The organism is Pseudoalteromonas aurantia 208 (assembly GCF_014858725.1).
Taxonomy (GTDB): domain Bacteria; phylum Pseudomonadota; class Gammaproteobacteria; order Enterobacterales; family Alteromonadaceae; genus Pseudoalteromonas; species Pseudoalteromonas aurantia.
Genome location: NZ_AQGV01000015.1, coordinates 1 through 115,343 on the forward strand (window position 1 = coordinate 1; position 115,343 = coordinate 115,343).

The following is a 115,343-nucleotide window of genomic DNA, read 5'->3' on the forward strand; positions in this document are numbered from 1 at the left end:
ATTTATTATGAAGATAAGTGATATTGAAATGTTACACGTTGTGGCCCATTCTCGAAGTTTAAACGAGGCGGCACAAAAGCTATATAAAACGCAGCCTGCGATCACGCAGGCTATGAAACGACTTGAAAGTCAATTGGGATTTAAGTTGTTCGACAGGCAAAATTATCGCGTGGTCTTAACGGACCATGGTCAGCGGTTTTATAAAGAGTCTACGAAGTTAATTGGAATAAGAGATGATTTACAAATCATGGCCAATGAATTCTCTGCAGGAAATGAAGCAAAGTTAACGATATGCTATGAACCACTATGCCATCAAAGTGCTTACAATCAAGTTATTGCGTCGGTGTTTAAGCAGTATACTCAAACCGAAATAGCCATTACCAGTGGCAAACGGTTTGTCGCGTTAGAACAAGTTAATAGCGGCGATGCCGATTTAGGCATTGGGCCGTGGTTTGATTTGTTTCATTCCACAGGAGATTTAGACTCGATAGCAGTAGGGGAGTTTAAGCTTGGATTAGTCGCAAAAACAGGTTTACTTCCCAACGCCTTATCTTATGAGGCGCTTGCCAATTACCCATGCTTAGCTATGTTCGAAAGTGGTTTTGATTTTGATAGTGAACGGCTTGCTTATGTTCGCGGCACAAATGTAATGAAACTCGATGATATCGCATCAATTAAGTCATTTTTATTATCAGGGTTAGGCTTCGCAATGATAAGCCTGAGCCACTGCCAAAATGAATTAGATGCAGGATTACTAGAACGCATTACGATTACCGATCGACAAGACTCTTTTACTGCGGGGATCCATGTATTTCGCCAACATAGCAAACACCATGGACCCGTAGCTCGTAAAGTATGGTCTGATTTTCAAGAATTAGGGAAAGTGTATGGAAGATGAGCATAAGCAATTACTGTTTACATTAATAGGCAGTGTTCCCAGTGGTAAAGTTGTGGCTTATGGCCAATTGGCTAACTTAGCTGGGTTACCCCGTCAAGCGAGGGCCGTCGGTCGGCTATTGAAAAACCTTCCTGAAGGTACAACATTGCCCTGGCACCGAGTGGTAAATAGTCAGGGTAAGATCTCATTTCCTGCTGGCTCAGAAAAATTTAATGAACAAAAAGGACGCTTACAAGAAGAAGGAATTGTATTTAAAAATGATAAAATTAATATGACGGAGTTTCAATGGTGTTGAGTAATCGGGACTTTAAATGATGTAGTTGATCTGATAGTCCCTGTGCAGCGTATTATTTACAAAGTTATCTAATGTAATCGTTGCCAATGAAATGTGCTATTTTCCCGCTCCCGATCTTTTTACTGCCACAAGGGTATACTCGCTTACGAATTTTTGAAGAGAGATATCTTCGCATGGTAAAAGAGTCGTTAAAAAGCGAAACAGGATTTGTGCTGTGTAATACCGACAATACAGCCAATAAAGGGGCAATATTTGAAGGTGTTTATGTTGAAATTGTGGATTTTTCGCAAGATGAAAGCGGCTATCTTCTTGTCGATGTTTACGCTTTATCCAATGTGAACATTACCAATGTTGTCGAGGATAGCACTCAGCTTTGCTATGGAGATATGATTTTTGAAAAAAGGTCGCTTTGGAGAAGTAATTTAGATTCTAAGCGCTGTCATCATATTGAATTGGCCACAATGTTAGAAGAAACATTCAAAAATCATCCACATATTAACTCACTTTATAAAGAACAAGCTTTTGATACACCGGTTTGGGTCGCTTCTCGATGGCTGGAATTATTGCCGCTTGAGAATGGACAAAAAGAAAAAATAAAGACTGTGACAGACTTTGAACAAGTTGTTGATTTCCTTCATACTGTTTTAATCGAATCTAAGTGATCGCGCTGGTAATAATATACGTATTGTCTTTTAGTAAGCACAAACGAGGCATAGTTTATGGTTAGCCAGTTATCGAGTACAGCTGTACCGCAAAAGTCTGGACACACTAAATGTATGGAAGATACTCCTACAAAAGCACTTTCTAGTGCATTAGTTAAGGTTGCAGAGCAACGAGACAAAACCGCGTTTGCGGTCTTGTTTAAATACTTTGCACCCAAAATAAAGCGATTTGGAATAAAGCAATATGGTTCTGAAGCAATGGCGATGGAGCTAGTTCAAGACACAATGACGTCAGTTTGGCGAAAAGCACATTTGTATAGTCAAGACAAAGGGGCGGCGACAACGTGGGTCTACACGGTTATGAGAAATGCATCGTTTGACGCACTGCGAAAAATAAAAAGCAAAAAAGAAGACCAGATAAGCGAAGACATTTGGCCGACTTTGCAAGAAAGCGAATGTAGCAATGATGGTTTTAATGACCATCTACAGGAAAAGCAGATTCAGAAGTACATTAGTTGTTTACCCAAGGCGCAACAAGAAGTTGTAAAGGGGGTTTACTTTCAGGAAATGTCGCAGGAACAACTCGCTGAGCAGTTAAACATCCCTGTGGGGACTGTCAAATCGAGGTTACGTCTCGCTTTACAAAAATTAAGAGCGGAAATGGGAGATAGTCATGATTAAGCATCACCCTACACAAGAAATGTTAACACAGTTTGCCGAGGGTACATTACCGGCGTCTTTGAGTATTGCTATTTCAGCGCATTTGGAGCTATGTCCCTGTTGTGCCAAACAAGTGAAGGCCTTGGAAAACGATAGTAGTGAAAGGTATTTTGTTCAGATTGATAATGATTTGGATGGTGATTCAACCACTGACGTAGATTTTGCTGAGATGCTGAGCAACATAACGTCTGATGATTCGATCACTCAGGTACACAGATACATCCCTCAATCGTTACAATATCAAGCAAAAGAAGTGATTGTACCCAGAGCGATTGCGAGTATCGAGCGGTCAGACTTCTCTCAGGTAGGAAAACTGTCTCGGTCGCGTCTAGATTTAGAAGATGGGGAATTAAGGGCGAGTTTATTACAAATAGCGCCTGGAGGGGAAATACCGAACCATACTCATACAGGCTTTGAGTTAACGCTATTGTTAGATGGAAGCTTCGAAGACGAGTCTGGAACCTACGTTGCAGGAGATTTTATTTGGTTGGACGGGCGACATTCACATACGCCGCGCACTGAAAACGGTTGCCTGTGCTTTACTCTGGTTAATAGTGCGTTACATTTTAATAAAGGGCTCAGTAAGTTGTTGAACCCAATTGGCAATCTTATTTATTAAGGGGTGGTTATGGAAGCTTTTGAGTCAACTATTCAAATAGGGATCAGTGCTTGTCTTGCTGGTGAAAAAGTTCGCTTTGACACGGGCCACAAACGCTCTAACTTTTGTATGGATGAATTAGGGAACTATGTTGAGTACAAGAAGTTTTGCCCAGAAGTTGCCGTGGGAATGTCAATCCCTAGAGCAACAATAAGGCAGGTCCGTGTAGGCGATACAATAAAGGTGTGCCGGCCAGATGGCAGCGGAGATGTAGGGCAGAGTTTGACGGCATATGGAGAGCGAGTTGCGACTGAACAGGCAAAAGAGTTGTCTGGGTTTGTGTTTTGTGCAAAAAGTCCAAGCTGCGGCATGGAGCGGGTCAAAGTATACAATGAAGCTGGTACCGGGAACTCTTCTGAAGGCATAGGTTTTTTTGCAGCGCAAATAATGAAACATAATCCGAATTTGCCGTGTGAAGAGAATGGGCGATTGAGCGACCGACACCTGAGAGAAAATTTTGTTATGCGTGTCTATGTCTATAAACATTGGCAAACGTTGAATTTAGATTGTGTTGGGGTGCATGAGCTGACACGTTTTCATGCCAAACATAAATACTTGTTAATGAGTCATAATTACGAAGCGTATAAAGCACTGGGTAGATTGTTAGGTAATGCAGTAGGGCATGATATTGAAGAGATAAAAGCGCAGTATATAAGTCATTTAATGCAAGGGTTATCTAGGCCTGCTTCACGTAAAAACCAAGCTAATACACTCAGTCATTTGCAAGGGTATTTTAAGAATGTGTTATCTAAAATCGAGAAGCAGGAATTATGTGAAGCGATTGAGCAGTACCGAGAAGGGATCGTGCCTTTATATGTTCCTCTCACCTTACTGAAACACCATTTAACCGTCCATAGTAATGATTACTTGACTGAGCAGGTGTACTTTAATCCATACCCTAATGCGTTAAAACTGAGGTTTGGCATTTAATGGGCACCTTGTTTTGGTTTCGACGGGATCTTAGGTGCTTCGCCAATGAAGCGTTAATTGAGGCAATTGAAAACGGCGCCAAATCGGCGCTTTTTTTTATCTGTGAAAGGCAATGGATTGGTAAGCACGGTGCTGCACCGATTCAGTTTGATCTCATCAAGAGAAGAGTGGACTATTTGGGAAGGAAATTGGCCCAATTCGGTATCAACTTGCATGTGGAAGTAGCTGATACTTATGCAGAAATACCTGCTCTGTTAAAGCATTTTTGTGTAGCAAACGATATCGAACAAATTTTTGCCAATAAAGAGTATGAAATTAATGAGGTTTTAAGAGACGAGCAATGTAGATCAATAGGCATTAACTTAAGGTTATTTGATGGTGACGTGATTGCTAAACCCACTACGGTGGTGACTAAAAACAGTGAGATGTTTAAAGTTTTCACGCCGTTTAAAAAGGCGTGGCTAAAAATTTATGAGCAACAGATGTTCATAGTCAAACCTTGGAGGGTGGTTGCCCAAACAACCCCTTCAATTGAGTGGCAAACACCTGAATGTTTGAATACCGACAATTCGTCTCAAAAGTGGCCTGTTGACGATGAGAATCTATTTGGCATAGCCAGTCGTTTTGTACAAGAGAAGTGTACTCATTATTCAATACATCGCGATGTACCAAGCATAAAAGGGACATCCGGGTTAAGTCCTTATATCGCCATTGGGGCGATTTCAGTTAAGCAATTACTGGCTGAAGTACAATACTATTATCCTGATATTCTTCAAACACCTAGTAAGCGTGAATTTACTTGGATTAACGAGTTGATATGGCGCGAGTTTTATCGGCATTTAATCAGTGCTTTTCCGTCTTTGTGCCAGTACAAGAACTTTAATCGTAAATATGACACCGTAATTTGGCAAGATAGTGACGCGCAATTTAAAGCTTGGTGCACGGGCAATACGGGCTACCCAATTGTTGATGCTGCTATGCGTCAGCTCAATCAAACTGGATGGATGCACAATCGATTAAGAATGATCGTAGCCAGTTTTTTGACTAAACACTTACTGATAGATTGGCGTAAGGGAGAACGTTACTTTATGAGCAAGTTAATTGATGGAGATTTGGCAAGCAATAACGGAGGATGGCAATGGGCTGCGAGTACGGGATGTGATGCCCAACCGTACTTTAGGATATTTAACCCGATCACACAAAGCAAAAAATTTGATCCTGAAGGCGCCTTCATTCGTACCTATGTACCTGAGCTGGTTGATGTTCCAAATAAATATATTCATTTTCCACATGAGTATTTAGCGGAGTCACCAACCTGTAATTATTCATCAGCGATTGTTGAGCATAAAGCGGCACGGCAGCGCGCATTGGACGCATTTAAGGTTTGATATGGGACCTATTTTAGATAGATTTATCGGCATGTATGATGTTTTACGTGTTGATAACTTAGCGGTACTTGTGGATGTATACCACCGAGATATTACTTTTGTTGACCCGCTTCATCAGGTAGAAGGGCTTGCTGATTTAACTCAGTATTTTGCGCATTTATATACAAATGTTAGTGCAATTCATTTTGAAATAGAAGACAAATTTGCAATAGACAATTATGGCTTCGTCTACTGGCAAATGCGCTATATTCATCCACGCCTAAATTCAGGCTGTGAAATTGTAGTGAATGGGCATAGCAAGTTGATGTTTAAGGAGGAAAAAGTGATTCATCATAGGGATTATTTTGATGTTGGTGAATTGTTGTATCGTCAATTACCGGTACTGAGTTCTGTCATTAAAGTGGTTGACAGAAAGGCGTCGGGAGAATGAAAAAAATACTTATTACAGGAGCAACCTCAGGTATTGGTAGAGGCTTAGCTGAATATTACGCGTTAAACGACGAAGTTTTTGCCTGTGGTAGAAATAAAGATGCATTGCTTGAACTCAGTCGGTTACCCAAAGTTACAGCGTTGCAATTTGATGTAACAGATCTGGGAAGTATTCAAGATGCCACAGGAAATCTACCAGCATTGGATATTTTAATTTTAAATGCAGGAAATTGTGAATACATAGATGATGCTAAGGCGTTCGATAGTGCTTTGTTTGAGCGAATTATACAAGTTAATTTGGTGTCAATTGGTTACTGCTTAGAGCAGCTATTGCCAAAAGTAAAGTCAGGTGGACAGCTTGTTATTGTCAGCTCTAGTGCTGCATTTTTAGCTCTTCCTAGGGCGCAGGCGTACGGCGCATCAAAAGCCGCGGTGTCTTATTTAGCGCAGTCACTGTCGATTGATTTAACAGACATAGACGTGACATTGGTGCACCCAGGGTTTGTAAAAACCCCGCTGACTGATAAAAATGATTTTCCGATGCCTATGGCTGTAACTGTAGACAAAGCCGTTGCATGTATCACTGCTGGTATTATTAAACGGAGAAAGGACATTCATTTTCCGAAACGTTTAACAATTATAATGAAATTACTCCAAATGCTACCTTTTGGGTTATGGAGACCAATAGCAAAAGGAATATCTCGATGAAAAATATAGCAATAATAGGCAGTGGTATTTCTGGAATGACAGCCGCTTATCTACTAAGTAAAGTACCTAATCACAATGTAACCGTGTTTGAAAAAAATGATTATGTTGGTGGGCACACTGCGACAGTCGACGTTGAAGTTGATGGTCAAATGCATGCCATAGATACTGGGTTTATTGTATTCAATGATCGTACCTACCCAAAGTTTGAGAAATTGCTGAGTGAGATCGGTATCTCGAGGCAACCGACGCAAATGAGCTTCAGTGTCCAGAATACTCAAAGCGAGTTTGAATATAATGGTCATACATTTACTTCTTTGTTTGCACAGCGACGAAACATATTTCGGCCGACCTTTTGGCGATTGTTATACGATATCGTGAGATTTAACAAACTATGTAAGCAGCTGTATTATAGTAATGATTATTCGTGTTGTTCCACTCTAGGAGCGTTGCTTACACAGCATAACTTTAATGAATTTTTTAAAACTCACTATATTTTACCAATGGGCGCTGCTATCTGGTCAACAAGCATTGCAAAAATGAGTGAATTTGAAGCGCAGTTTTTTGTGAAGTTTTTTTTCAACCACGGTTTGTTGGATATAGCTAATCGACCTCAGTGGTATGTCATACCTGGAGGATCTCGTTCATATATTACGCCTTTAATTGAGTCGTTCAAAAATGCAATTCATTTAAATGCCAACATTGAAACAGTACGTAGAAACGAGGCGGGGGTTGAGCTTGTGATGGAGGATGGGCAAGTGCAGTTATTTGACGAAATTGTTTTTGCCTGTCATTCCGATCAAGCACTGGCTTTGCTAGAGGCGCCAACTGAGGATGAAGCACAAATATTGGGGAGTATGGCCTACACTGAAAACTCTGTTGTATTACATACCGATAAAAGCATGCTTCCGAAGCGTGATGCAGCTTGGGCTAGTTGGAATTATTTATTAGATGGTAATGCAGATGCAGCCGCAGTAGTGACCTATCAAATGAATATCCTACAAGGTATTGAAAGTGAACAGCCGCTGTGTGTGACCCTAAATTATGATAAGGGTATTGATGATTCAAAGGTGCTGCGTAGATTTACGTATCATCACCCTGTGTTTAATCAAACAAGTATTGATGCTCAAAAGAAAAAAGCACTTATCGATGGTAAACATAATAGCTACTTTTGCGGGGCTTATTGGTTTAATGGGTTTCATGAAGATGGAGTTAAAAGTGCAGTAGATGTGGCGAGGCAATTTGGGGTTGAGTTTTAAATGGGGTTAAATAGTGCGTTATACCTTGGTGATGTAAGTCACAGACGTCTCGAACCCATTGAGCATAAGTTCAAGTATCCTATGTATATGGCGTGGATTGATTTAGATGAGTTAGGTCACTTAAATGCGGTTCATCCTTGGTTTGGAACTAATTATTTTAAGCCGTTGCGATTCAAGCAAAATGACTATTTAAAAGGGTTCACTGGGCAATTAAAAGACAGAGCCCTAAAAGTGAGCGCTCAATTAGGCGCACAACCCAGTTCAGATAGCGTCATGATGTTGTGTCAATTAAGGTGCTTTGGCTTATATTTCAGCCCAGTCAACTTTTATTTTTTCGCTGATCCCAATGGTAAGTTTACGCATATGGTGGCTGAAGTCAGTAATACACCGTGGAATGAGTGCCATTGTTATTTAGTTTATTTAGATAGAAAAGTGAACTTTAAAAAAGTTTTTCACGTATCTCCTTTTATGAATTTGGATATGCATTATCACTGGTCTGTTCGAGCGCCGGCTGCTAGCACCTTGATTCATATTGAAAATAGACGTGAGCAAACACGACTCTTTGATGCAACCCTGAGACTTAAACGGTATACGCTATCAAGGGAAAATATCACGTTTATTTTAAAGCGATTCCCTGCAATGACAGTATCAATTTTTAAAGGTATTTATTGGCAGGCGTTAAGGTTGTTTTTGAAAAAAGTGCCGTTTATCGGGCACCCAGGATCATAAAATGGAAAATACCTCAGATTTAAAAATACGTGCAACATCTAGTTGGCTAACTGGCTTATATAAAAAATTAGTTCTTTCGGCTTTTGGTAAGATTGAAGAGGGCTATATAACTGTGATAGAGGGCGCGCAGACCTATACCTTTGGCTCAGAGCATAGCACGTTGTCTTGTGTAATAACGGTTCTCAATGACCAGATGTATAAGCAGTTTGCACTTGGAGGAAGTGTTGGTGCTGGTGAGGCCTACATAGATGGTCATTGGAAATGCAATGACTTAACTAAAATGATAGAAATATTTGCTATAAACCAGAGTCAACTGGATGATTTTGAGAGGAAATTTTCAGCTTTAAGTGGTTTGGCTAATAAGCTTGCGCATCTTAAAAATCAAAATTCAAAAGCGGGCTCAAAAAAGAATATCGCTGCGCATTACGATTTAGGTAACGAACTTTACTCTGCATTTTTGAGTAAAGAAATGCTTTATTCTAGCGCGATATATCAGCATCCAAATACGACTTTAGAGCAAGCCCAAAATAACAAACTGGCGGTTATATGCCGCAAACTGGATATACAAGCAACAGATAAAGTTGTAGAAATAGGCACTGGATGGGGGGCATTCGCAATATATGCTGCGCAAAACATTGGATGCCATGTAACAACGACAACAATTTCTGAAGAGCAGTATACCTACGTTGAAAACTTGATTAAGCGTAACCAGCTTGAGAGTAAAATTACTTTGCTAAAAAGCGACTACCGAGAACTAACGGGTCAGTTTGATAAGTTGGTGTCTATAGAGATGATTGAAGCAGTAGGTCATGATTATCTACCGAGCTTTTTTGATAAATGTAATAGATTATTGAAACCCTCTGGTGCCATGCTTATCCAAGCAATAACAATTGCATGCCAAAGGTATGACCATTACCTAAAAAAATCTGATTTTATTCAACAGCATATTTTTCCTGGAGGGTGTTTACCATCGCTAGAACAAATGCATATTCAGATTAAAAACGGCACTGATATGGTGGTTCATGAGGTTTCGGATATTGGTTTACATTATGCCCGTACTCTAAACGATTGGCGTGTAAGGTTTATTGAGGCGTGGCCAAAGCTAGACCATAGTAAATTTGACGAGCGTTTTAAACGACTTTGGCTATTCTACTTAAGTTACTGTGAAGGTGCATTTAAGCAGCGAGCGACAAGTACCGTCCATCTAATAGCGAGGAAGCCAAGGTATGTATCGACCGAGTGCAAAAGTACGCTTAGTTATTAATTTCAGCCTATTCCAATTATGTTGGTTTAGTGCGCTGTTTATGCAGGCTGATGCTATTTTTTTTATACTTGTTTGCATAGCTGCCATGTTTATTTTTGTGAGTAACAAAAAGCAGAGCGGGTTTTTGGTGATATGTTTGTTGCCCGTATCGTTATTACTGGAAATACTGTCAATATCACTCGGTATAATAAATTATGGTAGTCCAACAATACCTGTATGGTTAGTCGGGATTTGGGTGGCTTTCATACTGACGTTTAATGAATCACTTAAAAAGGTAATGTCGTTAGGTGTATGGCAAGCAATGTGCTTGTTTGCCGTATTTGCACCGTTAAGTTACCAAGCAGGCGAAAAGTTTGGTGCACTGACGATTGATTTTTCGTTAGTGGACTTTTGGTTCGCATTTTCAGCAATTTGGGCTGTTTATAGTGTCGCTGTACGGACGTTATATCGGGCAATAACAACAAATTTCTAGGAACATTAGGCATAAGCTATTGCTTAATCATTAATGCCTTGCTAATTTGTATTCGCTGATTAGATTTAACGCAAAATGTGCAATGAATGCGCGCCACTACTGAGTTACATCGATTTTTTTTGAAAAAGCTAAGGAAATGGTTGCACATCTAGTCAAAATGCATAAACATAGCTTTTGCTCAGGCAAAATATAAATGAATAGGAATCTTATAATGAATAAAGCTCAACTAGTTGAAAAAATGGCGGCAGATGCTGAAATTTCTAAAGCAGCAGCAGCTCGTGCTCTTGAAGCGTTCACAGGTGCTGTAACTACCTCTCTAAAAGATGGTGATTCAGTTGCACTGGTTGGTTTTGGTACTTTCTCAGTAAAAGAGCGTGCTGCGCGCACAGGTCGTAACCCGCAAACTGGCGATGAGATCCAAATCGCTGCTGCAAATATCCCAAGCTTCAAAGCTGGTAAAGGGCTTAAAGATCAAGTTAACCTATAAGCGTTAATTTTGGTATGAAAAAGGGGCTTTTGGCCCCTTTTATATATTTGGTATCGGGTAAATGTCAGCCTTTAAGTGCTTTATCCCCTCTGCCAATACCCACCGCACCAGACCTAACCAGTTCAATAATGTCACTCTCATGACGCAACATATCGAGAAAAGATTCTATTTTCTCTGCACTACTTACTAGTTGCAGTGTATAGCTTTGTTTTCCCATATCAATAATTGCCCCATTATATACATCTGCAATGCGTGTCACGGAAGCACGAGTCACTTCGTCTTTTGCATAAACCTTAACAAGTAGCAACTCACGTTCGATGTTTGGCATATCGGTCAAGTCAATTACTTTTAGTACATCAACAAGTTTATTTACCTGTTTGGTTATTTGCTCAACGACTCTATCGTCACCATGGGTTGTAATGGTAATTCGAGATAAGGTCTTATCATCAGTTGTACCGACCGTTAAGCTGTCGATGTTGTAAGCTCGTTGAGAAAATAGCCCAACAATACGTGATAAGGCACCTGGCTCGTTCTCCAACAAAACACTGAGTATTCTACGCATTATCCTTTAACTCCTTTTTTAAGCCACATATCGTCTATTGCCCCCAGCTTTATTTGCATAGGATACACATGTTCTTTTTCGTCTACTCTAATATCAAGGAACACGAGCTTATCTGTAATAGAAAATGCTTTTTCTAGCGCAGCATCTAATTGGTCAGGGTGATCTACCCGAATACCCACGTGTCCGTAGCTTTCAGTAAGCTTAACGAAGTCTGGTAAAGATTCCATATAGGAACTTGAATGCCGGCCATCATACATCATATCTTGCCACTGCCTGACCATACCTAAAGAACGGTTGTTTAAAGACACGATTTTTACAGCAAGGCCATATTGCAAACAAGTTGATAACTCTTGTATATTCATTTGGATTGAACCATCACCCGTAACACAGACAACGTGCTTATCAGGGAATGCGAGTTTTACGCCCATCGCTGCAGGTAGACCAAACCCCATTGTTCCAAGGCCGCCTGAATTAATCCACTGACGAGGATGTTTAAAGGGGTAATATTGCGCTGCGAACATCTGATGTTGACCTACATCTGAGCTCACATAGGCCTCACCTTTAGTCACTTGATATACTTTTTCAATGACTGTCTGTGGTTTTATGCAGTCATCCGTTTTGGCGTAATCTAAACACTTAACTTCTCGCCATTGTGTTATTTGTCGCCACCAATCTTCTTGTGCAGACCGATCAATACGTTTGTCATTATTGTCGAGTGCCGTTTGTAGTTGCGTCAGTACAGTGGCTAAGCAACCTACAACAGGAATATGAGCGGGAATTGTTTTTGAAATAGACGTAGGGTCTACATCAACATGAATAATAGTCGCATTTGGACAGAACTTTTTAACATTATTGGTTACACGATCATCAAATCGAGCACCTAAAGCTAAAATTACATCGGCATTGGCCATTGCTTTATTCGCTTCTAAACTCCCATGCATTCCAAGCATGCCAATGAAATTTGGGTGAGTACCACTAATACCACCAAGTCCCATTAAAGTGTTAGTTATAGGTGCATTTAAAGACTCAACGAGTTCCGTAAGTTGCTCAGACGTGTCAGACAGTATTATGCCGCCGCCAGAATAAACGACCAGCTTTTTTGCATCCAATATTGCATTCACGGCTTTTTTAATTTGTTTAGGGTGACCCTTCACACTTGGATGGTAGGTACGCATTTCAGTGTTGTTAGGAAATTGATATTCGAATTTTGTTTGTGGATTAAGAATGTCTTTAGGTAACTCAACCACAACAGGACCGGGGCGTCCGCTAGCCGCTAAATAAAAGGCTTTTGTTAGTATACTGGGAATATCTTGTGCGTTTCGACAGTTGAAGCTGTGCTTAACAATAGGTCGAGAGCAACCAACAATATCAGTTTCTTGAAAAGCATCATCACCGATTAAACTAGAAGGAACTTGACCTGACAGTACTACCATCGGAATTGAATCCATATAAGCTGTTGCAATGCCAGTAATACAGTTTGTTGCACCAGGTCCCGAGGTTGCCAATACTACACCGACGTGACCAGTTGCACGGGCATATCCATCGGCCATATGTGTTGCGGCCTGTTCATGACGAACGAGTATATGTTTAACGTCATTTTGCTGAAATAGTGCATCATATAGATCTAGTACTGAACCTCCGGGATAACCGAATATGTATTCTACGTCTAGCTCTTTTAGTGCTTTTACGACTAATTCTGAGCCATTAAATTGCCCTTTATTCATCCTCATTCCTCAGTTATCGACTGAATATATAAATTTGACCAAAAAAAAACCCCGCATTTGCGGGGTTAAAGCGTAAACTTGCTCAACACGGCCCCGCTGGACTTATATATAAGACCAGGACGAGGACATTAAGGCTAGAAATACGTTTCATTTTGGTGACGATCCAAATAATAATTAACAAAAGTTATTAAAAGTGTTTTTGGCTATTAAGTCAATAGGGAAACAGTTTTATTGCATAAATAACTCTAAAAGTCGTTTTTTTAGTGTTTTTTTTGCTTTTTATTGTTCTTTGTTGATTTACTTTGGATTTATTATGCTGTCAATTGTGCCGTTATGGTATTTTATACCTAATCTAATGTACAAAATAGTAAAATTGCTGTAGCTTTTCTGAGTTTGCAGCTAGTAGGCTCAAAAGATAGATGAAATGTGATAAATACATACATTGATAGATCAAAAAAGCCCGCACTATGGCGGGCTTTGATACTTTATTTCTAATTATAAGCGGTCAATAACGGCTTGTGTAAAGTCAGTGGTACCATGGTTACCACCTAAATCTCGTGTTGTTCTGTCACCGGTTTTGATTACGTCGGCAACTGCGTTTCGAATACGCTCAGCGGTATCACCCATTTGTAAATATTCTAACATTTGGATTGACGCTAAAATGACTGAAGTTGGGTTTGCAAGGTTTTTACCAGCAATGTCAGGTGCACTTCCATGAACTGCTTCGAATATTGCTGCATTTTCACCGATATTTGCACCCGGTGCCATGCCCAGACCACCAACTAAACCAGCGCATAAGTCAGATAAAATATCACCAAACAGGTTTGTGGTTACAATGACATCAAACTCTTCAGGCGTCATTACTAATTTCATGCATGTTGCATCGACAATCATCTCCGCTGATTCGATATCAGGGTAACGCTCACCAATTTCACGTGCAACTTTCAAGAATAAACCTGATGTTGACTTTAAGATGTTCGCTTTGTGAACGGCTGTCACTTTATTACGACCTTCTCGCTGTGCCAGTTCGTATGCAAAAGTTACAATTTTTTCAGCACCTTCGCGTGTGATTTTTGACATTGCTTCAGCTTCGTTGCCATCATCAGATACAACTTGGCCAAGCCCAGAGTACATACCTTGCGTATTTTCACGAACCGTAATGATATCGATGTCGTCATAGCGTGCTTTTGTGCCTTCAAATGACTTCACAGGGCGTACATTTGCATATAAGCCAAATTGCTTACGTAAAGTTACATTAATTGACGTGAAGCCTTCGCCAACTGGAGTCGTTAAAGGACCTTTTAAAGTGATTTTATTTTTTTCAATCACCTCTAATGTTTCTTGAGGTAATAGTTCACCTGTTTTTTCAAGAGCTGCAAGACCTGCATCTACGAATTCGTAATCAAAGTCACAGCCAGCTGCATTTAAGATCTCGATTGCTGAGTCAATGATACTCGGGCCGATGCCGTCGCCTTTAATTACAGTAATGGTTTGCTTAGCCATGGTAGGTTTCCTTTATCAAAAATATATATAACACCAGCTCACGTTGAGCATCTAAATGTTTAATTGTAGTAAACAAAGTAAGAAGGTGTCTGTTCGCTTGAATTTTTAAGGGCGATTTATATCAATTTATGATGGTATATTCCAGTTAGGAATGGCTAATTGGTATAACCTGTAATTATACTTACTATGTTTTGTATTTATATTCTTGATAAAGGGTGGAATTTACAGCAATTTGTATAAACTTTGAGTGATTTTTATCACTCCGTTGTGCAATAAGGTGATTGTTCTAGTAGCGTATTAAAGAATAGTGTACGGCTTTTCCAGCTAAATTCATCTAATGTGAATTCGAGTATTTGGTTTTGCCATGTGGTTAACTCGTCATTGCCAGTCAGCATCATAACCACGATGAGCTTGATGGCAGAAAAATATTTGGCGTGTATTGAAAGTGCATGCTTGTCCAGCAATTCAGTTTCAGCAAAAGCATTGTGCATGCTTGAATATTTGAAATACTTTTGAATAAATTGTTCGAACTCAGCGTTATCAAGCTGTTCAAATCCAAAAATATGCGCGATGGATAAGGGCTTTTGAGAAAACTGGTCGGATGGCGTTTTTATCAGTCGCATCACTTGAGAGTCATGTTTAGACAACATAAAGTATATTGCAGCGGTGAACGGGCCAAGTAGTGTTTCAAATAGATCCGACTTAGAATGTTGAGTCAAAACATAAATGACTTTGTTAAATAAGGCATATTTACACCATATGTCGGTGGAGAAAGGGTGGGGTTTATCGGCTAATAGTGTTTCAAGTAATACGCGTTGACACAGTAAACCCGCAGTATCTAACCCTACCATTGTCAAACAGTGTCTTAGGGTCGTAGCCTTTTGACCTTGTCGATTATACTGCCGTGCGGCTTGTCGTAGCGCATGTTCAAGCTGTGTGAAAGGCGCAATATTTTTTTCTATTGCTTTGAATTCAACATATTCATCACTTCCTAATTCAGCAATGGCATCTAAAATAGACTCAGAGGTAGGAAGTTCAGACGGGGTCATTCTGACTAGATCGTTAAACCAGATGCTATATAGTAGGGTTTTATCATCGGTGATAATTGGTTTATATATTAAGCTCAATTGCTTAGTTGTTTTGACAATACCTTTTACTTGTGTATTTTCTAGTAACGCAAGTGTTACAGTTTTCCCTTCCTTAGCGAGAAGCAGTGCATTACTTTTTTTATAGGATACCATTGCTCCTGACGGGCAGTTGGAAAATTGCTGAGCAAGTGTTACTAAACTCGATTGAGCAAAGACGTTATGTGTATTGAGGTACAGTGACTTTATCGCTTGTATGACACTAAATGTTCTTACTTGAGGTCTGGGTGTGATCGCTTTGGCTATACGTTTAGACAAACATACAAGCACCGTTGTATTGTCATACAAGGGTATGTTTTTAACCCCAGTTATTGAAGCGGTGTATTTATCTAGCCGAGCAAGTATCCTTTGTAACTGACCATTAGGGACTTTAGCACTATTTAGCATTTTAATAGCAATTTGATGACGTAGGTTGAGTAATTTTTGTTCTTGTGATGAAAGAGGTTTACCACTTGCCTTACGGTTGGTTTCATTGGTGCTGCAGATGTGATCTGATAAACAAGCAAGTACCAGCTCTTCTGTAAACTCAGGTGAGTAACCATTTGCTTTGCATAATGCACAGATAAGGATCGATTGATTGACAACTAAATTTGTTGTGTAGCCATGGTTTTTGGCATAAAACTGTAAATGAGCATGAAGGGCATTCGGTACTTGTGTGTACAATAGCACAAACCGTTCAGCAAGTTGGGTTAATACCGGGTAAATTGTAGGCCATTTTTCTTTACTATAGTAAAGCCGAAGCGCCTGATGGGTATGCTCAAGTAGACGCTTTAGTTGGTTAGGATTTGCTTTAAAAGCTTGCACTAATTGAACGCCTTTTCATAGGCTACCGAGGCGCTAGGCCCCCAAAGCGTCAGTTTTCCATTTTTAAATAACAAACCAGTACATTCATCTTTGGTTGTAATCCCATCAGGTTTAACCAGTTGAGTTCTAAAGTAAACAATTTGAACAATGTCATTGTTTTTCTTCTTTAAAAATGTCAAATCGGGGCTTCCAAGCGTTTCGAGTACGTCGTCAATAGCAATATGTTCCCCTATTTTAAGCTTTGAGATAAAGCGATTATTAAACGCTTCTCTATCTTGCCAAATCATAGCTTGAGGATCATCCTTGTAGAAGTTGATGACAAGCATAACAATGACTGCATAAACCGCTAGCCCCAAAATAATATAACGTAATACTTTTTTTATCATGTAAGGCTCACCAAATAATTAGCTTTAAGTATAGCAAAGCACATTGTTTGAAAAATATAGTTGCGACTAACGTATATGATTCAATCTTATCTGACTTAAATTGAAGCCTAAATGAATGTCGGTTCGTAACGTGACTAAATTTTTACTAATAATAAAATCATCCATGCCGCTATTTAACTTATTTTTTAAGCTTTGTTTGCAATCATCACTCGCCAGTGCTGACTCAATATCACCGAACTTGTTTAGCAGTTGTGAGGCTGATTTATTGCCTACACCTGGCACACCGGGGATATCGTTGGTTTTGTCTCCAGCGAGCGCCCAGAGATCAATAAGTAAATGTTTTGGGACATCGAAACGTTCCGTAATTTCTTGCTCCGTTAACCAGTTCTTTTTAAAATAGTCAAATACACTAATGTACTCACTTGTTAGCGGATAAAAACCTTTATCTGTAGAGATAATCGTAGAGTGAATTCTTCCCGCTTGTGCTTTAGCCGCTAACGTTGCAATGATATCGTCAGCTTCATCTTGCAATGGTCGATATGCTGTAACGCCAAGCTCCGAAAAAGCATCAGCCATAATATTTAAATTATCGGCAAGTAAACTGGGCATAGGTTTACGAGAATGCTTATATTGCTCAAAATAATGATAACGCCAGCTTTTATCGCCATCAAATATAGCAATCATGTGAGTTGCGTTAGTTGCTTTGATTATTTTTTGCGTTGCGTGTTTCACGCGAGACTTGCAAGATGAAATTATATGCTGGTCACTGTGGTGACTTTGTTGTACATCTACAGCAAAAATGCGCCGAATTAAATTCAGCGCGTCAATAAGTACTAAGTTTTTTTTCATGCTTTTATTTTATAACACGGTATATATTTACTGCCTGGAAGCTTCATTCTACCTTGATCAACAAATGCTTGCAGAAGTTTATCCATATCTTTCATTAAAGAGGTATCACCACTTAAAATATAGGGGCCGTGGCTTTGTATTGCTTTTATTCCTTCATCTTTAACATTACCCGCAACAATTCCAGAAAATGCTCGTCGCAGATTGGCGGCTAATTGTTGTGTAGGTTGTTCTAGATGTAAATTAAGACCAGACATATTGTCGTGAGTAGGCGCAAATGGCATTTGAAACTCATTGTTAATTTTTAAGGTCCAGTTGAAATAGTATGCGTCACCTTGCTCCTTTCTATATAATCGAACATCTGCCATACTGCTTTTGAGTTTCTTGGCGACAAGCTCGGGGTCGTCAACAATGACTTCAAATTTACTAAGTGCTTCTTTACCTAAAATACTTTCAACAAATGCGCAAATCTCATTGAAATAGGCTGCAGACTCTTTTGGCCCTGTTAAAATAACAGGTAAGCATTGCTTAGCGTTCTCAGGGTGAAGTAGTATACCGAGTAAATAAAGTAACTCTTCGGCAGTTCCCGCACCTCCTGGGAAAATAATAATACCATGTGACATACGGACAAACGCTTCTAAACGTTTTTCTATATCAGGCAGTATCACTAATTCATTCACAATCGGGTTAGGCGGTTCAGCAGCAATAATACTGGGTTCAGTTAACCCTAAATAGCGATTACTGGTGATACGTTGTTTTGCATGACCAATGGTGGCACCCTTCATTGGGCCCTTCATTGCTCCGGGTCCACAGCCAGTACATATATTCATACCACGTAAACCAAGCTGATACCCAACTTCCTTGGTGTATTTATATTCAGTTTCGTTAATTGAGTGGCCACCCCAACAAACGATCAAATTCGGGTCTGTGTTTACTTGTAATGCATCTGCATTACGAAGCATATCGAAAACCATATGTGTGATTTCACGGGGTTCTTCGATTTGTTCTTGATGCTTTTGGCAAATAAAAAGGATGTCACGAATGACAGAAAAAATGTGTTCGTGGATCCCTATGATGATCTCACCGTCAACAAAAGCCGTACTAGGTGGGTTATCTAACTCGATTTTAATTCCGCGTTCTCTAGCAATAAGGCGAATAGCAAAATCTTGGTATTTATTATAGATTTCTGAACTTGAGTCAGTATGGCTACCAACATTTAGTACTGCAAGTGCACAGTTTCTAAACAATCGATAGCGCTTACTATGTGATGATTGTTGCAGTAAGTCTACTTCTAATTGAGATAGAAGGTTCAAAACACCTGTTGGGTTTAACTGTATTTGCATAGGCATACTCCTTGTTATTCACGAAGACAAATTCGGTCTCTCCCGCTATTTTTTGCTTCGTAAAGTGCATCATCTGCTCTATCAAAAGCCGACAACGGTGTATCACCATCTCTAAATTGTGTTGCACCTAAAGAAATAGTGATTTGTACTTGTTTTTCTTTAAATTTAAAAGGGATCGACTTAATTGTGGTTCTGACCTTCTCTAACGGTTGTTTTGCTTGGCCTAGTGGCATTCCAGGCATAAGTAAAACAAACTCTTCGCCGCCATAACGCGCAATAAAGTCTGTTTTTCTAATAGACTTTTTCAATGCGCGAGCAATGACTTGCAGTGTTTTGTCACCGGCGCTGTGACCATACTGATCATTGATAGATTTGAAGTGGTCAACATCAATTACAACGAGGGTTACATCTGATTTTTGCACATCGAATAAATGAAACTCTTGATTAAATCTATCATCAAATGCGGCTCTGTTAGGTAGCTTGGTAAGCCCATCTAACAAGCTCTTAAAACGTTGTTCGGATAGGCGCTTTTTATAATTAGTTACTTTAGATTCAAGTACATTAATGCGCTCGTTAATTTGCTCGAAGCTTGCAAAAAGGGCTTCTTTATCAGCTCGCTCTAATCTTTCTCGCTCAACCAAATCGTGACTTAGAATCTTCAGTTCTCCGTCCACTAATGATTTAAGCTCCGCTATCGATGTCGCTTTTTGAGTTTGCTCATTGAGGTTTTTTATTTTTGATTCAATTTGCTTATTTAAACCATTAAGCTCATTACTCATTGAACGTGAGTTTTTGGTTGTACTAATGATAGATGTATGAAGTTCTTCTAGTGTTTGGTTTAACGACACCAAAAAACCCTGCGCAGATTGACGCTCTCTGGCAATACTTTTTGCAATGATCCTTATTATCCCTAAACCGGACTCTAACAATACGTCGACGTTGTCATTGAGACTAATATTATTCTTTATCGCTTTTACTTCGTTAGCAACATCTTCATCAAAAATAAGCTCGTTAGCCAGTGCGAGTAATTCAGCTGCAATCTCTGGATTTTTATCAGAACGGCTGTTTGCGTCAGAATCAGTTAAAATAGTTGCTTTACTTTGCAATGCCTTGTGATAAATCGTCACGAGTTTATCAAGGATTGGTATAAACTCGTTCGTGGACTGTACGTCCAATTCATGATCAAGTAAATGGCGTAACATTCGTCTGCCATCTTCAGGTAAACCTTTTACTCTTTGAAGTTGTTTTCCTGAGGTTGTGATCGATTCCAATAATTTTCTATGATTAGCAGAATTCACCGCTTCTTGTTGCTTGAGCATTGCTGACATATTGTCGATTAACGGGGCAAATTCCTCAAAATCCATGCCTTTGTTAAGCGCACTTCTAAATTTAGCAAGTTGGTTATCTAGGGCAACGTCTTGTCCTTTGCAGCTTAGCGATAATTTCGCAGAAAATTGAGAAAGCACATCTACTTGATGTTTTCTTGCTGTTTCTAAGGCCTTGCGAACTTTTATTGCTTGTCCGAGTTTTTTTTCTAATTGCTCAGTATTATCAGTCACAAATATAGACCACTTCCATCGTAGATAAACACGCTTTTAAGTTTACAACAAATATTTGATTAATGTAGATGATTTTGTAATTAGCTGCTAATTATTCATCCAATAATGTAGATTCACCGCGTTTTTTAAATAATCGGTCGTATCTTTGTTAGGGTCCGTGGAACCGACGTTATGTAGAAATAATTATGATTAAAAATACTGCTTGGCTAGCCTTGACGGCATTGCCGTTTTTGTCTTTTGCTGAGGTTGAATATAGGCTGAAAATAGATCAACCAGAACATCATTTAGGCAATGTATCAATTTCATTTCCAAAATTAGCGCAATCTCACATAGATATCCAGTTGCCCGATTGGCGGACTGGTCGTTACGAGATTTTGAATTTGGCAAATGGCGTACGTTTGTTCTCTGCGACAAATAGCCTTGGTGCAGCATTAGAGTGGAATAAAGTAGATAAAAATACTTGGCGAGTCCATTTTGATAAGCCAACTGAAGTGAATGTGAATTACCAAGTATACGCGAATGAGCTTGGCCTGCGTGCTAGGCACATCGATGATAGTCATGCATTCATTGATGCTTCAGGGTTTTTCATGTTTAGTGATTCATTCAGGCAAGAGCCCATTAACGTTGAGTTGGAAGTTCCCAAAGCGTGGCGTTCTGTTTCTGGCATGAAATTCGGTGACAATCAACACAGTTTTGTTGCTCAAAACTATGATGTGTTACTAGATTCGCCAATTGAGACTGGTATAAATGATTTAAGTAAGTTTGAAGTCGATGGCCGACAATATGAGTTAGTTGTTTGGGGGGAGGGCAATTATGATATTGCGCTTATGTTGCGAGACCTTAAAAAGCTGGTCAAAACTGGGTCGCTGATCTGGGATGATTATCCGTATGAGCGTTACGTATTTATGGTACACGCTACAAGTGGTGCCCGAGGCGCTACCGAACATTTAAATTCAACTATAATCCAGAGGCACAGAGATAAGTTTTCAAAAAGAAAAGATTATATCGGTTTCATTTCTACTGCGGCGCACGAATTCATTCATACATGGAATGTTAAAAATTATCGCCCTTCTGGCCTAGTTCCTTACGATTATGTCGACATTAACTATAGTGATCTTTTATGGTTGGCGGAGGGTTCTACGAGTTATTTAGAAGATTATCTATTACTAAGTGCAGGAATAACCACCAATCAAGAGTACTTCAAAAGTTTGACTCGCTCAATTAACCGGCATTTGGCGACCCCTGGTCGAGAAGTTCAATCTGCGGCGGAAACCAGCTTTGATAAGTGGATTAATCAAGGAGGAGATCATGGCCGAAATTATAGTACAAACATTTATTCTGAAGGTGCGTTAATATCTATGGCATTGGATATTACGTTATTAAAGGATTCTGATGGTGCGGTAAGTTATAAAGATGTTCATCGGGAACTTTACAAGCAATTTAAGCTGCCAAAATCTTTTACCAGTCAGGATGTGAAGAATATACTGAAGCAAGTGAGCGGTAAAGATTATTCTCACTGGTGGACTACGCACGTAGATAGTCCATTAGACATTGATTTTGACGAACTACTCAGTTTGGTTGGTCTACAACATGTACTGCCTACATCGGCTGAAATAACCGCGAGTATTAATGCTCAGGCTAGTATTTCAGGCGAGTTGTTACTTTTAACACATGTAGCTCGTAATGGAGCTGCTTGGAATGGGGGATTGACAGCAGGTGATAAAATCGTCGCCATTGATGGCCATCATGTAAGGAATTCATTGGCAAAAACGCTAAAGTTATTAAAACCTGAAAAAAAGGTCCGTGTAGATTTTATTCGTAGACATAAAATACATAGCACTTATATTACTTTAGAAAAAGACTATAATATGCCTAAAGAAGTGAAGGCAGTTAAAAATCCATCAAAATTGCAGAGAAAAATGTATCAATCTTGGATGGGAATACCACATCCATATAGTAAGTAGCTTTACATTTAATGTTTTTCTTCATTAATTTAAAGAAAATAATTTAAATATAATAATGTGCAGGTTTTATGGTTTTATAATAAGCGAAGGTAACTTCGCTTATTATATTATTATTTACTATCTATTGTAGTTTACCAGTCAGATACTGAGTTACAGTAGCTTACTTGTGTTCTACGATCTTCATAGTGGTTATGATGTTGGCTAGCATAGCCAATTAATGCGCCGTTAGAACCTAAGTTCCAAGCTTGGTCATATGAACTTAGCGGTGTCACGTTGCATGATTCAGGTGTCAATGAAGCACCTGAACGAGAAGTTGCCATGTTTGCACAACTAAAGCTGAACTGACGGTCTTCAGTACCGTTATTGTGACGACTTGTAATTCCGGCTAAGAACCCACCGTTAGGGCATGAATAGTTAAATGCTGTATCGTATGAATTAACGTATCCAGACCATTTGGTTGTCTTACGATACATACGATCATTACCCGCTTTATATTTCGCGCATACAATATTGAATCTGCGGTCTTCTGTACGGTTATCGTGGAAGCTAGAAATAGATTTTATGAACATGTTACTTGGACATGTGTAGCTAAACGCTTGGTCAAAATCATTAACATAACCAGACGTTAATGTGCTGTGGACTTTTAAAGCGCCACCAACGTATATGGTTGCTTCTTCTTTTTCAAACTCAAGCACTAAACGCTCTGAGACATTATATTCATCAACAGAGTTTCCAGACTCAATTAATTCTATAATTGTTTCAATGTTTTCACTTTGACTAGCTGGGATACGATAAACTTTAGAGTCAAGTTTATATTCCATGTATTCGTTGTTATCTGCCATTGCAGATGTTGAAAACAAACTTGCTAGACCAAGTGCTAAAGCACTTTTTAATAATTGTACTTTCATTTTTATTCCTTTAATAAATTTATGTTTTATATATTCGCGATTATTAATCGCGGGATTTATAATTATTCAACGTGAAGCCTGTGTCAATAATAAATTAATAAATTAATTTTTTTGAAGTTCAATAATTTCAATTATTAGTACTTTTTTTCATGGTTGTTGTGATATTTAAAGGCGAGGGGGGAGTGGTGGTTTCGGCAAGGGCAATAATTAAATTTTACTATTAATTGTTGATGGTTAATAAATGTTGGCATATTATCTTTTTAATATAAATAAACGATAATATGCACAAGTATAATTTGCTCAATAATGATTTAAGGACAGTAGATCTTATACTCTATCTATTTTAAATGGAGTTTAAGCTCTATTTTCATTTAAGTTCATATATTTTTTTATGACTCGCTGAGTATGTTTTTTATTATTTAATTTTTGGGTCATTTGCTGGAGTTTTCTGCGCCAAAAGGCAGATCTGAATTGTAGCCCTTTAGACATAGCTGCAATTGTACTATCAAACTCTAGATCTTGTTTTAAGGGGCAAGGGCTTAAGGTTAAAATTTCGATATCTTTTTCCCACCAGTGTTGATAGTCAGTGTCAACAGGTCTGCCAAAGGGAATTGATGCGTTTAATATCTTTTTTGCCCCCATGAGAGAAACTGCTTGTGCACACGTCCCAGCAGAGACTTTTTGCTGAATTCTCAAATTGAACTGATCATTTAATTTGAATTCATAGGCTGTAGGGCGCTCCCTGTTGCCGTATTCAGCTAGTTTGATCATGTCCCAATCAAATGGAATATCGCTTAACGATGCGATAGCTGAGTTGAGATCTGCGACAACTTTAAAGTCATCTTCTAGAATTACAGCATACTTAATATTATTGTCGACTATATGCTGTAACACTTTTAAATGGCTCATATAGCAGCCAATTTCACCAGGGCTAAGTGGTTTATGATATTGCGTCCGATTTAACTCAGCAGAATAAAATTTATTCTTTTCGTCGAGACTGATCTTTGCTCCGTAAACGGCGCTGACTCGTTCAAAAGTGAGCCCTGTTGGGGCGAGTCGTTCTTGAGACTCGTGAAGTCTGTCAGTACTATTGTCAAGGTTAATAAGAAAAACAGGAGGTGTATTATTCGTCATCGGGCATTATCTCTAATTTTACTTGCCAAGGGCTGTGCTGATTTAATGTTTCTGCAACTGATAGATGGACTATCAAAGGTTCAGATGGGTGAGTGAAAATGGTACTTTTTGTTGTAGTTATCAAGCCCCAGCTTTCATTGAGGCATTTCGATAGCATCGATTTTGAGGTTGTATAAGTGTCTTTTGCAACAGAGAGTGCATCAAAACTTGTCTCGCAGTGATATCCAGTAATACCAGTTGAGTATTCACTAATCTGACATTGCTCACCGACTAAGTGATATTTAGCATACCAAGAAGTTAAAAATGGGGTGTTAACTTTACTGCCCTTTAGCGGGCGAAACTTATCTTTTGCATTTTCGACTAGTGCTATAACTTTTTCACAGTCAGTCATTTTGGCGATGTTAGCCGTTTGAGCTGTGGAAAGCGTGTTGCAGCCAGTTAAACCAATAACAAGAGCAAAAGCGCAATGAAGAGGTTTTACCATGGTGAGGTCCTTAACTATTTTTAGCAAGCATACCATGGTAAACCGTAAAGAACAGAATAGCGTTATTTCTGCCTGCTTTGTAGGCAACTTATAACACTCGACAAATCAGTTTCACTTCGTTGTAACAACACCAGCAAGTGATAAAGTAAATCAGCAGATTCATTCTCTAGTTCATTTTTGTCTGCCTTCATAGCAGCTAATGCGACTTCAACGCCTTCTTCTCCTACTTTTTGGCAGCTTCGACTGATGTCTTTGGCAAATAATGAAGCAGTATAGCTTGTCTTAGGGTCATCTTGCTTACGAGATACAATCACTTGTTCTAACTCGGCTAAAAACCCAAGGGCAGGTTTTGCTTCTCCAAAACAGCTTTGAGTCCCTAAGTGGCAAGTTGGTCCTTCAGGAATAGCAAGCACTAAGATAGAGTCTTGATCGCAATCAGTATGCGCACTCACTAAATTGAGCACATTGTTAGACTCTTCTCCTTTAGTCCATAAACGCTGTTTTGAGCGAGAATAAAAGGTGACTAATTTTTTCTCTAACGTTACATTTATTGCTTCGCTGTTCATAAATCCTTGCATGAGGATCACACCTGATGTGGCGTGTTGAACGATAGCAGGTAATAATTCTGCTTTCTCAAAATCTAGTTTTGAAATGTTGGTTGGTGTTAATTGCATAATCTGCTCGCTATATTTTGAGTGGCTAAAAATTGCTTCAACTCTTTTATATTTATTATGTTTTTGTGGAATACACTAGCGGCCAAAGCGCCATCTACGTGACTGCTTGTAAACACGTCGGCAAAGTCTTGCATGGTACCAGCGCCGCCAGAAGCGATAAGAGGTACGTCACATATTGCTCGAATTTGACTTAACTGGTCGTTATCATAGCCTTTTCTTACGCCATCTTGATTCATGCAGTTTAATACGATTTCACCTGCGCCAAGCTCTTGAACTTTCCTAACCCAATCTTGGGTTTTATAGCGTGTACGGCTAGACGCATTTGGATCTCCAGTCAACTGATAGACCAAGTATTCATCTGATTGTTCATCATAAAAACTATCTATACCTACCACGACGCATTGTTTACCAAATTCATCATGTAATTCCTTAATAAGCTCTGGTCGGGCAATGGCAGGGCTATTAATACTTATTTTATCTGCGCCTTGCTCGAGTACTTTCGCAGCATCCGCAACGGATTTAATGCCCCCAGCAACACAGAAGGGAATATCGATATGTCTCGCTATATTTTCTACCCAATTTACATCCAGTAAGCGCTTTTCAACACTGGCGCTTATTTCATAGAATACTAATTCATCAGCGCCAGCTTCACTGTATAGTTTAGCAAGATCCAATATATCTCCGACGACCTCATGACCTTTGAATTTGACGCCTTTAACAACTTGTCCATTCTTCACGTCTAAACAGGGAATTATGCGCTTTGATAACATTTTAGCGCCTCCTCAACTGTAAACGCATTATCTAATAACGATTTTCCAAGGATTATGCCGCTGACGCCAATCTTGACTAGTTTTTCTATGTCTTCTAATGAACTTACCCCACCAGAAGCTTGAACCTTTATAGCAGGATTGTGCTTGCACAGTTGTTCGTAAAGAGTAAATGATGGACCTGTCATCGTGCCATCCTTACTGATATCCGTACATAGAAAATCAGCAATGCCTAGGCTGGCATAAAAATCGACTAATTCGAACAAATCGACTTTCGCATCAGAAAGCCACCCATGTGTCGCGGGTGCCCACCCACTTTCAGTTTTATTAACATCCAGGGCGATAACAAAGTACTCAGGCCCAAATTCTTTTATCCAGTTCGATACTTCTGCTTGTTTATCGACCGCCATCGAACCAATAACAACTTGTGCGGCTCCTGCGTCAAGCCATTGCTTTACATCTTCATAGCTACGAATACCACCGCCGACTTGATAGGGTACAGATAACGCGCTGGTCGCGGCTTGAATTTGCAGCCACTGTTTATTTTTAGGGTCTCTGGCGCCCTCAAGGTCGACTAAGTGCAACTTTTCTGCACCACTTTGTTGGTAAGACATCAGTCGTTCATCTAACTGAAACGGATAAAATTGTGCGGTATCGTATTTACCTTGATATAGCCTCACAATCTGGTTTTGTAATACATCTAGCGCAGGTATGATCATCATAAATTCCTTTACAGCTGCCAATTTAAAAAGTTTTGTAACAAAGTTGCGCCAATTTTAGCGCTTCGTTCAGGGTGAAATTGCATTCCTGCATAATTATCTTTCGCTACGATTGCAGAAAAACGCTGACCATACTCACTCTGAGCAAGGGTTACTGAACTGACTGCATGCGCGAAACTGTGCACAAAATACACCTGGTCGTCGCTATTGATGTTTTCAGTTAATGGGTGCTTGATACACTCGCTTAAATTATTCCATCCCATGTGAGGTGCAGTTAAGTCTTTCACATCTAGTTGAGAGATCACGCCAGGTATTTTGCCGAGACAGTTTATATCGCCTTCTGCGGTTTTATCACAAAGTAGCTGCATACCTAGGCAAATGCCCATTAAAGGCTTTTGGTACTCATCAATTGCCGCATTCCACCCAGAGCTAGTAAGGCGCTCCATTGCCACTTTTGCATGGCCAACACCTGGTAATATTGCACGGTCAAAGTGTACCAATTGCTGAGGATCAGTAATGACTTCGGGGGTAACACCCAGCCGCTCAAAGGCAAACCGCACAGAGTTGATATTGGCACACCCAGTATTTATAATTGCAATCATAAGCACCCCTTAGAGCTTGCCGTTTGTTGGGTTATATCTTGGGCTATCGCCATTCTTAAAGCGCGTGAAAACGCTTTGAATAACCCTTCAACTTGGTGGTGGCAATTTCCATCAGACACCGACAAAATTAGACTAAACTGTGCATTGTCTGCTAAAGATTTGAAAAAGTGCTCTACCATTTGCACATCCAAATCGCCGGTGCTCTGTCGTGTGAAATTGGCATTGAGTACAAATGACGCTCGCCCAGACAAATCTAGCTGGCATTCGGCTTTACATTCATCCATTGGGAGTGAAAATCCATATCGGGCAATCTGTGATTTTGTACCAAGTGCTTGTTTTATCACTTGCCCCAAAGCAATGCCAACATCTTCTACTAAGTGATGCTCATCAATATGTAAGTCACCTTTAGCGATAATATTCAAGCCTATATTGGCGTGCGTTCTTATTTGGTCTAGCATGTGGTCAAAAAATCCTAGCCCAGTCGAAATTTCGCCATTTTTTGTTTGGTCTAGGTTGGCTGATACGCTGATCTGTGTTTCTTTTGTATTACGGCTTACAGTCGCTTGCCTATTTAATGTCGTTAATTGTGTGACAATGTGGGACCAGCTTCCTTCATACAAAATGCCTTCAATGCATAAGTTTTCGGCAAGACCTATATCGGTTTGACGATCCCCAATCACATAAGATTTAGCAAGATCCACTTTGCCAGAGCGCATAATATCGGTCAGTAACCCGGTTTTAGGCTTACGACATTGACAGGCTTGCTCGTCAAAATGGGGACATATGAGAACGTCTTCAAAACGTATGCCTTCACCTTCAAAGATCTCCATCATTTTGTCTTGTGCAATATCAAAGTCAGCAGTTGGGAAACTATCAGTGCCAAGCCCGTCTTGGTTAGATACCATGACAAGCTTGTAACCTGCATTTTGAAGTTTTAACAAGGCTGTTATCACATTTGGTAACAGCACGAGCTTTTCAAGGCTATCTACTTGCTTGTCTATTGCTGGCTCATCTATTAACGTGCCATCTCGGTCGATGAATAAATATGGACTACTCATGATTAATTCCTTACACCTGCGCAGAGATGGCGTTCAGCCAATCTTTTACAGATTTTAATTCTTGTTCATTACCAATTGATATGCGTAACCAGTTATCTTGGTTGTATAACTTAAATGGCCTCATTATTAAACCTGTGTTGGTAGCAAGCGTTAAAAGTGCTTTGTCTTTTAATTGCAAAGTAACGAAGTTGCCTTCACCACTGAGTATTTTCGACACTGCGGGAGATTGCTCCAACCAATCTATGAGCGTTGCTTTTGCTTTATTCAAGATCACTACTTGGCGTCGCATTTGTGTAATTGCGTCGCTGCATAACGCATTGGCGGCAATTTGCGCCACAACAGTTGAAACTGGGTAGGGCGCGATTACTTTACGAACCGGAGCGAGTGTATTTTTGGCGCCTAACATGAAGCCAGTACGCAAACCCGCTAATGCAAATGCTTTTGACAAGGTTCTCAATACAACTAGATTATCAAAGTCTTTGATTAATAATGCACAAGAATATGACTCAGAAAACTCAATGTACGCTTCATCAACAACAACAATGGCTTTATTTGCTAGCGATTTAGTAAGTTCAGCAATCTTTTCTACAGAGGTGACGGCACCTGTTGGATTATTTGGATTACATATAAACACCAGCTTACTACCTGACACAGCATTAATGATGTCTTTTACTTCACCATTGAGTAATAAGTCTTGAGATAAGCTGTTAATTTGAACATTGTGGGTATCGGCAGTTACTTTATACATCCCATAGGTTGGTAAGAACAGGGATATACGGTCTTTTGCCGGTTCACAATATGTACGTACTAAGAGTTCAATACCTTCATCTGCACCTCGGGTCATAATGACCTGATCAGAGTCCACACTTGCATAAGTTGAATAGGCATCGATAACAACCTGAGGTTGTGGATCTGGGTATCTATTTAAGGCGCGAATCTCGATGCACGCCTCTTTCGTATACGGACTTTCATTCGCGTTTAGCCAAGTATTGCCCGATATTTTTTCGCTTTTAGCTGAACTATAAGCTGTCAATGCTGCTATGTTGTCAGGCAATAAGGTTGCTTGTGCTGGTTTATTCGTCATTTTCTAATTGCTCCAATCTTACTTTTACGGCATAGGCGTGAGCGTCTAACCCCTCGGCCTTTGCAAGGGGGAGTATCGCCGTACTTAATGACTTAAGCCCTTTTTTCGATATTGTTTGGACCGTATATGTTCTAAAGAAATCTAATAGATTTAAGCTAGAATAAACTTTGCTATAACCATAAGTCGGTAACACATGATTGGTGCCAGATGCGTAATCCCCTGCAGATTCTGGTGTGTAGTCTCCCACGAATACAGAACCGGCATTGGTAACCAAGTCTAAGTATTTCTGAGGCTCTTTGAGTTGTAAGATTAAGTGTTCAGGCCCATATTCTGCTGAAACTTTGAAAGCTTGCTCGATTGAATCAACTAATATCAAACTGCTATTTTTCATTGCTGCTTTTGCGATGTCTGCACGAGGCAGGCATGAAAGTTGTGAACTGATAGCTTGCTGAGTTTGGTTAATTGTTTCCTGATCATTACAGAGTAAAATTACCTGTGAATCTTGGCCGTGTTCTGCTTGAGATAAAAGATCTGCAGCGATAAACTGAGGATTAGCACGCTGATCGGCAATGACCAGTACTTCTGAAGGGCCTGCGGGCATATCAATTGCGAATCCAGGTTGGTTTTGACTTAGCAATTGCTTTGCCATAGTGACATAACTATTTCCGGGGCCAAAAACCTTGTTTACTTTAGGCACTGAATTTGTTCCAAACGCCATTGCTGCAATCGCACCCGCTCCACCGCTTTCAACAACCGTCGTGATGCCACATAATTTAGCGGCATATAAGATAGCTGGATCAATGCGTTTATCACCATTTACAGGCGTCGCGAGAACAATTGTATTTGCGCCACTAAGTTGCGCACAAACACCTTGCATTAACACAGATGAAGGCAAAGGTGCACTGCCACCTGGCACATAAAGACCAACAGCATCAATAGCCTGATAGCGAAGCTCACATAGTACGCCTGCCGTAGTTTCCAGTTCGATGTTTTTTGGTCGTTGTGCTTGGTGAAACATTTTAATATTGTTATATGCGGTATCAATTGCCGCCTTCAGTTCCGTCGATAACGCGTGTGCGCTGTTATCTATCTCATCTTGCGGGACAATAAGTCTCACATTACTGCGTTTATCAAATTTCTCAGCAAATGTAATAAGTGCCGCATCACCGAGCTGTTTGACTTGCTCAATTATGTTATTAACAGTGGCTTCAATACTTGCACTGGCTGATACAGCTGGGCGCATTAGAGCGCCTCGCTGCTGTTGTGACGTCAAGTCGTTCCAACGGATCACGTGCCTACTCCATCATTTTTTCAATTGGCATAACGAGAATTGAATTTGCACCCAATGTTTTTAACTCTTCCATGGTTTCCCAGAATAGAGTTTCACTGCTGACCATATGCAATGCGACGTATTCATCGCTGCCAGCCAGGGCAAGTAAAGTTGGCTGACCAGTGCCTGGTAGCAGAGCACAAACTTCGTCGAGCTTGTTTTTTGGTGCATGGAGCATAATGTACTTGCTTTCTTTTGCTTGTTTTACGCCTTTCAAGCGCGGCATTAACTTTTCAATTAAAGCTAGTTTTTCAGGATCTTGAAGTGATGGGTTTTGAATAAGGCAAGCGTTAGACTCTAAAATTGTTTCTCCTTGCATTAAACCATTGGCTTCTAGCGTCGCGCCTGTAGAGACTAAATCACAGATCGCATCAGCCAACCCAGCTCTTGGTGCTACTTCCACCGACCCGGTAAGCATCACAGCGCTTGCATTTATATTTTCACGCTTAAGATATTGCTTTAATATTTCTGGGTATGTTGTCGCTATTCTTTTACCTTCAAACCATGATTTTGATTGCTCACCTAATTCTTGTGGCCACGCAAGTGCTAAGCGGCAATAACCAAAATCTAATTTGGATAGCTTAATTACATCAGCGCACTGTTGTTGATTTTGTCTTTCGGCTTGAGACTCTACAAGGACATTTTCACCAACAATGCCGAGGTCGCATACTCCGTCCATCACTAAACCTGGAATATCGTCATCACGCACACGTAATACATCGATAGGCATGTTGGTTGAGTGCGCAATTAAACGCTGTTCACGTAAATTAAGTTTAACGCCAATTTGTTTTAAAAGGTCTTGGCAGTCTTTTGATAAACGGCCTGATTTTTGAATTGCGATACGTAGTCTATTTGTGTTGCTCATAATTTATTTTCCTTAAGTTATAAAACTAAAAACCCCGAGGGAACCTCGGGGCGAAAATAAGCTATGATTTTTTGCTCGCCGGAGGTTCCTTTTAGGAATAACCCACCAGCGAAATACCTGACAGGTTATCCCGATGAATGATGATGGTGATGTATAGCTGTCATAGTATTGAACATGGTTAACTCTTCGTTAGTATTTGATTACGTATATAGATAAACATATTTACAGAAAGTAACGCAAGCTTTTTTTATATAAGCTTTAGTATATCTTATAACTGCCGATAATAAGTTAAGGTAAACGGTAAGAGATGAATCAAATGGATGCACTTAAACCATTGTTGTTTAACATTGTTCGTTTAGAGGTTCAGCATAAACCATTATTTTATATAGCTGGGGTACAAGAAAGTGCAATTGATAGAGTAAAATTAGAGCGTGCAAAAAAAGAAGAAATGAAAAAGAAAAAACAGCACATAGATGCAAAAAACAAACAAATTAGCAACAATCAAGACCCTGAAAGCGACAAACACCTTGATACATGGGCATAGTGCTTATGTACTAATAAAAAAGTTGTAATTTTTAAGCCCTTCAAGATATAATTATTTTTAACTTACCAATATCATTACACTTTTACCTACTTAAGTGGTGAAAAGAAAAATGCAACGGACATGCAGTTTATTTAAGGTTGTAAACATGAGTCTTACTATAGTTCAAAAACTCTATGCTGCATTTTTTGCAGTATTGTTTTTACTTTCTGGCACTTCTGCTTTTGTAATTATTAAAGAAATTCAGATATCAGACGTAACAAAAGAAGTTGCACGTGACGACGTGCCTGGTGCATTTGTTTACATGCAGCTTATCGATGAGCTCGGCGATGTAAATACGGCATTGTATGCAATAGTAAACAATGTTGATGGCGCCATTCTTACTTATAATAAAGATAAAAATGAGTTATTAGGCTACTACGATCAATTGTATAAATTAGAATCTAAAAAGCCCGCAGATAGACGAGTTATGGCAGAAATAAAAAATTTAATTGATGCCGTATTAGACATGTCTAATCAAAAGATAATTAATTCAACTGCATCTATGGAAGATAAGCTCAGGACTTTAATTGATGTTGAACAGCGCTATATATCTAAACTAGAGGATATGCTGGAATTAGGCGCGAATGAAGAAAGGGATGATACATCACGTGCAATGAACAAAATTCAGAACGAACTAGATTTACTTAATAAAGTGCTGGTGGTGATTACTCTTATTGCAATTGCCATTAGTGTTGTGATTGCGTGGCGGTTGGGAAGCTCTATATCGAAACGTTTAAAGTTGGTAGCTGCACAAGCGGAAAACATTGCCCAAGGCCGTTTAGATATTATGCCGCTTACCACAGGTAATACGGATGAAATAGGTGCTTTATCATCCTCTATAAACGATATGCAACGAGCTTTGACAACATTGGTAGGGCAAATCAAATCGGTAACCAGTGAGGTTGGTAGCAGCAGCTCAACGCTCGAAACAATTAATCAGCAAGTGGCTGAAGGGATCAAAGGGCAACAGCAAAAAGCAGATCAAATCTCTACTGCTGCGGCACAAATGAGTAGCTCTATTGCTGAAGTAGCCCATCAAAGTGTTGACGCAGCTGACATTGCAAACCAAGCGGGTAGCAGTGCAAGCCATGGAGGAAAAATTGTAAACGAAATGGTGCTAAGTATTCGCAACGTATCAACCACTATTCAAGACTTGTCAGACTCAGTTGGTAACCTGGGGCAACGTGGTAAACAAATTGGCGAAATAATCAAAGTGATAAATGAGATTGCGGAACAAACTAATTTGTTGGCACTGAATGCTGCGATAGAAGCTGCACGTGCTGGTGAACAGGGGAGAGGGTTTGCCGTGGTTGCTGATGAGGTAAGAGGATTAGCAAGCCGAACTGCGACAGCGACACAGGAAGTTGCGGAATCGATAAGCGCGATTCAACAAGAAACGGATATAGCGGTCTCTAGAATGGCGCAAAGTACCGATGTGGTTGATAAAGGAGTGTCATTGAGTGAAGAAGCGTTGGCTGCGTTAGAGGATATAGTGAGTCAAGCGCAGACTGTAAATAGAATGATTGATTCAGTCGCGGCTTCAGCAGAAGAGCAAGCCGCGGTTACGAAGGAAATTAGTCATGATATTGCCGATATTAATGATATAGCCACTGTTGCGGTCGGTAACTCAGTGTCTGCTCAATCTGCCGCAAATGTACTCTCAGATAACGTTGCCCATCTTGAAGATGCATTAGGCAAATTTAAAGTCTAATGCTGCAGCCAAGCGTATAGAGGTGACTTGCTCTATACGCCAACTATTCGTACAATTATCGAAACTATTCTAGTAGTACTAAAAATTTGTCTATACAACAGGTATTTTCAGAGCAAGGACCTCTTGCTTTACAGTTCTCAGGTTATAAACCACGCCAAGCACAAATTGATATGGCTCAGGCTGTTTTTGAAACAATGGAACAGTCGGGACAATGTATTGTTGAAGCTGGAACTGGCACAGGCAAAACATTCGCATATTTGGCGCCTGCACTTCTAAGTAAACAAAAAAGCATCATCTCTACAGGTTCTAAAGCGCTGCAAGAGCAACTGTTCCATCGTGACTTACCGGCTTTACAAAAAGCATTGAAAGTGGGTAAAAAAGTCGCTTTATTAAAGGGTAGAGCTAATTATTTATGCAGTTACAGGTTGAACGAACATGTAACAAATGTGCCAACAGACGATCCAGATGTTATGCATCAGCTTGCTATGGTTGCTAAGTTTGCAGCAGAAACAAGTACCGGCGACTTAGCGGATTGCATAGGCATTGAAGAGGATGCGAAAGTTTTACCGTATGTGAATTCAACCGCGGATAATTGCTTGGGTAAGGAATGTCCTGACTATCAACAGTGCTACATTCGTAAAGCGCGTGTAGCCGCAATTGACGCAGAATTGGTGGTGATTAATCATCACTTATTTTTTGCGGATATGGCAGTCAAAGATTTAGGCTTTGCAGAGTTAATGCCCAATGCTGATTGTTACATTTTTGATGAAGCACATCAGCTGCCTGAAATTGCCAGTGATTACTTTGGTGAATCGGTAAATACAAAGCAGTTATTCGCGTTAATTCATGATATTCGTTTGATTTATCGCTCAGATATTCCTGACATGCTGCAGTTAGGAAAAACCCTAAATAAATTGGAAACAACTGTCGCTGACTTACGGATTGCTTTCGGTAATGAAGGTGGCAGAGGGGACTGGCGAGAAGCGTTGGCTAATAAAATAATTTGTGATGCGTTACATAGGGTAATTGGAGATCTTGATTTTTTGTATCAGGTACTAAAGCTATGCCTAGATAGAACGGATAAAATAGAACACCCTTTTGAAAGAGTGATTAAGTTTAAAAATCAACTTGAGCGTGCGTTTGAAGTAAGCCAAACGGGTTTTAGTTATTGGTATGAAACGTCTCGTCGATTCATAACTATCCACATAACTCCGCTTGACGTATCGAGTAAATTTAAAAGTATTATTGATAAAACAGAAGCCAGTTTTGTGTTTACTTCGGCCACATTGTCAGTGGATCAATCGTTAAAACATTTTACTGCGAGCTTAGGGCTTAAGCCTACACATGAGAGCATTGTTGACAGTCCCTTTGATTATCAAAAACAAGCGCTACTTTGTATGCCGCGATATCTGCCAGAGAGCCGAGATGATGCTATGCCTCATACTCTTGTGAAAATAGCGAAACAACTGATCAATGCGGCCAAAGGGCGTACATTTTTGCTATTTACGAGCTATAGAGTCATGCACTTAGTTTATGAGGGGTTAAACACCGCAACGGAGTACCCCATTTTCATGCAAGGTCAGTCTTCTAAAAGGATCATACTTGAACAATTTGTTCGCAATGGTAATGCAGTACTCATGGGCACAGCCTCATTTTGGGAGGGGGTGGATGTTCGAGGAGATACATTAAGTTGCGTATTAATTGATAAATTGCCTTTTTCTTCTCCAGATGACCCGTTACTACAAGCTCGGATGAAAGATGCGGAAATACTCGGTAATGAGCCATTCGAGACTGTGCAGTTACCACAAGCTGTGATCAGTTTAAAACAAGGCGTTGGACGCCTCATTAGAGATAAAACCGATAAAGGTGTACTTGTTATTTGCGATAATCGTTTAGTTACGCGAAAATACGGTGAAACATTTCTGAAAAGTTTACCAAATATGCGACGAACTCGTAGTTTGGAAGCTGTAACACAATTCTTAGAGAATATAGAATAATATGAAGTATAACTTGTTAGCGATCGATGCTTCGACTGAAGCACTTAGTATAGCGATATATTATAACGGTAAAACGTTTCGTTACTTCGAGGAGTGCCCGCAGCAACATAGCCAAAAAATATTACCGAAAATTGATGCAATGCTATTGGATGCTGAATGTTCACTGAAAGATCTTGATGGTATTGCATTTGGCAAAGGGCCAGGAAGCTTTACTGGGGTCAGAATAGGCGTAGCAATAGCACAAGGGCTGGCGTATTCATCGGGTCTAAAATTAGTGGGCGTGTCTAGTTTACAGACGATGGCGCAGCAAGCGATTGATGAACATAACCAATGTCGCGTTATATCTGGAATTGATGCTCGGATGGGGGAGATTTATATTGGGGATTATAGCAAAGACGAAAACGGTCTCGCTGTATCTAACAATCAGGAAATAGTATGTGATCCGGATAATTTGGAAAATATTGTTTCATCAAGTTGTGCTGTAGGCACTGCATGGGTAACTTATCCAAACACTGCATTAAGCCATAATTTGTCAGTGCTTGAAAACGTCACATTACCTGATGCATTTTATATGTTAAAAATTGCCGACCATGCATTTAGCACAGGCAATACTGTGGATGCTGCGGATGCGCAACCAAACTACGTGCGAGATACAGTAACCTGGAAAAAGTTGCCAGGAAAGGAATAATTCGTTAAGTTTATAAAGTAGTCAACGACAAATGTACGATTAGAATGAAGACGGTAACGGTTAGTAACAACCAACATACATATCAATTGAAGCCTGTGCCTAAAGTGCCTCGGGAGAATGTAACTGCGCCGTCTTCAAACCCTCCAAACCTCGTTGCGCAAGTTAGGGATTCAGTAGAAGGCATCAAACTAGCGCAGGCATTTCAAGAACAGTCTCGTTCAACAATTTATGATCAACCCGATTTCAAGAGTAGTTTGGCTATTAGTGCTTATAAAGAGATTAATAACCAATCACGTCGAGAAGATGTAGAGTCGTTAATTGGTGTCAATATCTATGCCTAGGCATTTGAAATTTATTCACTTTAAATTATTCACTGGAGATTGTTTTATTTTCTAAGTTCGGTATTGTTAAAAGAAAATTTGAGGGGCCGTTTTGCTGAGAGCGTCGTTTAATCACTTTAATAAAACAGCTGTGAAAGTCTCGTCCAATACGCTAATTCTATCTTTACGAGAAGGATATATTGCTTTAATCCCCTTTTTTATTGTCGCCTCTTTAATTACCCTCGTTAACCAGTGGCTTGATATAGCAGCTAAAGGGTTTGACCATCATTATTTAAATCAATTTAACCAACTTGTGTGGGGGCTATTTCCACTATTTACATTACTTTCCTTTAGTTATCACTTAGCGAAAAATATTAAAATACATACAATAGCGGCACCAATACTGGTGATTAGTTGTTTTACTGCCACGACGGGTTACATTTATGTCGATGATCAAACACTGCACATTGACCATCGAGCAGGCGTACTTTACACCTTGTTTATGCCTATTTTTTGCTGTTACTCTCTGGCGTATTTTGAGCGTCTTCGTGCTTTCAAAATAGTGGAAGTAAGCACCATCAGTTTGTTTCTTAGAAAGCATGTCAATTTGATTTTTCCCTATATGTTGGTTACAACGATTACACTTTTTATCTATCCTTTTGTTGAGCAAGCCGCTGATATAGCGCTGGATTACTTAGCACTGGATAGTTTGATATTAAACCCACAAGATAAGATAAGTTTGCAGCTCATCGGCGCTCACCTTTTGTGGTTTTTAGGAATACATGGCGATAATACATATCATATTTTAGTGTCTAGCGAGTTGTCTGGTTTTATGGTTACACCTGAGCTCATTAACTACCATTTCTTTTCTACTTTTGTAATATTGGGTGGCACCGGCTGTGTATGGGGACTGATTATTGCATGTTTGTTACTTAAAAATGCTCAACATGAAAAGCATATAGCGAAGTTGTCAGCGCCACTGGCAGTATTTAATATCAGTGAAGTGATGCTATATGCACTACCTATCGTATTTAACCCATATATTTTTATTCCCTTTTTATTAGCACCAGCAATAAACGCTTTTATTTCATATCAACTTTTGATTCACGATTTTATTCCTATTGTTACACAAGATTCTATCCCTTGGTTTACCCCCGTATTTGTGAATGCTTGGATATTAACTGAAAGTGTATGGATAGTATTGTTACAAGCATTGCTAATTATCATGAATGTGGCAATTTACTATCCATTTTTAGTTGCCCACCAAAAAAATAATATGTCAGGGAAAGCGCTTGATATGCTTGTAAAACGGTATGCAGCTGGTCGCATGATAGAAGAACAAGCTGAAAGTCGCTTTGCGACACATCATGCGGAACAACAAATTTCTGGATATACATTGAGTGAAGTAACTGATGCATTAAATCACGGTGCACTTACCCTATATTATCAACCTAAAATAAATCCAGTTACGCAGGAGATAGTCGGATTTGAAGCGCTATTGCGGCTTGTGAATCCAGATAAATCTGTATCAGGACCTTGGTTTTTAGAAACTTTGGAGGAACACAACCTACTGCATGTGATTGATAACTTTGTGATAGATCAATTAGAGGTTGACTTAGAAGCATTTGCGAGTAGAGGACTTTACCCCAAAATTAGTTTTAACATTTCCCCAGATAATTTGTTATCTGGGGGCTATAAACGTGTCATAAAAGCTTTCTCTCGTTTTGCCGATCAAGTAGAGGTTGAGTTGCTAGAGTCAAGTTATATAGGAGACTTTAATAAGATGGTCGCAATAGTAACGACTTTAAAAGATAGCAATATCCAGTGTGCAATGGATGACTTTGGAACGGGTTACTCATGCCTCTCTATTTTGTCTAAATTGAACATTGATACTATCAAGTTCGACAAAAGTTTGTTACCCGATGGCAGTAACGAAAAGGCAGCGCTGTTATATAAAAACCTCGCCGATTTATGTGCTGAGCTCGGGTTTAAAACCGTTGCAGAAGGCATTGAATCTAAAGCAGATGCCCAGGTGGTGATTGCGGCAAATATTACGTGTGTTCAAGGGTTTTTATATTATAAAGCAATGCCAATAGAAGAAGCTATTGGCATTTATAAGTCAACATAGCGATAGCGTCATACTGATTCTATTTAATATAGCTAATTAACTTTTCTGCTATTTCTGTATTATTTTGTGAGCCAATAAATTTCTCATATCCTTTTCCATGAGCAAAAACCTGTACATCTATGGCAGTATGCCCACCCGTGGTCCACCCCGTGTAACTGGCTTTGTTAATGATCTGCTTGATAACCTTTTTCAATGCTTTCTCACCGCCAGATTTAGCCTCTTTTAGTAAAATAGCCGTTGCTTTGTTGTAAGGTAATTGAGTGTATTGACTCCATAGCTTTTCTAGATCATCACTTGCCATCATTTGCTTTGTTAATATTGAAGCAGAAGCCGAGACACCTTTTACCACATCACGTAACCATAAGTACTTGCCATTAGCGCCTAGTGTTAAGCCACCTGTAGAGTGATCAGCTGTAATAACTAACAATGTATCTGGGTTTTTATCGACATAGGCTTTAGCCAGTTTGATTGATTGGGCAAAGTCATGCATTTCTCTCATGGCACAGGCTATATCATTAGCATGACCACACCAGTCAATTTGGCTTCCTTCAATCATAACGAAGAATCCGTTGTCTTTATTACTATCGAGCAGTGACAGTGCTTTTTTTGTCATTTGCTCCAAGCGGTTAGGGTGTTCGTCTATCGCATACGGTAAACCTTTTGGCGCAAACAGGCCTAACGCAGGTATTTGTGTCAATTTATGCAAATCTGATAATGAATCAGCATATTGATAGCCAGCATCTGTAAACTCTTTAACTAAATTACGGTCGTCTCTTTTGAAATATTGAGTCCCGCCACCGAGTAATAAATCGACTGGCAACTTGCCTGCTATTTTATTATCGACGTAGTCATCTGCAATTTGATCATAATTACGTCTAGATTCATTGTGAGCTGCGAAGCTTGCAGGGGTAGCATGATTGATTTGAGATGTTGCGATAAGCGCGGTGACCATGCCTTTCTCTTTGGCTATTTCAAGCATGGTTTTGAGAGGCGCTTTTTTTGTGTCTACTGCTATTGCGCCATTGTAACTTTTAGTTGCAGTACTTAACGCAGTGGCGCCAGCTGCGCTGTCAGTGACGACTGTGTCATCATCTGGGTAGGTATGTGCCATACCTACTAAAATTTCATCGAATATGGTGTTATCTACATGCTTTGTTTTTGGATCGTCAATATAGTAGCGATATGCACTCGTATACGCAGGTCCCATACCATCGCCTATCATATAGATAATATTCTTCGGTTCGGCTATTGCAGCGTTACTGCATAAAAATGCGACGCTGGCTGTAACAGCGCGTAATGTCTTTTTCATGATTACTTCCTTAAGATTCCCGTGTTTGACATTAAGCAGCATATCATTAACGTGTTACATTTAACTTGTGATATGCCTTAGTTGTCAGGCAAGATATTAAATTATAAGTTGTGCAAAGAATACGGAAATAAAGTTGATTGATGAAAAAAATACGATAGACCTCCTTGGGGAACATGGTTTTTCGGCCCAAATACATGGCACGGGTGAAGAGTGGGTGATTTGTTTGCATGGCTGGTTAGATAATTCGAATAGCTTTTCTCCTTTAGTGGATCAAAAAAAAGAAGGTTATAGGTGGTTAATGATTGATATGGCAGGCCATGGTAAGTCGCAATGGCGAGGCCCCAATTCCCATTATTACTTTGTCGACTATGTTTATGATTTACTTACTATTATAGATGCTTTAAAGATTGAAAGCTGTCATCTACTAGGGCACTCATTAGGGGCACTAGTATGTGGAATGTTCAGTGCATTATATCCAAGTCGCGTTAAAAGCTTATGCATGATTGAAGGCATTGGCATAATGTATGGGGATGAAAAAGGCACTAAAGAGCAACTTATTGCGTCTTTTCGTGAACGAAAAAGAATAGACAAGAAAACAGAGTTGAAAGCTTTTCCAAACTTTGAAACACTGGTCAACCTTCGCGTGAATGTGTCTGACTTTACCCCGGAGATTGCACGGTTGCTTATGCTCAGAAACACCAAAAGTACTGATGGTCAGTTACTTTTAACAACGGATCCAAAATTAAAAACACATTCAGCATTTAGGTTTACCCTTGAGCAGAGCAAACATTTATTAAACGGATTATCTGTTCCTAGCCTTTTAATTATAGGAGACAGAGGGTATGACTTCGTTAAGAAAAACTTGCTCACCTTTAAATCTTGTTTCAAAACTTTGCAGGTTGAAATTGTCGAAGGAGGTCATCATTGCCACATGGAAAACCCCCAAGATTGTTGTGCGTTAATAGAGCGTCACCTGAATACAATTAATGGAACTTGATTGTATATTTATTCAAAATATGGGAATATCTCCTAATTAGAGTATTTGCTCAATTGTTTATGTGCCTTATTTCTATTAAGGTAACGTATTAAAAAAATAAATAGAACACAGGAGCTAAGAGTGGAAAAAATCTGGCTAAAGCGCTACCCAGAAGGGATGCCTGAAACTATCGATCCAGAGCATTATAACTCGTTGCTTGAAATGTTGGATAAGAGCTTCACTGAATTCGGGTCTTTACCTGCTTATTCCAATATGGGGAAGACGTTAACTTACGAACAAATTGATGATGCAACTAAATCAGTTGCCAGTTATATTCAAAACGTATTGAAATTGGGTAAAGGTGACAAAATTGCGGTTATGATGCCTAATTTGTTACAAACACCTATTTCAATTCTGGGCGTTTTACGTGCTGGATGTACAGTTGTGAATGTTAATCCGTTATACACTGTACGTGAGCTTGAGCACCAATTAAACGACTCAGAAACAAAAGCAATATTTATTTTAGCGAACTTCGCAAAAACGTTACAAGACGCTTTACCAAAAACAGCCGTTAAACATATTGTGCTTACGGAAATCGGCGATATGATGGGCGGCGTCAAAAAACATCTTGTTAATTTTGTGGTCAAACGTGTTAAAAAAATGGTGCCTGATTTTACCTTACCAGCAACGATACCATTTGCTGATGTGGTGGCGGCTGATCCTAATTTATATACAGTACCGGACATATCACTTACAGACTTGGCGTTTTTACAATACACCGGTGGCACAACTGGAGTATCTAAAGGCGCCATGCTGACTCATGGCAACATGGTTGGCAATTTAGAGCAGGTTTCAGGATGTTTAGACAAAGTGCTAGATAATGGTAAAGAAGTCGTTATTACCGCATTACCGCTTTATCATATATTTGCACTTACAGCGAATTGCTTGACGTTTATGAAGTATGGTGGACACAATATATTGATCACCAACCCACGCGATATGCCTGGTTTTGTTAAAGAATTGGCTAAACAACGCTTTACTGCGATCACCGGCGTAAATACACTTTTTAATGGTTTATTAAATACGCCAGGTTTTGCTGAGTTAGACTTTTCCAGCTTAAAGATGTCACTTGGTGGGGGAATGGCCGTTCAGCGTCCTGTTGCCGAGAAATGGCAAAAGGTAACCAGCAGTAAGTTAATGGAAGGGTATGGTTTAACAGAATGTGCACCTTTAGTGACTATCTGCCCTTGGGACCTTGATGGGTATAACGGGTCAATTGGTTTGCCTGCACCAAGTACAGAATTAAAAATTATATTAGAAAGTGGTGAAGAAGCAGCCAAAGGTGAATCTGGAGAGTTATTAGTAAAAGGTCCACAAGTAATGGCTGGATATTATAACAGACCTGATGCGACTGCTGAATGCCTTCAAGATGGATGGTTTGCCACTGGCGACATAGCCACTTATGACGATAATGGGTTCTTTTATATCGTAGATAGAAAGAAAGATATGATTATTGTTTCAGGTTTTAATGTTTATCCAAATGAAATTGAAGCGGTTGTTGCAATGCACGATGGTGTACTTGAAGTTGCAGCAATCGGGATCCCACACGAAGTCAGTGGTGAGCAAGTCAAAGTATTTGTTGTGAAAAAAGACCAATCATTGACAGAAAAGGATATAATTGGCCATTGTCGAGAAAATCTTACAAATTATAAGGTCCCTAAATTGGTTGAGTTCCGTGAGGAGCTGCCAAAAACGAACGTTGGAAAGATACTTCGTCGGGCTTTAAAAGAGTAGGTAAGAAACCGGCATTAGCCGGTTTTTTTATGTACAAATTTCACTAGGAGTGAACGTGCAGTATCAGTTAATTACTACGCAAAACCAATTAAATCAGTTTGTTTCATCGGTGTCTAACGCTCCCATTCTTGCAATAGATACAGAGTTTATGCGTCGCCGCACGTTATATCCGGAAGTTGCCTTAATTCAAGTGTACGACGGCTCACATTTGGCGTTGATAGACCCTTTATGTGAATTAGACTTTACGCTGTTTTGGCATTTACTGAAAGATGAAAAAGTTTTAAAGGTTTTCCATTCGCCATCTGAAGATATAGAAGTATTTCAAAAGTTTGCAGGGTTTGTTCCTCACCCAATGTTTGATACACAGTTTGCGTTGCAGTTATTAGGTGAAGGTAATTGTGTCGGTTTTGCAAGTATGGTGAAAAAGCTTTTAGATGTTGAAATCGACAAAAGTGAATCAAGAACAAATTGGTTACAAAGGCCGCTAACCGAAAAGCAGCTTGATTATGCAGCAAGTGATGTATATTTTCTATTACCCTGTTTTGAAAAAATAGCAGGACAGATCATTGAGAAGAGCTTGTTTGACATCATAATTCAAGAGTCACAATTAATTGCTTCTAAACGTGCATTTGAAGTACCAGACGACCACGTCTATTTAGATATTAAAAATGCATGGCAATTAAAGCCTCGAGATTTGGCAGTATTAAAAGAGTTAGCAGCTTGGCGCAGAGCGAAAGCACAAAAAAAGAATTTAGCGCTCAGTTTTGTGTTGAAGGAGCTGAATATGGTAGAAGTTGCCAAGCGCAGGCCGACAACTTTAGTCAGTCTAAGAAACATACCGGGTATTGAACTGAGTGAGATAAATCGTTCAGGCAAAGAGATTTTGCAATGTGTTGAACGTGGTAAAGCAGTAACTGAGTCCAATTGCCCAGAAAAGCTATTAAGACTGATAGATTATCCAAATTACAAAAAAGCAGCGAAAGATATCTCTGCAATTATAAAAATGGTTGCTGTTGATGCTGGTATTCCCGCTGATGTATTCGCATCTAAAAAGCAAATAAACCAACTATTAAGCTGGAACTGGAAGAAAACAGCAGAAGAACGGGCAGTGTTGTTGAAACCTGATTTACTACAAAACTGGCGTTATTGCTATGTTAAAAAAGCACTATCTCAATGGGATGTGTAATCGATTACTTATCACTATGAAATAAAATCAAAAAAGGCGCTCTATTAAGCGCCTTTTTAATGTGTTTCTATTTATCGTCCTTAATGTCATCAGGTAAAGTTACATTAAGCTCTAAAACAGCTAAGTCATCTTCATTTTGTTCAAATTGAACATTAACTGCGTCTGAGTCAACTTTCACATACTTGCGGATCACATCAAGTATATCCTGTTTAAGCTGAGGCAAATAATCTGGCGTACCACGTTTGGAGCGTTCATGTGCAACAATAATTTGTAGGCGTTCTTTCGCTAAAGAAGCACTGCTTTTCTTTTCTGAACGAAAATAGTCAAGTAATGACACGTTAACCTCCAAATATACGCTTAAGTAAGCCTTTCTTTTCGACGGCTAAAAACCTAAAGTCAATCACCTCACCTAGCAGACGGCTGATAGCATCACTGTAAGCTTGTCCTGCATCAGACTCACTATCTAAAACCACAGGTTGTCCGGAGTTAGATGCATTTAACACCGCTGTTGATTCGGGGATAACGCCTAACAAGTCAATAGCCAAGATATCTTGAACATCCTCGACTGAAAGCATTTCTCCATTTTCTACTCTCGTTGGATTATATCGTGTTAAAAGAAGGTGCTCTTTAACTGGCGCTAAGCCTTGTTCAGCTCGTTGTGATTTGCTTTGTAATATACCTAAGATACGGTCGGAGTCTCTTACTGATGAAACTTCCGGGTTCGTAGTTACAATGGCTTCATCTGCGAAATAAAGGGCCATCATTGCGCCAGCTTCGATCCCCGCAGGTGAATCACAAATAATGTAATCAAAACTTTCTTTCATCTCATTCAAGACTTTTTCTACACCGTCTCTGGTCAGAGCATCTTTGTCCCGTGTTTGTGAGGCTGGTAATATGAATAGTTTTTCAACACGTTTGTCTTTAATTAGTGCTTGATTTAGATTAGCTTCACCGTTTATTACGTTTACGAAATCGTATACTACACGACGCTCGCAGCCCATGATCAAATCTAAATTACGTAAACCAATATCAAAGTCGATTATGGCTGTTTTGTAGCCTTTCAAGGCAAGCCCAGTACCTATTGCAGCGCTTGAAGTTGTTTTACCAACGCCACCTTTACCTGATGTTACGACAATAATTTTTGCCATCTGAATTATCCTTTGACCAAAGCGGTAATTTCTAATGAATCATTAATTTGTTTTATTTGAGCAGGGTTGCCCCAATGTTCACCTTGGAGTGAATCACTGATCCAGTAACTGCCATTTATTGACACGAGTTCTGCCTCAAGGCGTTGACAATATATACTTGCTTCCTCGTACCCTTGCGCTCCTGCAATGGCTCTGCCACGCAGAGTGCCATAAATATGTATATTACCGTCGGCAATAACTTCTGCACCATGACTCACAGAGCCTAATACAATTAAGTCTCTGTCTTTCGCATAAATTTGTTGTCCAGAGCGAACAGTTGCCTGAACGATTTGTGCGGGCAAATAAATTTGCTTTTCTACGACTTCAGTCGCTGTTTGAGTTGGAGTAGTTGGTTTTATATCTTTACTATAGTTCAATACTGACAGTTTGGCTGATTTAGCTTGATTATGCTGTTGTTCAGTACCGTTACATACACCAACAGGATTCAGCTGTAGATCAGACAGGGTAGTTTTCAGTAATGCAAAGTCAACCTCTACCTCTTGGATTTCAGCAAGATTGACAACTATGGGGGCACCAAAAAAGAATTTTGGTGCTTGGGAAATCTTTTCATCCAGTTCACTTCGTAATCGTGCAATGTCAACGGAGAACAAGTGTAAAACAGAAAGAGTAAATAAGTTTCCTTTTAACTCAAATATTTGATCTGACATAAGCGCTCTAATAACTATACAAATTCAAGAAAGTCCAAAGGGAACACGTTAGAGTTTTGTAGATCTTTTACAAACGGACCTATGTGTTACTTTATAATAGTATTATTGTTTGGCCCCGTATTTAATACGTCTAAGCGTCGCAAAACTTTCCAAATATACTGTCTGTCATGGTATAGTGCTGATTAGACATAAGCAAGAAATTATGGGTGTATAATGCTTACTGCTGTATATAAAAGTTCAAAAAAAGCCGATACCTATCTTTATATAGAGAAACGTGACGATTTTAGCAAGATCCCTGAAGCATTGATGGATATGTTTGGGCTACCTAAGTATGTCATGATGTTTGACTTATCAAAACGTGAAAAATTAGGCATCGCTGATATAGTATTGGTTAAGGAAAAGTTAAGTGAAGATGGTTTTTACTTGCAAATACCACCACCAGAAGAAAACTTACTGGATCAGTTTAAGGCTCACAACGGAGTAGAAAGTGATTAAGACAATTTCACTATTATTGGCATCAGTTGTTTTATCAACAACCAGTTATGCTAACACACAAGAGAAGTTTGATCTGTATGTCAATGCCCTAAAACAAGAAGCGCAGCAAAAGGGTTATGAGCAATCTTTGATTGACGAAGCCTTCGCTACGGCAAAGTTTAAAAAGAAGGTGATTAAGGCGGATAAAAATCAACCTGAAGTAGTAGAAACATTAGAAACGTATTTACCTAAACGTGTGCCGCAGTGGAAAATAGACCGCGCCAGAAAATTGTATAAAAAGCATCAAGTAGAACTTGAGAAAATAGCACAAGAATTCGGTGTTCAGGCTCGTTTTATCGTCGCTTTATGGGGACTAGAAAGTAACTTTGGCCGCATTCAAGGGGGTTATTCAGTAATTAGCTCACTTGTCACATTGGCGTTTGATGGGCGCCGAGAAGCATTATATAAACGTCAGTTATGGGCTGCATTAGATATATTAAAAAACGGACATATCTCATTAGAGAAGTTTAAGGGCTCTTGGGCTGGTGCGATGGGTCAAACTCAGTTTATGCCGACCTCTTTTAATGCATATGCAGTTGATTATGATAAAGACGGACGAAAAGACATCTGGACAACAGAACTCGACGCATTTGCCTCAATCGCGAATTATTTAAAACAAGCTGGCTGGAACGACGATTTAACTTGGGGGCGTCAAGTGAAACTTCCTAAAGGGCTGAATAGTGAGTATGTTCTAAAGCGTGGAACTAAGACACGTAAACAATGGCTAGAATATTGGAAGGATTCGGAACGTTCGCTTGCTAAGTGGCAATCACTGGGGTTGCGAAAAGCAGATGGTACAAATCTACCTTTAGTAGATATTACAGCAGCTCTTGTCATGCCTGATGATATCAATGGCAGAATGTATCTGGCATATGATAATTATAAAGCACTGATGCACTGGAATCGTTCCTATTATTTCGCAACAAGTGTAGGTTACTTATCAGATAGAATTGCTTACCCTAAGATTTAGTAGGGGAATAGATAAAAAAGGCAGCCCTCCAACAGGTTGCCTTTTTGTTTGCGCTAAATATATCTCTACGTGAATAATTAGTAGTATGAAAGAGGCTGTACTTTCCCCCAAAAAACACGATATGAAAAAATCGTGTAAGTTATTATGGTAGGTACGACGATTGCGACGCCATACAACAAAAAGTTAAGTGATTCAGGTGCTGCAACGGCTTCAAATATGGTGAGTTGTCCCGGAACAACAAAGGGATAGAAGCTGTATGTTAAGCCAAAAAAGCACAGCCCAAAAATGCAAGCCGAAATGATAAATGGTTGCCAAGCTCTTTTAGTTGGGGTTAGTACTAACCGTTTGAGTGTTTTATCTTGAATAAAGAACAAACTTAAGCATAACAGTGGTACACAAAGGAGTAAGGTAAATAGGTTAGACTCGAACCAACGAGTATATACATCATTGTTTATTAAGGGGTTAATGATAGAAACCGCGATGACACCCAAAAAGGTGATCCGTCCTGCTGTTTTGCACCACTGAATAGCCTTTAATTGTAGTTCACCTTCCGTTTTTAATATTAACCATGCGGATCCAATTAATGTATAGGCGGCGACAACGCCAGCACCACTAAGCATGGCAAATGTAAATGATACGACCGTTATCTCAAATGACATGACATATAAACCAAGCATAAAGCCTTGCATAAACGCACTAATGATCGATCCAGCTTTGAAAATAGTATCCCATAGCTGTTTTCTTTTGGTTTTCGCTTTCGCCCTAAAATCGAATGCGACACCACGCAGTATTAAGCCAATGAGCATGATTGTGACAGGCAGATACAAAGCTTGGAGGATAATACTATGTGCTGCCGGGAAAGCGATAAGGGCAAGGCCAACAGCAAGCACAAGCCAGGTTTCGTTGGCATCCCAAAAAGGCCCAATAGAGGCGATCATGGTATTTGCATGTTCATCATGTTTTATTGGTAATAGAATACCTACGCCTAAGTCATAACCGTCTAAAATAGCATAAACCAAAATAGACAGTGCCATTAAGGAAGCATAGATATAAGATAACATTTCAGGACTAAGCATTGCTTACCTCCGGCATTGTTGAGTAGTCATACTCTTCGACTTGAACGGCTTTGTCGGCCGTATAAAATAGTGTTTTAATATAAACGACGAGCAAAACAAGGTAAGTCAATAAATACGCGGCAAGAGAAATAGCAACGTTGCTCGATGGCACTAATGTTACCGCTTCTTCAACGGTGAGAATGCCAGAGACTAGGTAGGGTTGACGGCCTATTTCTGTTACATACCATCCAGCAAGTGTTGCTATCCAGCCAGAGAAACTCATATACACGAGTAATTTTAATTGCCAACTGTTTAGTTTTTTATTTCGCCATAAAGTAAACCGACTAAAATACGCAACAATGATCATTAGCATACCAATGCCAACCATTATTCTAAAGCCAAAAAATACGGGTTTAACGGGCGGGTGTTCGCCTTGAAATTCATTTAGGCCCTTGATTTCTCCTTCTAAGTCATGGGTTAAAATTAAGCTAGCCGCTTTGGGTATTTCGATGGCAAAATCATTACTACGTGTGTGTTCATTGGGAATAGCGAATAACACTAATGGGAGGCCTTTTTCAGTTTCCCAAGCACCTTCCATTGCTGCGACTTTTTGTGGCTGGTGTTCAAGTGTATTCAATCCATGGAGGTCACCCACAAAAACTTGTAATGGCGCAAGTATGGCTGCAACTGTCAACGCAACTTTTAATGTGACTTGTGGTGCATGCTTGTCATCCTTTTTGAGCAATCTATAACTACTTACGCCAGCAATTAGGAAGGAAGCCGTTAAGCCACTCGCCAACAGCATGTGGAAGAATCGGTAGGGAAATGAAGGATTAAAAATGACCGCAAACCAGTCTGTTGGATACACAATGCCATCACGTAATTCAAATCCTGCCGGAGTCTGCATCCAGGAGTTCAATGACAGTATCCAAAATGCTGAAATAGTAGTACCGACGGCGACAACAATTGTGGATAGGGTATGAACTTTAGGGGAAACACGCTTCATTCCAAAGAGCATGATGCCCAAAAATGTGGCTTCCATGAAAAATGCGGTTAGAACTTCATAGCCTAATAATGGGCCAGCAATGTTACCGACTTTTTCCATAAAGCCAGGCCAGTTTGTACCAAATTGAAATGACATGGTAATGCCACTGACTACACCAAGCGCAAAGGTTAGGGCAAATATCTTGACCCAAAAACGGTAGGCTCTTAGCCAGACGGGGTGTTGGGTCAAATCATATCGTATTTTAAAAAATACCAAAAACCACCCAAGCGCTATGGTTATGGTAGGAAATAGAATGTGAAAACTAATGTTTGTTGCGAACTGGATCCGGGATAATAATAATGTATCAAGCATGACGCACCTCTGCTTTTTACGACTTTCTAAGAAGCTTATCTTTTAAATCAATGACTTTACTGACAGATGAACCTAATTTCATTAAAGATTGAAGTTGTTCAGGTGATAAGCGTTGGAGTTCAGCTGACCATTTAGTGACGGTTTCCAAAAGGTCATGAATAGATTGCATTTGGTCTTGGGCATACTCCTCTTCGGGTGTGTTGGCGTTATCTAAAATTTGGCCTCTTAATAGAGTAAGTGTTGGATCTATTTCTCTTTTTCGACGTTCTTCAAATACTTTGTTTGCAAGGTCCCAAATAGACCCGTTAGGTGAATAGTACTCTTTACGGTCCCCTGGAATATGATGAACTTTGACAAGTTGCCAAGACTGCAACTCTTTGATCCCCATACTGACGTTGCCACGGCTGATTTTTAGTGCTTCAGCAATTTCATTAGCTGTAAGTGGTTTCTCATGAATGACGAGTAGCCCAACCATTTGCCCAATTGTCCGATTGAAGCCCCAGCGACTACCCATTTCACCGCAATGAAGCACGAAATTTTCTATTTTAGGAGATAAAATCATAGTTATTAAACTTTCAGTAATTATTGAAACTTTAATATATAGGGACATTTGATTTGGATCAAGCTTTTAATGAGGATATTTTAATCAAATAATAACAAGATTGATAAGTTGTTTTATAGATGCTGTAACCTTTTGTTTTAAATTGAATAAAAATATTAGTGAGTTTGATATGAAGCTTAATAAGCATCTAAAAGGAGTGCTATATTATTGTCCTGATTTGACTTTGAAATGGCGATAGCCAGAGATATCCTAGTAATTAGTTCAGGTGGAGTTGGATTAAATTGAAGGTCTGTGACTTTGGAGCACATTCAATTTAATCACAAGTTATTGGCGTTAAGGGCGGTTTGGGCCTAACAGGTAAGCTCAATGTGCTGTTGTTACTTAGGTGACTACTTCTAAGAAGTGAGCGCCTTGTTATTCAGGGCGCTACTTTAAAATATCAATTCATCAATAAGTGTTGCCAAACAGCTGTTAACCCAAGTGCATGCGCTAAAGTGCCGGATTTTTCCATTTCTGAATAACAAGATTGAATATTCTTCTCCTCGTTGATACCTATATATTTTAACACGGCCTCTAAGTTGTTAGCTGTGTCTTGATTATATTGATACTCAAACATAGGTATTGAACTTTTGCCAAAAAAATGACCAAAGCCAAACCGAGACGCAAGGCCTGGGTAGCGTTGAAATAACGTGAGTCCTTTATTTAGTGGTTTTGACGTTTTATCCCAGTTTATGGCGCCGAGCTTTGGCGATAATTTACAAATCGCTTTTCGATGAAATGCACTACTGACTTTAAAGCTCGCTGGCAACGAGCCTATCGCAGATACGACCTCTGGGGACAAAAATGGGTGGGTTCGATTGTAGTCTTCATCTAGTAACTGTTGACCTGCAACAACCATTCTTGCAGCCCGAACTTTCAAATAGAAGTTATCGGCAAATTGTGCTGCACTATAGCTATTGTCATTCAATGCTTGGAGTAATTCACGTACTTGCGCCTGTAATTGTTCAGCGTATTCAGGAAATAATTCAAAAGCCGTACGGGCTGTTTTTCCATATTCTTCGGTGATGTAGCGCTCAACTCTTGGCATTGTTAAACGGTTTAGGCATTTCAGACCGAAAGCTGAAAAACCAGGCATTCCTCGGTCATAGTAAAAAGCTCGATATGTTTCTGCACCTGTACCCGTCAGTAACGTGTGGTTTTTTGTGGCGGCGACAAGAGAAGCATCAATTAATGCATGTGCATGGTGGATTGGGACTTCTCCTTGTCCGGCCAGCGCAATCCGTTTACTATTTTCAATTGTGACATTTCCCGCCAGATCTGAGCTGGTAAAAAGTTCGATATTACAAATACTTGCAAGTTCAGCAGCAATTTTTGCATCTGCACTGTGCTTATTACCGTAGCATAAAGCAGGCAGTTTCATATTCAAAGCTTCGCAACAAGCAAGAATAAGCCGAGAGTCAAGACCGCCAGAAAGGGAAAGCATTGGGTTTTGACAGTTGTTAATGCTTGATCTGACAGATTCTACAACGGCTTCTACAGCGTCACTAAAGTTTGTCGTGCGACTAGCTGCTTCACTTAAAGTCGCTGTTTTAAGCTTGAACAGTCGCTCAGAAGATAACGATAAGGAAAATGTTGAACTTGCGCTGATGTGGTGAGTATTTTCCAAAATGCTCATTTCATTAAAGAGTTGACCAAAAGTCAGCATACATCGCATCGCATTAGAATTTAAAGCAATGGGGCGACCTAACATTTCCACTAAGGCTTGACGGCTTGATGAAACGATAATGTTGTCAGTATCTTGATAAAGAAACACTGGAAATAGGCCGTATAGATCTGCACCAGCGTAAATAGTTCGACTCAGTAAATTTATAAATAGCCAACTTCTGCCGGCTACGGTCGGTTGTTGATTTTGTTGAACGCCATGCCAAATTTCTCGGTCGCGCGCCTGCTGTGCGACATCGCCCCAAATCAATAAGTGACCACACTCATTTTTCATTTGAACAACAGCATGAGCGTCGCCATTGTATGTCACGTCAATATCATAAAATGACTCTGACAGAGTCGCTTTTGCATGTTCTAGGTTAAACTTAACGCTTAATTGTGACATATCAGGGTCCTACAGAAACAAGAGTGATATGTTTTTAAAGCAGTTAATATACCAACAAATGATCAAAATAAAGCTTATATTAATTAGAAGGTTAGCTTTATGTATAACAGGGAGACGCGGTTAAGTTTGCAATGTGCAAACCAATATGAAAAAAGCCAGCATAGTGCTGGCTTATTAACAATTGATTGTTTTAGCGAACTGCCATCATAATGAGTCCAGGTACGATAAAGAAGGAACCTAAAACGTATCCAAGCGCGGCTGGTTTGTTGTTAGCGCCTATTTTAGCGAGCTTTTCTGCCATAATCAGTGGCAACTCACGTAAGGTTGGGATCCCATATATTAGCGCTACCGCAAATATATTAAACATCACGTGTACTAGGGCAATAGTTAAGGCAACCTCGGCAGCAGCTCCCGAAATAGAGGTTGCAGCAAGCAATGCAGTGATGGTTGTTCCTATATTGGCACCTAATGTGAAAGGATAGATTTGTCGTGTATTAAACACGCCACTACCAGCTAATGGGATCATTAAACTCGTTGTTGTAGAAGATGATTGAACCATAATAGTCACCGCAGCACCTGAGGTGATACCCGCGACAGGACCGCGACCAATCGCACTGTGTAGTAATTCTTTTGCAGTGCCAACTAACGCTTTTTTAAGCAATTTCCCTAACGTGGTTACAGCAAATAGGATCAGGGCAATACCAATGACGACCATTGCAATACCAATGGCTTTACCATCGAGAAAGCTCACGGCGTCTTTAATTACATTAACCGCAGGTTTAACAAGAGGTTTTATAAAGTTATAACTTTTAAGGGATAAATCAGCATCGCCGACAAATAAATGAGATAGACTTTCAGCAAGTTTTTGTAACATGCCAAACATAATTTCTAAAGGTAGGAATATAGCGACTGCCAGTAAGTTAAAAAAGTCGTGTACCGTGGAGGCAGCAAAGGCGCGCTGAAACTCTTCTTTTGAGCGAATATGGCCGATTGAAACTAGTGTGTTTGTTATGGTTGTGCCAATGTTTGCACCCATGACCATAGGTATAGCGATACTAATTGGTAAACCACCGGCTACCAAGCCAACAATGACGGATGTTACCGTAGAGGATGATTGCACAAGTGCGGTGGCTAATGCGCCAAGGAGCAAAGCAACAAATGGGTTAGTTGCAAATTCAAATATTTCTTTTGCACCAGCGCTACCGCCTGAAGCAAGTTTAAATCCACCACTGACTGTTCCTACCGCAACGAGTACTAAATAGACTAGAAATGCGATTGCTGCCCAATTGGTAGCTTTTGAAAATAACGAATTTTGGTTTGATTCACTCATTGTATAGTCTCAAGTGTATGTCTAGCTCATTAATTAGGCTAATATGACGTTTTTATTTCGAGGTGATTAGAACATTGAAATATTACAGAAATATTTCAGTGTGATTAGAAATTCGGCGAATGGCAAAAAGTACTGATAAATTCATTACAATAGCTCTAATGAAAGTGCGAGTTTTAAATTTAAGGTATTGATATTAAATACCTTAATATACAGTTTGGTTACAGAGGATACACTATACCTATTTACATTACTTTACAAAGCTGCAAAGGAGGGGAGCCGGAAATTGCAAGTGCGTTAAATGAGAATGCTTCTCCATATTCTCTACATTTTTTAAGATTAAGCTATTGTTAATCAAAGAGAGAATTGTGACTACAATGAAGCTAGTAAATCTACTCCTGTTGCTAATGTGTACAAATTTGTTTGCTCAGGATGTTAAATTAACACTCACCAATAAACAAGTAGTCTATTCTGTAAAACCCAGTGCGCTTCATTATAACGATTTTTCTGAGATCATTACGTCGAAACAACAATTTATTGATCAACCGCAGTTGTTATCTCCTTTCAATTTAGAACAAAAAAAACCCCATAACCAGCAGTACGATCGGTGGCTTAAAGTCACAATAGTCAATGATTCAGATACGGCATTATGGTATCTCTCATTTGGATTTGCACGCTTACCAAGACTTATGGTGTATTGGGAAGATACACCGGATGATGCGCCTTTATATAAGCTGACTGAAGGTAGTTCTTTTTATGAACGGCCGGTGTTAGACCCACAAACCTATATCCCCATAGAACTGACCTCAGGGGAAACCAAAACGCTATATGTCAGTTACCAAACATTTGCCAATGCACCAGCCAATATCCGTATTCATAGCGCTGAACATTACTTGAATACATCACAATCGAGTTTGTTGACTAACGCAGCATTAGTTGGGGTGATTGCAGCAATTTTACTGATTGTCGTTGTTAATTTGTCATTTAATTTGAATATGACAAATGTATTTTATGCTATTTGGACTCTATTGTTTTTAGCTATCGTAGTCGATATGGCAGGGTTTTCATATCAATATCTTTGGCCTCAAAATGGACTCTTTGCAGGTCAATTTTCAATTGCGTTAATGGCCATTGTGCCAATATTCCATTTGTTATTCGTACGCGGCTTTTTACAGTTACAGCATCACCATTCATTACTGAACAGTATATATATCATTGCTATTACTGTGTATTGCCTGCTGGTGCCCGTAGCGCTCTATATTGAAACGGTGTACTACAACTTGTTAACAAGTACATTTATTATTCCATTGTTTGTGTACACATGTATTTGGGCGCTAAAGCAACAAGCCCCAGGGATCCGCGTTTTTTCATTGAGCCTATTCAATCATGTATTGTTTCTTAATGTATTAACGATAATGGGTGCGAGCTATGGCAACGTATTCGATGTCTTTGAAATTGCCAGTTACATTAAAATAGGCTATTTAGTTGAGGTTTCTTTGTTTACGGTTGCCATGGCAATTCAGCATAAGTCAGTTCAAAAGCAGCTTGTATTTCAGTTACAAAACCAAGTTAATTCGCTCAATCAGACTGTTGCATTTGAAAAGCGTACATCTGAGCAGCAAAAACAAGACATCAAGAAACATGAAGCGCAACTGTTTACGGATCTATCTCATGAATTAAGAACACCTCTTACGGTTATGAAAATTCAGGTGGAGTCATTGCAGCACAATATTGTTGATAACGTTCATGATTCATATACTAAACTGATGGATAAAATTGATGAGTTAAATCAATTTATAAATTCATTGATGCTTGTCACAAGTAAGGGGGATATGCATAAGTTATTGAAGGTTGAGTCGGTTTCCTTGGGGCCTTTTATTAATGAAGTCCATCAAGAGTGTCAGCATTTAGTCGATATGCGTCATCAAAGTTTGACGTTGCATAATCACCTTAATTCTATCGACAGCTTGAGCTTTGACTCCTCAGCATTAAAAAAAGTCATTATTGAGGTGGTAAAAAATGCATTGCGTTTTGGTGGTAGAAATGTCGAAGTGGAATTGAGCTTTGTTGAGCAGGTTGATGGTATTATCATCAGAATAGAGGACTCAGGAACACCGTTGACCTATGAAGCTCACCAGCAGCTTTTCCAACCGCTTTATCGCCAAGAAGCATCTCGCAGTGCGATGCTTGGAGGTAAGGGGATGGGCTTGGCAATGTGTAAAAAAATAATAGAAGCGCATCATGGTAAAATCGGTTCTCACAATAGCTTACTAGGTGGCTTGTGCATTGAACTGATATTACCACGCAGAATCGCTTCGGCAGCGTAACCTATAAGTCATATTAACCGATCATAATGTATAAGTCGGTTTCCTTTACAGGGTAAAACTCCACGTACTCGTACATCAAATACAGCATTCATTACTTAGCGAGATCCCTACTTTATTGATCACTTACATCGGGTGCTTTATTTATGGGGGGAATGACTTGGTATTTGGTTTGTATGTGATGACTTTAATGTGTTTCATGACTGAATTCCGATAAGTTATGGTTTAGTTAGATGTTCTCTGTCAGAATCGGACACTTCTAATAAAGTGATAAGGTAATGATAGTAATGTTTAAAAACGTTTCAATTGCAATAACTATTGGACTTATGGCAAGCGGTTGCCAGTTACTTGAGTCTAGTAACTCAGTAGAAAGCACAACTAAAATTCAAAAGCTTCGCTCTGCAAATGAGAGTATGGCATTGATTGCCAAAAGTTACTTTGATGAATCAATATCACTAAGACCTGTAAGCGGTACATTTATTGGCTATACCCAATACAATGGTCAGTTTAACAAGCCGAGTACGGAAGATACTCGACAAGCATATATCGAATTCTTAAAAAAATATCAAACACAACTGTCAATGATTGATAAGAACCAGTTATCTGGGCAAAGCCTGCTGAGTTATGATGTATTGTCACGTGATTTGGCCTTTTCATTAAGAGGAACGGAATTTCCGTCTTATATGATGCCAATTAACCAAATGACGGGGGCGCATAATACGTTTGCAAGTTTGGGTTCAGGTGCGAGTGCACAGCCTTTTAATACAGTCAGTGATTATATGAATTTTCTTTCTAGAGCTGAACAGTATTTTATTTGGCTTGATGGCATCATTGATAATATGCGGTTAGGTATTAAAAATGATGTTGTATTACCGCAAGTGTTAAGTGAAAAGCTCTTGCCGCAATTCAAAGCACATATCGTAAATAAAGCAGAAGACTCTATTTTTTGGAAACCAATCAAAAAGTTACCAGAATCCTTTAAAGAAGCAGAAGTTGCAAATTTACGTTCAAGCTATCGGATTATGATTGAGCGATCACTTGTACCTGCGTATACAAAAATGGCACGCTTTTTAGAAGAAGAGTATATACCGAATAGTCGCAGCTCTGTTGGGATAAGCGCTATACCAAATGGCAATGCATGGTATGAATATCAAATAGAACAACATACGACACTTTCACTAAGTGCGGATGAAATACACCAAACAGGTCTAAACGAAGTTCAACGAATTCGTAATGAAATGAACTGGGTTAAAGAGCAAGTACAGTTTCAGGGAGATTTGCAAGAATTTTTCATTCATTTAAGGGAGAGCGACGAATTTTACTTTGATTCTTCGCAAGACTTAATCGCAGCTTATGAAGATGCGAAACGTAGAATTGACGCCAAAGTTCCTTTGTTATTTGATGTACAGCCTAAAGCAGATTATGTCGTAAAAGCTGTTGAAGCATATAGAGCACAATCAGCCGCTGGCGCTTCATACGCAAGCCCTGCTCCTGATGGCTCCCGACCCGGTGTCTTTTATATAAATACACACAATTTAAAAGCACAACCTAAGTTTTTAGTTGAAACATTGTCAATTCATGAAGCCGCACCAGGGCATCATTTTCAAATTGCCTTACAACAAGAGATCAAAGACTTACCGTTATTTAGAAAGTTTGGGGGATATACTGTTTTTTCTGAAGGGTGGGCCTTATATGCTGAAAGCTTAGGGAAAGAACTCGGGTTATTTACTGATCCTCTAATGTGGTATGGCCGGTTAGTTGATGAACAATTAAGAGCGATGCGCTTAGTTGTTGATACCGGCTTACATGCCAAAAAATGGACCCGTGAACAAGCAATCGAATTTATGATTAATAACTCATCGATGGCAAAAAGTGATGTTATTGCTGAAGTGGAGCGTTATATCGCGTGGCCTGGCCAAGCTGTATCCTATAAAATAGGGCAGTTTAAAATTCAAGAGCTTCGAGCGCACGCTCATAAAGAATTAGGTGAACGGTTTGATATTAAAGCATTTCATCGTCAGTTATTGATCGATGGTGCGTTGCCTATGGTGTTACTTGAGAAAAAAATCAAGGCATGGGTTACGAATCAAAAATAGCGACTAGCTACTTAAAAAGCAAAAGTTCAAAAATATTATTTTGAACTTTTGCTTAAACGGCTGATGTTGCGTAAAATCGCGGCTTGGGGCAATCAGAAGTAGTGTATACGTGACTAAAAGACCGCTTTGGCTTTCAACAAGCCTTGAAAATATGACACAGCAGCAATGGGAATCTATCTGTGATGGGTGTGGGAAATGTTGTTTACACTCTTTCATTGATAGTGATGAAGATGATGAATTTGAAAGTACTGACTTTCTAAGAGAAGGTGAAGAGCTTATTTATACGAGCTTAGTGTGTCAGTATATTGATGAGCATACTTGTGGTTGCACACGCTACGAACAAAGACAGCAGCTTGTGCCATCTTGTGTAAAGTTGACAAAAGAAAACCTCAAAGACATATTTTTTATGCCACAAAGCTGCAGCTATCGCCGTTTGTATGAAGGTAGAGGTCTTGCAAGTTGGCATCCTCTGCTTAATGAAGGAGATAAAACCAAAATGCACCAAGCGGGGATCAGCGCCAAGGGCAGAGTCACGAAAGATAATATCGTGAACATAGAGTCAGATTTCGAAGATTACATTGCGGATTGGCCACAATTTGATTGTGATTAAGCGTGCTTTATAAAATGAAATTGATATAACAAATAATTAAACAGTAAAAGAATATAGGGCTACGCCTTCAAAATCTTACAGCTTCAATGCATTAAAAAGCAATGAAATAGGGCCCTTAAAACGGTTAAAATAGCGGGAGATTTAACGGAATTTTCGCATGAGATCTTAGACTTAAAAGTATCTTTAGAAATACTTGATCTATCTAACTCACGATAGCTTATCTTTGGATTCACAGCCTTTAAGCGCATCAAAGCTATTTTAAATGGCGTATTGCTGATGAGTTACGTACTCGACGAACAATCGTCAGATTAGCTCAATTGAATAAAGTAAACAGTATTTCCCCGTAGAACCTGTCCAGATGTGATCATCATGGCCACGAGCAATCATGGGTGAGTTTGAATGGTAAGCGGATAAAAGTACACCTAAATTAGCCTCAAAGCCAGGGTCTGTTTTTTTAAGCCAATAGCCATCAGCACAACTGATTTCCGAGTTACTAATTTTAAAAACGACATCTCCACCACCATGTTGTGAATATGTAATCACCGTTGTTACCGTACTAGAACTCGATGATTTTACTGAGGAAAACGCCTGAACACTAAGCAATAAGGTAATAGAGGCAAGTATAAATAACCTCAGCTCTGGATAAGCGAATTTGCTCAATAAAGCCATTTTTCTCACTGTCGGCGTTGCTTTCATTTGTAATAGCCCGCTATTACTGCATAAAAGCGCCTTGATATTGAATAAAATATCATCATTGGAATATACGTAAGTTTGTTTTCAAAACATTTTCTATTCCAAAACCCTTACCCAAACCTGAGGTTAAATAGTTTCATTGTAAACTTTTTTGTGTTTTTGGGCTCGTTAGCTTAAAAAGTAAGAGTTCCTTAAGTCTTTACTGAACAGCCCGCAATAATAGCATACTTGGAATAAAATACATTCCGGAAACACAACCGCAATCTATGTAAACACCCTGAGTATTCGTCCTATTAGTCTATAACTGGATAAAAGACATATAGTGCTAGTTTATGGCGTGTGGGGTAGACAGATTGTTATTTTGACCCCTCCCATCGAGCTTTGTTCTGCACTAATGTCACCTTTGTGAAGAGCGACAATTTGTTTGACTATCGCCAATCCGATCCCGTGACCGGAAGTGTTGGTCGTCGCTAAGTTAGGTGCTCTATAGAGGTGGTCAAAAATATGAGGCAAATGTTGTTTACTGATTGTAGGTGCAGAGTCTTCAACAATTAGCTCGAATGATTTTTTAGTAACATTTAGCTTTACCGCAATAGTGCCGGGCCGATGGGTATATTTAATGGCGTTATTGAGTAAGTTAGAAATAACCTGACGGATCCGTACAGGGTCAATGTATACTGCGTCAATATTAATTAAATTAGTGAAACGATATTCGAATGTATGTTGTGTGATTAGCATAGGCAACTCTGTTTCAAGTTGCGCTGAAAACTCAGTCAAACACTGTTTTTCTAATGCTACTTTAAAGGTCGCTTCTTCAAGTAATGCAATACCAGCTAAGTCATTCACTAAACAGTTGATGTCACCCAATTTATTATCAAGCCGCTCTAAGTTTTCATCATCTCTTGGAGAGATATTATATTGCATGGCTTCTAGTTGCAGTTTCGCAGCGGTGATAGGGGTGCTTAAGTCATGAGCGATTTGAGAAAATAATTTGTTTCTTTGTAAAAGAATTTGGTCTAAATAGGCGTTTTTTTGGCTGAGTAATGTTTTGTTACTGTGACTTCGCAAAAAGAAAATGACAAAAATCATACTGATTAGAACCAGTGCCAGCAATATCATCAGCGCATGATTCTGAGAGTTCGTTAGCTTAGCTTGTGTGCTAGAGTGGGCTAATTGACTATTTTTGATTAAGATGTCTTTATTTAAAGACTCTAACGAGTTTTGTACATAAGCCAATTCTTTATCAAGGTTTGTACTTGCATATTGCTTTTCGAGCTCCGAGAGCTGTTTTTGCCATTGATACGCAGTTATGTAGTTATGCTCTTTCGCTGATAATTCACTTAACATTTTAACCACAGCAATTTGGGTTAGGTTGAAATCATGCTTTTTTGCTTGTTTTAATACCTGTTTGGCAAGGTGTTTTGCCTGTTGTGTATTATCAAGTAAATAATGTATGCGACTTAGTTGAAGTAAACTGCTATTTTTAAGGTGATAGTCACCTTCGGCTTTATTTGCAACGTTGACAACATCAGTTTGAAGTTTGAGTGCCTCTTTTAACTTATTTTGTGCGGTGAGTATGAGTGATAAATTATGCTGTGCCCACGCGACATTGCGCTCACTTTTACTTGCTTTAAATGCATCAATTGCTTTTAAAGCATAGCGTTTCGCTGTGTCTTGATCACCTAATTTGTGGATGTTGAAACTGAGTTGGGTCAGGCTATGCCCCATGTGAGATAAATCCCCTGATTTTTTGTCTATTTCATACGTTTGTTTAAAGTAATTTACCGCTTTTTCATATTGGCCGATGTCAGAATACGATACAGCTATAGCATACAAGGTACCGGCCTTTTCATTGTCATTTAGCTCAAGTGACGTTTCAATTTCGAATTTCTTTAGCTTATACATGAGCGCCAACTTTATCTGATCGACTTGCTCAAGTAATCTTGCAATACTGTGATATAGCTCTGGGAGTAAATCAGGGGTGAGTTGTGCTTCAAAATTACTTAGATGGCGGTTTATTAAATTTATTCCCTCGTAATAGCGACCTGTGTTGTGGTACAAATTCGCTATATCGTTAATTGCTTTGGTATGTAGAGCAAAATCGGCTGATTTTTTGACAGTGGTAAGTGCATTGTTAAAGTGGGTTTCGCTGGCTGCATAATGGTGGTTGTTATAGAGTATCTTACCCAATGCAAGCCTTGTCTTTGCATGCTGTAAGGTATTTTCTTGCGACTGTAACAGCATTTGCTCAAGAATGTGTAGTGCTTGATTCCCTTGCCCGGTGTTGTCCAGCGATTTAGCCAACAATATAGTAAAGTCAACTTTCAGCTCTAAGTTCTTGGACTCGCTAATATGTGTATTTATTGAATTTAGAAATTCAATGCGATCAAGGTGATTATGCAAGGTGTGGGCGTGGAGTAACTGCGTACTAAGCGCACTCTGTTCTATGGCTAAGCTTGCATTTACCCAAAACAATAAACAGAATATAACCCTTGCCAAATTTGAAACTCATTAATCGTCGATAGACAAGTTAGAATATATTAAATTCAGCTGTGTGGCTAGAAAACAAGGAGTTCAGTTAGAAATAGGTCGAAGCTAACTCTTAGTTGAGTTAGCTTAATTACGCTGTGCGTGTTTATGTTTTAATATCGTCCCGTGACGGCAAGGCTGAAAATGCGCCTTTTCGAGTCACTGCAAATGCGCCGCAACGACTTGCATGCTTGATAAATTGCGCTAATAACTTAGGGTCGGTGATAGCCATTTTATGCTCGTGTTTAGCCATAAGTTGCGCAATAAGCCCACCCATAAAAGCATCACCGGCTGCTGTTGTATCAATTGCTTGCACGGCGGGTGGTGTCACTCGGCCATGTCCGTTTTTAGTGAAATACTGAATGTCGTTACCACCATCTGTGATAATAAGGCACTTTACATTTGCTTTCATGATAGCATCAATTGTGGTGGTTTTTGGATGGCCTGCATGGCTATGCTGATTTAAAAACTCAAGCTCCTCTCTTGCTAGTTTCACAACATCACTTAATGAAATAACATGCCATAGACGCTCGATAGTATGATTTAAAGACGACCACAAGTTGACTCGCAAGTTCATATCGAAACTGGTCGTTAAGCCATGCTTTTTGGCTTGAGTAAGGGCATAGATTGTTGACTTATATATATTTGACTCTGTTAAACTATTACTGCAAACATGTATTAACTTATGCTCATGAAACATCTCAGGATTAAAATCATCGATTCTAAATAATAAATCTGCTGCGGGCGGACGATAAAAATTAAAGCTACGCTCACCATGTTGATCCAAAGAGACAAAGGCGAGGGCGGTCTTGGCTTTATCAGTAAATAAACAATATTTAGTATTTACTTGATGGGATTGTAATTCTTGGTTAAGGAATTCCCCAAACATGTCATTACCTAACATGCCACAAAAGCTTGTACTAATGCCTTGTTTTGCAACGGCTACTGCTACGTTTGCCGGAGCACCACCTGCGAACTTGGTAAATGACTCAGGGGTTTGACCGTTAGACAAAAAATCGATAAGGGCTTCCCCAAAACATACAACACTCATTATGCTTGCTCTTTTAATGTATAGGCGCGTAAGACCTCATAACAGGCCCCCATAGTATGATAGTCCGTTTTTCCAGCAGGACTTTTTTCATCGCTATATGCGCGGTTATCTTGCGTTAAGATACGATACCATGCACCATGAGTATGGTCGATCATATGTTCCCAGCTGTATTGCCAAATTTTGTCGTACCATTGCCAATACTTATTCTCACCTGTTTCTAAAGCTAACAGGGCAGCGGCTGAAAAGCTCTCTGCTTGTACCCAGAAATACTTGTCTCCATCACAAACGCTATTATCAGGGGCAAAACCGTAACAGATTCCGCCATGCTCCTTATCCCAGGCATGCTCTAAAGCTGAATCAAACAATGATTTTGCTGTCGAAACCATCCAAGGCTCACTTTTATGGCGGTGCAAGATCAGTAATAGCTTGGTCCATTCAGTTTGGTGACCTGGCTGAAACCCCCAAGGTCTAAATAGATGTTTTGGATCGTCTTTGTTGTAGTTCCAGTCGATTTGCCAGTTTGCATTGTAATGTTCCCAGACGAGGCCATTGGCTAGTGCGGCTTTTTCGACCGTCATTGTGTATGCAAGGTCATAGGCGCGAGTTAAAAACTTGTTATTATTTGTGGCTTCAAAGCACATAAGTAACGCTTCGCACATATGCATATTAGCATTTTGTCCACGATAAGGGTCAGCATTGTGAAAAGCACCATCGTATTCGTCGAGGTACAATTTGTGTTCTGGCAAAAAGTATTTTTCTTCAAGCAGCTGCCATACGCGCTCGATTGTTGTGAGTGCACTATTTAAACCCGCTTTAAGTGCGACCGCATTAGCCAATAAAACAAATGCTAATCCATAACAATGGTTGGTCGTATCTTTGGCTACGCCGTGCTCAATCAACCAGGCATAACCTCCATTACTTTGCTTGTGAATGTCCTCTAAATACGCTATCCCTCTAACTATTTGTTCGAAGTAACACTCATTTGGCTGGTCTATGTGAGCCATTGCATAATTAAATACGAAACGTGTGCTCGATACCAAGTGACGCGTGTGTTTGTCATACACATGACCATCGTCATTAAAGAATTGATAAAACCCACCTTGCTGGTCAATACAATTTGGGTGATAGAATTTCATGGTAGTATTGATGTGCTCACGCAAAAAATCGGCACTTCTAAAGTCTTGTGGCATCCGGCGCTCCAAAAATATAATGATAATTCACTTTATCATTATTTAAAAAAATATGGAACGATCCAATAAAACATTTGTGATTTTCTTGTAACAGTGTGTAGAATCTGGCTATCCCTTTTAATGGAGTATCTCTTGTGAGTGAAATTAATACTAACCAAAGCTTTATCGCTGGTGGAAACGCACAAAACCAAAACTATGCGTTGCCTTTAACCGCTATGACGACCTTATTTTTTCTATGGGGTTTTATTACGGTTTTAAATGATGTGCTTATTCCGCGTCTAAAAGATGTATTTGACCTTAGTTACACAGAAGCGATGATGATTCAATTTTGTTTCTTCAGTGCATATTTCATCGTTTCATTGCCTGCTGGTATGTTAGTAAAGCGGTTTGGTTATAAAAATGGCGTGTTGAGCGGCCTTATTGTCGCATCAATAGGGTGTTTATTGTTTTACCCCGCTGTTGTGGTGCACGAATATTGGCTCTTTTTAAGTGCATTATTTGTGTTAGCTGCTGGGATCACTGTTTTGCAAGTGTCTGCGAACCCATATGTCGCAGCACTTGGACCAGAAAAAACGGCTTCGAGTAGGCTCAATCTCGCACAGGCACTTAATTCATTAGGTACAACAATAGGGCCAGCAGTTGGTGGGTTTTTGTTATTTGGTGGGGCCGGTGCATTGGCCGCTGAAGCTGGTGCGGACGCAGTTAAAGTGCCGTATTTAATGCTAGCAGCTGCGCTATTGACTATCGCAGTTGTGTTTGCCTTTTTGAAATTACCAGAGATCACCGCTCATACTGAAGAACAAGACTGTAAAGTGAAAGAGCATAACTTGTTAGAAGCCCCCCACTTAGTGATGGGTGTCGTTGCGATCTTTTGTTATGTGGGTGCTGAAGTCGCAATTGGTAGCTTTTTAGTGAATTATTTTTCTGAAGGGCACATTGCAGGTCTTGCTGAGCATGAGGCAGCTAAATACATCAGTTATTATTGGGGCGGGGCAATGATTGGTCGCTTTATCGGTTCTGCTGCCTTACAAAAGGTTGCTCCTTCTAAAGCATTGTTATTTAATACGATATGTATTGTCATTTTGCTCGCTGTGACGATATTAACGGATGGTACTGTTGCTATGTGGTCTGTACTTGCCATCGGCTTATTCAACTCTATTATGTTTCCGACGATATTTTCAATTGCGATTGAAGGGCTAGGATCGTTAACAAGTAAAGGCTCAGGTTGGTTATGCTTAGCGATAGTTGGTGGTGCAATCGTACCGTTACTGCAAGGTTTATTTGCGGACTTTGTTAACATCCAGCTTAGCTTTATTATCCCTGCGATATGTTATGTTTATATTGCTTGGTATGCCATTAACGTGGTTAAATTATCAGAACGCTGGACGCGTAAGGTAAGCTAAGATCACTGACTTATCGTGATCAGGCAAGCATTCGCTTGCCTTTTTTATATCTGTTAACAAAATTCTATCGCAATTGTATTGAATACGTATTCATAATCGGTGTAGTATAAATCACCTTGGAACGATCCAAAGAAGTTTAATAATAAAGGAGAGGCAGATGCAACGCTCAGTATGGGCTTTCGCAATCGCAGTTACTGCAACAAGTGCGTTAGCAAATTCAAAAGATACGAGTAATACCCAATGGGTCGATACATTTATCGGTACTGGTGGCGATGGTCACACATTTCCAGGTGCCGTGGTACCTTTTGGGATGGTGCAACTGAGCCCTGATACAGATAACCCGATGCGCGGCGAGTCTCAACAGTCAGAGATTTATAAACGCTGTGCTGGCTATCATTATGATGACCATACTATTACTGGTTTTTCCCATACCCATTTTTCAGGCACGGGTCACTCTGATTTAGGTGACTTATTGGTTATGCCGATGACGGGCGATATTAAAACTTCGGCGGGGACAGCCAGTCACCCTGAACAAGGTTATCGTTCGCGATTTAGTCATGATAAAGAATGGTCAGAACCAGGATATTACGGTGTTGAGCTGCTTGATTATGATGTCACGGCAGAAGTTACGGCGACCACGCGTGTCGGTATGCATAAGTATACGTTTAATAGCGCTGACAAAGGTCATGTTATGTTTGATCTAACCGCAGCAATTTACAATTTCAAGAATAAAGTGATTTGGAGCGATTTACGCAAAGTAGATGACCACACCTTGGTCGCTTATCGTGCTACTAATGGCTGGGCACGCAACCGCCAAATGTACTTTGCGATAGAATTTTCGAAGCCAATTAGCGAATATAAGTTTATTAATGAAGATAACAATCGTTATCGCTGTATGGGGTGTTTAGGCAAAGAAAAGCACTCAACCATCGAAAACCAAGCTGTTAAGCAAACAGCGGGAAAGGCTGTAAAATTTGTTGCATCATTTAATGATGTTAAAGGTGAACCACTTTACATTAAAGTAGGGTTATCCGCAGTGAGTCGTTCAAACGCACTGGAGAATCTAAAAGCTGAGATCCCTGACTGGGATTTTGACAAAACTCGCCAAGCAGCTAAGGCGCAATGGGCAGAGCATTTGGAGAAAGTAGATGTTGGAGGAACTAAGGCACAAAAACGTCAATTTTACACCGCACTTTACCACACTCTACAAGCACCAAGTATTTATCAAGATGTGAATGGGCAGTATAGAGGTGTTGATGGTGAAATCCATGAAGGGAAAGGGTTTGAGCATTACACGTTATTTTCGCTGTGGGACACATATCGTGCATTACATCCTCTGCTTACATATATCGCGCCAGAGCGGGTATCGGGGATGATCCAGTCTATGTTAGTACATTACCAGCAAAGTTATGAAAAGATGCTACCTATTTGGTCATTCCATGCACATGAAACATGGACAATGATTGGTTACCATGCCGTATCTGTCATTGCTGATGCCTATTTGAAAGGAATACGAGATTTTGATACTGACTTAGCAGTTGAGGCCATATTAAGCACAGCAAACAATCCTGTTTATGACGCTATTCCCGAATATAAAAAGTTTGGTTATGTACCCATGGACGTATTACCCGAGTCTGTTTCGATTACGCTGGAGTATGCATATAATGATTATGCAATAGCACGTTTGTTTGAATCTATGGGTAAAACTGAATTATCAAAAGAGTACTTTGCACGTGCTATGAGTTACAAAAATGTGTTTAACCAAGAAACAGGTTATATGCGAGGCAGAGACAGTGCAGGTAAATGGAATCCAGACTTTAACCCATTTGAGGCTAAGTATATGGGGCCATTTACAGAAGGAAACTCAAAGCAATATAGCTTCTATGTACCACAAGATGTTGCTGGACTTATTGACTTAATGGGGGGAGATGAAAAGTTTGAGCAACGGCTAGATGCTTTGTTTGATACCCATTTGTCAGATGAGATGATCAAAGAACATGAGGATATTGCGGGCCTTATTGGTAATTATGCACATGGAAATGAGCCTAGCCACCATATTGCATATCTATATAACTATGCAGGTAAGCCATGGCGAACACAAGAGCGTATACGTCAGATAATGGACACATTGAGTTCAGATAAACCGGATGGGTTAGCTGGAAATGATGACGTCGGGCAAATGTCTGCTTGGTATATTTTCTCGGCGATGGGCTTTTACCCTGTATCACCGGGCGATTTAAGCTATGCAATTGGCGCACCGCAAGTTGAAAAAGTAACTTTGAAGCTGGCGGGAAATAAATCATTTACAACGTTTGCAAAAGGATTGAGTGAGCAAAATAAGTATATCCAATCAGTGACGTTAAATGGTAAGGCGTTTACTCGGAATTACTTAACACATAGCGATATTGTTGCCGGTGGAGAGCTACGCTATGTAATGGGGAACAAGCCTAATAAACAGTGGGGTAAGAATATAACAGCGCGTCCACCTGCTTTATCGGAGTATCAATAGTGAAACATCGATTAAATATTATCGTCAGCGGATTTGCTTTATTGTTAAACCCGAGCCTATTTGCGGCGGCACCAAAAGAGGTTGAGTTATCTTTAAAGCCAGTAACTTATATAGGCGATATTCATTGGCAGAAATTTTCTTTACCTAAAGTTACGTTGACGCGCAAAACGAAAATAGAAAATACGCATTGGGATAGTTTGAATAGCACACTAATTCAACAAATTAGCTATAATGTCGCACGATTATTATACCGTGATGTAGCCAAAGCCCCAAAGTTACCAACGCTAAGTATAATACTCGAAGATATGAAGGGAGTGGCGTATAAAGAGGGTGACTTCAATGGCGCGGTAATTCACGTAAGTGCTCAATATTTTGCAACATTTGCGGCTAAAAATAGTGCGCAAGCCGTGTATGATGAATTAGTTGGGGTGCTCTATCATGAAATAGCGCATGCCTATCAGCTTGATGATCATAATTATCAAGAGATTGGTCCCGTGATTGAAGGCATCGCAGATGTAGTTAGAATGAAGGCCGGCTACGTTGATTTCTCACATCGCAAGAGTGGTGGGCAATACGATAGTGGTTACAAAACCACAGCTTTCTACCTGTATTGGCTAGAAAAAAACCATCAGCCGAACTTGTTGATTGACCTCAATGCTCAGCTTGATCCGCATGACAAAGTAAAATGGAGCTGGTCGTTATTTGCTGAAAAGACCGGAATATCACTCACTGAATCTTGGCAGAGATATCAAAACTCATTGTAAACAACTGTGATTTTGCTTACCCCTAGCAAGGACAAAAGTTGTGTTGTTGTACCAAAGGTGAGTTAGCTCACCTTTTTTATTTTGTATTTTTAATTATTTTATGCAGTACTAAATCAGTAATTTACTAAACTATCAGAAGGATTGTCCGATAAGTAAGAGACATATGTTCTCATTTTTGCTAATTATGGGTAGAGTGGGATATCAAGCTTACAGTTGATAGTAGTCCCTGCAATAAATACAAAAGAATAGGCTCAGGATGTTCAAATCGTTTAAGTTCACAAGTAAAGTCACAATCGCAGCATCATTGGTTCTTGTCATTGTACTGGGATTGTTTACCGTTAATAATTTTGTGTCGATGCGCACACAAACGCAAACTCAGTTAACTGCCGTCCTTCAAGAAATATCTCATTCAGTTTCCCAAAATATCGCCAACTGGCTAAATGATCGATTACAAGTTGTTGAGTCTGTCGCATTGGGTCATCGAGAGTCTGATAGTGAAGAGCAGGTTCTTAGGCGCTTAAAAACGGCGGATGTCGCAGGAGACTTTAAAAATGTGTATGTCGGAATGCCCAGTGGTAAATTTGTGTTAGATGATCCGAGTATTCAGCTTCCGGCAGATTATGACGCGACAACTCGGCCATGGTACAAATTGGCGCAGTCAAAACGCAGCACAGCATTTACTAACCCGTATATTGATGTCACAACAAATGAATTAACTATTTCAGCAGTGGTTCCTATGTATGATGGTAGCGCATTTGCAGGTGTTGCTGGTGGTGATATCGATATGGCAACGATCACTGAGATTATTACTGAAATTGACTTTTTAGGGTTTGGCTATGGTTTCTTACTAGATAATAACGGTCGTATTTTATCTCACCCTGATCCTGCATTTAACGACAAACCAATGGCAGAGTTGTTTGGTAGCCACGTGCCATTAAATGAAGTATTTATTGAGCTCGAGATTGACGGCCAAGATAAACTGGTTTCTTTTATTGAAATGAAAGGAATCAAAAATGTTGATTGGTATTTGGGTGTCGTGATCAACAAAGAGATTGCTTACTCTTCAGTGTCGTCATTTAGAAATATGGCGGCTATTTATATGCTCTTAGGTGTGGTCGTTATTGTGGTCATGTTACAAGTGTTACTCAAATACTTAATGAAGCCGGTTGTTAATCTTAATGAAGCGATAAAAGACATTGCACAGGGTGAAGGTGACTTAACACGCCGACTGGTCGTAGAGAATGATGATGAGTTTGGTGAGCTGTCTAATTACTTTAATCTATTTATAGACAAGATCCATAACTCTATTGTGCAGGTGCGTGATACAACAGTGTCACTTGATGACTCAGTAAAAAGTTTGGTAGACCAAACCCAATCCACATTGAATATGTATGGCGACCAATCTAAACGTACCGACAATGTTGCTACGGCGATTAACGAACTGTCTTCTAGTGCAGTTGAAATTTCGAATAATGCAACCCATGCATCGGAACTTGCCAGCGAGGCAAACCAGCTGAGTAACGATAGTCAAACTGCACTCAATGCAAACATTGCGGAAATTGCATCGCTCAGTGACAAAATGTCAAAAGCGCAATCGACAGTCGATAGTTTAGATAAACACTCAGCGAGTATTGGTCAAGTACTTGAAGTGATCAAGAGTGTGAGTGAGCAAACTAATCTGCTAGCGCTCAATGCTGCGATAGAGGCTGCTAGAGCAGGAGAAGCCGGGAGGGGATTTGCTGTCGTAGCAGATGAAGTTCGGCAGTTGGCTCAAAGAACTCAAGAGTCGACCCAAGAAATCGAAAATACCATTGTTGAGTTACAACAGGGATCTGCATCAGCAGTTGCTGTGATGAATTCGAGCCTTGATGACTCCGCTAAAAGTGCGGTCCAAGCGACTGCAGCGGGTGATAAAATGGGGGAAGTAAGTCATGCGATTGAGTCAATTGATGGTGTCAATCATGCTGTTGCAAGTGCGACGGCTGAACAAAATGCGGTTATTCAATCACTTGACAGCGATATCCACCATATCAGTGACTTGAGTGTTCAAGGGGCAGAAAATTTAAATGGTACCTTGGCTGAATGTAAACAGTTACAACAGCAATTTGATGAACTTGAAGAAATGGTATTGAAGTTCAAAGTATAAACAAAAAAATTTAAGGAACCAGCAATTATTTGCTGGTTTTTTTTTTGCCTAATAAATGCGCCCTCACTGTTCAGATTCCTTTAATAATGCTGTACCTGAAAGGGTTGGTTTCTCTATTGTGACAACTGTCATTTTTTTGTATTTTTATCGCAACACGTTTGTCATTAAACGACTTTAGACTGCTCGCAACTTAATTACTAGAAAACTAAGGTGTATGCGATGAAGTGCGTGAAACCCCTGCTACTTGCAACTGTATTTGCAACTACAGCAAGCGTTCAAGCGAATGACTTACAAAAAGTCATAGACAAGAGCAATGTGATCAATGATTCAGCTCAAACTACTCAAACAAAAATTGATTCTATTTCAGACTCAATGCAATCTCGTCTGCAAAAATTCAAGACGCTTAATAAAGAGATTGACGGGCTGACAGTTTATAACGCACAACTTGATAAGCAAATCGAAAACCAACTGAGTGAAATGAGTGCAATTAATGCCTCTATGGATCAGGTGTCGGTTATAGAACGCCAAATTACACCTTTGATGTTAAGAATGATCACAGGTCTTGAGCAATTTGTCGCTCTTGATGTGCCATTTTTATCTGAAGAGCGCGCGGAGCGCGTTGAAACACTTAAAAAAATGATGGAACGAGCTGATGTGACATCGAGTGAAAAGTTTCGCCGTGTTGTCGAAGCTTATCAAGTTGAAGTGGATTACGGCCGAACAATCGAAGCTTACACCAGTCTACTAGACGTAAATGGTCAAGAGCGAGAAGTAGACTTCTTACGAATTGGTCGATTAGAGCTACTATATGTGACCAAAGATGGCTCTCATGCCGGCAGCTGGGACCAAAAAGCGCAGCAATTTGTTGCGGTTGATGATACTGCGATTAGTCAAATAAACAAAGGGCTGCGTATTGCTCGCAAACAACTCGCCCCTGATATGCTTACCCTACCTGTTCACGCGTCTAAATAGAGGTTCAAGATGAAATTTTTAAAGCAGTTTAGCCAAAAAGCCATCTTGGCAGCAACACTGGCACTATCAACAAACGCATTGGCAGATCAAGCGTTGAACTTAGATTCGTTACTTAAAACATTAGAACAAGGACAAGCAGCTCAAACAACGCAAAACAAAGCGCGCGAAGCAGACTTTCGCGCTAAGCAAGACCAACAAGTGTCTATGCTAAATGCCCTTACGAATAAGCGTAACGGAGAGCTATCTCGTTCAGAACGATTAGAAACATCATTTGAAGAAAATGAAATCAAGCTACAAAACTTAACAGATACCTTGTCAAAGAGAATGGGGTCTTTAAAAGAGCTATTTGGTGTGTTACAGCAAGTCGCGGGTGATTCGAGTAACAAGTTTCAAACCTCTGTGGTTTCTGCACAAATCCCAGGTAGAAGTGCTTTCATGGATGAAATGGCGAAAAAAATGGGCTCTTCATCGCGCCTTGCATCTATCGAAGACATTGAAAAGGTGTGGTATGAATTGCAACGAGAAATGACAGAGCAAGGGAAAGTATCTCGCTACAACAGTGAAGTGATTGTTGCTGGTGGAAGTAAGGTAACGAAAGAGGTATTGAGAGTTGGTGCATTTAACTTAATTGCTGATGGCAAATATCTTACGTATAACCCAGTAACAAACACAACATCTGAACTTACGCGTCAACCAGTTTCTCGATTCACAGAAACGGCTGCTGACTTGCAATTAGAAACGACGGGCACGGTTGCATTTGCACTTGACCCGACAGGTGGCTCTATACTTGGTTTGCTAGTTCAAGCACCCAATACACAAGAGCAAGTTCATCAAGGTGGTGCGGTTGGTTACGTGATCCTTGGCGTAGGTGTACTTGCACTGCTGATTGCGTTAGAGCGATTTTTCTCTTTGATGGTTATGGGGGCAAAAATCCGTCGTCAACTTAAAGAAGATGTGGCACGAGATGACAACCCATTAGGTCGGGTTATGAAGGTGAAAGAGCAATACCCGAATGTTGCTTATGACACCCTAGAGTTAAAACTGAGCGAAGCTATTTTGCGCGAGATGCCAAAAATCACACGTAATTTAACGCTTATTAAAATTATATCGGTTGTAGCACCTTTATTAGGCCTGTTAGGTACAGTGACCGGCATGATTAACACATTCCAAGCAATTACATTATTCGGTACAGGTGACCCTAAATTAATGGCTGGTGGTATTTCACAAGCACTTGTTACTACTGTATTAGGTCTTGTTGTGGCGATTCCAACGGTATTTTTATACACGCTGTTAAATACGCGTTCTCGTAACTTGCTACTGATACTACAGGAGCAAAGTGCAGGGATAATTGCTGAGCGTAGCGAAAAAGGAGCGTAATCGTGGTGCTATTGATTGAAGCAATCAATACGCTGCGAGAGTTTTTAGACACAGGTGGCCAAGTTCTCTTGGTCATCGGTCTAATAATCTTTGCGATGTGGTTGCTAATTTTAGAGCGGTTCATGTTTCTATTCGGACGGTATCGCACATACAAAAGAAGTGTTTTAGCACTTTGGGAAAACAGAGCTGAGCGCAATAGCTGGAATGCAGAGCAAATACGCCAAGCTCAGATTTCACGGGTTGGCATTCAGTTAAATGCAAATTTATCTTATATCAACGTTATGGTCGCATTGTGTCCACTTTTAGGTTTGTTAGGTACGGTTACCGGCATGATAGAAGTGTTTGATGTGATGGCTATAACAGGCAGTGGTAGTGCTCGCTCAATGGCATCAGGTGTATCTAAAGCAACGATCCCTACGATGGCAGGCATGGTTGGCGCATTATCAGGTGTTTTTGCATCAACGTATTTACAGCGCAAAGCAAAACGCGAAGTTGAGTTACTAGAAGATAAAATGTTACTTGACCATTAAGTGGTCAAGTATAGGAGGAAAATATGAGAGCCCCATTAGCAAAAGTGTTTCAAGAAGAAGAAGCCGAAGAAATTAACATGACCCCAATGTTAGATGTTGTATTTATCATGTTGATATTCTTCATCGTCACAGCATCATTCGTCAAAGAGGCAGGCATCGATGTAAATCGCCCAGAAGCGGCGACTGCGGTTAAAAAGCAGCGTGCCAACATCTTAGTTGCAATTTCCGATACCGGTGAGATTTGGATTAATAAACGACAAATTGATGTCCGCGCAGTTCAAGCGAACATTGAGCGTTTAAAAGCTGAAAATCCCCAAGGTAGTGTGGTTATTCAAGCCGATAAAAAGGCCACGACTGAAATGTTGATCAAAGTCATGGATGCGTCTCGTGCCGCTGGTGCGTTTGATGTATCAATTGCTGCACAGGAATCATAACTATGCGTTACTTAATAGCACTTGTGATTGCAGGTGTTGTTACTTTCTTCTTGTTCTTGGGTATGCAGGCGCTTATCCAAGGAGGGGAAGGGGCAATGACAGAGCCTGTTAAAGGAAATGTACTTGATTTTGTGCGTTTGAAAAAAGAAGAAACGGTACAAAAGAAAGAGCGTAAACCGCAAAAACCACCTACGCCAAAAGAGCCGCCACCACCAATGGATGCGCCCCAAATGCAAAGTAATAACCTCGATGCTGCAGGTGCTGATTTTGATTTCAGTGCAAATGTAGAGGCTGATGTAAATCTGGAGGGCGGGCTTGCACTAGAATCGAGCGATGGTGAATATTTACCGATTGTTAAAGTAGCACCTGTTTATCCACGTCGCGCTTTGTCTCGGGGAATTGAAGGGTATGTGATTGTCGAGTTTATAGTGACTAAAAATGGCACGGTTCGAGCACCTAAAGTCATCAATGCAGAACCCGAGTCTATCTTTGACCGCGCAGCACTAGATGCCGCACTAAAGTTCAAATATAAGCCTCGAGTTGTTAATGGTGAAGCTGTTGAAGTAGCGGGTGTGCAAAACAAAATATCATTCCAAATAAACGGTTAATTGTTGCGGACCGAGGATGCGATTATGAATAAAATTAAATTATTAGCACTGTACGGTGCCATGTTTGTGACTGGGACTGTGGGACCAGTAATATTATCATTGACCCCAATGACTGATGTAGGAACAGCGTTTGCTGAAACAAAAACCAAACGGGTTCCAGCTTTAAGAGAAAAAGTATATAGCCAATTGGCCCGTGCTCAGAAGCTTGCCGATGATGGAGATGTCCAAGCCGGACTTGAGGCACTTGATGGTATTAAAGAGCGCGCATCAAGTATGAACTCTTATGAGATTGCAATGATGTATAACTTTTATGGGTTCATTTATTATAATGAAAATGAACTAGATAAAGCCATTGCTGCATTTGAGTCAGTAGTTTCTGAGGAAGGAATACCAGAATCACTTAGGTTATCTACAACGTTTAGCCTAGCACAGCTGGCAATGGCAAACTCTGATTATAATAAAGTGAGTAAGTACCTCGATGCATGGGATGAAATTAATAATAAACCTGTGCCTGAATCTTATTATATACTCAGAGGTCAAGTACATTATCAGTTGAAGGAGTACGTTAAAGCACTTAGTTATATTGATACGGTTATATCACTTTCAGAAAATAAAGGTGATATACCAAAAGAAAACTGGTTAGTACTAAAACGCGCACTGCATTATTCAATGAGTGAACCAAAAGAAGTTGTAAGTGTGCTGGAAAAAATGGTTCGATTATATAATAAGCCTGCATATTGGATTCAGCTATCAGGCATGTACGGAGAAGTTGGTGAAGAGAAAAAACAATTAGCATTGTTTGAAGCTGCCGACCAGCAAGGATTTGTAAAATCACGCTCTGAACATATGCAATTGGCGCAAGTATACATGTTTAATGGTTTGTCATATAAAGCCGCACAAGTATTAAAAAGAGGCTTGGCTGCTGAGGTTGTCGAAAATAATGCTAAAAATAATGCATTTATCGCAGAAGCCTTTATTCAAGCAAGGGAAGATGAAAAAGCCATTCCATTTTTTGAGCAAGCAAGCAGTCAAACACAGCACGGTAATTTTGATCAACGATTGGCTGAAGTTTACATTAATTTAGAAATGTTTGATGAAGCTGCTGATGCTGCACGTAGTGCTTTAAATAAAGGGGAGCTAACATTCGAAGCGAATGCGTATGTTGCTTTAGGCATGGCGCAATATAATCTCACGAATTTTGACGCTTCTATATTAGCCTTTGAACAAGCAGAAAAGCACAAAAAATCGGCAAGGCTCGCAAAGCAGTGGATTAAATATGTTAAAAAAGAAAAAATACATGCTGAAACATTAAAGCAAGCTTTACTGTAAAAATATAATCGCAACACCAAAGCTGCTCTAGGGCGGCTTTTTTCATGTTTATTCCTTTTGTATTATAAAACCAAAACAAAATCATTATTATTAATTGCTTGTTTACATATTGTTAACCGATACTGTCGTTTAATTTTTTACTTTTAAATTAATTAAAAATTCTTTTGTTAACTTTTGATGACAGGTTGTTTTTGTAACCTATTTGTCATGAAAGTATTCTAATTTACCCCCAACGAATTAAAACACATAAATAATAAGTTTATATCTCATATTGGAGTTAGCAATGGAATTACAAAACCTTTTCAAAGTTTCGGCGATTGTAGCAGCGATGGCATTAACTGGTTGTGGTGGTGATATAGAAGTAACACCGACCGTTAATGATACAAGTGTTAATAATTCAAATAACACAACAAATAACACTGGTACAGATACAGGCGGAACACCAACTACTCCAACTGACCCTGTAACACCGACTAATCCTTGTACATCTAGAACAGTTTCTGGCACGGAAGTTCAAGGTACATTCCAAGCTCCTCATTGTGTATACGGTACAGATTTCGCGGGTAAAAACTTAGAGATAGCATCTGATATTACATTTGCAGACTTAGAGAATGATGGCGCTCACGTATTCAAAGGTGCTCTGTTAATTGGGGAAAACTGTAATACTACAACGGGTTGTTCAGTACCAGAGAATGGCCCTACTCTAAAAGTGGAAGCGGGTGCGACGCTTGCGTTCACATCTGGTGAAGCCATCATCCGTATTGCACGTGGCGCAAAAATTGATGCAATCGGCACCGCTGACAAGCCAATTTCATTTACTTCAGCAAATACAATCGAAGCGTTTGATTTAGCGAATATTGGTCCACAGTTTGCTGACTGGGGCGGTATCATCATCAATGGTAAAGGCTTAACAAATCAGTGTACAAATGTCGAACGAGCTGAAAATACTTGTAATGCTAACGCTGAAGGTATTGTGAGTCACTTTGGTGGTTCTGATAATGCAGATGGCAGTGGTCATATTAAATACGCGAATATTTGGTATGCCGGTTCAGGTCCTCGTGATGGCGGCCCTGGAGATGATTTAAATTCATTAACATTAAATGCTGTGGGCTCAGGCTCAAGCTTTGAGTATCTTCACATTCACCAAGGTTTCGATGATGGTATTGAATTCTTTGGCGGTGCTTCGACGATTAAAAACATCGTTGTGACGGATACACAAGATGATGCAATTGACATTGATGCAGGTTGGAAAGGTAAAGCACAGTTTATCTACGTACAGCATGGTACTATAAAAACTAAAAAAGACGTCACGTATCAAGATTCTGATGGTAACCCAGCGTTAATTGCGGCTGGCTCTGAAGGCTACATGGGTAACAATGGTTTTGAAACAGATGGTGAGAAAAACAAAGGTGCTGATTATAGTGAAGTACCAGCATCAAACCCAATGATTGCAAATGTGACTGTAGTAACGACCGATGGAAAGTCTATCCGTGACAACAGTTCATCTCAAGCTGCAAAATTTGATGATGCTATTCAGGGGCAATACTACAACGCGTTGTTTGTGAAATCAGCAGCCGCACAAGGTGGTCAAGATACAAAATGTATTGAATTTAAAGATTCAGATGCGGCAGCAAACGCAGAAGCAGATACACTTAATTTCCACAACTCTGTTTTAGCATGCACCGCAAACTTTAAATCAGGTTCAGAGCCACTTCCAAATGGCGAAGGTAAAGAAGAGTGGTTTAAAAATGCTGGTTCTAGCTTAGTGTTAGATGGTGCACAAGATGTGCTTGCAGCAGATGGTTTTTCAACTAACTCAACATCAACAGCCATTACGATTACAGCAAATGATTTAAGCTCATTAAATGACAGCTTCTTTACACCGGTTAACTATATCGGTGCTGTTTCAAATGCTGATACATCGAGCGAATGGTACAAGTGGGTTCAAAAAGCAGTAACAGCTGCTAACAACGACTAATCATACCGATTTAGGTTGTTATCAAAAAAGTAGGCGCAGTGGTTGCGCCTTTTTTATGATTTTTGGCAGGAATGAAAATGAATAAACACATGAAACTTAAAAAAATAGCGTTAGCTGTTAGCACCACACTGATGGTGGGCGTTTCAATGCCAACACTTGCGGCAGAAGAGCAAACAATTGAAGAAGTCGTGGCGGTTGGAACACGTTTGCAAGGCAGTGCAGCAGCGGTAATTGAAGAGCGTAAAAATCAAGCATTTGTTGCCGATATTATGGGAGCAGAGCAGCTATCGCGAACAGGTGACAGTGACGTTGCGTCTGCTTTGAGGCGAGTTACAGGGCTAACTTTGGTCGACGGTAAATTTGTATATGTTCGTGGTTTAGGGGAGCGATATTCAAGTGCCCGACTAAATGGCGCTTCGGTACCAAGCCCTGATTTGACTCGAAATGTTGTACCGTTAGATATTTTCCCTGCGAGTATCATTGAAAGCCTAGCGGTACAAAAAGCTTATTCACCATCTATGCCAGCAGCGTTTGGTGGTGGTAACATCGATATTCGAACCAAATCTGTACCGAGTGAGTTTACGGCAGGGTTTGAAGTTGGCGTTGGTCAAAATTCAAATGCAACAGATGGATTTACTTACAACCGTGGTGTAGGCGGAATTCCTGAAGCTTTAAAACAGGGCGTTGTAAGATATAGAGGTGATTTCAGTTTAGCTGGAATAGTCGATAAAGACGCATTAACAGGCAGTGAGTCTCAGACTCGTGCTGATCAAGCCGGCTTAGTCAACAAAACGTTGCTACTATCGTTACCGAGAGATATCACTGTAAAAGAAGAGTCGTTATCTCCAAATTATGATTTTAAAGCAAATATTGGTGATAGTTTTGAAGAGCCGTATTTCGGTGGCACAATTGGTGCAATGTTAGCAGGTTCTTATGACAAAGATTGGCATTACAGCGACCGAAACACAGCCGTGGTTGACGAATCATTGCAAAAAGGTTGTAGCACAACCTTAGTGAGTGCCGAAGATGCCAGTAACTCATGCTATGTTACAGTGAAAAACTCGAAAGTGACCACAGAGAATGAACGTATCAATGGTGTGTTCAATATTGGCTATAAACTCGACCAACACAGTGTTACATACTCAAAAATATACCTTGAAGATAACGAGGATGAGCTTGAAATCTCTGTGCTTGAGAGTCCAAATGGCAGTACCGTTAGAACGATATCTGGCACCGGTGAAGCACAGCGTCAACATAAGTTCAATTATGAAGAACGTACACTTGATATTGACCAAGTAATTGGTCAACATACGTTCCTTGACTTGGGGGGGATCGGCTTTGATTGGCAGTATACTGAGTCGACGGCAGAGACTGATATCCCGACCAACATCGATTATAAATTTATTGATAGCTACAATGAAGCTGGTCAATATGAAGGGTCGATTGTCACCGGAGATGATAACCGAGTCACTTATAACTTTACTGATATGGAAGATTATGTAAAGTCGTACAGTGGCAATGTGACATTACCGCTTACATTTGGTAAAACGGAAGTCACCTTAAAAGCAGGGTACGATTTTACTGACAGAGCGCGGGTATACAATACATCGAGTTTTGTTATTAATAATGAGACGGGCATTTCTATTCCAGTCAATTCTGAAAGTGGTGTGCTTGGACTTACTGGGTATGTAACGGATGAATTTGTTGGTAATAATGACTTTTTCTTAAGTTTCAATGAGCCAACGGCGCCAAGTGCCGATGATTATATTGCAGCGCAAAAAATAGATGCTGGATATGCTGAGTTCGACGTGTTTTTTGACAATACTTGGCGCGTAAGTGGCGGTATTCGTTACGAAGATTTCAAGCAAGTGTCGATCGGTACGTCTAGTTTGATTTTTGATAGAATTACACAAGGCATTTTTTATGATGCTGCAAAAATTGAAGCTGGCACAGTCAATGATGATGACTTTTTTAGTGCATTGTCACTTACTTACCTAGCTGACAATAATTATCAAGTGAGATTTGGCTATGGTGAAACAGTTGTCCGTCCAGATTTGCGTGAATTAGTTGCCGTTGCATATTTTGATCCGCTAACCGATATTAAAACGTTCGGTGTTGCTGGCTTAAAAAGCAGTGATTTAAAGAACTATGATGCACGATTTGAATATTATATGGATAACGGAGATAACTTCTCTGTTGCTGCATTTTACAAAGATATTACTGCACCAATTGAAACCATTTTAAAAGTGGGTGATGAAGATTATACCGCAACGTTTGTAAATGGGGACACTGGTGAAGTGTACGGTATTGAAGCTGAATGGATGTATGATTTATCAAATGTAACCAGTGGTTTGTTTACCGCGGGTAACATTACACTGAGTGATTCTGAAGTGTCGATTAATCCAGCTCTAGCAGGCAATTTGACCAACCCGACTAAAAGAATGACCGGTCATTCTAAGTACGTGGTTAATATGCAATTGAACTATGACTCTGTGGACGGAATGCACAGTGGTTCTTTGGTATATAACGTATTTGGTGAGCGGATCCTAGCATCAGGCATTGGTGGTAGAGAAGATGCTTTTGAGAAACCATTTCACTCGTTAGATTTAGTGTATACTTGGTACCCAGATTTTAACTCTAAAGTTAAATTTAAAGTGAAAAACTTATTGGGTGAAAATCAAGAAGTGACACAATCTGGTTACGCGGTTCGCCAGAAAGAATCAGGTACGGCAATGAGCATAAGTTATAGCTATGAATTCTAATTAATTCACTAAATAAAACAAAAGGCTGGACAAGTGTTCAGCCTTTTTTGATCCTCATAAAAAACCACTATCTTTTTGTATAAAAGTGATAATTTCAATAGACTCTCTGCAAGTTATTTTGTATAGTACGCCACATAAAAATAAACATTAAGTTCATAAGCTTAATGACATTGTCACCTTTATAACTATAGGTGAACAAATCGACCCGGATATAATAATAACTAATACCAGGTTGTCAGAACCGAGTTCTTTTTTAGCGCTACTGGCGCTTGATTGGGACAACCTTTACATGTTGTATCCAAACCCCGCTTTGCGGGGTTTTTTATTTCCCTCCTTTTGTTTATTGTCTGTTCCAATTTTATTAGTATAAATTTCAATTATTAACCTAATTTTTCTTTGTTGCGTTAGAAAGCATGAACTGAGTAAAAGTTGGTAAATCATTGGCTGTTCATTTACAGAATATGTAATAACTTTTACTCATTAAAGAAACGCTAGTAGTCGGTTAAGTTATTTGGTACTTTTAGACGTCTAGACTCACGCAATGACTCTAAATAACTTATATAAAGGTAAAATAAATATGAATAAAGTAGGACTCGTTGGTTGGCGTGGCATGGTTGGCTCTGTATTGATGGATAGAATGCAAACTGAGGGCGACTTCAGCAAGATCAATGCGCATTTCTTTACCACATCTCAATCTGGAGAGTTGGGGCCGAATTTTGCAGGTGAAGCTAAACCATTGCTAGATGCAACCGATGTTAGTGCTTTATCTAAGATGGATATTATTATTTCTTGTCAAGGAGGCGATTACACTAAATCTGTGTATCCAACATTGCGTGAAACGGGGTGGCAAGGGTATTGGATTGATGCAGCATCCGCTCTGCGCATGGATAACGACAGCATTATTGTTTTAGACCCAGTCAACAAAGATGTCATAGAGCAAGGGCTAGAACAAGGCGTTAAAACGTTTGTTGGTGGTAATTGTACCGTCTCACTGATGCTTATTGCTTTAGGTGGCTTATTTGAACAGGATTTAATTGAGTGGGTAAGCCCAATGACGTATCAAGCTGCATCTGGTGCGGGGGCTCGAAATATGAAAGAGCTGATCACTCAAATGGGTGAAATACATGGTTCAGTTGTACAGCACTTGTCTAATCCTTCATCTGCTATTTTAGAAATTGATAAGCTGGTTGCCAATAAAATTAAGTCAGATGATTTACCTAAAGATCAGTTCGGGGTGCCATTGGCAGGAAGTTTGATCCCTTGGATTGATGTGCCTATGCCTAGTGGACAATCAAAAGAAGAATGGAAAGCACAAGTTGAAGCAAATAAAATACTTGGCTCAAGCTGTTCTCCAATACCGATTGATGGTTTATGTATACGTATTGGTGCAATGCGGTGTCATTCACAAGCATTAACAATAAAGTTGCGAGATGATATCAGCGTAGAGCGAATTGAAGAAATCCTCGAAGGCCACAATGAATGGGTCAAAGTTATCCCTAACGAAAGAGATGTCAGTGCAGAGGAACTTACCCCAGTAAATGTAACGGGCACTTTAAGTGTCCCTATTGGGCGTATTCGTAAATTGACGATGGGCCCTAAGTATATTAGTGCATTTACTGTCGGTGACCAATTATTATGGGGTGCTGCTGAACCTTTACGTCGAATGTTGCGCATTATTACAGGGTAATCGTCATGGTGTTGTAAAGGAGAGGACATTCTTCTCCTTTATGTCAACAGATACAGCTAGTAACGAAAGCTCTTTCCGTAATTCATTTACCCTTTGTCCAATATTTATTAAATAATTGTGGGTAGACTTGTTTCAGTAGTTTAGGTTTACTTTTGAACTTTTTTCCCTGAGGCGCAAAATTAACGACATTGTGGTACGGTAACTCATTGCCGTTTCTTTCCTCGTATAATAACCCTGAGACTAAATCTAACTCATCACAATAGGGATAAGGGAGTCCGTCTTTTAGCGGGATATTTTCAACGCTAATAAGCGCGTCTGGATCCGATATTATATTATCTACCGTTTCCTTACCTTGTGTGAGTAGCCAATTGCAAAAGTCTAAAAAGTCATATTCTGTATTGCACCCACAGGTTACGAATGCTGCGCCCCAAATATCCCAATGCCATAACCGTCTAAGTTGCGTATTATAGTGGGTATCAAATGCTTCAATATCGTCATTTGAGAGACTCTCTAATAGTGATTTGAGGTGGCTATTTTTATCTTCAATTTCAACATCAATGGTAATGGTTTGCCAAAACAGGTCTAAGTTCATTGCTATATGTACATCGTATATCTCTGATACGAAGATCATAGCATAGACAAGGACCTTATTGATAAACCTATAATTATCGATTTGTTGGGGAAATTAGTGTAAATTTGCGCATACTTTGATGTGGGAGGACCTCTTGCGTTAAGTTCACGGCTAAATTTAATATGAAACCGAAGTATATAGAGGCGTTTATGTTCGATAATGGGTTTGCATGTATAGGGTTAACCAACCCAAAAAGTCCGAGTAATGTTGGCGCGGTAATGAGAGCGGCAGGTTGTTATGGTGTAAACTCTGTATTTTATACCGGTAAACGTTTTGATAATGCGCGTAAATTTGCCACTGATACTAAAAAGGTTTATCAGAATATTCCATTAATTGGTGCAGATACATTGGAGTCGATGATCCCGCTAGGAGCAACCCCTGTCGCAATTGAGCTTATTGAAGGTGCAAAACCATTAACGGAGTACACTCACCCTAAAAGTGCTTTTTATATGTTCGGACCAGAAGATGGCTCCTTAGCAAAAGAGTCATTGAAGATGTGCCAAGATGTGATTTACGTGCCAACACAAGGCTGTATGAATTTGGCTGCAACCGTAAATGTTGTATTGTATGACCGGTTACTTAAGTCTGGTGTGACGTTTAATAATGATGAGATCATCCGTGGTAGCCGAGACAATAACAACAATATTGTATTGTCAGAGCTAATTGCCCGATGAATTTTCTGGGCAATGTATGAGCAATTAAAAAAGTAGCATGCAAGCCTAAATTTACTTATCGTTTTGTAATGCGCTTTTCCAGTCACAATGTGACATATTAGTAATTAAGCTGAGATTGATTTTACGTGGTTTTAGAGTTGGTGTTAGGCTGACCTCAACAGCTAATTTCTCTGCGAAATAGAACTTAACTAATTGTTTTATTCTGCGACTTTCTAACATTGAAAATTCATTCGCGAGGCGTACTTTAAGCCGGTTATCTGTTACAGGTTGGCCTTTGGCGTGATGCATTGTACGTATCCAAAATAGTAAAGCTTGTTTTGCTTTATTGGGAAAAGCATTTGTTAACGCGGCAATTGGTTCATATAAACGTTGATAGTTGACCACTTGATTTTGTAGAGTAAACAAAAATAACAAATTAAGTCCAGCAGTAACATTACCAGCGCGATTGTCATTATTTTGGTGCCCCTTTAATGCACGTCTAAAGTACTGCTCAGCTCGCTCATACTCTTTTTTGTCTAATGCGATTACCCCCAAATTATTGGCAATTGTTGCGAGTTTGGCTTTATTGTTGTGTTTAGTAGCAATCGAAGTAGCTTGCGCATAAAGTGATTCGGCACGGCTATATTTTTTTAAATGCCGAGCAACTAGCGCTTTACTATTAATTAGCGCTAAACGTTGTTTAGAGTTCTTAGCGTATTTCAAAGCACAACTCAAACTTGCATTCGCATATTGGGGAAAACCAGATCTTCTAAACCAAATACCAATGGCACTAAAAATAGTGACTAAGTTGTCTTTAAAATAAGCCGAATGTTGGTAGCCTTGTAATTGTTCTATCGAACTGTCCATCTCTACCAAACGGTTAGTGGAAACAGATGCGCGTAGTTTCAATAGATGCCAACGAATTTGTGTGTTATCAGTGTATGACGCTAAATTATTAACCTGATTGAGTAATGTGAGTGTGCGAGATGGCTTAACCACCAAATAGTCTTCTGCCTCATCGAGTAGAGAATCGATATCACTTTGACTTGCATTGACAAACATAGTGAGTAAAAAGGCGATAATAAAGAATGCTCTTAGGGCCATCAGTCAATAACCTCTATGTTTAGTTATGTTACTTATATCACTTATTTTTTTACTGTTTAGTGTGGCTTATTTTGTGGTTAGTTAACATTGATGCACTCGTAATTATAGTTGAGTGTTTGCTTTACGAGACAATTTATTTTGATAAAGGGCAATATCGGCGTTGTGAATTAACTCATTGATTGTATCGCTTTCACTCATTTCGCATACACCAAAACTCATTCCTAGCTCTACAGTTTTGTAGTTAACGACCTGTGGTACTATTTTTTGTAATCTGGATACAAAGGCATAAGCATCTGCTATTTGTAGACAGGGCAGTACAAGCATAAATTCATCGCCACCTAGTCTAAACAACGTATCATTCTTGCGTATCGACTCATGCATTAATTTTACAAACCGTATAAGCAACTCATCTCCCGAGGAGTGGCCATAAGTATCATTAAGCATTTTGAAATTATCTAGATCAATCATCACAAGACAGCATGTTTGCCCATACCTCGCGACTCGCTCGTGCTCTTTATGCAACACATTGAGCATCGTGCGTCTATTTAGTGCTCCGGTTAATACATCGGTTGTTGCGAGCCCTTCAGCAGTGCCAATTGCATCATTGTATATTTTGACGATAACTGCGGTGAGCATCATCACAATGCACGATGATAACGTACTGCGTAATGCAATTTCGAAGTCTAGTTGCGATATAAATGATGTTGACAGGGTAAGCCAATAAAAAAATGCAAAACCACATGCTACTTTGAAAGGAAACAACAAGAAAAGAGCGACTAAAAATGCCGGTAACCAGATTGCAGCGGCCAGAGGGGAACTTGATGCTAAGTACATTAGCATCATTCCTTCTACCACACCTATGAGCACACTATTAAACACATTTAATGGTTTTTTTAGCAGTCGTACACCGGTGATCAATAGCACTGAAATGATGATAACGACAGATATGGCTAACATCCATTGTGCGTTAAGCGCATATTTAATTGGGAAATAACACAGCAGTAACGCCGTTATAAAAACAACTGCAGCGGCGTAGCGCGGGTAACGATTCATCAAAACAGGTTGCTGTTTAAATAATTGGTCAATACCGAATTGTAATTTTGTATTCATATCAGCACTAACACCAAACGTTTTGAGAAGATAAGGTCATTGGCGCTTCTCTTCGATTAGCGCAATCATGGTGGACCAACTTATGGGTTTAGATAAGTAATAACCTTGATATGAATCGCACTGTCGATGCTTTAGATAGTCGAGTTGCTGACTGTTTTCAACCCCCTCAGCGACGACATTCAAATTGTATAAATGAGCGAGTGATAAAATTACATCGACCATCTTACCTTGATCAATACCTGAGTTATCTATGTTTGAGGTAAATGAACGGTCTATTTTTAATGTATCTACAGGAAAGTTGCGCAGTTGACTGAAAGCGGTATAACCGGTACCGAAATCATCGAGCGCGACACTAAACCCATACGCTTTGGTTTGCTTAATAATATCGATTGACGTTTGATCAAAATCAACGAGTGCCGTTTCGGTTAACTCAAACTCAATTTGTCGTGGATCAACACCTTCCTCAAGCGCCATTTTGTGAGCCATGGTTGCAAAGTGTTTATTTTTTAGTTGTTGAGACGAAATGTTAACGGCTAACGAAAATGTGTCGGTATGATTCAACGCACTTTGTTTTAGTGTTTTGAAAGCTTTTCTAATCACCATTTCATCCAACTGATGAATTAGCCCATGCTCTTCCGCAATGGGAATGTAAATGTCGGGCGTGTAACTTGAAAGTGCATCGTTATGCGTTCGGATCAGCGCTTCCGCCCCTGTAATATTACTGCCTGTTGGTCCATAAACCGGCATGAATACTAAGTAAAACTCGTCTTTTAGCATCGCATTTTTTAATAGCTCAACAACGTGAAGCTTTTCTTGAACTGCTTTTGCAAGCTTAGAAGAGTAAAAGCGGGTTTGATTCTTTGATGCTTTCTTTGCGTCATACATGGCGATATGTACTTCTTTAATAACCTGCTCATATGAAAATGCGCTCGAACGAGTTGTTAGGCCAACACAAGCATCTACGCTCAGCGAAACCCCCTGTATACAATCAATATTATTTACGCAGTTTAACAATTTAGGACTAATTGATTTTATAAGTGTGTAAGGTATAACTCCATAAATGCCGACGATAAATTCGTCTCCAGCAACGCGAGACAAGACTATATCTTTATCACCTGTTCTGAGAGGGTTGAGCTGCTCTTCAATTTTACTGGCAATCTCTTGTAATAAATAATCGCCAAAAGAGTGGCCATATTGATCGTTAATATGTTTAAAGTTGTCAACGCCAAGGCATAAAAATAGCAAATGGTTGTTGCGACTGATGCGCGCCTCTTTTTCTTTTAGCCAGGATATGAGCTTTCGGCGGTTGTATAACCCCGTTAAATGATCACTTTTGGCAATGTGTCTAAGTTGCGTTTGATGATATTCGACTTTCTTTGCATATAAAAAACTGATCACCACGGTAATCATAATGGGCACCAGTGTTCTTATTGCAGTTTCGTAATCGAGATGTTTTAAAGAAGCAATTAACGCAAATGTACACAGTGCTGTACTGACGATGATGGCAGCTTTTGCTTTGTAGTAATAAATATATCCCGCCACCACAGGGAATATATAAATGATGCCACGGCTGCCCAGTTCATAACATGCCGCAATCACAGATAAGGAGAGTAGCGCGATGAATATGTCATTGTGTATATGTTGCAACTGGTTATTTTTATACTTAACAAGAATAAAGGTAATCGCGATCACATTAATAATTGAAATAGAGGCAATGATTGGGTTGCCTCTAAGAATATGAAAAGCGGCATAAAAAATAAAACACACAAAACCGATGAAGTAAAAATACTTATTAAAAGGGACGCATTTATGCATAGAGTACCAATACTGAATTTGAACAGCTTAACACTAGCTAAAGTATTGGATGATAACAAGAAAAGCTAGTACCCAATAAAGCTAACTTATTGATATTAATATTCATAATTTTAAATTGAGCTTTAACTCTATTGTTAAACAACTTAGTGTTGGTGCATTAATAAAACTGCTTTAATTCTTTGCTTCGCACAAGTCACTAATCTATTGAAGGCCATCAGCTTACAAATTTAGAGTCTTCTCAGTGTTTCTTTAAACTAGAGTATTAGCTTTATTATGTAGATAAAAATAAACGGCCGTAACATTAAGTATGCCTTTACTGCATTTTTGCAAATTAGTTAAAAATATATTTGTTAGTTCCGAAAACTACACTAAAGTATATTGTATGCAAATGGTCTTTTTTCAAAAGAGGTGTTTGTATGTTTGCAGTTTGCTAATGACAGCGCTGTCTTGGTGGGCTGAGTTTTATTTAAAACAATATGTAGAGGAAAAAAATGGATATTTTTAATAAAAAGCACTTAAGTGCCTGTATCTTGCTGGGCCTATGTACAAACGCATTTGCGGTAAAAACAATAAGTAATGAGCAGTATCAACAATTGCTACCACAACAAGCGAATGCAGTAGATTATACAATATCATTAGCAGATAAAGTGACGGTTAATTACCACTGCGAGATCATTGAGACGCCCGACGGAGGTTACGATATTGATCGTGAGGGGTGTAATAAGCCTGGTCAATTTTATAGCATTGATTGGAAGGGAGAGTTTGGCACAATAATTAACTTATCAATAAAAGGTAAACCTTCTTCAGCAACAATGATAGAGCACAAATTGTGGGCATTGGCTTTTGCCCACGCGAGTGCGTCAAGTCGAGTACAAATGCAATATGGCTTAAGAAAGGGAGCAAGTGGTACATTCGATTTAACAAAGCCGTTTGCAACGGGTGAGCGTTTCGGAGACTATTTTGACAGACAGATGAACCCCAATTACTTTGTATCAAAAGGTTTGCAAGAAAGTTCCTTAGGCAAAGATTTACCTGCTGGGGTGGATGAGGACGATGGTGTACTACAAATTGAATATCCTGGTAGTGCATGGGCAGAATTACAGGGTGTAGTGGGCGGTGGCTTTCCATTACCTTATAAAGACTTAGAACCACAAACGGTACTAAGTTCACACACTGGACCTGCACGCAATATACTTGGCTCTTCCATAAGCAGTGGTTTTTATAATGGCTCAGCGTTAGCGATTGTAAGTGGCTCATTACCATGGAATCAGGGTTCAGACTCGTCGCAAGACTCTATGCACTTGTTCATTCAACAGTCAAAAGATGCTGATGCTTTATCTATGCTAATGTCTTTTATGTACAATCGTGGTCCTTATGCCGCAAAAGACCAAGTGCTGCGCACTCAAGAGATATTTGACCATTGTGTCGGTATTGCAGAGGACCTTGAAGATGATTGGATATGCTTTCAAAAGCAAAATGACTTTGGCGCACGTTATATTAGACAAATTCCAGATGTGACAAATACCCTAACACTTGCGGCTAAGCACTCTGCCACAAGTTATGATACCGACTTAAGTTGGTCTGATGTGAGTAACTACTTGGATGTTCTAGAAGCATATGGGTTTTATTCTGCTGCTATAACCGCGAAAGCAAAGGCTGCGGCTCAGCAGAGCTTTGATACACTCAGTAGCAATGGGGTTATTTCATATCGTACTGACTTTGGTAAAGTGCTAGAACAAATAATTGTAAACTTGCCCATTTATGAGCTTGGTGAGGGAGGCCCATACGATGAACTTGGCAAAAAACAGTTTTATTTATATAACGAGTATTCAGGTACTAGTTTGGTAGTGACCAGCAATGAAGCAGGGCAAGCCGATGTAAATGAGTTCGTGTTAGCAAAAAACAGAGTTGCTGTTGATATTAATGGCGCTTTCACGCAATTAAAAACCAGCGATGGTGTAGCTGATTGTACTGCTCAGGCAAACACCGCACTACAAGCACTAAAGGCATCAACAGACGAAGCTTACGTTTCTCTGAGCGCTCAAATAACATTTGCTATCAATGATTCGGGGGCATGTACGTTTGAGAGTGGTCCGCATACTCCTCCACCACCGGTTAAAGATGGCTATTGGGATGCAAGTAAGCTCTACAACGACCCCGGTAATATTGTAATCGATGGTATTGACTGTTTTGAATATACAAACGCTTGGTATGTTGTAGGTGGGATGTCACCTAGCAAGGCGTATAGCGCTGATGAGTGGGGGGTTTGGAGGAAATCATCGGCGTTGCCAAACAGTACTTGCTTGAGTGATAAATAGCCTATCCTCCGAGGGCATTGGCTACACCGACCCTGATAGCTTTTATTAGTGACTGCTATAGATAACTACAATCCGTTGTTTTTAAGGGTTACTGTATAGCTATTTGCGTTAAGTTCACAAAGACAAATTATAAGCCGCTCGTAGAAGGTAGCGGCTTTTTTAATGCGTTTTGGTATATGTCAGAATGCCAAAGACGGCTCTAGCTAATTTAGATTCAGGGAAGGCTTTTGTCGAAAAATGGGTAAGCTATTATTAAAAACAATGTATATTAGGCTCGATGTATGGGTGAACACCCACGCAAGTAAGAAAACCATGAGAGTAATGAACGAGTTAAATAGGGTGAATCTTGAAACAAAATATTATGCACATAGCACTCGTCGTGGATGATTACGATGAAGCAATTGAGTTTTATGTTAACAAGCTGAAGTTTGATCTAATCGAAGACACATATCAAGCGGAACAAAATAAGCGCTGGGTCGTTGTTGCGCCACCAAACTCAACAGGTACAGCACTACTATTGGCTAAAGCATCTAAACCGAGGCAGAAAGCATTTATTGGCGACCAAGCTGGTGGTAGGGTATTTCTGTTTTTGAGTACGGATGATTTTTGGCGAGACTATGAACACATGGTATCAATTGGTATTCGATTTATTCGGCCTCCGGCACAGCAGGATTATGGCACTGTTGCGGTTTTTGAAGACTTATATGGTAATTTATGGGATTTACTGCAGCTTAATGAAGATCACCCAATGATGTTAAGGACCCGTGACTAACACATTGGAAGTTCAAACTTTATAATAGAGCGTTCGACATATAACCTTTTCACTACATAAATGCGCTCATCAGAATATATTTAACCTTGAAATTGACGTACAATGCCTGCCTCGCAGTCAACGTAGATAGTTATGTCTATATCGGTTAAGAATATTCCAGAACCTGAACTTACTTGCGCAACATGTAAAGCATGCTGTTGTCGATTAGAAGTGATGGTTATTAGCGACACAGGCGTACCTGCGCAGCATCTAAGTATTGATAAATGGGGCGCAGAAACTATGAAGCGCTTAGCGGATGGTTGGTGTTCGGCACTCGACCGAGAAACGTTTATGTGTACTATTTATGAGAATCGCCCCTGGATCTGCCGTGAATTTGAAATGGGATCGTATGAGTGCAAAGATGAAAGAGCGGAGTCTATGGAGCAGTCAAATTGATATGTCGTAGTGCTTGAAAGTAATGTTAAACTATTCAAGTTAATTAATACTTAATAAGGAGACCCTGTAAAAGGTTTTGTTGAGTGTATAGTCGTATCATAGTATGTTCCTAATTAATACTCTGACTTAAAGGAATGCTACGATGCAGGCGAAATTAGTTTATTTCAAGTTAATGGCAGTAATGGTCTTTATACTGCAAACTTTTATTCAAAATACTTATGCAAACTCGGGTGATCCAGTGCCAATTTTTAAATTGTCAGGGATTGGTATCGTGAAAGATTTCATACATACAGAACATTACTCAGACTCTATTAATGAGATCACTATAATAGACTCGAATGATGGCTTTGATTTTGTTTCTTTTTTAAAAGAAAATGGCAATGAATATCAAGTAGCTGAGCGCATTCTATTAAATGGCAGTGTTGTTAGCCATGTCGTATTACAACACCCAGAAACAAGTAACTCACTTGTTGCGGTTGTAACGAATTCTGGTCAGCTATTAATCATCGACGTAATAACCAAGCAACTTTTATTTTCAGAACTGATATCGCAGGAACCGCTGCTTTCATTAACTACTTGGTATGGCTCAAAACTATTCATCAGCTCGCTAAATACGCTGTACGAGGTTTCTATATTACCGAGTATAACGATAGTAAGTCATGGTGATATAGGTGGTCATATGATCTCTGGTAGCTTTACCAAAGCGAATTCAACACAGCTGCTTTTTGCAAATGGTGATATATACGAAGAAGAGAATGATAAAATTACGCGAGTTTTTAATGTAAGTCCTGGTTTGTTCACTGATATGCAATTTGTACATGCTCAAGATCTAAATAATGACGACTTAGACGAAGTTGTTGTAACTGAGCAAAGAGTTGTAGAGTTGGAAACAATCAGAAAGTTCGACATAATTGAAGTTAAAAGTGAGTCAAAACTAAAAAGTTACAGCGGTAAGCGTTTTATTTCACCTGTGGTTGCTGGAGATAACGCATTCGTAGCAACGTGGACAGAATCTAAAACAGGGCCCCTGAGGCACCAATATAGCCCATCATATTGTATTAATCCGGTACAGTTATCATCATCGACGCCTTTGTGCCGTGAATTTAGTCGCTCTAATCAAGCATATTATATTCAACATATCGTTATTCATTACGGTGATGTAAATTTTGATGGTACGCTAGATTTAGTTGGTCGCACTGAGTTTGAAGATAACTTTGTACATAAAAGTATTGATGCTGAAGATCTGATTAAGATACAAATGCCGATACATGATAATCGATGTCAAAATTCTTACCTTAATTCAGTCATCAAATACACAGCGACACAAGTAGGGTTAACATGCTACGGCAAGTACTCTGTCGAAAGTGCGATGTCGGGTGGCTTACGCGATATAGAACAAAAAACAGTAATAGAATTATCACAAGGGCAAACCTTAACTAAGCAAGACTTTGGTTCTGGTACATATGAGTTAAATAAAAGGTTTGATCACAGGGTTGATATTGATCTTGACGGCAAACAAGAGGATATCGAGTTCTTCAACGTTGAACTTAATGAATATAGATTACAGATCAGTCGTCTTTACGACAATGACAGCAAAGAAGTCCTAATCACTAAATCGCTGCCTGTAGATGTGAACAACCCGCTTAAAAAATTCGCTTATGAGAGAGCAATAGACAACCACCTAAAACACGGAATGTATATTCAATTTAAAGAGTCTACGTTGTATTACGAATATGGAGAAGACTTCATCGAGTTAGGTAACGGTGCTTATGTTGATTTATCCACAGCTGCATATTTCGAAGAAACGGGAGTTTACGCTTTAACTAACGCTGGTGAATTAAAGGTAATAAATGTATCAATAGATCCGATAGTTATCGCGCGTTTTTGTGACAATGATACGGCAGTTGGGTTAGAAAAAAGTGGGCTTAATAAACTGATATATTCTTGTAAAAATCGATTTGGTCAATTTGATACGTTAAACAAAAAAATTGATTGGGAAATAGAGGGGATCGCCAACACCGCATTTGTTAATAGTCGTATTATCGACGACAAAAAATTGGTTGTAACGTCAGGATCAAAGCCATCTATATTTGAAGTTGCGAGTAACAAAATAGACATTGCAGCAATTGCAGATATTAACTTACGGGTGCACGCAAATAAATCGTTAGTAGTTGAATTGCCAAATACGGAGCAAAATAAGCGGTATGTATGGACATCGTCTTCGCGGTTGGGTGAACTTTCGACAATTGAAGGTGAGTCAAGCACGTTTGAGTACACTCCTGATATTCTCGGTCGAGAAACCCTAAGTTATAGTATTTTAAAAGGGGAATGGGAGGCCGCACGAGGTATCGTAAATATTGATGTATACAATAAACCTCCGCAACTTAGTGATATTGCATTATTAACTCATTGGCGTAACCCCATTGAATTCTCGTTACCACTAACTGATGAAGATGGTGATAAAATCATTTACACATTCATCAATAGCCCTCAAGTAGGGCAGTTATCATGGGCTAATGAAAATACCAATACTTTACGTTATGCACCAATGAGTTATAAAACCGTTGAAAGTATTCAATACCGAGGCAATGATGGTAGAGCTAATTCCACTGTAAAAAACATAGATATTACGCTAACAAACACGGCCCCACAAGCCGCAGCTTTATCACATGTTGCAGAGCGCAATAAGCCAATTACCATAAAGCTTAAGGGTAGTGATCCTGATGGCGATATTATCACCTACCATGTAGATTCAGTAGAGCAAATAGCGGGGTTTAAATTAGACGCCAATACGGGTGAAGTTTCACTTACACCGAACGTTAATTCACCTGCATCTATTACCTTTGGCTATTCAGTGTCTGATTCAATATCAAATTCTACAGTGGCATCAGTCACAGTGGTTGTTAACGACTCAACCACTTTAGTATCTGATAGTAAAAGCAGCGGTAATATCAGCCCGACGTATCTTGTATTTTTGATGTTGATGAGTTGTGTAAAGGGCTTTGTGCAGAGGAAGAATATGCGGAGTGTTTGTTAGCGGTTAACTGACATTTAACAGGGACTTGGTTTAAAGCAAGTTCCAGCTTTTCTTTAGTTGCTGTACATAACTTAAGCAGTGAGTGTTTTTAATCGTGTAGTTGCCGTAGAGAAGCTTTAAACGTTATTTAAACCCATATTAAGCACGTTTTAAAGTGAACGATTGTGATCTAATTCTGAACGTACAATGAGCAGGAATGATCGTGGAATGAGTCAAAATGAGCGGGTTTTGTCTAAAAACAAACGTAATTTGATTTGTGGTGATTTTAAGTCTAGGATATGTGAAGTCCTTAGTTAATAGGGGCTTCAGAGCAATCAATTCTAAAATGTCACTTCATCATTAAATCTAGAAATGAACGACCCCTTGTAACAATATTACGTAAATATAGTAATTTAACATAACGTAAATTATAGGGTGTTAATTAATTATTATAATATACTGGTATTTTGATTTTTATTAAGCGAATGATTTACGTATTAAATGTCCAATACTAGACGGTATCGGACATTTTTGTGCTTATGATGAGGTGTTAAGTACCACTGAACTTTAAGAACTCAATTAACTTACTTATTGCCGTTGTGAACCCTCTTAGAAAAATCTCACAATTTTTTTGCAACGAGCTTTTATCCAAAGCGGATAAAAATTTTACGCTAACAATCGAATTATCAAAAGAAACTATAGAACTAGAAGATATATTGAGTTCAGATGACGCTCAAACTCTCCTAACTTTCTCTAGATTGGCAAATAAGTCGACCGGTTACGGTCATCCACTAGATAAAAGAAGGTGGTTTGAATTAATAAAGTTAACAGCTGGCACCAACCATAAAATCTTTACATGCTATCGTCCCGCTACCACATAAAACTTAGTAGCACTTTATAAAATAGTTTTTATTTAGTGACAAACCGACGTTACAAAGTTATGGCTGAAAGCCAAAAATCGTTGTTTGTCACGGTCTTATTGGCCCCTATAAACCCATGCAAACGCACTTGTGGTCTGGATTGGAATGAAAATGTGTATGGGTGATCCATAATGCTCTTAATTTCGCCATTATCCATTTTGTAGTATTTTACGATGCCATTGGTGTCTATATAGTAGATGCCATGAAGGTCGACATCCCAGTTTCGATCTAACGTCATTTGTTTCGGAATCGGTATTTTTTTAGGTTTATTATTAAAGTCCCACTGCCATAGCGTGCGCGTAACAGCGTCGATATACAGCAAGGATTTTTTATCCGGTAAAAGTCGGCCTTGATAGACGTTTATAGCTGGATAATACGAGTGTGCTGAGGTCGCACTATTGTAACTGGCTAAACGCCAGTGCAGGTGGTGTCTTTGAGCGTAAAGCACCCTATTATGTTTGTTCCAGCCTATAACATGTACTGGATCTGAACTTAACCATGTAACATGTAAATTATCGAGCTCAACATGATAGATTGCTATGCCATATTTACTACTCTGTTTAACAGTCGCAGCAATGCGTTGGTTGTCTGTTGACCACACTAGATCATAAATGTCATCGAATTTAGAGTTGTTAATACTGCTTAAGTGATTGTTACCTCTAACCCATAGTGTTTTGTAACCTTTACGCGTTGAAACAAAGCCCATTTTTTTTGCATCTGGACTAATCGAAAGTTCGCTATCATTACTGTTTGATGCTGTGAGTGGTAATGCTTTTTTTGGCTGGGTTAAATCTAGAGCGACACCTTTTAAGTTAGTCTGCTGTAAAGAGAATAAAAGAGTACCGGTATTACTACTAATTTGTAAGTTTGATAATATATTTGTGGGAAGTGGCGCTGATATTGTTTTAGTTTCACCAGTCAGAGCAAGTAAATGTACGCCCTGCTCATTGGCATATAGCAGGTGCTCATCATCGACCCAGTCATACCCAGAAATTGTAGTTTGATAGTTACTCAATTGAGTTTCGTTCCCGTCGAGGTCCACCGTAAATAGCGCGTGGTCAGATGAAGCTTTAGAACGGATATAAGCAATTTTTAACCCTGAAGGTGAAAATATCGGGTACTTATCAGTTAATCCCCGCGGTGGTGTTGAAAGGGGCTCTATTAAATCGATTAAAGCGTCGTAAATTGTTAGTCGATGTGTTTTTGAGTTGATGTGTTCTTGGGTAAAAACAAGGGTTTTGTTCTTTATATGATGGTTTAAACCATAACTTTCACCGCGTAGCTCAACAATGTGCTTGATTGTGTCGTTAGACAGGTCAATAAGTGATATTGAATGAGCGTGGTTTTTACGGGTTAAAGCGAGTACAGAGTTTGTTTTAGCGGTAATTACTGGGTGCATAAATTCGTAGCCATATGCGCTGAAGTGTTCTTTGCGCTGATTTTTTACCGTCATCAATACAATGGTATCCATTTCGCCTATGTCTGATTCAATATATGTTAAATGCGTACCGTCTTCGCTTAGGTTGGGCATAAGCTTTAGGTCAGTGTTGTAAGTTAAGCGCTGCATAGAACCCATCGATATTGTTGGCTCAGTAGTTGATACAATGCGTGTTATGAGTGGAAATGTGAATAATATGATTAAAAAAAAGCTTATAGAACTAATTACCCTACGTTTTGCATACTTACTTCCCGAGGGTAAAGGGGCCACCTCTGCCACTAATCTGTAGCCAGTCTTGCGTATGGTCGCAATGTATTGTGGTTCGCTCAGGTTATCATCAAACGCCTTTCTTAAAGAGGAAATAACGCGATTCAAGGCATCTTCTGTGACCACTTGATTAGACCAAAATTGATTAAATAGTTCCTCTCGGTTAATTATTTGGCCCGGTCGGGCAGCCATATATTGCAAGATCAGCGCTGCTTTTGGTTCTAATCGAACTTTTTTATTAGCATGTACTGCTGTGAGTTTTTTACAATCTACAACCCATTGATTCATGGTGAAGTGGTCTAGAAAAGGGTGTTCAGTACTAGGCATAAATTTATGAAGAAACTAATTTTTGTGGGTTGAATAGGTATAGTACTTATAATTTTCACAGAGTCCAATTAATGGATTTAATTTACTATGAAGGACTGTGTTGCTCTATCGTCTTTGAGCATTGTGAAATAGGTAAGACCGTAGTCAGCCTTACCTCATGAGTGTGAAATTAATCTATTGATACTTGCATGGATACACCGTCAAAGTGTTGCTCTGTGGTGATGTGTATATAATGCCAGCCTGTTTTAAGATTCGTAACTTTGAGTGATTCATTGTTGCCATCAGTAATGCTTCTGGCATCCCAGTTTGTTTTGTTTGGGCGACTAGAGTATTGATAGTAAATGTTGGCGTTACCCGTTCCATGCGCAGTATTTATGAACAGGTTTTTACCTAAGTATTGCTCATCAATATACAGTGAATACTGTAACTGCCCTGCACTATTTTGCGTGGCTAGACAATATTGTTTGGCAAGTTCTATTCGCCCTCCATGGGTTGGCTCTACACCTTGTTCGCAGTTATTTGGCTGTGTAATGTCATCGGATACTTTTACAAAAGTAGTATCGGTACTTTGTGCACCATGAGGGTCTTGCACGGTTAAAGAAACGTTGTACCTTCCCTCTTTGATATACGTGTGTTCAGGTGAGACCTGTGTACTGGTAACGCTGTCACCGAATTGCCAATAGTAACTTAATTCATCTTTATCAGAATCGAAGCTTCCGGCACTGCTGAAGTGTACATTGGTCCCTACTGTTGTTTGGTATGGGCCATTCGCATCGGCAACAGGGTTAGAATTATTAAGCGTGGTTTGGGTAGCTAACAATGTGACATCAGAGAAAGCTCTGTGGCCATACAGCATGATGAAGTACTTCCCAGCACTCAGCTCGGTAATATTGCATGTTTCAACACTCCCATTTTTATTAGGTTTACAGTCATAGTCCGTTTTAGTTGGTCGCTGTGCATACTTTACATAGAGGTCGGCATCACCTTGTGTTCCTGTTATAGATATCGTCACAGGCTGTGAGGTATTATCCACTTCGTAATAAAAATAAATGGTATCTTTTACATTACCTGAAACCGTAATTGGTTCATTTTTGGTGAGTTTAGTCGTAAGCGCAGAGCTTACTGAAATGTGAGTGTTGGTACTTGTTTGTGCGCCTTTATCATCTGTTAACGTTAAACGAACAATATAATCTCCTGGCGCTGAGTATTGGTGTGTACTATTAGCGAGTGTGCTTGTTACACCATCTCCAAACTGCCAATAGTAAGCCACGATATGACCATCGGTATCAAGTGAATCTTCACTCGAGAATTGTCCAGCTTCAAATAATGCCAGTTCTGACGGTGCGTTGATAACAGCGATAGGTGGATTGTTTGCGGGCGAATCGTCATCTCTGTGTGTGATAGTAAAGTAATCGACGATATCACCTTGCGGGCCGAGAACATGTGCTTTGAGAGAGTTGGCAAAAATATCTAAAACAATTGAGCCTCGGCCACCGTATATATAATCTGTCGGATGACGCTTCCCCTCACTTATTTCGTCTGGGCGTACTTGCCTTGCATAGCCCTTTCCACTACCTGCACTGGCTCCGTGTGTTATAAAAACGGCCCCTTTTTCTCCTTGTTTTTTAGTATAAGCGCCATCCTTATCAGGTTGACCGTTGCCACCGTGCATTATGTGTGTAGAAGGATTGTAATCCCCCGATTTTTTGTGGTGATCAGCCATTAACACAGAACGGGTGTAAAAATGATTATGACCAGCTAAAATAAGATCCACGCCGTACTGTTCAAGTACAGGTAAGAAGCGCTCACGCATAAAGATCATGTTTTCTGCTTCATCTGAATCGTGACCACTTTTTCCATACACTGGATGATGAAATGCACTGATAAGCCATTCACTATCATTCGCTGCTAGGTCCTGTTTTAGCCAATCTAACATGGCACTAGACTCTTTATAATGCTCTTTGTCAGATGAGTTGAGCACCACAACATGAATATTGCCATAGTCAAACGAGTAATAGGCTTCATGAGATGATGCAACACCGCCTGATTGGGCATTCGTAGGGATGGAAAATAAATCATAGAAGCCACCCGTTTGGGTTTCAACATCTGCAGAGCGATTATCATGATTTCCCATAATAGGCCAAAGAGTTGATTGTTTTAAAATAGTGGGATATTGACTAAATACGGCATTGTCATACTCGGTGATGGTGCCATCGTTATACGCATTATCACCTAACATCATCCAAAAATCAGGCGGTGTATTGCCTGCGAATTTCAAATATCCGTCCCGTACAATTTTTTGTGCGGTGGTATCTGGATCTGTGCCAGCTCTTCCAGGATCGCCTAATATCCATATTCTTGTATTCTTATCACTGTCTTTTAATGGAGAGGTGCGAAAATAAGTTTGTTCATCATTGCCACTGAGTAACGTTGCACCATCATATATTGCATAGAAGTATTTTTTATCAGGCTGTAGCTTGTCTACGGTTATTTCGTGTTCTGTACTCAGTGCTTCAGAATAAGAGAGTGGTTTCAGATTGCCAAGTGACTCTCCATAGTGCAATTGTGATTTTACTGGGGTATCTGTTTGCCAACGTATTGTGACTTGTTTTTGCGCCGCCATTTGTAAATACGGGCCTCTAGTGAGATCCGCTGTGTGGCCGACAAATGAGGTGCTTATTAAGCTTGTTGCTAAAACTAAATTAATTATTGTGGTTTTCATTCGTTATAAACCTGCGTTGTTTTAATTGTTGTATACGCGGCAGCATATGCCTCGAAGTTATACCTTGGAACAGCATTTAGTTTTTTGTTAGTGATGTTGGTTGATAAAACCTAATGTAAAGCGATGTTATTTTTATAATTAGTAATATCATAATGATAGTGTTAAAGTTTTGAGTCGAAATGCTTATATAGCACAATCTAAAACGTATATAACATAATGGTGTTTGTGAGTGAGAATGAATAAAGCGTTAAGGTTTATTTTTATAGTATGTTTAATTGCGTTAAGTTCGCAATCTTTGGCGCAAAATGTGCTCGTTCCAGTCAATGCAAAATGGCGATATTATGATAGCGCCATAGCACCTGCTAACAATTGGCATCACCCACTTTTTGATGATTCAAAATGGCCGTTAGGGAAAGCACAATTGGGTTTCGGAGAAGGAGATGAACAAACACGTTTAGCAAAGACAAGTGCAGGAACGCCGATTATTGCCTATTACTTTCGTCATGAGTTTAATTGGAATGGCCCTAATGTCCCCACTAAGCTTAATTTACGAATGTTGGTTGATGATGGCGCAAGAGTCTTTATTAATGGCATCGAAGTCCACCGCTTGCTACTCCCAAATGGTACACAATCAGGGCAACCCCGCTTAACTTCTAATAATAGTGATGTTCACTTTGCAACAGGTTCTTTGATTGAATATATGTGGTATGAAGTGACGCTTAATAAAAAAGTGACGCTGCAACAAAATAATGTCGTCGCGGTCGAAGTAAGGCAAATATCTCAACACAGTAGTGACGTAAGCTTTAATCTAGAGTTACTCCTAAAGTAACGCTAGACAATGGTTAAATAGATAATTGACTAGAGCGCTAAGTAATCTACATATGTAAGCCCCCTTCATTGACTTGTTTCCCGATTTTCTATCACTTCTTACATCGATTTCCAAAAATTTATCGTTAATTCGAATGCGGTAATGCCATTGTGAATTTGGCGCCACCGTGTTCACTATCTTGTATGGCAATGGTGCCTTGGTGCAGGCTAACTATTTCTTTAACAATAGCCAGACCTAATCCAAAGCCTGATTGGTTATTCGCTTCTCTTATTCTGTAGTATGGCGCAAATACTTCCTGCTTGTGGTTGTCGTCAATGCCCTCGCCATCATCTTCAATTATTATGGTTAAGGCTTCGCTGTTTGCAGTTAAAAGAACATATATATGTTCTTTGGCGTACTTATCTGCATTTGTAATTAAGTTTCCAAGCGCTCTGGCCAATAAGGAAGGGTCAGCGAGTACAAAATAACGTAAGGATTGGTTGTTGATGTAATGTAAGGTATGCACGCATTCGAAAGTTAACTTATCACACAATGTCTGTATAAATTCATGGAGCTCTAGGCGTTTTAATTCGGGCCTGAGTTCAGCTCTTTCCATTTGTGCGTAGCTGAGTAATTCATCGACCATATCTTCAAGAGAAAAAAGTTCATCTTCAAGTTCTTTAATATGGTTCGAACCTACTCCTTTTTTATTTATACTTAGTAGTTCTAAATGTAATTGCATACGAAATAGCGGTGAGCGAAACTCGTGCGCTATTGAGTAAGTCAGGCGTTTGTGACTCGTTAAAAGATGCTCAATTTTATCAGCCATCACATTGACGCACGTATTGAGCTGACCAATTTGTAAGTGTTGCTTGACGGGTGTTCTCGCAGCCATATTCCCTTCGCTGATGCTAATGAGCGTTTTCTCAATTAGGGCTAGTTTACGATGTAATACAAAAAACCAAATAAAGCAGCACAATGCCACACACAACATAAGTGCAATGATAATGTAGTTCTCTATCGTTTCTTCAATCTGTATTAGCGGGTGGTTATAGTCCCTCGCGATTCTATAATATTTATCTTCTGTAAACGCCTTGAAGTAGTTAAATTCTTCATCATCAAACCAGACATTGATCTGGGTTAAATGCGTTTGCACATAATCGGGGATTTGTGCTGTTCCTATTAATTCGATGGTTATTTGGTTATGTTCAGCAATCATATTTAATAAAGATTGCCGACGTTCTGGCGAGATATGTGGGTCTAATTCTTCGAGTAACTGAATTTCAGCGGAGAATTGGCGTGCATCAGTGACGTTATCAACGTCAATAATGGCATACGTATTAATTAAATGTGCGAGTACCACAAACCCATAAAGCGTCAGCAATAACCCTGTATAAAATGAAATAAATAACCTAGTCACTATATGACTCCCGAACAATCTTAAATTTACTTTACGTTGTAAGCCTGTAGGTTACCTGTTTTTTTTTGATGCGACTGTATGGGATTGTATGGGGTTTACTTACCAAAAGTCGGGTACGAACATATAACCCTTGCCACGAACTGTGATGATCCCCTGGGGGCGGCTTGTATCGTCTTTTAATTTTTTACGAATTTGCGATATTTTATTATCGATTGACCTGTCAAGGCCGTCATAATCAATATTTCTCAGTGATTTAAGTAGATGTTCTCGACTTCTAACTTGCTCAGAATGCTCAACCAAATGCCACAGTAAAGCGAACTCAGACGGGGTAAGGGTAATTAACTCATCGGCAAGTGTACAGCGTTGTAGCGTCTGGTTTAGCCACAGTGCGCCAAACGTCTTTATTGTGTTTGTCTCGCTACTTTCTTGAATATTGTTTGTAACATTTTGCTTATTTGTGCGGCGTAACAGGTTTTTAATGCGTGCTAATAATACCCTTGGCTGAATAGGCTTTTGCACAAAGTCGTCAGCGCCGATTTCCAGTGCTGCCACTTGATCCATATCATCACCGCTCGCTGTGAGCATTAAAATTGCGCCGTGATATTGTTCTCTAACAGCGCGGCAAATACTTAATCCGTCTTGATGAGGTAACATGAGGTCTAATATAACGAGATCAGGAGACTGGTTTACGATATGTGAAACGGCATGTTCACCTGAAGTTAGTATTTCGACATCAAAGCCATACCCTGAAAAATAACTATTGAGTAAAGAAGCCAATTTTCGATCATCTTCTACCAGTAAAATACGTGTAGGTTGGGGCATATACTCTGCAAAAAATAATTAATTCAACGAGTAATAAAATATAACAGACATAACGCAAAGAGGCACCTTTATCAGGTGCCTCACTACATTTTTAAACAATTTTTTGATTATTTGATAAGTAGAAATTTATCAAGTTCTTGTTGAGTCATATTATGAATTGAATCAAAAGCGGCTGAATCTATCGTGAAAAAATAGAATTCTGGGCCGAGTTCTTTGCCTAACATTTCTCTAAAATAAGTCAGTTGTGCACCATGAGCCGGATCATCTTTTTCTAGGTCTGCGGCAGATTTACCCGCGTCATTACAACACCACGAGTGTACCCCAACGACTGCGCCAGGTGTGTATATACGGCTGAACCCCGCGGCATATAAATCAACACCACCAGAATATATTTTAGAAGTCGATTCTACTTTGGTGACCAATTGTGCGTTGCGTATTAACCTGCCTGTATGCATGTTGATATCGTCATTCAAAGAACCCCCTATAGATTGCAGTAACAGTGTTTTTACTGCAGGTTGGTTGTTGATCAAGTCATTTAGTTGAACGTATGTTAAAGAACCAAGCTCGCCATTGAGTTTTGCTGTGTCACCTTCCACTTCTATACTGCTATTGCCGCTGGAAAGGAGCGATTCATTTATGAGCAACCTGACCGAGTACTCCCCTGTGGTGTTATTAATACTTCCAGCATAGATAATATTGTCGCTATCATCCGAAGTCGTGTTGATACCAGTCCCAAACAAGTAGGCCTTAGGCTCGGCAATGGCGTCGTTAATATCATCTAATTCGGTTTCTAATACGGTAAGTGAGGCAATAGGTTGATTATCGTCAAAATCAAACCCGAAAAATAAAAAGCCTTTGTCGTATTTTGCATAAATAACGTTAGCATCTCTATCGCTATCTACATAGGATATATCGTATTTTACACCATCAATCTGCAAGTCAAGCGCTTCATACTGACGCTTAAACGTTTCGATATATTGCGCAACATTCTCTGGCTGAATAAGATGTACCGCAACAGGCTCAGGCGTGACTGGAGTTGTTGTTACTGGCGTTGTTGGGGTTTCTGATTTTACTGGGGCAGTCGTCGGTTTAGTGCTGCTACTGCTTCCACAAGCTGATAGTATAATTGCAGCAGTTAAAGGCAGTGTTAATTTGAGTAAAGTATTCATAATATGTCTCCAAGCTAATTCGATGGTGAGAATTCTAGTGGAGTATGTGAATATACAATATCTGTCATGTGTCATAGAAATGTATGTGAAATGCTTACATTGTGGTTACTGTACTTGAGTTAGAAACGTTGCTACTTTAATAAGTCTAAATTTTTGAATAATCGCTGGTGGGTTACGTGCCACCAGCAATTTGGGGGATTATCTCATCTGAATTCTTGATATGCCTCCATATCGCCCAGTTTAAGTGCTAAGTCCAAACCGAGTGAGTTCAGGTTGGACTTATCAGTATAACTTTTGATGATTAAGCGCAATTGTTTTAAGGCTTTTTCACTTTGCCCCAAACTATCAAGTACTAATACATAGGTGTAGGCATAGTGCGGGTTGGTCTTGTCTAATAGCATTGCTTTTTTAATATGGCTCATTGCAAGGTCAAGTTGCTTAGTGCGCACAAAGTGCAAGCCTAGGGCATATGAAATAATGGACGAGCGTGGAATTGTAACAATGCCCTTTTCTAATATGGACTTTGCTTGGTTTTCTCGTTTTTGACTTTGATATAAATCGGCTAAATTGATATACCCTACTTCATGATATGGGTCTAATTCGATGGCTTGAATAAGTGCTTTTTCCGAACCCTTTAACTGGCTGGCGCTTGCCAGTAAAGCAGCATGCTCTACTAAACCCTCTCCTCGCCAACTATTTAATGCTGAAACACCCATGAGTTCTTCAAATGCATGAACAAACTTGGGGTGTGATATATCAGCCATACCCGATAAAATCATAGTGCGTGACGCGCTTATTCTGACAGCTTTGTAAGCATCATTTAGTAACGGTAGTAACTGTGCCTTTAACATTGTGCTTGGCATTAACTTGGAGGCTTCGATGGCGGCTAACCGTAGTAGCGGCTCATCGTGCTTTAAATAATGAATGAGCTTTTGTTGTTGCTTTGCATTAGGTATAGCTTTGAGCAACTGCAGCGCGCTTGCTCTACGAATAATACTGATCTTGCTGTCATTGATAATGTTCCAATGTTCGCTGTCAGACAGAACTAGACCCAAGTTTAATTTTACTAGGTTCATTTCATTCATAGTCAGAGGTTTGGGTTTACCATGCCATTGATTTACTGCATTGCTTGCCCACTGTGCGCTTTTGTTCTCATGGCAGCGATTACACGAGTTTGGCGTACTAAAACGTGCAGATAAATGAGGCCTAGGGATTTTAAAACTGTGGTCACGGCGTTTATCTACACCCATGTATTCTGTTTCCGGCATATGGCAATTTACACACAAACTTCCTGCCGATTCTGTTTGATGTCGGTGATGTTCATAGCTATTGTAAACATCATTGCTGTGGCATTGTAAACACAACCCATTGCCCTGCAGCTTTACTTTCATAGTATGTTTATCGTGGCAATCCAGACAATTTACACCTGCATCATACATCTTACTTTGTAAAAACGAGCCATAAACATACACTTCGTCTTTTATTTGTCCATCGGCATGATAATACGGAGATATTGGTAATTGCGGAATGAACTGATCTAAAAATGCTGCTCCGGTGGTAATGCCGTCAGTTAACGGGAGTCGTCTTGAATGACATGAGAAGCAATTGTCCATAAAACTATTGTCTCGTTTAGGTCCATGCCATACCGCGTTCGCGCCATTTGACTCAAATACCCAGCTTTGATTTTTTAAAGACTTAGTTGAGTGTGTTGCAGGCGTGTTTGGGGATTTTAGAAGATGCTTTTCGGCGTGGTCATTTAACTCTGTGTGACAAGCATTGCAACTGACATTAACGTCCTTAAAGGTTGTATTAAAGGTGTTACTCTCGCTATCGTAGTGTCTCTTTAAGCCTGTTGAGTGGCAATCGGCACACATACCATTCCAATTTTGTAACGGTTGGGTCCAATGCAAACGCTTTGAAGAGGTCATCATTTCATTGGTATAATTTGCATACCAACGTTGCCCACCAAGGTTTTTTGCTCGACTGTCCCAGCTAAAAGGGAGTACCTGTAATCGACCATTTTGTGTTTCAACCAAATATTGTTGCAATGGGCTATGACCAAAAGTGTACTTTACCACTAACGTGTGTTCGGTATCTTTGTCGGTGACCGTCATGAGGTATTTGTCAGAGCGTTTATAAAATCTGACTATTTGTTCATGATGGTTTATGGTTTTATTATTAAAATCCCCAAGGACATTTTCGGGGGTTGTATCTAACATGGCTTTTGCGTGGTCAGAGTCATGCCAGTCAGCGGACTGTTTAGAGTGGCAGTTAGCACATGTTGGTTGTGTGTCGGTGACGGCATAGACGGTTGTGACACATACGCCACTCATGTAAATAATTAATAAGGTCCTGATTATCCGCCAACTAAACATGATCAAACTTATATACGGTATGTTGCTTAAGTAAAGTGTCAGACTTGAGTATTGGGTTGGGCAAAAGCGGGTTATTGATGGCATTCGGAAATCGTTGTGCTTCTATGCATATTCCTTGATAAGGTTTAAATGGCGGTTTTAGGTGTTGCCCAGAGTAAAGTTGAACACCTTCATAGTCGGTATATAACTGCATACGAATACCTGTACTCTTTGCTATTAAGGTTGCGACCGGTGATTGAGCTAAATGGGGATTTATCACATAGCAATGATCAAATCCGCGGTTGGCAATAATTTGTGGGTCGTTTGCTGAACCAATAGTTAAGCCAATGCTTTTTAGTTGACTGTTAAATGCAAAGTCGCCTTCACCTACTGCTTTCATATCACCTGTCGGAATGCCTAACTCATCTATTGGTAAATAATTCGTAGCATCAAGAGATAAGAATAGATTATCGACGGATGTTTCAGCGAGGTTAAAATAACAGTGATTACATACTGATAAGAGGGTGTCTTCAGTACTTTTTGCATAATAGGTGATTTCGAGTGCGTTATCCTCAGTCAAATTATAGCCAACAGTAATATTAAGATGCCCTGGGAGCCCATGTTCCAGATGTTTTGACTCTAAATTCAATTCCAAATAGGTAAGTGTCTGTGTTGTTTCGTTCACTTGCCATAGGTGCTGCGAAAAACCTTTTTCCCCACCATGTAAACAATTACCTCGATCATTTTTATCTAATATATAACGGGTTTGATTTAAGTAAAACTCGCCATTCTTTATTCTATTGCTGACAGGTCCGACTGTAGCACCGATATATGCTTTGTCGTCGAGAAAGCATTGCAGGTTATTATATGTCACAGTCATTTCAGTTGGACATTGATCAATCGGCACTTTGATAGAACTTACCCGCGCACCTAGGTTTAAGATTTTCACTGTCATAGCGTTGCTGTTTTTCAGTTCGTATTCTTGAATTTTACTCATTATTACTTCTTATTATTGGTATATACGTGTAAATAGTCAGCTAAGTTGTGTATTACCACCAAGTCACATACAGTGCGGCTAAAATGATCACGCAGCTCAGTCCCGCAATGTTAAATGCTTGACTGGTAGTGAATAACTCAGAGGTAACACCAGTACTTACGCTATCAGATGTAGATAAATGACAGGTCCTATTGATTGTTATATTTCCTGCGGTTGTATTTGAGGTAACAATCGCAGTTAATAGACACATGAGAAACACTAAGCCAATTCTGTCCATAAATGGAAAATTGGGGAAGTAATAGGCTAAAGCGATTGAATACAAAGCTGACCCAATAGCAGCTGCAAGTGCTCCCTGTGAGTTTGCGCGAGACCAAAACATCCCCAGCAGGAAAATGACGACAATCCCAGGGGTAAAGATACCTGTGAATTCCTGAACATATTGAAAAGCTTGCTCAAACTGACCTAGTAAAGGCTTTGCGACTACTAATGCAATTGTTAATGAAAAAACTGCAGCAATACGGCCAATCAGTACATAATGGCGCTGGCTCTGACGTGGTTTAATTTCTTTATATAAGTCCATGGTGAATATTGTCGAGATTGAATTTGTCATAGACGCCAATGAAGAAACAATCGCTGCAACAAGCGCCGCAAAAACTAGCCCTTTGATACCCGAAGGCATTAACCCCATCATGGAAGGGTACGCTAGGTCAGGCGAAGGTAAGTTAGGGTAAAGTACAACAGCGGTAATTCCTGGTAACACTACTATAAATGGCATCAACAGTTTCAAATAGGCGGCAAATGCAATGCCTTTTTGGGCTTCATTTAAATCTTTTGCCGCAAGCGCACGCTGAATGATGTATTGATTGAACCCCCAGTAACTGATATTCATGATCCATAAACCACCGACAAGTACGGAGATCCCAGGTAGACTCGCATAGTGAGCACTCTCTGGGGATAGTATCATATCAAAATGACTGGGTAGTTGCTCAGACAGTTTTGCAAACCCGACAATAACGCCTTTACCTGCTGACACCTGGTTGAGCGCCAAGTAACTTAAAAGTAACCCGCCTAAAACCAATAAAACAACTTGAATAATATCTGTATAGGCAACTGCTTTTAGCCCACCATATGCGGAATATGCAACAGAAAAAAGGCTGAGTAATAGCATGCCAATCATGGCATCTAAACCTGAGATAGATTCAATCGCCATGCCAGCCAACCATAATACTGCGGTCAAATTAACAAATATGTACACCACCAGCCAAAATAGAGCGAGTGTAATTTTGACTGGTTTATTGTAACGCTGTTCTAAGTATTGCGGCATTGTGTAAATTTGTTGCTTTAAGAATATGGGCAATAAATACTTTCCTACAAGTATTAGCGTAATCGCTGCCATCCATTCGTATGAAGCAATGGCGAGTCCCATCGCATACCCAGAACCAGACATTCCTATGATTTGTTCCGCGGAAATGTTTGATGCAATCAGTGATGCGCCGATGGCCCACCATGGCAATGCTTTACTTGCTAGAAAGTAATCCTCGGTATTTGAGGTAGCTGACTTGTCATTTTTCGATATGTACAATGCGGCGGTAAGTAACAACACGGCGTAAAGAATGAGTACGGTAATATCTAGTTGGCTTAATGTCATAGGAGTTTTTTCTCATTATTATTGTTATATATCGTTAAACTAGCTGACAAAACGGCTTGTGTAACTAGCGATATTAGAGTGTTTGCTATGCACTCCTTGCACTGCTGAACACACAAATATTGTGGGAATGAGGCCGGTTGTGGTCATATATTTAGAATTAATTACTGACGTTATCCAATCAACATAGTCTGTTGGTAGTAACGTAATTACGCAGCCGCCAAAGCCGCCCCCAGTCATTCGCACCCCTCCCTTGTCTCCAATTTCTGATTTAATTATATTTACCAGCGAGTCTATTTCAGGCACGGTAATTTCAAAATCATCCCGCATCGATTCGTGAGATTGTTTCATTAAACGTTGCATTGAGTGGATGTCTTGATGGGACATGGCCTCTACAAACTCAATTACTCGTTCGTTTTCACTGATCACATGCCTAGCGCGTTTGGCGATAATGGGGTCTAATATATGCTGCTGTCGGTTAAAATCAGCGAGGCTAATATCTCGCAGTGCTGAAAGGCCGAGTTTGTTTGCTGCTTGTTCACACTGGGCTCGGCGTTCGTTGTATTTACTTTCAACTAACCCGCGTTTTTTATTTGAATTCACAATCAAAAGGCTAAAGTTATCGGGTAGTGAAACATGCTTTGTCTGCATAGACTGACAGTCAATTAAAGATGCTTTCCCTACTTTTGCGTTGGTAGAGATGAGTTGGTCCATAATGCCGCATTGGCACCCAACGAACTGATTTTCAGCTTGTTGGGCTATTAAGGCGATGTCGGTATCGCTCAAATGCAATGAATATAACTGGTCGAAGCTACTGACTATTGACACTTCTAAAGCGGCCGAAGAGCTTAACCCTGCGCCTTGTGGTACGTTTCCGTAAATAACCATATCGACGCCTGAAATATTATGTCCTGAGAGGCTAATATGTTGTACGACGCCTCGTACATAATTAGCCCAGAGTTTATTACTGGCAGCGATATTGTTTGAAAGCTGGAACTCGTCAATTTCATTGTGATGATTGGCAGAGATAACGCGGACCTTACTGTCGTGGCGAGGGCTTGCGCATGCAACAACATGAAAGTTTATTGCACAGGGCAAAACATACCCACCATTATAATCAGTGTGCTCACCAATCAAATTAACGCGTCCTGGCGCGATAGTCGTTAATTGTGGCTCATTTTCAAATATCTCAGTAAATAACGCCTTTGCTTTTGCTTCAACGTGTGACATGGTTAATGCATTCCTTTATTTTTAGGCCGTAGTAGCGTGTAAGCTGTAATGAATGTCTGATGTTTCTCGCAATCTTTCAGCGGCTTGCTCGGGGGTTAGATCTCTCTGCGTTTCAGCTAACATTTCGTATCCAACCATAAACTTTTGTACACTGGATGAACGTAGTAAAGGCGGATAAAAACTCGCGTGAAGTGTCCACTCGAGATGTGCATCATCATCATAGGGTGCACCATGCCAACCCATAGAGTATGGAAATGAACAATTGAATAGGTTGTCATACTTAACCGTTAATTTACCTATTATTTTCGCTAAAGATATTGATTGGCTTTCATTGAGCTGGCTCATTCTTTGAATATTAAAGGTTGGCAAAACCAGCGTTTCAAAAGGCCAAGCTGCCCAATACGGTACAACAACCACCCAGTGTTCGTTGCTGATTACCAGCCTTTCAGTATTGACGCGCTCTCGTGCAACATAGTCTTGCAGTAAGTTGCTGCCATACGTTTGGAAATAGTGAGATTGCGCTTTCGCTTTTCTTGCAACCACGGTCGGGATCTCATTTTGTGCCCAAACTTGCCCATGTGGGTGAGGGTTAGAGCAGCCCATTAAGCTGCCTTTATTTTCAAATATTTGCACCCACCGATAACGGCTTCCTAACTCTTTACATTGCGCTTGCCATACATTTACAACATCACATAGCTCAGATGGTTGAAGCAAAGGTAGTGTTTTTCCATGGTTTGGAGAAAAGCATATAACACGGCTTTCACCTCGTTCTGTATGCATCGTAAACAGTGGGTCATCACTACTATAAATAGGTGTTTGCGGACTCAAAGCAGCAAAGTCATTGTTAAAAACAAACGTAGAGTGATAATGTGCGTTTTGTTGGCCTGAAACACGTTGATTACCTGGACACAAGTAGCAATTTGGATCATAGCTCGGTTGTGTATCACGCTCAGGCTCCATTGTTTTGCCTTGCCAAGGTCGATTAGCTCTGTGGGGAGAAACTAAAACCCACTCATCTAATAGTGGATTGTAACGACGGTGTGGATGAACCGTTGGGTCAAATACTCTTTCACTTTGGTGGCTTGGCATATTCTTCACCTATCAGTAATACAAACAAGCATTTATACTAAACTTAATCGTTCTTAAATACGTTCCTAAAAATGACTATTCTAATCCCAAAAAACACTCAGTGGTGTGACAAAAAAGCCTACGAATAATTTCATAGGCTTTGACAAAAAAGGGTAAATTGTGTCGGGTTAATCGAGAGTGTTGTAACGGCCCGTTAGCGTGACATTGGCAAAAGATGGATCTGCAGATAGCATAATGTAGTAGGTACCAGCTTTGACATTCCTAATGTGACACGTTTCGGTTGTACCCACTTTCCAAGGTCGGCATTCGAAATCTGACAGTGTTGGCGCGCTGCCATACTTAACATGCATATCTGATTCTCCGGTTCCTCCGACGGTGCTGAAAGTGAGTGAGTTGGCATTATCAGGAACTGACATTGAGTACGTCACTTGCTGCTGTGCTGAGACTGATACTACTTTACTTTCATTATTTTCAAGTGTGAACTCGTCTTCAAAAGGGTTCTGAATATACCGTGCTAGAAGCGTGGTATTATTAAATGCATTTGTTGCTTTTATGCCGATGTAATTCCAACCAGGCTGCACATTATCAATGACAATAGTTTCTGAGTTAGTCGGCCCTGTTGATTTATGTTCATATTGACCGCCATTATTCGCACTACCGTGTTCATGGAATAAATCTGCGTTACCTGAGCCGTGGCGTAACGTCAGTTGTAATGAAACATTTTTAAATCCTTGTGGTACAGGTAAACCATATTCGCGAGTTTTCCCAGTATTTTGGTCTGCTAAACACGATGCGACGCCAGCAGATAATGTAAAGTCTAAATTAGGTCGACCTAAACGACATGCGTTAACTGCAGCTGTATCAGAACCTTGGTAGTCATCAGGGTTTTCGGGTTCTACCGGAGATGGGGGGCGCGTTGTGTCAATTTTACAGCCATGAGAATTAACGGTTGATAGCCAATTCGCAAATTCTGCATCGAAAGACTTGTTGTCAATCCAGACATCAACAAGGTCATCTCTGTAAGTTTGAAACTGCCCTTCTTTGAATAAGGACATCATCTGGAAGAATTGGCTTTTTTTTCGCTCAAACATAAATCGGTTTGCTAGGTACCCCCAGTCATAGATACGCTCTTGTCCAACCCCATATTCATTATTAAAAATTGTGCTTAACGGATATTTTTTGGTTCTCGCTATATCAATAGCGTCATCATTACAGTTTTTGAGAGAGATATATTCTGCGATACCTTCACCAAACCAGACGGTTCGGCCTGCGTCATCACTGTCTCTAAAACTGCCCTTTGAGACAAACCGGCCTTCCAGATAATGAATATATTCATGGCGTAGATTCCAAATATCAAAAATAGGTCGTTCAGAAACATGCTCATACGCATAAAAAGTCGCTTGATCTCCGGCTCGGCTCGGGTCCCCTTCTCGATATGTACCACCGTTATTCGTACTGACATTAAATAGGGCTCCTCCATAAGTAACCCACTCTTTTTTATCATTGAATATAACCATTCTGAGTTTGTCATTGTCATCAGGGACAACGGGCACTCTGTTGGTTTGCAATGCACTGTGAAAATGGTTTTCATGGCTTTTAAGTGAATTACACGTCCACTCTAACTGTTGCTGATTCATGTCTTGTGCCCAAATGAATAAAGTTCCAGATGGACAAGTTTTTCTATCACCGAGGACTTCGCTAATAATTTCTTGAGTTTTCTGACAAACATTATAGGTAGAACACATGTTGTTATAGTTAATGCTTTCGAGTACAGCTAAATATAATGTTCTGGCATTGTCATCTTCTAGCGGTCCAAAGTTATCAAAAATAGTAGATATGTTTTTTTCTAGTACCTTCTGTATCGCAGAAAAATGGGGATCATTTTTACCCCGATACATATTGGCAAGCTGGTAGCCTAAATTAAATAAATGGTAGTCATTGTCACTTTTAGTTAACCAAGTGAGATTGGCATTAATAAAGTGAACAATTTCGATAATGAGCGTTTTATTGTGTTCATCAGCTCGACAACTTACTTGTTTTGCACAGGTGCTTAGTGTTTGCCAAAATAGTGGTGTTACAGCTTGTCCCCAATTATCGATTTGTTCGTATTCTGCGTTATAACGACTCAACATGGCGCGAGTAATGTGAATAAAACGCTCCCCTATTAGGGCGTTTTTTATAATACCGGTCGCGTTGCGAACAACTAAAGCATGTTGCTCAGATTGGTCGAAAAAATGCCTATTTTGATAAACTGCATTAATTGCTTCCTCCATGCCATTTTGTGTTGTCGGTGTGACAAATCGCCTTTCATCGTAATAGGCATAGGCTTTCAACCAATAAAACAAACTGCTGATATAATCGGTGTCATTAACCCCATTATACGTCACCATCTTGGTTTTTATTTCATTAATAACGGTTGAAAAGTTCGTATCGCTGTATGCGCCTAGTATTTGCGTTTCAGGGAGGTCGTTAA

The 115,343-nt window shown here is 39.7% G+C and carries 95 protein-coding genes (1 of these 95 running past the window's edge); 48 read left to right on the top strand and 47 right to left on the bottom strand.

What is annotated here, in order from left to right; translation table 11 throughout:
- The first annotated feature begins 7 nt into the window (after positions 1-7).
- From PAUR_RS18565 to PAUR_RS18630, 14 genes are all read left to right on the top strand, one after another.
- Positions 8-898 carry a LysR family transcriptional regulator gene (locus PAUR_RS18565; protein WP_192510140.1) on the top strand — a complete coding sequence of 297 codons (891 nt, stop codon included), beginning with the start codon at positions 8-10 and terminating at the stop codon, positions 896-898.
- Positions 888-1,193 carry an MGMT family protein gene (locus PAUR_RS18570; RefSeq protein ID WP_192509225.1) on the top strand — a complete coding sequence of 102 codons (306 nt, stop codon included), beginning with the start codon at positions 888-890 and terminating at the stop codon, positions 1,191-1,193. The genes PAUR_RS18565 and PAUR_RS18570 overlap by 11 nt, the downstream gene beginning before the upstream one ends.
- Before the next feature lie 86 nt (positions 1,194-1,279).
- Positions 1,280-1,855: an LON peptidase substrate-binding domain-containing protein gene (locus PAUR_RS18575; RefSeq protein ID WP_192509226.1), complete on the top strand. Its 576-nt coding sequence runs from the start codon at positions 1,280-1,282 to the stop codon at positions 1,853-1,855.
- A gap of 57 nt (positions 1,856-1,912) precedes the next feature.
- Positions 1,913-2,536 carry a sigma-70 family RNA polymerase sigma factor gene (locus tag PAUR_RS18580; protein WP_192509227.1) on the top strand — a complete coding sequence of 208 codons (624 nt, stop codon included), beginning with the start codon at positions 1,913-1,915 and terminating at the stop codon, positions 2,534-2,536.
- Positions 2,529-3,194, top strand: a complete 666-nt coding sequence (locus PAUR_RS18585; RefSeq protein ID WP_192509228.1) for a ChrR family anti-sigma-E factor — start codon at positions 2,529-2,531, stop codon at positions 3,192-3,194. Before PAUR_RS18580 ends, PAUR_RS18585 begins: the two co-directional genes overlap by 8 nt.
- 9 nt (positions 3,195-3,203) lie before the next feature.
- Complete coding sequence (locus tag PAUR_RS18590) at positions 3,204-4,163, top strand: YbgA family protein (RefSeq protein ID WP_192509229.1); 960 nt, start codon at positions 3,204-3,206, stop codon at positions 4,161-4,163.
- Positions 4,163-5,551, top strand: a complete 1,389-nt coding sequence (gene phrB, locus PAUR_RS18595; protein WP_192509230.1) for a deoxyribodipyrimidine photo-lyase — start codon at positions 4,163-4,165, stop codon at positions 5,549-5,551. Before PAUR_RS18590 ends, phrB begins: the two co-directional genes overlap by 1 nt.
- A gap of 1 nt (position 5,552) precedes the next feature.
- Complete coding sequence (locus tag PAUR_RS18600) at positions 5,553-5,981, top strand: nuclear transport factor 2 family protein (RefSeq protein WP_192509231.1); 429 nt, start codon at positions 5,553-5,555, stop codon at positions 5,979-5,981.
- On the top strand, positions 5,978-6,688 hold the full coding sequence (locus PAUR_RS18605; RefSeq protein WP_192509232.1) for an SDR family NAD(P)-dependent oxidoreductase: 711 nt from the start codon (positions 5,978-5,980) through the stop codon (positions 6,686-6,688). The genes PAUR_RS18600 and PAUR_RS18605 overlap by 4 nt, the downstream gene beginning before the upstream one ends.
- On the top strand, positions 6,685-7,944 hold the full coding sequence (locus PAUR_RS18610; RefSeq protein WP_192509233.1) for an NAD(P)/FAD-dependent oxidoreductase: 1,260 nt from the start codon (positions 6,685-6,687) through the stop codon (positions 7,942-7,944). The genes PAUR_RS18605 and PAUR_RS18610 overlap by 4 nt, the downstream gene beginning before the upstream one ends.
- Positions 7,945-8,673, top strand: coding sequence for a DUF1365 domain-containing protein (locus PAUR_RS18615; RefSeq protein WP_192509234.1), 729 nt, complete (start codon positions 7,945-7,947; stop codon positions 8,671-8,673).
- A 1-nt stretch (position 8,674) separates the two neighbouring features.
- Positions 8,675-9,937: an SAM-dependent methyltransferase gene (locus tag PAUR_RS18620; protein ID WP_192509235.1), complete on the top strand. Its 1,263-nt coding sequence runs from the start codon at positions 8,675-8,677 to the stop codon at positions 9,935-9,937.
- The gene (locus tag PAUR_RS18625; RefSeq protein ID WP_192509236.1) at positions 9,900-10,409 is read left to right on the top strand and encodes a DUF2878 domain-containing protein; all 510 of its coding nucleotides are present in this window, start codon (positions 9,900-9,902) and stop codon (positions 10,407-10,409) included. Before PAUR_RS18620 ends, PAUR_RS18625 begins: the two co-directional genes overlap by 38 nt.
- Positions 10,410-10,620: 211 nt before the next feature.
- Positions 10,621-10,896 carry an HU family DNA-binding protein gene (locus PAUR_RS18630; RefSeq protein ID WP_192509237.1) on the top strand — a complete coding sequence of 92 codons (276 nt, stop codon included), beginning with the start codon at positions 10,621-10,623 and terminating at the stop codon, positions 10,894-10,896.
- A 64-nt stretch (positions 10,897-10,960) separates the two neighbouring features.
- Here the strand turns inward: PAUR_RS18630 and ilvN are convergent, their stop codons facing one another.
- The 8 genes from ilvN to PAUR_RS18670 all read right to left on the bottom strand — a co-directional run bounded on the left by ilvN (position 10,961) and on the right by PAUR_RS18670 (position 20,768).
- A complete protein-coding gene (gene ilvN / locus PAUR_RS18635) occupies positions 10,961-11,458 on the bottom strand; it encodes an acetolactate synthase small subunit (RefSeq protein ID WP_192509238.1) in 498 nt (165 codons plus the stop codon).
- Complete coding sequence (locus tag PAUR_RS18640; protein ID WP_192509239.1) at positions 11,458-13,182, bottom strand: acetolactate synthase 3 large subunit; 1,725 nt, start codon at positions 13,180-13,182, stop codon at positions 11,458-11,460. The genes ilvN and PAUR_RS18640 overlap by 1 nt, the downstream gene beginning before the upstream one ends.
- A gap of 495 nt (positions 13,183-13,677) precedes the next feature.
- Positions 13,678-14,685 carry an isocitrate dehydrogenase gene (locus PAUR_RS18645; protein WP_192509240.1) on the bottom strand — a complete coding sequence of 336 codons (1,008 nt, stop codon included), beginning with the start codon at positions 14,683-14,685 and terminating at the stop codon, positions 13,678-13,680.
- A gap of 257 nt (positions 14,686-14,942) precedes the next feature.
- Positions 14,943-16,634, bottom strand: coding sequence for a hypothetical protein (locus PAUR_RS18650; protein WP_192509241.1), 1,692 nt, complete (start codon positions 16,632-16,634; stop codon positions 14,943-14,945).
- Positions 16,634-17,020 (bottom strand): DUF3192 domain-containing protein, encoded by a 387-nt coding sequence (locus PAUR_RS18655; protein ID WP_192509242.1) that lies wholly within the window; start codon positions 17,018-17,020, stop codon positions 16,634-16,636. The genes PAUR_RS18650 and PAUR_RS18655 overlap by 1 nt, the downstream gene beginning before the upstream one ends.
- A 66-nt stretch (positions 17,021-17,086) precedes the next feature.
- Entirely contained in the window at positions 17,087-17,869 is a 783-nt protein-coding gene (gene xni / locus PAUR_RS18660; protein WP_192509243.1) for a flap endonuclease Xni, read from the bottom strand.
- Positions 17,866-19,209: a nucleotide 5'-monophosphate nucleosidase PpnN gene (gene ppnN / locus PAUR_RS18665; RefSeq protein WP_192509244.1), complete on the bottom strand. Its 1,344-nt coding sequence runs from the start codon at positions 19,207-19,209 to the stop codon at positions 17,866-17,868. The genes xni and ppnN overlap by 4 nt, the downstream gene beginning before the upstream one ends.
- 14 nt (positions 19,210-19,223) lie before the next feature.
- On the bottom strand, positions 19,224-20,768 hold the full coding sequence (locus PAUR_RS18670) for a GGDEF domain-containing protein (RefSeq protein WP_192509245.1): 1,545 nt from the start codon (positions 20,766-20,768) through the stop codon (positions 19,224-19,226).
- A 185-nt stretch (positions 20,769-20,953) separates the two neighbouring features.
- Here PAUR_RS18670 and PAUR_RS18675 point away from each other — a divergent pair, with 185 nt between their 5' ends.
- Complete coding sequence (locus PAUR_RS18675; RefSeq protein WP_192509246.1) at positions 20,954-22,732, top strand: M61 family metallopeptidase; 1,779 nt, start codon at positions 20,954-20,956, stop codon at positions 22,730-22,732.
- 131 nt (positions 22,733-22,863) lie between these two features.
- On the opposite strand, the gene PAUR_RS18680 is transcribed toward PAUR_RS18675, so the two are convergent.
- The 11 genes from PAUR_RS18680 to hisG all read right to left on the bottom strand — a co-directional run bounded on the left by PAUR_RS18680 (position 22,864) and on the right by hisG (position 32,357).
- Positions 22,864-23,640, bottom strand: a complete 777-nt coding sequence (locus tag PAUR_RS18680; RefSeq protein WP_192509247.1) for a dermatopontin-like protein — start codon at positions 23,638-23,640, stop codon at positions 22,864-22,866.
- Positions 23,641-23,994: 354 nt separating this feature from the next.
- On the bottom strand, positions 23,995-24,774 hold the full coding sequence (locus tag PAUR_RS18685; RefSeq protein WP_192509248.1) for a glycosyltransferase family 25 protein: 780 nt from the start codon (positions 24,772-24,774) through the stop codon (positions 23,995-23,997).
- Positions 24,764-25,258 (bottom strand): hypothetical protein, encoded by a 495-nt coding sequence (locus tag PAUR_RS18690; protein WP_192509249.1) that lies wholly within the window; start codon positions 25,256-25,258, stop codon positions 24,764-24,766. The genes PAUR_RS18685 and PAUR_RS18690 overlap by 11 nt, the downstream gene beginning before the upstream one ends.
- 62 nt (positions 25,259-25,320) lie before the next feature.
- Positions 25,321-25,932: a bifunctional phosphoribosyl-AMP cyclohydrolase/phosphoribosyl-ATP diphosphatase HisIE gene (gene hisIE, locus PAUR_RS18695; RefSeq protein ID WP_192509250.1), complete on the bottom strand. Its 612-nt coding sequence runs from the start codon at positions 25,930-25,932 to the stop codon at positions 25,321-25,323.
- Positions 25,923-26,702, bottom strand: coding sequence for an imidazole glycerol phosphate synthase subunit HisF (hisF, locus tag PAUR_RS18700; protein ID WP_192509251.1), 780 nt, complete (start codon positions 26,700-26,702; stop codon positions 25,923-25,925). The genes hisIE and hisF overlap by 10 nt, the downstream gene beginning before the upstream one ends.
- Positions 26,684-27,418: a 1-(5-phosphoribosyl)-5-[(5-phosphoribosylamino)methylideneamino]imidazole-4-carboxamide isomerase gene (gene hisA, locus PAUR_RS18705; RefSeq protein WP_192510141.1), complete on the bottom strand. Its 735-nt coding sequence runs from the start codon at positions 27,416-27,418 to the stop codon at positions 26,684-26,686. Before hisA ends, hisF begins: the two co-directional genes overlap by 19 nt.
- Positions 27,419-27,429: 11 nt before the next feature.
- Entirely contained in the window at positions 27,430-28,020 is a 591-nt protein-coding gene (gene hisH / locus PAUR_RS18710; protein WP_192509252.1) for an imidazole glycerol phosphate synthase subunit HisH, read from the bottom strand.
- A complete protein-coding gene (gene hisB / locus PAUR_RS18715) occupies positions 28,017-29,078 on the bottom strand; it encodes a bifunctional histidinol-phosphatase/imidazoleglycerol-phosphate dehydratase HisB (RefSeq protein ID WP_192509253.1) in 1,062 nt (353 codons plus the stop codon). Before hisB ends, hisH begins: the two co-directional genes overlap by 4 nt.
- A gap of 10 nt (positions 29,079-29,088) precedes the next feature.
- Positions 29,089-30,162, bottom strand: coding sequence for a histidinol-phosphate transaminase (gene hisC / locus PAUR_RS18720; RefSeq protein ID WP_192509254.1), 1,074 nt, complete (start codon positions 30,160-30,162; stop codon positions 29,089-29,091).
- Entirely contained in the window at positions 30,152-31,453 is a 1,302-nt protein-coding gene (hisD, locus tag PAUR_RS18725; RefSeq protein ID WP_192509255.1) for a histidinol dehydrogenase, read from the bottom strand. Before hisD ends, hisC begins: the two co-directional genes overlap by 11 nt.
- A 4-nt stretch (positions 31,454-31,457) precedes the next feature.
- Complete coding sequence (gene hisG / locus PAUR_RS18730) at positions 31,458-32,357, bottom strand: ATP phosphoribosyltransferase (RefSeq protein ID WP_192509256.1); 900 nt, start codon at positions 32,355-32,357, stop codon at positions 31,458-31,460.
- Between the two features lie 307 nt (positions 32,358-32,664).
- On the opposite strand from hisG, the gene PAUR_RS18735 reads away from it, so the two are divergent.
- From PAUR_RS18735 to PAUR_RS18760, 6 genes are all read left to right on the top strand, one after another.
- On the top strand, positions 32,665-32,901 hold the full coding sequence (locus PAUR_RS18735; RefSeq protein WP_192509257.1) for a hypothetical protein: 237 nt from the start codon (positions 32,665-32,667) through the stop codon (positions 32,899-32,901).
- A gap of 145 nt (positions 32,902-33,046) precedes the next feature.
- Complete coding sequence (locus PAUR_RS18740; protein WP_192509258.1) at positions 33,047-34,651, top strand: methyl-accepting chemotaxis protein; 1,605 nt, start codon at positions 33,047-33,049, stop codon at positions 34,649-34,651.
- A 170-nt stretch (positions 34,652-34,821) separates the two neighbouring features.
- Positions 34,822-36,648, top strand: a complete 1,827-nt coding sequence (locus tag PAUR_RS18745; protein WP_225738563.1) for an ATP-dependent DNA helicase — start codon at positions 34,822-34,824, stop codon at positions 36,646-36,648.
- Position 36,649: 1 nt separating this feature from the next.
- Positions 36,650-37,336 carry a tRNA (adenosine(37)-N6)-threonylcarbamoyltransferase complex dimerization subunit type 1 TsaB gene (gene tsaB / locus PAUR_RS18750; RefSeq protein ID WP_192509260.1) on the top strand — a complete coding sequence of 229 codons (687 nt, stop codon included), beginning with the start codon at positions 36,650-36,652 and terminating at the stop codon, positions 37,334-37,336.
- Between the two features lie 44 nt (positions 37,337-37,380).
- Positions 37,381-37,677: a hypothetical protein gene (locus PAUR_RS18755; protein ID WP_192509261.1), complete on the top strand. Its 297-nt coding sequence runs from the start codon at positions 37,381-37,383 to the stop codon at positions 37,675-37,677.
- A 91-nt stretch (positions 37,678-37,768) separates the two neighbouring features.
- The gene (locus PAUR_RS18760; RefSeq protein ID WP_225738514.1) at positions 37,769-39,784 is read left to right on the top strand and encodes an EAL domain-containing protein; all 2,016 of its coding nucleotides are present in this window, start codon (positions 37,769-37,771) and stop codon (positions 39,782-39,784) included.
- Between the two features lie 19 nt (positions 39,785-39,803).
- Here the strand turns inward: PAUR_RS18760 and PAUR_RS18765 are convergent, their stop codons facing one another.
- The gene (locus tag PAUR_RS18765) at positions 39,804-41,093 is read right to left on the bottom strand and encodes an alkaline phosphatase (RefSeq protein ID WP_192509262.1); all 1,290 of its coding nucleotides are present in this window, start codon (positions 41,091-41,093) and stop codon (positions 39,804-39,806) included.
- A 133-nt stretch (positions 41,094-41,226) separates the two neighbouring features.
- Between PAUR_RS18765 and PAUR_RS18770 the strand changes: the two genes are divergently transcribed.
- From PAUR_RS18770 to rnd, 3 genes are all read left to right on the top strand, one after another.
- A complete protein-coding gene (locus tag PAUR_RS18770; protein WP_192509263.1) occupies positions 41,227-42,090 on the top strand; it encodes an alpha/beta fold hydrolase in 864 nt (287 codons plus the stop codon).
- A 120-nt stretch (positions 42,091-42,210) separates the two neighbouring features.
- Positions 42,211-43,863, top strand: a complete 1,653-nt coding sequence (locus PAUR_RS18775) for an AMP-binding protein (RefSeq protein WP_192509264.1) — start codon at positions 42,211-42,213, stop codon at positions 43,861-43,863.
- A 55-nt stretch (positions 43,864-43,918) separates the two neighbouring features.
- Entirely contained in the window at positions 43,919-45,049 is a 1,131-nt protein-coding gene (gene rnd / locus PAUR_RS18780) for a ribonuclease D (protein WP_192509265.1), read from the top strand.
- 67 nt (positions 45,050-45,116) lie between these two features.
- Here rnd and minE read toward each other — a convergent pair whose 3' ends face one another.
- Genes minE through minC form a run of 3 tightly spaced genes read right to left on the bottom strand, consistent with a single transcriptional unit; the run spans position 45,117 to position 46,904 of the window.
- Positions 45,117-45,386, bottom strand: a complete 270-nt coding sequence (gene minE, locus PAUR_RS18785) for a cell division topological specificity factor MinE (protein WP_192509266.1) — start codon at positions 45,384-45,386, stop codon at positions 45,117-45,119.
- A 1-nt stretch (position 45,387) separates the two neighbouring features.
- Positions 45,388-46,197 carry a septum site-determining protein MinD gene (gene minD / locus PAUR_RS18790; RefSeq protein ID WP_192509267.1) on the bottom strand — a complete coding sequence of 270 codons (810 nt, stop codon included), beginning with the start codon at positions 46,195-46,197 and terminating at the stop codon, positions 45,388-45,390.
- 5 nt (positions 46,198-46,202) lie between these two features.
- Positions 46,203-46,904 carry a septum site-determining protein MinC gene (minC, locus tag PAUR_RS18795; protein WP_192509268.1) on the bottom strand — a complete coding sequence of 234 codons (702 nt, stop codon included), beginning with the start codon at positions 46,902-46,904 and terminating at the stop codon, positions 46,203-46,205.
- A 213-nt stretch (positions 46,905-47,117) separates the two neighbouring features.
- Here minC and PAUR_RS18800 point away from each other — a divergent pair, with 213 nt between their 5' ends.
- Both PAUR_RS18800 and PAUR_RS18805 read left to right on the top strand, forming a co-directional pair.
- Positions 47,118-47,399, top strand: coding sequence for a YcgL domain-containing protein (locus PAUR_RS18800; protein ID WP_192509269.1), 282 nt, complete (start codon positions 47,118-47,120; stop codon positions 47,397-47,399).
- Positions 47,392-48,408 carry a lytic murein transglycosylase gene (locus PAUR_RS18805; protein ID WP_192509270.1) on the top strand — a complete coding sequence of 339 codons (1,017 nt, stop codon included), beginning with the start codon at positions 47,392-47,394 and terminating at the stop codon, positions 48,406-48,408. The genes PAUR_RS18800 and PAUR_RS18805 overlap by 8 nt, the downstream gene beginning before the upstream one ends.
- A gap of 77 nt (positions 48,409-48,485) precedes the next feature.
- On the opposite strand, the gene cydB is transcribed toward PAUR_RS18805, so the two are convergent.
- The 5 genes from cydB to PAUR_RS18830 all read right to left on the bottom strand — a co-directional run bounded on the left by cydB (position 48,486) and on the right by PAUR_RS18830 (position 54,819).
- Positions 48,486-49,484 (bottom strand): cytochrome d ubiquinol oxidase subunit II, encoded by a 999-nt coding sequence (gene cydB / locus PAUR_RS18810; protein WP_192509271.1) that lies wholly within the window; start codon positions 49,482-49,484, stop codon positions 48,486-48,488.
- Positions 49,477-50,820 carry a cytochrome ubiquinol oxidase subunit I gene (locus PAUR_RS18815; protein WP_192509272.1) on the bottom strand — a complete coding sequence of 448 codons (1,344 nt, stop codon included), beginning with the start codon at positions 50,818-50,820 and terminating at the stop codon, positions 49,477-49,479. The genes cydB and PAUR_RS18815 overlap by 8 nt, the downstream gene beginning before the upstream one ends.
- A 16-nt stretch (positions 50,821-50,836) precedes the next feature.
- Positions 50,837-51,382: a GbsR/MarR family transcriptional regulator gene (locus PAUR_RS18820; protein ID WP_192509273.1), complete on the bottom strand. Its 546-nt coding sequence runs from the start codon at positions 51,380-51,382 to the stop codon at positions 50,837-50,839.
- Between the two features lie 439 nt (positions 51,383-51,821).
- On the bottom strand, positions 51,822-53,489 hold the full coding sequence (locus PAUR_RS18825; RefSeq protein ID WP_192509274.1) for an asparagine synthetase B family protein: 1,668 nt from the start codon (positions 53,487-53,489) through the stop codon (positions 51,822-51,824).
- Positions 53,490-53,679: 190 nt separating this feature from the next.
- Positions 53,680-54,819: a Na/Pi symporter gene (locus PAUR_RS18830; protein WP_192509275.1), complete on the bottom strand. Its 1,140-nt coding sequence runs from the start codon at positions 54,817-54,819 to the stop codon at positions 53,680-53,682.
- A 374-nt stretch (positions 54,820-55,193) separates the two neighbouring features.
- Between PAUR_RS18830 and PAUR_RS18835 the strand changes: the two genes are divergently transcribed.
- The 3 genes from PAUR_RS18835 (at position 55,194) to PAUR_RS18845 (ending at position 59,846) form a co-directional block, all read left to right on the top strand.
- A complete protein-coding gene (locus PAUR_RS18835; RefSeq protein ID WP_225738566.1) occupies positions 55,194-57,143 on the top strand; it encodes a sensor histidine kinase in 1,950 nt (649 codons plus the stop codon).
- A gap of 284 nt (positions 57,144-57,427) precedes the next feature.
- On the top strand, positions 57,428-59,236 hold the full coding sequence (locus PAUR_RS18840) for a DUF885 domain-containing protein (RefSeq protein WP_225738515.1): 1,809 nt from the start codon (positions 57,428-57,430) through the stop codon (positions 59,234-59,236).
- A 109-nt stretch (positions 59,237-59,345) separates the two neighbouring features.
- A complete protein-coding gene (locus PAUR_RS18845) occupies positions 59,346-59,846 on the top strand; it encodes a YcgN family cysteine cluster protein (protein WP_192509278.1) in 501 nt (166 codons plus the stop codon).
- A gap of 303 nt (positions 59,847-60,149) precedes the next feature.
- Here PAUR_RS18845 and PAUR_RS18850 read toward each other — a convergent pair whose 3' ends face one another.
- The 4 genes from PAUR_RS18850 to PAUR_RS18865 form a co-directional block, all read right to left on the bottom strand.
- On the bottom strand, positions 60,150-60,542 hold the full coding sequence (locus tag PAUR_RS18850) for a hypothetical protein (protein WP_192509279.1): 393 nt from the start codon (positions 60,540-60,542) through the stop codon (positions 60,150-60,152).
- A 327-nt stretch (positions 60,543-60,869) separates the two neighbouring features.
- The gene (locus tag PAUR_RS18855) at positions 60,870-63,038 is read right to left on the bottom strand and encodes an ATP-binding protein (RefSeq protein WP_192509280.1); all 2,169 of its coding nucleotides are present in this window, start codon (positions 63,036-63,038) and stop codon (positions 60,870-60,872) included.
- A gap of 136 nt (positions 63,039-63,174) precedes the next feature.
- Positions 63,175-64,119 (bottom strand): carbohydrate kinase family protein, encoded by a 945-nt coding sequence (locus tag PAUR_RS18860; protein ID WP_192509281.1) that lies wholly within the window; start codon positions 64,117-64,119, stop codon positions 63,175-63,177.
- The gene (locus PAUR_RS18865; RefSeq protein WP_192509282.1) at positions 64,119-65,309 is read right to left on the bottom strand and encodes an AGE family epimerase/isomerase; all 1,191 of its coding nucleotides are present in this window, start codon (positions 65,307-65,309) and stop codon (positions 64,119-64,121) included. The genes PAUR_RS18860 and PAUR_RS18865 overlap by 1 nt, the downstream gene beginning before the upstream one ends.
- A 134-nt stretch (positions 65,310-65,443) precedes the next feature.
- Between PAUR_RS18865 and PAUR_RS18870 the strand changes: the two genes are divergently transcribed.
- The 13 genes from PAUR_RS18870 to asd all read left to right on the top strand — a co-directional run bounded on the left by PAUR_RS18870 (position 65,444) and on the right by asd (position 83,808).
- Positions 65,444-66,712 carry a sugar MFS transporter gene (locus tag PAUR_RS18870; RefSeq protein WP_192509283.1) on the top strand — a complete coding sequence of 423 codons (1,269 nt, stop codon included), beginning with the start codon at positions 65,444-65,446 and terminating at the stop codon, positions 66,710-66,712.
- A gap of 157 nt (positions 66,713-66,869) precedes the next feature.
- The gene (locus PAUR_RS18875; RefSeq protein WP_192509284.1) at positions 66,870-69,221 is read left to right on the top strand and encodes a GH92 family glycosyl hydrolase; all 2,352 of its coding nucleotides are present in this window, start codon (positions 66,870-66,872) and stop codon (positions 69,219-69,221) included.
- Complete coding sequence (locus PAUR_RS18880) at positions 69,221-69,985, top strand: basic secretory protein-like protein (RefSeq protein WP_318782636.1); 765 nt, start codon at positions 69,221-69,223, stop codon at positions 69,983-69,985. The genes PAUR_RS18875 and PAUR_RS18880 overlap by 1 nt, the downstream gene beginning before the upstream one ends.
- Positions 69,986-70,241: 256 nt before the next feature.
- Positions 70,242-72,131: a methyl-accepting chemotaxis protein gene (locus PAUR_RS18885; RefSeq protein WP_192509285.1), complete on the top strand. Its 1,890-nt coding sequence runs from the start codon at positions 70,242-70,244 to the stop codon at positions 72,129-72,131.
- A gap of 219 nt (positions 72,132-72,350) precedes the next feature.
- On the top strand, positions 72,351-73,103 hold the full coding sequence (locus PAUR_RS18890) for a DUF3450 domain-containing protein (RefSeq protein ID WP_192509286.1): 753 nt from the start codon (positions 72,351-72,353) through the stop codon (positions 73,101-73,103).
- Positions 73,104-73,112: 9 nt separating this feature from the next.
- Positions 73,113-74,480, top strand: coding sequence for a MotA/TolQ/ExbB proton channel family protein (locus PAUR_RS18895; RefSeq protein WP_192509287.1), 1,368 nt, complete (start codon positions 73,113-73,115; stop codon positions 74,478-74,480).
- A gap of 2 nt (positions 74,481-74,482) precedes the next feature.
- Positions 74,483-75,010 carry a MotA/TolQ/ExbB proton channel family protein gene (locus PAUR_RS18900; RefSeq protein ID WP_192509288.1) on the top strand — a complete coding sequence of 176 codons (528 nt, stop codon included), beginning with the start codon at positions 74,483-74,485 and terminating at the stop codon, positions 75,008-75,010.
- A 23-nt stretch (positions 75,011-75,033) separates the two neighbouring features.
- A complete protein-coding gene (locus PAUR_RS18905; protein WP_192509289.1) occupies positions 75,034-75,444 on the top strand; it encodes an ExbD/TolR family protein in 411 nt (136 codons plus the stop codon).
- Between the two features lie 2 nt (positions 75,445-75,446).
- The gene (locus tag PAUR_RS18910; RefSeq protein ID WP_192509290.1) at positions 75,447-76,052 is read left to right on the top strand and encodes an energy transducer TonB; all 606 of its coding nucleotides are present in this window, start codon (positions 75,447-75,449) and stop codon (positions 76,050-76,052) included.
- A 24-nt stretch (positions 76,053-76,076) separates the two neighbouring features.
- The gene (locus tag PAUR_RS18915; protein ID WP_192509291.1) at positions 76,077-77,381 is read left to right on the top strand and encodes a tetratricopeptide repeat protein; all 1,305 of its coding nucleotides are present in this window, start codon (positions 76,077-76,079) and stop codon (positions 77,379-77,381) included.
- A 283-nt stretch (positions 77,382-77,664) separates the two neighbouring features.
- Positions 77,665-79,359, top strand: a complete 1,695-nt coding sequence (locus PAUR_RS18920) for a hypothetical protein (protein WP_192509292.1) — start codon at positions 77,665-77,667, stop codon at positions 79,357-79,359.
- 77 nt (positions 79,360-79,436) lie between these two features.
- Complete coding sequence (locus PAUR_RS18925) at positions 79,437-82,121, top strand: TonB-dependent receptor domain-containing protein (protein WP_192509293.1); 2,685 nt, start codon at positions 79,437-79,439, stop codon at positions 82,119-82,121.
- Between the two features lie 577 nt (positions 82,122-82,698).
- Positions 82,699-83,808 (top strand): aspartate-semialdehyde dehydrogenase, encoded by a 1,110-nt coding sequence (gene asd, locus PAUR_RS18930; RefSeq protein WP_192509294.1) that lies wholly within the window; start codon positions 82,699-82,701, stop codon positions 83,806-83,808.
- Positions 83,809-83,890: 82 nt separating this feature from the next.
- Here the strand turns inward: asd and PAUR_RS18935 are convergent, their stop codons facing one another.
- Positions 83,891-84,439, bottom strand: a complete 549-nt coding sequence (locus tag PAUR_RS18935) for a DUF4240 domain-containing protein (protein ID WP_225738516.1) — start codon at positions 84,437-84,439, stop codon at positions 83,891-83,893.
- Positions 84,440-84,561: 122 nt separating this feature from the next.
- Between PAUR_RS18935 and PAUR_RS18940 the strand changes: the two genes are divergently transcribed.
- A complete protein-coding gene (locus PAUR_RS18940) occupies positions 84,562-85,113 on the top strand; it encodes an RNA methyltransferase (protein ID WP_225738517.1) in 552 nt (183 codons plus the stop codon).
- Positions 85,114-85,164: 51 nt separating this feature from the next.
- Here the strand turns inward: PAUR_RS18940 and PAUR_RS18945 are convergent, their stop codons facing one another.
- The 3 genes from PAUR_RS18945 to PAUR_RS18955 all read right to left on the bottom strand — a co-directional run bounded on the left by PAUR_RS18945 (position 85,165) and on the right by PAUR_RS18955 (position 89,121).
- Positions 85,165-86,196, bottom strand: coding sequence for a tetratricopeptide repeat protein (locus PAUR_RS18945; protein WP_192509295.1), 1,032 nt, complete (start codon positions 86,194-86,196; stop codon positions 85,165-85,167).
- 102 nt (positions 86,197-86,298) lie between these two features.
- Entirely contained in the window at positions 86,299-87,306 is a 1,008-nt protein-coding gene (locus PAUR_RS18950) for a GGDEF domain-containing protein (RefSeq protein WP_192509296.1), read from the bottom strand.
- Positions 87,307-87,342: 36 nt separating this feature from the next.
- Positions 87,343-89,121, bottom strand: coding sequence for a putative bifunctional diguanylate cyclase/phosphodiesterase (locus PAUR_RS18955; protein WP_192509297.1), 1,779 nt, complete (start codon positions 89,119-89,121; stop codon positions 87,343-87,345).
- A 491-nt stretch (positions 89,122-89,612) separates the two neighbouring features.
- On the opposite strand from PAUR_RS18955, the gene PAUR_RS18960 reads away from it, so the two are divergent.
- From PAUR_RS18960 to PAUR_RS18975, 4 genes are all read left to right on the top strand, one after another.
- On the top strand, positions 89,613-91,439 hold the full coding sequence (locus PAUR_RS18960; RefSeq protein WP_192509298.1) for a hypothetical protein: 1,827 nt from the start codon (positions 89,613-89,615) through the stop codon (positions 91,437-91,439).
- A gap of 346 nt (positions 91,440-91,785) precedes the next feature.
- Positions 91,786-92,211, top strand: a complete 426-nt coding sequence (locus PAUR_RS18965) for a VOC family protein (RefSeq protein WP_192509299.1) — start codon at positions 91,786-91,788, stop codon at positions 92,209-92,211.
- 132 nt (positions 92,212-92,343) lie between these two features.
- A complete protein-coding gene (locus PAUR_RS18970) occupies positions 92,344-92,646 on the top strand; it encodes a YkgJ family cysteine cluster protein (protein WP_192509300.1) in 303 nt (100 codons plus the stop codon).
- A gap of 142 nt (positions 92,647-92,788) precedes the next feature.
- On the top strand, positions 92,789-95,683 hold the full coding sequence (locus PAUR_RS18975) for an Ig-like domain-containing protein (protein WP_192509301.1): 2,895 nt from the start codon (positions 92,789-92,791) through the stop codon (positions 95,681-95,683).
- 909 nt (positions 95,684-96,592) lie between these two features.
- Here the strand turns inward: PAUR_RS18975 and PAUR_RS18980 are convergent.
- Both PAUR_RS18980 and PAUR_RS18985 read right to left on the bottom strand, forming a co-directional pair.
- Positions 96,593-98,575 (bottom strand): winged helix-turn-helix domain-containing protein, encoded by a 1,983-nt coding sequence (locus PAUR_RS18980; protein WP_192509302.1) that lies wholly within the window; start codon positions 98,573-98,575, stop codon positions 96,593-96,595.
- A gap of 208 nt (positions 98,576-98,783) precedes the next feature.
- Positions 98,784-101,336 carry a PKD domain-containing protein gene (locus PAUR_RS18985; protein ID WP_192509303.1) on the bottom strand — a complete coding sequence of 851 codons (2,553 nt, stop codon included), beginning with the start codon at positions 101,334-101,336 and terminating at the stop codon, positions 98,784-98,786.
- A 235-nt stretch (positions 101,337-101,571) separates the two neighbouring features.
- Between PAUR_RS18985 and PAUR_RS18990 the strand changes: the two genes are divergently transcribed.
- Complete coding sequence (locus PAUR_RS18990) at positions 101,572-102,165, top strand: hypothetical protein (RefSeq protein ID WP_192509304.1); 594 nt, start codon at positions 101,572-101,574, stop codon at positions 102,163-102,165.
- Positions 102,166-102,289: 124 nt separating this feature from the next.
- Here the strand turns inward: PAUR_RS18990 and PAUR_RS23925 are convergent, their stop codons facing one another.
- The 9 genes from PAUR_RS23925 to PAUR_RS19035 all read right to left on the bottom strand — a co-directional run.
- Complete coding sequence (locus PAUR_RS23925) at positions 102,290-103,564, bottom strand: sensor histidine kinase (protein WP_192509305.1); 1,275 nt, start codon at positions 103,562-103,564, stop codon at positions 102,290-102,292.
- A gap of 99 nt (positions 103,565-103,663) precedes the next feature.
- Positions 103,664-104,386 (bottom strand): response regulator transcription factor, encoded by a 723-nt coding sequence (locus tag PAUR_RS19000; RefSeq protein WP_192509306.1) that lies wholly within the window; start codon positions 104,384-104,386, stop codon positions 103,664-103,666.
- A gap of 107 nt (positions 104,387-104,493) precedes the next feature.
- Positions 104,494-105,555: a hypothetical protein gene (locus PAUR_RS19005; RefSeq protein ID WP_192509307.1), complete on the bottom strand. Its 1,062-nt coding sequence runs from the start codon at positions 105,553-105,555 to the stop codon at positions 104,494-104,496.
- A gap of 203 nt (positions 105,556-105,758) precedes the next feature.
- Positions 105,759-107,888 carry a HEAT repeat domain-containing protein gene (locus PAUR_RS19010; RefSeq protein ID WP_192509308.1) on the bottom strand — a complete coding sequence of 710 codons (2,130 nt, stop codon included), beginning with the start codon at positions 107,886-107,888 and terminating at the stop codon, positions 105,759-105,761.
- A gap of 34 nt (positions 107,889-107,922) precedes the next feature.
- Positions 107,923-108,906, bottom strand: a complete 984-nt coding sequence (locus PAUR_RS19015) for an aldose epimerase family protein (protein WP_192509309.1) — start codon at positions 108,904-108,906, stop codon at positions 107,923-107,925.
- Between the two features lie 52 nt (positions 108,907-108,958).
- Complete coding sequence (locus tag PAUR_RS19020) at positions 108,959-110,554, bottom strand: sodium:solute symporter family transporter (protein ID WP_192509310.1); 1,596 nt, start codon at positions 110,552-110,554, stop codon at positions 108,959-108,961.
- Between the two features lie 39 nt (positions 110,555-110,593).
- Positions 110,594-111,781, bottom strand: coding sequence for a galactokinase (galK, locus tag PAUR_RS19025; protein WP_192509311.1), 1,188 nt, complete (start codon positions 111,779-111,781; stop codon positions 110,594-110,596).
- A gap of 21 nt (positions 111,782-111,802) precedes the next feature.
- Positions 111,803-112,870, bottom strand: a complete 1,068-nt coding sequence (locus tag PAUR_RS19030; protein WP_192509312.1) for a UDP-glucose--hexose-1-phosphate uridylyltransferase — start codon at positions 112,868-112,870, stop codon at positions 111,803-111,805.
- A gap of 167 nt (positions 112,871-113,037) precedes the next feature.
- On the bottom strand, positions 113,038-115,343 hold the 3' portion of the coding sequence (locus tag PAUR_RS19035; RefSeq protein ID WP_192509313.1) for a M9 family metallopeptidase. It continues 334 nt past the right edge of the window; 2,306 of the gene's 2,640 nt are visible here — the last part of the coding sequence; its start codon lies beyond the right edge, outside the window — the gene reads right to left on this strand; its stop codon occupies positions 113,038-113,040.

Coding starts and splice junctions, on each gene's coding strand:
- PAUR_RS18735 (WP_192509257.1), top strand. CDS start 32,665: ATGAATCAAATGGATGCACTTAAACCATTGTTGTTTAACATTGTTCGT.
- PAUR_RS18890 (WP_192509286.1), top strand. CDS start 72,351: ATGAAGTGCGTGAAACCCCTGCTACTTGCAACTGTATTTGCAACTACA.
- PAUR_RS18630 (WP_192509237.1), top strand. CDS start 10,621: ATGAATAAAGCTCAACTAGTTGAAAAAATGGCGGCAGATGCTGAAATT.
- PAUR_RS18950 (WP_192509296.1), bottom strand. CDS start 87,306: ATGAATACAAAATTACAATTCGGTATTGACCAATTATTTAAACAGCAA.
- PAUR_RS18945 (WP_192509295.1), bottom strand. CDS start 86,196: ATGGCCCTAAGAGCATTCTTTATTATCGCCTTTTTACTCACTATGTTT.
- tsaB (WP_192509260.1), top strand. CDS start 36,650: ATGAAGTATAACTTGTTAGCGATCGATGCTTCGACTGAAGCACTTAGT.
- PAUR_RS18580 (WP_192509227.1), top strand. CDS start 1,913: ATGGTTAGCCAGTTATCGAGTACAGCTGTACCGCAAAAGTCTGGACAC.
- PAUR_RS18645 (WP_192509240.1), bottom strand. CDS start 14,685: ATGGCTAAGCAAACCATTACTGTAATTAAAGGCGACGGCATCGGCCCG.
- ilvN (WP_192509238.1), bottom strand. CDS start 11,458: ATGCGTAGAATACTCAGTGTTTTGTTGGAGAACGAGCCAGGTGCCTTA.
- PAUR_RS18955 (WP_192509297.1), bottom strand. CDS start 89,121: ATGCATAAATGCGTCCCTTTTAATAAGTATTTTTACTTCATCGGTTTT.
- PAUR_RS18590 (WP_192509229.1), top strand. CDS start 3,204: ATGGAAGCTTTTGAGTCAACTATTCAAATAGGGATCAGTGCTTGTCTT.
- PAUR_RS18895 (WP_192509287.1), top strand. CDS start 73,113: ATGAAATTTTTAAAGCAGTTTAGCCAAAAAGCCATCTTGGCAGCAACA.
- PAUR_RS19000 (WP_192509306.1), bottom strand. CDS start 104,386: ATGCCCCAACCTACACGTATTTTACTGGTAGAAGATGATCGAAAATTG.
- minD (WP_192509267.1), bottom strand. CDS start 46,197: ATGGCAAAAATTATTGTCGTAACATCAGGTAAAGGTGGCGTTGGTAAA.
- PAUR_RS18985 (WP_192509303.1), bottom strand. CDS start 101,336: ATGAAAACCACAATAATTAATTTAGTTTTAGCAACAAGCTTAATAAGC.
- PAUR_RS18765 (WP_192509262.1), bottom strand. CDS start 41,093: ATGAAAAAGACATTACGCGCTGTTACAGCCAGCGTCGCATTTTTATGC.
- PAUR_RS18865 (WP_192509282.1), bottom strand. CDS start 65,309: ATGCCACAAGACTTTAGAAGTGCCGATTTTTTGCGTGAGCACATCAAT.
- hisB (WP_192509253.1), bottom strand. CDS start 29,078: ATGAGTAGTCCATATTTATTCATCGACCGAGATGGCACGTTAATAGAT.
- PAUR_RS18740 (WP_192509258.1), top strand. CDS start 33,047: ATGAGTCTTACTATAGTTCAAAAACTCTATGCTGCATTTTTTGCAGTA.
- PAUR_RS18975 (WP_192509301.1), top strand. CDS start 92,789: ATGCAGGCGAAATTAGTTTATTTCAAGTTAATGGCAGTAATGGTCTTT.
- hisH (WP_192509252.1), bottom strand. CDS start 28,020: ATGATTGCAATTATAAATACTGGGTGTGCCAATATCAACTCTGTGCGG.
- cydB (WP_192509271.1), bottom strand. CDS start 49,484: ATGCTTAGTCCTGAAATGTTATCTTATATCTATGCTTCCTTAATGGCA.
- minC (WP_192509268.1), bottom strand. CDS start 46,904: ATGTCAGATCAAATATTTGAGTTAAAAGGAAACTTATTTACTCTTTCT.
- PAUR_RS18570 (WP_192509225.1), top strand. CDS start 888: ATGGAAGATGAGCATAAGCAATTACTGTTTACATTAATAGGCAGTGTT.
- PAUR_RS18925 (WP_192509293.1), top strand. CDS start 79,437: ATGAATAAACACATGAAACTTAAAAAAATAGCGTTAGCTGTTAGCACC.
- PAUR_RS18875 (WP_192509284.1), top strand. CDS start 66,870: ATGCAACGCTCAGTATGGGCTTTCGCAATCGCAGTTACTGCAACAAGT.
- PAUR_RS18860 (WP_192509281.1), bottom strand. CDS start 64,119: ATGAGTGTTGTATGTTTTGGGGAAGCCCTTATCGATTTTTTGTCTAAC.
- PAUR_RS18655 (WP_192509242.1), bottom strand. CDS start 17,020: ATGATAAAAAAAGTATTACGTTATATTATTTTGGGGCTAGCGGTTTAT.
- PAUR_RS18835 (WP_225738566.1), top strand. CDS start 55,194: ATGAAGCTAGTAAATCTACTCCTGTTGCTAATGTGTACAAATTTGTTT.
- PAUR_RS18840 (WP_225738515.1), top strand. CDS start 57,428: ATGTTTAAAAACGTTTCAATTGCAATAACTATTGGACTTATGGCAAGC.
- PAUR_RS19015 (WP_192509309.1), bottom strand. CDS start 108,906: ATGAGTAAAATTCAAGAATACGAACTGAAAAACAGCAACGCTATGACA.
- PAUR_RS19010 (WP_192509308.1), bottom strand. CDS start 107,888: ATGAGTGGCGTATGTGTCACAACCGTCTATGCCGTCACCGACACACAA.
- hisG (WP_192509256.1), bottom strand. CDS start 32,357: ATGAGCAACACAAATAGACTACGTATCGCAATTCAAAAATCAGGCCGT.
- PAUR_RS18800 (WP_192509269.1), top strand. CDS start 47,118: ATGCTTACTGCTGTATATAAAAGTTCAAAAAAAGCCGATACCTATCTT.
- PAUR_RS18615 (WP_192509234.1), top strand. CDS start 7,945: ATGGGGTTAAATAGTGCGTTATACCTTGGTGATGTAAGTCACAGACGT.
- PAUR_RS18755 (WP_192509261.1), top strand. CDS start 37,381: ATGAAGACGGTAACGGTTAGTAACAACCAACATACATATCAATTGAAG.
- ppnN (WP_192509244.1), bottom strand. CDS start 19,209: ATGCAAATACAGTTAAACCCAACAGGTGTTTTGAACCTTCTATCTCAA.
- PAUR_RS18610 (WP_192509233.1), top strand. CDS start 6,685: ATGAAAAATATAGCAATAATAGGCAGTGGTATTTCTGGAATGACAGCC.
- PAUR_RS18980 (WP_192509302.1), bottom strand. CDS start 98,575: ATGAATCAATGGGTTGTAGATTGTAAAAAACTCACAGCAGTACATGCT.
- PAUR_RS18690 (WP_192509249.1), bottom strand. CDS start 25,258: ATGGTAAAACCTCTTCATTGCGCTTTTGCTCTTGTTATTGGTTTAACT.
- PAUR_RS18685 (WP_192509248.1), bottom strand. CDS start 24,774: ATGACGAATAATACACCTCCTGTTTTTCTTATTAACCTTGACAATAGT.
- PAUR_RS18675 (WP_192509246.1), top strand. CDS start 20,954: ATGATTAAAAATACTGCTTGGCTAGCCTTGACGGCATTGCCGTTTTTG.
- PAUR_RS18585 (WP_192509228.1), top strand. CDS start 2,529: ATGATTAAGCATCACCCTACACAAGAAATGTTAACACAGTTTGCCGAG.
- PAUR_RS18640 (WP_192509239.1), bottom strand. CDS start 13,182: ATGAATAAAGGGCAATTTAATGGCTCAGAATTAGTCGTAAAAGCACTA.
- PAUR_RS18885 (WP_192509285.1), top strand. CDS start 70,242: ATGTTCAAATCGTTTAAGTTCACAAGTAAAGTCACAATCGCAGCATCA.
- PAUR_RS19030 (WP_192509312.1), bottom strand. CDS start 112,870: ATGCCAAGCCACCAAAGTGAAAGAGTATTTGACCCAACGGTTCATCCA.
- PAUR_RS18905 (WP_192509289.1), top strand. CDS start 75,034: ATGAGAGCCCCATTAGCAAAAGTGTTTCAAGAAGAAGAAGCCGAAGAA.
- PAUR_RS18605 (WP_192509232.1), top strand. CDS start 5,978: ATGAAAAAAATACTTATTACAGGAGCAACCTCAGGTATTGGTAGAGGC.
- PAUR_RS18820 (WP_192509273.1), bottom strand. CDS start 51,382: ATGATTTTATCTCCTAAAATAGAAAATTTCGTGCTTCATTGCGGTGAA.
- PAUR_RS18565 (WP_192510140.1), top strand. CDS start 8: ATGAAGATAAGTGATATTGAAATGTTACACGTTGTGGCCCATTCTCGA.
- PAUR_RS18940 (WP_225738517.1), top strand. CDS start 84,562: ATGAAACCGAAGTATATAGAGGCGTTTATGTTCGATAATGGGTTTGCA.
- hisC (WP_192509254.1), bottom strand. CDS start 30,162: ATGACGAATAAACCAGCACAAGCAACCTTATTGCCTGACAACATAGCA.
- PAUR_RS18960 (WP_192509298.1), top strand. CDS start 89,613: ATGGATATTTTTAATAAAAAGCACTTAAGTGCCTGTATCTTGCTGGGC.
- PAUR_RS19020 (WP_192509310.1), bottom strand. CDS start 110,554: ATGACATTAAGCCAACTAGATATTACCGTACTCATTCTTTACGCCGTG.
- xni (WP_192509243.1), bottom strand. CDS start 17,869: ATGAAAAAAAACTTAGTACTTATTGACGCGCTGAATTTAATTCGGCGC.
- PAUR_RS18830 (WP_192509275.1), bottom strand. CDS start 54,819: ATGAGTGAATCAAACCAAAATTCGTTATTTTCAAAAGCTACCAATTGG.
- PAUR_RS18600 (WP_192509231.1), top strand. CDS start 5,553: ATGGGACCTATTTTAGATAGATTTATCGGCATGTATGATGTTTTACGT.
- hisIE (WP_192509250.1), bottom strand. CDS start 25,932: ATGCAATTAACACCAACCAACATTTCAAAACTAGATTTTGAGAAAGCA.
- PAUR_RS18815 (WP_192509272.1), bottom strand. CDS start 50,820: ATGCTTGATACATTATTATTATCCCGGATCCAGTTCGCAACAAACATT.
- PAUR_RS18620 (WP_192509235.1), top strand. CDS start 8,675: ATGGAAAATACCTCAGATTTAAAAATACGTGCAACATCTAGTTGGCTA.
- PAUR_RS18990 (WP_192509304.1), top strand. CDS start 101,572: ATGAATAAAGCGTTAAGGTTTATTTTTATAGTATGTTTAATTGCGTTA.
- PAUR_RS18910 (WP_192509290.1), top strand. CDS start 75,447: ATGCGTTACTTAATAGCACTTGTGATTGCAGGTGTTGTTACTTTCTTC.
- PAUR_RS18680 (WP_192509247.1), bottom strand. CDS start 23,640: ATGAAAGTACAATTATTAAAAAGTGCTTTAGCACTTGGTCTAGCAAGT.
- galK (WP_192509311.1), bottom strand. CDS start 111,781: ATGTCACACGTTGAAGCAAAAGCAAAGGCGTTATTTACTGAGATATTT.
- PAUR_RS19005 (WP_192509307.1), bottom strand. CDS start 105,555: ATGAATACTTTACTCAAATTAACACTGCCTTTAACTGCTGCAATTATA.
- PAUR_RS18825 (WP_192509274.1), bottom strand. CDS start 53,489: ATGTCACAATTAAGCGTTAAGTTTAACCTAGAACATGCAAAAGCGACT.
- PAUR_RS18850 (WP_192509279.1), bottom strand. CDS start 60,542: ATGAAAGCAACGCCGACAGTGAGAAAAATGGCTTTATTGAGCAAATTC.
- PAUR_RS18625 (WP_192509236.1), top strand. CDS start 9,900: ATGTATCGACCGAGTGCAAAAGTACGCTTAGTTATTAATTTCAGCCTA.
- hisA (WP_192510141.1), bottom strand. CDS start 27,418: ATGATCATACCTGCGCTAGATGTATTACAAAACCAGATTGTGAGGCTA.
- hisF (WP_192509251.1), bottom strand. CDS start 26,702: ATGTTATCAAAGCGCATAATTCCCTGTTTAGACGTGAAGAATGGACAA.
- asd (WP_192509294.1), top strand. CDS start 82,699: ATGAATAAAGTAGGACTCGTTGGTTGGCGTGGCATGGTTGGCTCTGTA.
- PAUR_RS18935 (WP_225738516.1), bottom strand. CDS start 84,439: ATGATCTTCGTATCAGAGATATACGATGTACATATAGCAATGAACTTA.
- PAUR_RS18970 (WP_192509300.1), top strand. CDS start 92,344: ATGTCTATATCGGTTAAGAATATTCCAGAACCTGAACTTACTTGCGCA.
- PAUR_RS18745 (WP_225738563.1), top strand. CDS start 34,822: ATGGCTCAGGCTGTTTTTGAAACAATGGAACAGTCGGGACAATGTATT.
- PAUR_RS18920 (WP_192509292.1), top strand. CDS start 77,665: ATGGAATTACAAAACCTTTTCAAAGTTTCGGCGATTGTAGCAGCGATG.
- PAUR_RS18575 (WP_192509226.1), top strand. CDS start 1,280: ATGAAATGTGCTATTTTCCCGCTCCCGATCTTTTTACTGCCACAAGGG.
- PAUR_RS18915 (WP_192509291.1), top strand. CDS start 76,077: ATGAATAAAATTAAATTATTAGCACTGTACGGTGCCATGTTTGTGACT.
- phrB (WP_192509230.1), top strand. CDS start 4,163: ATGGGCACCTTGTTTTGGTTTCGACGGGATCTTAGGTGCTTCGCCAAT.